The sequence below is a fragment of the Acinetobacter calcoaceticus DSM 30006 = CIP 81.8 genome (assembly GCF_000368965.1).
GTDB classification, from domain to species: Bacteria; Pseudomonadota; Gammaproteobacteria; order Pseudomonadales; family Moraxellaceae; genus Acinetobacter; species Acinetobacter calcoaceticus.
In genome coordinates this window covers 2,641-117,983 of record NZ_KB849784.1, presented here as the reverse complement: position 1 = coordinate 117,983, position 115,343 = coordinate 2,641, and the positions used below count along the sequence as shown (strand labels likewise).

Annotated in this window: 109 protein-coding genes, 1 tRNA gene and 1 pseudogene (1 of these 111 running past the window's edge); 67 read left to right on the top strand and 44 right to left on the bottom strand. The window is 39.0% G+C overall.

Annotated elements, in window-relative coordinates:
- Positions 1-436, bottom strand: the 5' portion of a protein-coding gene (yccS, locus tag F936_RS17810) for a YccS family putative transporter (RefSeq protein ID WP_026055609.1). 1,739 nt of this gene lie to the left of the window's left edge; only the first 436 of its 2,175 coding nucleotides appear in the window; its start codon is at positions 434-436; its stop codon lies beyond the left edge, outside the window.
- A 126-nt stretch (positions 437-562) separates the two neighbouring features.
- On the opposite strand from yccS, the gene F936_RS17805 reads away from it, so the two are divergent.
- Positions 563-1,777 carry a multidrug effflux MFS transporter gene (locus tag F936_RS17805; protein ID WP_004639023.1) on the top strand — a complete coding sequence of 405 codons (1,215 nt, stop codon included), beginning with the start codon at positions 563-565 and terminating at the stop codon, positions 1,775-1,777.
- Positions 1,778-1,802: 25 nt separating this feature from the next.
- Here the strand turns inward: F936_RS17805 and F936_RS17800 are convergent, their stop codons facing one another.
- Complete coding sequence (locus F936_RS17800; protein WP_005049994.1) at positions 1,803-2,510, bottom strand: nitroreductase; 708 nt, start codon at positions 2,508-2,510, stop codon at positions 1,803-1,805.
- Between the two features lie 509 nt (positions 2,511-3,019).
- On the opposite strand from F936_RS17800, the gene F936_RS17790 reads away from it, so the two are divergent.
- From F936_RS17790 to sbmA, 6 genes are all read left to right on the top strand, one after another.
- Positions 3,020-3,223, top strand: coding sequence for a hypothetical protein (locus F936_RS17790; protein ID WP_003655308.1), 204 nt, complete (start codon positions 3,020-3,022; stop codon positions 3,221-3,223).
- 184 nt (positions 3,224-3,407) lie between these two features.
- Positions 3,408-3,548: a hypothetical protein gene (locus F936_RS19290; RefSeq protein WP_115735824.1), complete on the top strand. Its 141-nt coding sequence runs from the start codon at positions 3,408-3,410 to the stop codon at positions 3,546-3,548.
- Positions 3,549-3,647: 99 nt separating this feature from the next.
- The gene (locus tag F936_RS17785; protein WP_005049991.1) at positions 3,648-5,123 is read left to right on the top strand and encodes an alanine/glycine:cation symporter family protein; all 1,476 of its coding nucleotides are present in this window, start codon (positions 3,648-3,650) and stop codon (positions 5,121-5,123) included.
- A gap of 169 nt (positions 5,124-5,292) precedes the next feature.
- On the top strand, positions 5,293-6,267 hold the full coding sequence (locus F936_RS17780) for a patatin-like phospholipase family protein (RefSeq protein ID WP_003655311.1): 975 nt from the start codon (positions 5,293-5,295) through the stop codon (positions 6,265-6,267).
- Positions 6,268-6,471: 204 nt separating this feature from the next.
- A complete protein-coding gene (locus tag F936_RS17775; protein WP_005049988.1) occupies positions 6,472-7,707 on the top strand; it encodes a threonine ammonia-lyase in 1,236 nt (411 codons plus the stop codon).
- Positions 7,708-7,944: 237 nt separating this feature from the next.
- Positions 7,945-9,141 (top strand): peptide antibiotic transporter SbmA, encoded by a 1,197-nt coding sequence (sbmA, locus tag F936_RS17770; RefSeq protein ID WP_005049987.1) that lies wholly within the window; start codon positions 7,945-7,947, stop codon positions 9,139-9,141.
- Positions 9,142-9,180: 39 nt separating this feature from the next.
- On the opposite strand, the gene F936_RS17765 is transcribed toward sbmA, so the two are convergent.
- Positions 9,181-9,930, bottom strand: coding sequence for a DUF4850 domain-containing protein (locus F936_RS17765; RefSeq protein ID WP_005049984.1), 750 nt, complete (start codon positions 9,928-9,930; stop codon positions 9,181-9,183).
- 124 nt (positions 9,931-10,054) lie between these two features.
- Between F936_RS17765 and F936_RS17760 the strand changes: the two genes are divergently transcribed.
- From F936_RS17760 to F936_RS17750, 3 genes are all read left to right on the top strand, one after another.
- Complete coding sequence (locus F936_RS17760) at positions 10,055-11,119, top strand: DUF1176 domain-containing protein (RefSeq protein WP_005049981.1); 1,065 nt, start codon at positions 10,055-10,057, stop codon at positions 11,117-11,119.
- A 39-nt stretch (positions 11,120-11,158) separates the two neighbouring features.
- Positions 11,159-11,929, top strand: coding sequence for a hypothetical protein (locus F936_RS17755; RefSeq protein WP_005049979.1), 771 nt, complete (start codon positions 11,159-11,161; stop codon positions 11,927-11,929).
- A 110-nt stretch (positions 11,930-12,039) separates the two neighbouring features.
- Complete coding sequence (locus F936_RS17750; RefSeq protein ID WP_005049977.1) at positions 12,040-12,558, top strand: hypothetical protein; 519 nt, start codon at positions 12,040-12,042, stop codon at positions 12,556-12,558.
- Between the two features lie 110 nt (positions 12,559-12,668).
- Here F936_RS17750 and F936_RS17745 read toward each other — a convergent pair whose 3' ends face one another.
- The 5 genes from F936_RS17745 to gatC all read right to left on the bottom strand — a co-directional run bounded on the left by F936_RS17745 (position 12,669) and on the right by gatC (position 17,311).
- The gene (locus tag F936_RS17745; protein ID WP_003655320.1) at positions 12,669-13,247 is read right to left on the bottom strand and encodes a DJ-1/PfpI family protein; all 579 of its coding nucleotides are present in this window, start codon (positions 13,245-13,247) and stop codon (positions 12,669-12,671) included.
- Positions 13,248-13,418: 171 nt separating this feature from the next.
- The gene (locus tag F936_RS17740) at positions 13,419-13,883 is read right to left on the bottom strand and encodes a hypothetical protein (protein WP_005049972.1); all 465 of its coding nucleotides are present in this window, start codon (positions 13,881-13,883) and stop codon (positions 13,419-13,421) included.
- Between the two features lie 112 nt (positions 13,884-13,995).
- Positions 13,996-15,465: an Asp-tRNA(Asn)/Glu-tRNA(Gln) amidotransferase subunit GatB gene (gatB, locus tag F936_RS17735; RefSeq protein ID WP_005049970.1), complete on the bottom strand. Its 1,470-nt coding sequence runs from the start codon at positions 15,463-15,465 to the stop codon at positions 13,996-13,998.
- Positions 15,465-16,943 carry an Asp-tRNA(Asn)/Glu-tRNA(Gln) amidotransferase subunit GatA gene (gene gatA, locus F936_RS17730; protein WP_005049967.1) on the bottom strand — a complete coding sequence of 493 codons (1,479 nt, stop codon included), beginning with the start codon at positions 16,941-16,943 and terminating at the stop codon, positions 15,465-15,467. Before gatA ends, gatB begins: the two co-directional genes overlap by 1 nt.
- Before the next feature lie 53 nt (positions 16,944-16,996).
- On the bottom strand, positions 16,997-17,311 hold the full coding sequence (gatC, locus tag F936_RS17725; RefSeq protein ID WP_000107699.1) for an Asp-tRNA(Asn)/Glu-tRNA(Gln) amidotransferase subunit GatC: 315 nt from the start codon (positions 17,309-17,311) through the stop codon (positions 16,997-16,999).
- Positions 17,312-17,444: 133 nt separating this feature from the next.
- On the opposite strand from gatC, the gene F936_RS17720 reads away from it, so the two are divergent.
- The 6 genes from F936_RS17720 to F936_RS19125 all read left to right on the top strand — a co-directional run bounded on the left by F936_RS17720 (position 17,445) and on the right by F936_RS19125 (position 22,266).
- Positions 17,445-18,485, top strand: coding sequence for a rod shape-determining protein (locus F936_RS17720; RefSeq protein WP_003655325.1), 1,041 nt, complete (start codon positions 17,445-17,447; stop codon positions 18,483-18,485).
- A 16-nt stretch (positions 18,486-18,501) separates the two neighbouring features.
- On the top strand, positions 18,502-19,359 hold the full coding sequence (mreC, locus tag F936_RS17715; protein ID WP_003655326.1) for a rod shape-determining protein MreC: 858 nt from the start codon (positions 18,502-18,504) through the stop codon (positions 19,357-19,359).
- Entirely contained in the window at positions 19,346-19,837 is a 492-nt protein-coding gene (mreD, locus tag F936_RS17710; RefSeq protein WP_003655328.1) for a rod shape-determining protein MreD, read from the top strand. Before mreC ends, mreD begins: the two co-directional genes overlap by 14 nt.
- A complete protein-coding gene (locus tag F936_RS17705) occupies positions 19,825-20,385 on the top strand; it encodes a Maf-like protein (protein ID WP_005049963.1) in 561 nt (186 codons plus the stop codon). Before mreD ends, F936_RS17705 begins: the two co-directional genes overlap by 13 nt.
- A 113-nt stretch (positions 20,386-20,498) precedes the next feature.
- Positions 20,499-21,953, top strand: a complete 1,455-nt coding sequence (gene rng / locus F936_RS17700) for a ribonuclease G (protein ID WP_005036381.1) — start codon at positions 20,499-20,501, stop codon at positions 21,951-21,953.
- Between the two features lie 139 nt (positions 21,954-22,092).
- Complete coding sequence (locus F936_RS19125; protein WP_002116397.1) at positions 22,093-22,266, top strand: PA1571 family protein; 174 nt, start codon at positions 22,093-22,095, stop codon at positions 22,264-22,266.
- A gap of 28 nt (positions 22,267-22,294) precedes the next feature.
- On the opposite strand, the gene F936_RS17695 is transcribed toward F936_RS19125, so the two are convergent.
- Entirely contained in the window at positions 22,295-23,680 is a 1,386-nt protein-coding gene (locus F936_RS17695; RefSeq protein ID WP_003655334.1) for a WS/DGAT/MGAT family O-acyltransferase, read from the bottom strand.
- Positions 23,681-23,851: 171 nt separating this feature from the next.
- Entirely contained in the window at positions 23,852-24,586 is a 735-nt protein-coding gene (locus F936_RS17690; RefSeq protein WP_004639063.1) for a phosphoadenylyl-sulfate reductase, read from the bottom strand.
- 184 nt (positions 24,587-24,770) lie between these two features.
- Between F936_RS17690 and thrH the strand changes: the two genes are divergently transcribed.
- Positions 24,771-25,388, top strand: a complete 618-nt coding sequence (thrH, locus tag F936_RS17685; RefSeq protein WP_003655338.1) for a bifunctional phosphoserine phosphatase/homoserine phosphotransferase ThrH — start codon at positions 24,771-24,773, stop codon at positions 25,386-25,388.
- Positions 25,389-25,445: 57 nt separating this feature from the next.
- On the opposite strand, the gene F936_RS17680 is transcribed toward thrH, so the two are convergent.
- Both F936_RS17680 and F936_RS17675 read right to left on the bottom strand, forming a co-directional pair.
- On the bottom strand, positions 25,446-26,945 hold the full coding sequence (locus tag F936_RS17680; RefSeq protein ID WP_005049959.1) for an outer membrane protein transport protein: 1,500 nt from the start codon (positions 26,943-26,945) through the stop codon (positions 25,446-25,448).
- Between the two features lie 598 nt (positions 26,946-27,543).
- Positions 27,544-28,242, bottom strand: coding sequence for an NAD(P)H-dependent oxidoreductase (locus tag F936_RS17675; protein ID WP_005049958.1), 699 nt, complete (start codon positions 28,240-28,242; stop codon positions 27,544-27,546).
- A gap of 155 nt (positions 28,243-28,397) precedes the next feature.
- Here F936_RS17675 and F936_RS17670 point away from each other — a divergent pair, with 155 nt between their 5' ends.
- On the top strand, positions 28,398-29,435 hold the full coding sequence (locus tag F936_RS17670; RefSeq protein WP_005049956.1) for an AraC family transcriptional regulator: 1,038 nt from the start codon (positions 28,398-28,400) through the stop codon (positions 29,433-29,435).
- Between the two features lie 48 nt (positions 29,436-29,483).
- Here F936_RS17670 and F936_RS17665 read toward each other — a convergent pair whose 3' ends face one another.
- Together F936_RS17665 and F936_RS17660 are read right to left on the bottom strand one after the other, a co-directional pair.
- Positions 29,484-30,476 (bottom strand): fatty acid desaturase family protein, encoded by a 993-nt coding sequence (locus tag F936_RS17665; RefSeq protein WP_005049953.1) that lies wholly within the window; start codon positions 30,474-30,476, stop codon positions 29,484-29,486.
- A 105-nt stretch (positions 30,477-30,581) separates the two neighbouring features.
- Complete coding sequence (locus tag F936_RS17660) at positions 30,582-31,382, bottom strand: PaaX family transcriptional regulator C-terminal domain-containing protein (protein WP_005049949.1); 801 nt, start codon at positions 31,380-31,382, stop codon at positions 30,582-30,584.
- A gap of 354 nt (positions 31,383-31,736) precedes the next feature.
- On the opposite strand from F936_RS17660, the gene F936_RS17655 reads away from it, so the two are divergent.
- The 4 genes from F936_RS17655 to hchA all read left to right on the top strand — a co-directional run bounded on the left by F936_RS17655 (position 31,737) and on the right by hchA (position 35,737).
- Positions 31,737-32,555 (top strand): undecaprenyl-diphosphate phosphatase, encoded by an 819-nt coding sequence (locus F936_RS17655; protein ID WP_005036395.1) that lies wholly within the window; start codon positions 31,737-31,739, stop codon positions 32,553-32,555.
- A gap of 156 nt (positions 32,556-32,711) precedes the next feature.
- The gene (locus F936_RS17650; RefSeq protein WP_005049946.1) at positions 32,712-33,608 is read left to right on the top strand and encodes an AraC family transcriptional regulator; all 897 of its coding nucleotides are present in this window, start codon (positions 32,712-32,714) and stop codon (positions 33,606-33,608) included.
- 46 nt (positions 33,609-33,654) lie between these two features.
- Positions 33,655-34,653, top strand: a complete 999-nt coding sequence (locus F936_RS17645) for an NAD(P)H-quinone oxidoreductase (RefSeq protein ID WP_005049944.1) — start codon at positions 33,655-33,657, stop codon at positions 34,651-34,653.
- A gap of 208 nt (positions 34,654-34,861) precedes the next feature.
- On the top strand, positions 34,862-35,737 hold the full coding sequence (gene hchA / locus F936_RS17640; protein WP_005049941.1) for a glyoxalase III HchA: 876 nt from the start codon (positions 34,862-34,864) through the stop codon (positions 35,735-35,737).
- A 24-nt stretch (positions 35,738-35,761) separates the two neighbouring features.
- Here hchA and F936_RS17635 read toward each other — a convergent pair.
- A tRNA-Arg gene (locus F936_RS17635) sits at positions 35,762-35,834 on the bottom strand.
- Positions 35,835-36,146: 312 nt separating this feature from the next.
- On the opposite strand from F936_RS17635, the gene F936_RS17630 reads away from it, so the two are divergent.
- A complete protein-coding gene (locus F936_RS17630; RefSeq protein WP_004639076.1) occupies positions 36,147-36,401 on the top strand; it encodes a TIGR03643 family protein in 255 nt (84 codons plus the stop codon).
- A gap of 102 nt (positions 36,402-36,503) precedes the next feature.
- Here the strand turns inward: F936_RS17630 and F936_RS17625 are convergent, their stop codons facing one another.
- The gene (locus tag F936_RS17625) at positions 36,504-37,883 is read right to left on the bottom strand and encodes an amino acid permease (protein WP_004789335.1); all 1,380 of its coding nucleotides are present in this window, start codon (positions 37,881-37,883) and stop codon (positions 36,504-36,506) included.
- 379 nt (positions 37,884-38,262) lie between these two features.
- Here F936_RS17625 and prpF point away from each other — a divergent pair, with 379 nt between their 5' ends.
- The 3 genes from prpF to F936_RS17610 all read left to right on the top strand — a co-directional run bounded on the left by prpF (position 38,263) and on the right by F936_RS17610 (position 40,948).
- Positions 38,263-39,450, top strand: a complete 1,188-nt coding sequence (prpF, locus tag F936_RS17620) for a 2-methylaconitate cis-trans isomerase PrpF (protein WP_005049939.1) — start codon at positions 38,263-38,265, stop codon at positions 39,448-39,450.
- A 159-nt stretch (positions 39,451-39,609) separates the two neighbouring features.
- A complete protein-coding gene (locus F936_RS17615; RefSeq protein WP_005036411.1) occupies positions 39,610-40,521 on the top strand; it encodes a polyprenyl synthetase family protein in 912 nt (303 codons plus the stop codon).
- Positions 40,522-40,579: 58 nt separating this feature from the next.
- Positions 40,580-40,948, top strand: coding sequence for an MmcQ/YjbR family DNA-binding protein (locus F936_RS17610; protein WP_005049937.1), 369 nt, complete (start codon positions 40,580-40,582; stop codon positions 40,946-40,948).
- Between the two features lie 63 nt (positions 40,949-41,011).
- On the opposite strand, the gene F936_RS17605 is transcribed toward F936_RS17610, so the two are convergent.
- From F936_RS17605 to F936_RS17590, 4 genes are all read right to left on the bottom strand, one after another.
- Positions 41,012-41,866, bottom strand: coding sequence for an SPFH domain-containing protein (locus F936_RS17605; protein ID WP_005049935.1), 855 nt, complete (start codon positions 41,864-41,866; stop codon positions 41,012-41,014).
- Positions 41,867-41,892: 26 nt separating this feature from the next.
- The gene (locus F936_RS17600; RefSeq protein ID WP_005049933.1) at positions 41,893-42,354 is read right to left on the bottom strand and encodes an NfeD family protein; all 462 of its coding nucleotides are present in this window, start codon (positions 42,352-42,354) and stop codon (positions 41,893-41,895) included.
- A gap of 103 nt (positions 42,355-42,457) precedes the next feature.
- A complete protein-coding gene (locus F936_RS17595; protein ID WP_003655372.1) occupies positions 42,458-43,375 on the bottom strand; it encodes a patatin-like phospholipase family protein in 918 nt (305 codons plus the stop codon).
- 66 nt (positions 43,376-43,441) lie between these two features.
- Complete coding sequence (locus F936_RS17590; RefSeq protein ID WP_005049928.1) at positions 43,442-44,068, bottom strand: lysophospholipid acyltransferase family protein; 627 nt, start codon at positions 44,066-44,068, stop codon at positions 43,442-43,444.
- A 127-nt stretch (positions 44,069-44,195) separates the two neighbouring features.
- On the opposite strand from F936_RS17590, the gene F936_RS17585 reads away from it, so the two are divergent.
- From F936_RS17585 to F936_RS17560, 6 genes are all read left to right on the top strand, one after another.
- Complete coding sequence (locus F936_RS17585) at positions 44,196-45,455, top strand: MFS transporter (protein WP_005049926.1); 1,260 nt, start codon at positions 44,196-44,198, stop codon at positions 45,453-45,455.
- Between the two features lie 73 nt (positions 45,456-45,528).
- On the top strand, positions 45,529-45,720 hold the full coding sequence (locus tag F936_RS17580) for a hypothetical protein (protein WP_026055601.1): 192 nt from the start codon (positions 45,529-45,531) through the stop codon (positions 45,718-45,720).
- Between the two features lie 272 nt (positions 45,721-45,992).
- Entirely contained in the window at positions 45,993-47,282 is a 1,290-nt protein-coding gene (locus F936_RS17575) for a DcaP family trimeric outer membrane transporter (protein WP_005049923.1), read from the top strand.
- A gap of 185 nt (positions 47,283-47,467) precedes the next feature.
- Positions 47,468-49,117, top strand: coding sequence for a phosphoethanolamine transferase (locus F936_RS17570; protein ID WP_003655378.1), 1,650 nt, complete (start codon positions 47,468-47,470; stop codon positions 49,115-49,117).
- Between the two features lie 14 nt (positions 49,118-49,131).
- Entirely contained in the window at positions 49,132-49,806 is a 675-nt protein-coding gene (locus F936_RS17565) for a DNA-binding response regulator PmrA (RefSeq protein ID WP_003655381.1), read from the top strand.
- A gap of 66 nt (positions 49,807-49,872) precedes the next feature.
- The gene (locus F936_RS17560) at positions 49,873-51,165 is read left to right on the top strand and encodes an ATP-binding protein (protein WP_228136219.1); all 1,293 of its coding nucleotides are present in this window, start codon (positions 49,873-49,875) and stop codon (positions 51,163-51,165) included.
- A 1-nt stretch (position 51,166) separates the two neighbouring features.
- Here F936_RS17560 and F936_RS17555 read toward each other — a convergent pair whose 3' ends face one another.
- Positions 51,167-51,862, bottom strand: a complete 696-nt coding sequence (locus F936_RS17555) for a phosphatase PAP2 family protein (RefSeq protein WP_016801817.1) — start codon at positions 51,860-51,862, stop codon at positions 51,167-51,169.
- 82 nt (positions 51,863-51,944) lie between these two features.
- On the opposite strand from F936_RS17555, the gene F936_RS19285 reads away from it, so the two are divergent.
- Complete coding sequence (locus tag F936_RS19285) at positions 51,945-52,079, top strand: hypothetical protein (protein ID WP_115735816.1); 135 nt, start codon at positions 51,945-51,947, stop codon at positions 52,077-52,079.
- A gap of 94 nt (positions 52,080-52,173) precedes the next feature.
- Here F936_RS19285 and F936_RS17550 read toward each other — a convergent pair whose 3' ends face one another.
- Together F936_RS17550 and F936_RS17545 are read right to left on the bottom strand one after the other, a co-directional pair.
- The gene (locus F936_RS17550) at positions 52,174-53,361 is read right to left on the bottom strand and encodes an ammonium transporter (RefSeq protein WP_005049911.1); all 1,188 of its coding nucleotides are present in this window, start codon (positions 53,359-53,361) and stop codon (positions 52,174-52,176) included.
- Between the two features lie 304 nt (positions 53,362-53,665).
- Positions 53,666-54,550, bottom strand: a complete 885-nt coding sequence (locus F936_RS17545) for a LysR family transcriptional regulator (protein ID WP_003655388.1) — start codon at positions 54,548-54,550, stop codon at positions 53,666-53,668.
- 119 nt (positions 54,551-54,669) lie between these two features.
- On the opposite strand from F936_RS17545, the gene F936_RS17540 reads away from it, so the two are divergent.
- From F936_RS17540 to F936_RS17530, 3 genes are all read left to right on the top strand, one after another.
- The gene (locus F936_RS17540) at positions 54,670-55,575 is read left to right on the top strand and encodes an AEC family transporter (RefSeq protein WP_005049909.1); all 906 of its coding nucleotides are present in this window, start codon (positions 54,670-54,672) and stop codon (positions 55,573-55,575) included.
- A 129-nt stretch (positions 55,576-55,704) separates the two neighbouring features.
- Positions 55,705-56,721, top strand: coding sequence for a hypothetical protein (locus F936_RS17535; RefSeq protein ID WP_005049907.1), 1,017 nt, complete (start codon positions 55,705-55,707; stop codon positions 56,719-56,721).
- A 157-nt stretch (positions 56,722-56,878) separates the two neighbouring features.
- A complete protein-coding gene (locus F936_RS17530; RefSeq protein WP_005049905.1) occupies positions 56,879-57,481 on the top strand; it encodes a hypothetical protein in 603 nt (200 codons plus the stop codon).
- Between the two features lie 187 nt (positions 57,482-57,668).
- On the opposite strand, the gene F936_RS17525 is transcribed toward F936_RS17530, so the two are convergent.
- A complete protein-coding gene (locus tag F936_RS17525; protein WP_005049902.1) occupies positions 57,669-60,566 on the bottom strand; it encodes a valine--tRNA ligase in 2,898 nt (965 codons plus the stop codon).
- A gap of 196 nt (positions 60,567-60,762) precedes the next feature.
- Here F936_RS17525 and F936_RS17520 point away from each other — a divergent pair, with 196 nt between their 5' ends.
- From F936_RS17520 to F936_RS17510, 3 genes are read left to right on the top strand one after another with little or no spacing between them, the layout of a single operon-like run.
- On the top strand, positions 60,763-61,434 hold the full coding sequence (locus F936_RS17520; RefSeq protein WP_005049899.1) for a hypothetical protein: 672 nt from the start codon (positions 60,763-60,765) through the stop codon (positions 61,432-61,434).
- 27 nt (positions 61,435-61,461) lie between these two features.
- Positions 61,462-62,268, top strand: coding sequence for an SDR family NAD(P)-dependent oxidoreductase (locus F936_RS17515; RefSeq protein WP_005049896.1), 807 nt, complete (start codon positions 61,462-61,464; stop codon positions 62,266-62,268).
- A gap of 53 nt (positions 62,269-62,321) precedes the next feature.
- Complete coding sequence (locus F936_RS17510; RefSeq protein ID WP_005049894.1) at positions 62,322-62,756, top strand: nuclear transport factor 2 family protein; 435 nt, start codon at positions 62,322-62,324, stop codon at positions 62,754-62,756.
- On the opposite strand, the gene F936_RS17505 is transcribed toward F936_RS17510, so the two are convergent.
- The 8 genes from F936_RS17505 to sdsA form a co-directional block, all read right to left on the bottom strand.
- On the bottom strand, positions 62,753-63,187 hold the full coding sequence (locus F936_RS17505; protein ID WP_003655403.1) for a YbjQ family protein: 435 nt from the start codon (positions 63,185-63,187) through the stop codon (positions 62,753-62,755). The genes F936_RS17510 and F936_RS17505 overlap by 4 nt on opposite strands.
- A 7-nt stretch (positions 63,188-63,194) precedes the next feature.
- Positions 63,195-63,545 carry a YbjQ family protein gene (locus F936_RS17500; protein WP_003655405.1) on the bottom strand — a complete coding sequence of 117 codons (351 nt, stop codon included), beginning with the start codon at positions 63,543-63,545 and terminating at the stop codon, positions 63,195-63,197.
- A 109-nt stretch (positions 63,546-63,654) separates the two neighbouring features.
- Positions 63,655-65,109 (bottom strand): multidrug efflux RND transporter outer membrane channel subunit AdeK, encoded by a 1,455-nt coding sequence (adeK, locus tag F936_RS17495; RefSeq protein WP_005049891.1) that lies wholly within the window; start codon positions 65,107-65,109, stop codon positions 63,655-63,657.
- The gene (gene adeJ, locus F936_RS17490) at positions 65,109-68,285 is read right to left on the bottom strand and encodes a multidrug efflux RND transporter permease subunit AdeJ (RefSeq protein WP_005049889.1); all 3,177 of its coding nucleotides are present in this window, start codon (positions 68,283-68,285) and stop codon (positions 65,109-65,111) included. Before adeJ ends, adeK begins: the two co-directional genes overlap by 1 nt.
- Before the next feature lie 12 nt (positions 68,286-68,297).
- A complete protein-coding gene (gene adeI / locus F936_RS17485) occupies positions 68,298-69,548 on the bottom strand; it encodes a multidrug efflux RND transporter periplasmic adaptor subunit AdeI (RefSeq protein WP_004639126.1) in 1,251 nt (416 codons plus the stop codon).
- A 23-nt stretch (positions 69,549-69,571) separates the two neighbouring features.
- Positions 69,572-70,198, bottom strand: coding sequence for a phosphatase PAP2 family protein (locus tag F936_RS17480; protein ID WP_004639128.1), 627 nt, complete (start codon positions 70,196-70,198; stop codon positions 69,572-69,574).
- A gap of 183 nt (positions 70,199-70,381) precedes the next feature.
- Entirely contained in the window at positions 70,382-72,442 is a 2,061-nt protein-coding gene (locus F936_RS17475) for a site-specific recombinase (RefSeq protein WP_005049883.1), read from the bottom strand.
- Between the two features lie 14 nt (positions 72,443-72,456).
- Positions 72,457-73,434, bottom strand: a complete 978-nt coding sequence (gene sdsA / locus F936_RS17470; protein ID WP_003655412.1) for an All-trans-nonaprenyl-diphosphate synthase — start codon at positions 73,432-73,434, stop codon at positions 72,457-72,459.
- Between the two features lie 442 nt (positions 73,435-73,876).
- On the opposite strand from sdsA, the gene rplU reads away from it, so the two are divergent.
- The 7 genes from rplU to F936_RS17435 all read left to right on the top strand — a co-directional run bounded on the left by rplU (position 73,877) and on the right by F936_RS17435 (position 79,664).
- Positions 73,877-74,188 (top strand): 50S ribosomal protein L21, encoded by a 312-nt coding sequence (gene rplU / locus F936_RS17465; protein WP_004639133.1) that lies wholly within the window; start codon positions 73,877-73,879, stop codon positions 74,186-74,188.
- Between the two features lie 18 nt (positions 74,189-74,206).
- On the top strand, positions 74,207-74,464 hold the full coding sequence (rpmA, locus tag F936_RS17460; protein ID WP_003655414.1) for a 50S ribosomal protein L27: 258 nt from the start codon (positions 74,207-74,209) through the stop codon (positions 74,462-74,464).
- Positions 74,465-74,705: 241 nt separating this feature from the next.
- Positions 74,706-75,401 (top strand): outer membrane lipoprotein periplasmic chaperone LolA, encoded by a 696-nt coding sequence (lolA, locus tag F936_RS17455; protein WP_003655415.1) that lies wholly within the window; start codon positions 74,706-74,708, stop codon positions 75,399-75,401.
- A 114-nt stretch (positions 75,402-75,515) separates the two neighbouring features.
- Positions 75,516-76,316 (top strand): RsiV family protein, encoded by an 801-nt coding sequence (locus tag F936_RS17450; RefSeq protein WP_005049880.1) that lies wholly within the window; start codon positions 75,516-75,518, stop codon positions 76,314-76,316.
- Positions 76,317-76,434: 118 nt separating this feature from the next.
- A complete protein-coding gene (serS, locus tag F936_RS17445) occupies positions 76,435-77,706 on the top strand; it encodes a serine--tRNA ligase (RefSeq protein WP_004639138.1) in 1,272 nt (423 codons plus the stop codon).
- A gap of 67 nt (positions 77,707-77,773) precedes the next feature.
- Positions 77,774-79,147: a siroheme synthase CysG gene (gene cysG / locus F936_RS17440; RefSeq protein ID WP_005049878.1), complete on the top strand. Its 1,374-nt coding sequence runs from the start codon at positions 77,774-77,776 to the stop codon at positions 79,145-79,147.
- A 43-nt stretch (positions 79,148-79,190) separates the two neighbouring features.
- Positions 79,191-79,664: a tRNA (cytidine(34)-2'-O)-methyltransferase gene (locus tag F936_RS17435; protein ID WP_002116042.1), complete on the top strand. Its 474-nt coding sequence runs from the start codon at positions 79,191-79,193 to the stop codon at positions 79,662-79,664.
- A gap of 58 nt (positions 79,665-79,722) precedes the next feature.
- Here F936_RS17435 and F936_RS17430 read toward each other — a convergent pair whose 3' ends face one another.
- Positions 79,723-81,360, bottom strand: a complete 1,638-nt coding sequence (locus tag F936_RS17430; RefSeq protein ID WP_005049875.1) for a PT dipeptide repeat lipoprotein — start codon at positions 81,358-81,360, stop codon at positions 79,723-79,725.
- A gap of 101 nt (positions 81,361-81,461) precedes the next feature.
- Here F936_RS17430 and F936_RS17425 point away from each other — a divergent pair, with 101 nt between their 5' ends.
- The 3 genes from F936_RS17425 (at position 81,462) to F936_RS17415 (ending at position 84,196) form a co-directional block, all read left to right on the top strand.
- On the top strand, positions 81,462-82,652 hold the full coding sequence (locus F936_RS17425) for a cupin-like domain-containing protein (protein WP_005049872.1): 1,191 nt from the start codon (positions 81,462-81,464) through the stop codon (positions 82,650-82,652).
- Positions 82,653-82,737: 85 nt separating this feature from the next.
- The gene (locus F936_RS17420; protein ID WP_005049869.1) at positions 82,738-83,535 is read left to right on the top strand and encodes a DUF6502 family protein; all 798 of its coding nucleotides are present in this window, start codon (positions 82,738-82,740) and stop codon (positions 83,533-83,535) included.
- 28 nt (positions 83,536-83,563) lie between these two features.
- The gene (locus F936_RS17415; protein ID WP_080595491.1) at positions 83,564-84,196 is read left to right on the top strand and encodes a hypothetical protein; all 633 of its coding nucleotides are present in this window, start codon (positions 83,564-83,566) and stop codon (positions 84,194-84,196) included.
- A gap of 70 nt (positions 84,197-84,266) precedes the next feature.
- On the opposite strand, the gene F936_RS17410 is transcribed toward F936_RS17415, so the two are convergent.
- Entirely contained in the window at positions 84,267-84,647 is a 381-nt protein-coding gene (locus F936_RS17410; RefSeq protein ID WP_005049864.1) for a winged helix-turn-helix transcriptional regulator, read from the bottom strand.
- 116 nt (positions 84,648-84,763) lie between these two features.
- On the opposite strand from F936_RS17410, the gene F936_RS17405 reads away from it, so the two are divergent.
- Positions 84,764-85,324 carry a flavodoxin family protein gene (locus F936_RS17405; protein ID WP_005049860.1) on the top strand — a complete coding sequence of 187 codons (561 nt, stop codon included), beginning with the start codon at positions 84,764-84,766 and terminating at the stop codon, positions 85,322-85,324.
- A 38-nt stretch (positions 85,325-85,362) separates the two neighbouring features.
- Here F936_RS17405 and F936_RS17400 read toward each other — a convergent pair whose 3' ends face one another.
- The 6 genes from F936_RS17400 to rpoD all read right to left on the bottom strand — a co-directional run bounded on the left by F936_RS17400 (position 85,363) and on the right by rpoD (position 91,941).
- The gene (locus tag F936_RS17400) at positions 85,363-86,748 is read right to left on the bottom strand and encodes an APC family permease (RefSeq protein WP_017389741.1); all 1,386 of its coding nucleotides are present in this window, start codon (positions 86,746-86,748) and stop codon (positions 85,363-85,365) included.
- A gap of 266 nt (positions 86,749-87,014) precedes the next feature.
- Positions 87,015-88,199, bottom strand: coding sequence for an iron-containing alcohol dehydrogenase (locus F936_RS17395; RefSeq protein ID WP_003655435.1), 1,185 nt, complete (start codon positions 88,197-88,199; stop codon positions 87,015-87,017).
- Between the two features lies 1 nt (position 88,200).
- Positions 88,201-88,734 carry a hypothetical protein gene (locus tag F936_RS17390; RefSeq protein ID WP_003655436.1) on the bottom strand — a complete coding sequence of 178 codons (534 nt, stop codon included), beginning with the start codon at positions 88,732-88,734 and terminating at the stop codon, positions 88,201-88,203.
- Positions 88,735-88,815: 81 nt separating this feature from the next.
- Positions 88,816-89,469 (bottom strand): lipoyl(octanoyl) transferase LipB, encoded by a 654-nt coding sequence (gene lipB / locus F936_RS17385; protein ID WP_005049857.1) that lies wholly within the window; start codon positions 89,467-89,469, stop codon positions 88,816-88,818.
- Between the two features lie 203 nt (positions 89,470-89,672).
- Positions 89,673-89,960: a YbeD family protein gene (locus F936_RS17380; protein WP_002116017.1), complete on the bottom strand. Its 288-nt coding sequence runs from the start codon at positions 89,958-89,960 to the stop codon at positions 89,673-89,675.
- A 97-nt stretch (positions 89,961-90,057) separates the two neighbouring features.
- Complete coding sequence (gene rpoD / locus F936_RS17375; protein ID WP_003655440.1) at positions 90,058-91,941, bottom strand: RNA polymerase sigma factor RpoD; 1,884 nt, start codon at positions 91,939-91,941, stop codon at positions 90,058-90,060.
- A 358-nt stretch (positions 91,942-92,299) separates the two neighbouring features.
- Here rpoD and F936_RS17365 point away from each other — a divergent pair, with 358 nt between their 5' ends.
- Together F936_RS17365 and F936_RS17360 are read left to right on the top strand one after the other, a co-directional pair.
- On the top strand, positions 92,300-92,506 hold the full coding sequence (locus tag F936_RS17365) for a PA3496 family putative envelope integrity protein (protein WP_002116495.1): 207 nt from the start codon (positions 92,300-92,302) through the stop codon (positions 92,504-92,506).
- A gap of 74 nt (positions 92,507-92,580) precedes the next feature.
- On the top strand, positions 92,581-93,105 hold the full coding sequence (locus F936_RS17360; RefSeq protein ID WP_003655445.1) for a YecA/YgfB family protein: 525 nt from the start codon (positions 92,581-92,583) through the stop codon (positions 93,103-93,105).
- 123 nt (positions 93,106-93,228) lie between these two features.
- Here the strand turns inward: F936_RS17360 and trhO are convergent, their stop codons facing one another.
- Entirely contained in the window at positions 93,229-94,161 is a 933-nt protein-coding gene (gene trhO, locus F936_RS17355) for an oxygen-dependent tRNA uridine(34) hydroxylase TrhO (protein ID WP_005049853.1), read from the bottom strand.
- Between the two features lie 111 nt (positions 94,162-94,272).
- Here trhO and F936_RS17350 point away from each other — a divergent pair, with 111 nt between their 5' ends.
- Positions 94,273-94,758: a DUF1289 domain-containing protein gene (locus F936_RS17350; RefSeq protein WP_003655450.1), complete on the top strand. Its 486-nt coding sequence runs from the start codon at positions 94,273-94,275 to the stop codon at positions 94,756-94,758.
- An 81-nt stretch (positions 94,759-94,839) separates the two neighbouring features.
- Here the strand turns inward: F936_RS17350 and gltA are convergent, their stop codons facing one another.
- Positions 94,840-96,114, bottom strand: coding sequence for a citrate synthase (gene gltA, locus F936_RS17345; RefSeq protein WP_003655451.1), 1,275 nt, complete (start codon positions 96,112-96,114; stop codon positions 94,840-94,842).
- A gap of 365 nt (positions 96,115-96,479) precedes the next feature.
- A pseudogene (locus tag F936_RS19670) lies at positions 96,480-96,560 on the bottom strand (hypothetical protein); the annotation flags it as partial.
- Between the two features lie 497 nt (positions 96,561-97,057).
- Between F936_RS19670 and sdhC the strand changes: the two are divergent.
- The 10 genes from sdhC (at position 97,058) to sucD (ending at position 108,711) form a co-directional block, all read left to right on the top strand.
- Positions 97,058-97,459 (top strand): succinate dehydrogenase, cytochrome b556 subunit, encoded by a 402-nt coding sequence (gene sdhC / locus F936_RS17340; RefSeq protein ID WP_003655453.1) that lies wholly within the window; start codon positions 97,058-97,060, stop codon positions 97,457-97,459.
- The gene (gene sdhD, locus F936_RS17335; RefSeq protein ID WP_003655454.1) at positions 97,459-97,824 is read left to right on the top strand and encodes a succinate dehydrogenase, hydrophobic membrane anchor protein; all 366 of its coding nucleotides are present in this window, start codon (positions 97,459-97,461) and stop codon (positions 97,822-97,824) included. Before sdhC ends, sdhD begins: the two co-directional genes overlap by 1 nt.
- Before the next feature lie 12 nt (positions 97,825-97,836).
- Entirely contained in the window at positions 97,837-99,672 is a 1,836-nt protein-coding gene (gene sdhA, locus F936_RS17330; RefSeq protein WP_003655456.1) for a succinate dehydrogenase flavoprotein subunit, read from the top strand.
- A gap of 14 nt (positions 99,673-99,686) precedes the next feature.
- Entirely contained in the window at positions 99,687-100,397 is a 711-nt protein-coding gene (locus F936_RS17325) for a succinate dehydrogenase iron-sulfur subunit (protein ID WP_003655458.1), read from the top strand.
- Positions 100,398-100,680: 283 nt separating this feature from the next.
- Positions 100,681-100,809 carry a hypothetical protein gene (locus F936_RS17320; RefSeq protein ID WP_002116082.1) on the top strand — a complete coding sequence of 43 codons (129 nt, stop codon included), beginning with the start codon at positions 100,681-100,683 and terminating at the stop codon, positions 100,807-100,809.
- Between the two features lie 157 nt (positions 100,810-100,966).
- On the top strand, positions 100,967-103,807 hold the full coding sequence (locus F936_RS17315; RefSeq protein WP_004639167.1) for a 2-oxoglutarate dehydrogenase E1 component: 2,841 nt from the start codon (positions 100,967-100,969) through the stop codon (positions 103,805-103,807).
- Positions 103,807-104,997: a 2-oxoglutarate dehydrogenase complex dihydrolipoyllysine-residue succinyltransferase gene (gene odhB, locus F936_RS17310; RefSeq protein ID WP_005049848.1), complete on the top strand. Its 1,191-nt coding sequence runs from the start codon at positions 103,807-103,809 to the stop codon at positions 104,995-104,997. The genes F936_RS17315 and odhB overlap by 1 nt, the downstream gene beginning before the upstream one ends.
- A gap of 61 nt (positions 104,998-105,058) precedes the next feature.
- On the top strand, positions 105,059-106,492 hold the full coding sequence (lpdA, locus tag F936_RS17305) for a dihydrolipoyl dehydrogenase (RefSeq protein WP_004639170.1): 1,434 nt from the start codon (positions 105,059-105,061) through the stop codon (positions 106,490-106,492).
- A 147-nt stretch (positions 106,493-106,639) separates the two neighbouring features.
- Positions 106,640-107,806 (top strand): ADP-forming succinate--CoA ligase subunit beta, encoded by a 1,167-nt coding sequence (gene sucC, locus F936_RS17300; protein ID WP_003655470.1) that lies wholly within the window; start codon positions 106,640-106,642, stop codon positions 107,804-107,806.
- Positions 107,807-107,820: 14 nt separating this feature from the next.
- Positions 107,821-108,711 (top strand): succinate--CoA ligase subunit alpha, encoded by an 891-nt coding sequence (gene sucD / locus F936_RS17295; protein WP_004639173.1) that lies wholly within the window; start codon positions 107,821-107,823, stop codon positions 108,709-108,711.
- Between the two features lie 408 nt (positions 108,712-109,119).
- On the opposite strand, the gene trpS is transcribed toward sucD, so the two are convergent.
- Positions 109,120-110,133, bottom strand: a complete 1,014-nt coding sequence (trpS, locus tag F936_RS17290; RefSeq protein WP_003655481.1) for a tryptophan--tRNA ligase — start codon at positions 110,131-110,133, stop codon at positions 109,120-109,122.
- Between the two features lie 207 nt (positions 110,134-110,340).
- On the opposite strand from trpS, the gene F936_RS17285 reads away from it, so the two are divergent.
- The 4 genes from F936_RS17285 to F936_RS17270 all read left to right on the top strand — a co-directional run.
- Positions 110,341-111,270 carry a DUF808 domain-containing protein gene (locus F936_RS17285; protein ID WP_005049845.1) on the top strand — a complete coding sequence of 310 codons (930 nt, stop codon included), beginning with the start codon at positions 110,341-110,343 and terminating at the stop codon, positions 111,268-111,270.
- A gap of 26 nt (positions 111,271-111,296) precedes the next feature.
- On the top strand, positions 111,297-112,196 hold the full coding sequence (gene ypfJ, locus F936_RS17280) for a KPN_02809 family neutral zinc metallopeptidase (protein WP_003655486.1): 900 nt from the start codon (positions 111,297-111,299) through the stop codon (positions 112,194-112,196).
- Between the two features lie 242 nt (positions 112,197-112,438).
- Positions 112,439-113,941 carry a cation:proton antiporter gene (locus F936_RS17275; protein WP_004639176.1) on the top strand — a complete coding sequence of 501 codons (1,503 nt, stop codon included), beginning with the start codon at positions 112,439-112,441 and terminating at the stop codon, positions 113,939-113,941.
- Positions 113,942-114,398: 457 nt separating this feature from the next.
- A partial coding sequence (locus F936_RS17270) for a BapA/Bap/LapF family prefix-like domain-containing protein (protein ID WP_005049842.1) occupies positions 114,399-115,343 on the top strand: 945 nt, incomplete at its 3' end.

The following is a 115,343-nucleotide window of genomic DNA, read 5'->3' as shown; positions in this document are numbered from 1 at the left end:
CTAAAAGGGCGGGTTGGATGTACCAGTGGTCGAAGAGATGAACACCTAGCATGGTATAGACTGAAACAACTAAACAACCATAAGAGATGGTTGCGTAACGACGTCCTAATGATCCCAGTAAAATCCAACCAATACACGAAGCAATCAATCCCAAAGCAAAAGCCATTGGGTAGGGGAAAAGTAATTGTACGGAAGCTGCGGTAATGAAGAACCCAATATAAGTATAAATCAGGTTCATGATTCTTACTGAAAAGCGATCATCAATATCGCTTAAACCGGCTGCAACCACACCTAAAGTAAGTGGAATTGTTGCTAATTGATAGCCCAGAAAATAAGGCACGAAAGCAGTTCCTGAAAAGGCTATCAGCATTCGCACGTTATACATAAATGTTGTGTTATAAGTCGCTCTTTTTAGGCGTTTAAACCAAGATTTCAAAGGAAGTCCTTGCTGATCAACCTGAGGATAAAGGATTTGTGTATTTCTACACCAATGTTGCACAAATCATACGATAGACAGTGTAAGCTTGTCTGTATGCAAATGATTGAAAAATGAAATATCGTTATGTCTGAACAAACAGCCCAGCGTCAATATTCTATTGGCTGGATTATGTTGCTCGCTTTACTTACGGCTTTAGGGCCATTATCCATCGATATGTACTTACCTGCTTTGCCACAAATGGCGCATGATTTTGGGGTAAGTACACAAATGGTGGCCAATACACTACCAGCTTACTTTTTTGGTTTAGCTGTTGGGCAGTTGGTTTATGGTCCTCTAAGCGACCGGATTGGTAGAAAAAAACCACTTTATTTTGGTCTCGCACTTTATGCAGTCGCAAGCTTATTTTGTGTATTGGCTACAAATGAATGGGGCTTGATTGCTGCTCGTATTTTGCAAGCTTTAGGTGGCTGTGTTGGTGTGGTTATGGCCCGTGCAGCAATACGCGATAGATTAGATGTTCAAGGCTCGGCACAAGCTTTTTCAAGCATGATGATTGTCATGGGGTTAGCACCTATTTTGGCACCTATGATTGGGGCATGGATTTTAATTTGGTTTCCGTGGCAAGCGATTTTTATTGCGCTTTCAATCGTGGGAGCAATATGCTGGCTATGCGTACATTTCTTTTTTAAAGAAACTTTGGCAATCGATAAAAGACTCAAGCTGTCACCATATCAAGTCGTTACCCTCTATGGGGCTATTTTCAAAGATGCGAGTTTCCGCTTACCTATGTTTGCAGGCTGTTTAACAGGGGCGGCGCTATTTTGTTATATCAGCTCAGCACCAGCAGTTTTTATGGATCAATACGGACTGAATCAGCAAGAGTTTGCTTATGCCTTTGGATTAAATGCTTTTGGCATTATGTTGATGTCATCTTTAAATAAGCATTTAACATCACGTGTTGAAATCACTAAACGGTTAAAGGCAGGTTCACTTGTACAAGTGACTGGAGCCATTATCGTATTTATTGCGGGTTTAATTCCTGCTGCGCCTTTATGGCTTGTTATGTTAGGGCTATTTTTAGCTATTTCAGGCATTGGTTTAACAGGACCAAATGCAATGGCACTAGCAATGTCCAAACAAGGTGCCCGTGCAGGAACAGCCAGTGCAATTATGGGAAGTATGCAATTCGCTTGTGGCCTCTTGGGGGGCGTGCTGCTTAACTTCCTCATTTGGTCTGCATCGCTCAACATGGGCGTGATGATGGTGTTATTTACGCTGAGTGGGTTCGTTGTCGTTTTAAAAGCGGCGCAACAAGTAGAAACCAAGCCATTCTCATAGTTTTAAAAGAATGGCGACTTAGAGCTTATTCGTCTAGAAAAACTGTGAAATTTTCGACAGGTTCTCTAGGTGTAATGAAGGTATTTACAATGTGATTAGGATCAGCATGACCTAATGCAATTGCACAAACTAGCTCTTCATCATCTGATGCACCCAAGATATCTAAAACAATAGGGTGAAAATGGTTCCAAGCTGCTTGTGGGCATGTATCTAAACCCCGTGCCTTGGCAGCAACCATCACGTTTTGGATCATCATTGCGATATCCATTTTAGACCCGATTCCCATTGTTTTATTTACTGTAAAGAAAAGGCCAGCTGGTGCATCAAACAGTTTAAAGTTACGTAACTGTTGTTCAGCCATTTTTTCTTTTTCGCCCTTTTTAATTTCGAGTAGACCATAGAGCCCCCAACCATTTTCGCGGCGGCGGTCAATAAAAGGCGATACCCATTTTTCAGGGTAATAGGCAAAAGTTTCTTTATATTGTTCTGCAAGTTCCGGGTTTTTTAAAACTTCGATTTGTGCTGCACAAACACGTTCAACCATTTCATTACGCTTGTTGCCTGTTACTACATACACTTTCCACGGTTGAGTATTAGTTCCAGAAGGTGCTCGACTTGCGACTTGTAATATATCTTTAATGACTTCTGGCTCAATTGGAGTATTTAAAAAAGCGCGGACAGAATGTCGAGAAGTGATAGCTTCATCAACGAGACGAACTTGTTCCAGATTCATGAGATACTCCTATATCATTTTCTTAAATATTTTCATACTTTTTGAAGCTTAATTTCATGTTTTGAAAGTACTTCATTTATAAGCACAAAATATTAGAAAAGAGATATTCTTACAGGTATGATAATTTAATTAGTTTAGACATATTGTCTGATTAATCATAATTCGAATATGCCACTTTAGATTTAAATAGACAAAATAGTGTGATTTTGTCGGTTATAAAAATAAAAGCATAACAGTGAGTGGGTGAAAAATATTCAATTGAAAAAAAGGTATAATATGTTTAAAAACAGTACAAAATGGATAGTTTTGTATAAAATATGACCATTTTTTATATAAAATTTTAATGAAAAACATACACAAAACTTTAAATTTCTGCATAATACCGACTTTTTTACGCAGGTATGATTTCTCCATACTCACGTTAGGAAATACTGGCTGCAAACAAAATCCCTTTACAAAAAGGATTTGGGTGCAGAAATGGAGAAATACATGAGGTATAGGAGCTTTACATGAGTCTACCACTCATCAACAAGCAGTTCATGAAACAAGGATTGGCGATTACCATTGCAACCATGAAAATGAACGTAACTCAAGCAGCTACTGAGTCACAAAAAATACAACAGCTTAGTACAGGTCTCAACGCACTCTTCTTTGATCATGGAGATAAGGGCGCAGATAGTCGCGTTATGGCGATCGCTTGTTACAGTCTTTGAAATTTATATCCAGTTTAGACATTTGCTCAAAAGTATATGTAAATATGCTTATTGGCTTAAATCCAGATTTTGTATAACTCGCTTAATTGATGGGAATCATTAGACGAGTTTATTTAGCGGTGGTCATTTGTTAGTTTCCAAGTTTGTAGCTGAGTCGATGCCTACTGTTTTTCCGCAAGCGGAAATATTCAGTGGTGCAATGATATTATTTCGTCTGAAGGTCGCTTTCTCTCATGCAACCTTCAAAGGCTTAGTGTTGGGCATGATGTTGCTTAAACTTGTGACGATAATTGCTATTCAATTGACATTAAAAATTTTTTCTTGAATTTACTGGAAAGTCCCAGTTTCTAGGGGCTTTTTTGTTTATTGCAGTATTTTGGCATGTGCTTTTAGCACATTAGCAAGGAACGTAAGCGGACCGAGTATGAATGAACAACTCAATGCCACACTGATGTCGTGGATAAAATTTTTTAATGATCCTTTATGGGACTTTTTGGTTATTTTCTTGCTGGCTGTAGGTGTTTTTTATACGGTCTTAACAGGAGCTGTGCAAATTCGCATGTTCTTGCAAAGTATCCGAGTGATGAAAAGCAGTCGTAAAGAAGGTGAAGATGAGCATGGCCTTACACCTTTTCAGGCATTTGTAACAGGGCTTGCGAGCCGTGTTGGTGTTGGTAATATTGCCGGTGTGGCAATTGCAATCGCAATCGGTGGCCCTGGTGCAGTGTTCTGGATGTGGGTGACTGCTCTTCTTGGTATGAGTTCAGCTTTTATTGAGTCTACACTTGCTCAGCTATTTAAAGTTAGAGATAGTAAGACTAAACAGTTCCGCGGTGGACCAGCCTACTATATTACTCAAGGTTTACGTAGTAAAACCTTTGGTGTGGTCTTCGCGCTTGCATTGATCTTTACCTACGGTTTCGTATTCAACTCAGTTCAAATCAATGCGATTGCTAATGCATCTTCACATGCTTGGGGTTGGGACAAAGCTAATCTTATTGCTCATTTAGGTGGCGTTGATCTAGAAATTTCATGGGTTGGTCTTGCTCTTGTAGTTTTAGTGGCATTGGCAATTTTTGGTGGTATTAAGCGCATCGCTAAATTTGCAGAGATGTTTGTACCTTTAAAAGCAGGTCTTTACCTAGCCGTTGCTCTATATATTGCAATCAGTAACTATGCAATTTTGCCTGATATTTTAAAGCTGATTGTGACTGAAGCTTTCAATTTTAATTCTGCAGCAGGTGGTTTCTTTGGTGCGGCAGTGTCAATGGCAATGATGCAAGGGATTAAGCGTGGTTTATTCTCTAACGAAGCTGGTATGGGTTCTGCACCAAACGCAGCGGCTGCATCTGATGTAAAACATCCTGTAAACCAAGGTTTGGTACAAATGCTGGGTGTATTTGTAGATACTTTCATTGTATGTACAAGTACTGCAATCATCATTTTGGTTTCTGGCGTTTACCAAGATGCAGGTTTTGTTGGTGTTGAATTAACACAACGTGCTTTAGAAACTCAAGTTGGGCATTGGGGATCGGACTTCCTTGCAGTTCTATTATTCTTATTCTGTTATTCAGCTGTACTAGGTAACTATGCCTATGCAGAAGGTAATGTACAGTTTATCAATAACAATCCGAAAGTCATGTTCATCTTCCGTATTTTTGTATTGGTGATGGTGTACTTCGGTGCAATTGGTAGTGTTCCACTCGTTTGGTCTATGGCTGACTTGTTTATGGGTATCATGGCAACCATTAACTTGATTGCAATCGTACTATTAACACCGATGGCACGTACATTATTGAAAGATTACCGTGAACAATTGAAAAAAGGCATTAAAGAGCCTGAGTTTAAAATTGATAAGTATCCGGAATTGAAAAAGAAAGTTGATTCAGATATCTGGTAAGTTAAAAAAGGCCTCTTATAAATAAGGGGCCTTTTTCATAGGGGGAGAGATAAAATACTTGAGTCTAAATTTTAAACATGACAAATTAAATAAATTCGATACAGCTTTTCACAAGACTAGCAACTAAAATTGCAATCCGAACTTAAACCTCATAGTGCGAAGATAGGCCATGAAACAGCTTAAATTGTGGGTTCTCGGACTCTCTATGGTGTTGGCAGGATGCCAGACCACTACACACTTATCTGCTGCTCTAAAACCGCAAACAGCGGAGGCTTATGCTCGCTCTGTCGATCAGCCATTTGCACGAATTAAAAAACAGCAAAAACGTCCAGTTGTTGCGCTCGTACTGGGTAGCGGTGGAGCACGAGGTTATGCTCATATAGGCGTTATTGAGGTTTTGGAACAACATGGTATTCGACCAGATTTTATTGTAGGTACCAGTGCCGGTAGTATTGTGGGAGCCCTTTATGCCAGTGGTAAAAGTCCTTCTGAATTACGTGATACTGCATTAAAAATGAAAGCTGGCGATGTGCGTGATATTAGTATCGGGCTAAAAGGTTTTTTTGATGGCAAAAAAGTAGAAAACTACGTTAACGAGCAAGTAAACAACATGCCACTCGAAAAAATGAAAATCCCAATGTATGTGGTTGCAACCGAATTAAAGCATGGCACTAAAACTGTGTTTAACTATGGTAATACTGGGCAAGCCGTAAGAGCCTCGGCTTCAATTCCAAGTATGTTTGTACCGACTAAAATCGGTAAATCTGAATATGTCGATGGTGGTTTAGTGAGCCCTGTACCTGTTGAAGTCGCTCGTGATTTAGGTGCTGATGTCATTATTGCCGTTGATATTTTAGCTCAGCCTATTTATACAGAAACCTCGAATGTCTGGGGGCTGTTTAACCAGAATATTAATATTATGCAAGGTCGTCTGGCAGCAGAAGAATTACAATATGCGGATGTTGTTATTCAGCCGGATTTAAGAGAAAAAGCCCATATTTTTGATGTGAAAGGTCGTGAAGCTACTATGAAATCTGGCATAGATGCAGCTAATGCCAAACTTTCCGATATTCAATTTGCAATTGATGAAAAAATAGCTGAACAAAATCTATCTACGGATGGCTTGAGCGCACAAACCCAATAATTTAACGTTAATCTTTTGAAAATTAAATAAAAAGCCTGAGCAGGGCTTTTTTTTATGCGAGTTTAAATCCTTAATTTTTGGAATAAAAATTTTTGTATATTAGGTACATGTTGGATATGCTGAAAACTCTGATGACCAATATAAAATATTGATGTCATTTTTAAAAAATAATTGATTTGTAATGTATTGAGGCTGACTAGATAAATGATACAGCAACAGGTTAAAAATGGGTTTCCAACATTAGATGATGTTCATGCTGCCGCAGAGCGTTTGGAAGGTTTAGTCGTAAAAACTCCTTTTGTTTTCTCAGAAACCATTTCTAAAACCTTAGGGGCTGAAATGTGGCTGAAATTTGAAAACTTACAATTTACAGCTTCTTTTAAAGAGCGTGGGGCACTGAATAAACTGTTGTGTTTATCTGACCAAGAAAAACAACATGGTGTTATTGCAGCTTCGGCAGGCAATCATGCGCAAGGCGTAGCGTATCATGCTCAGCGCACAGGGGTAACAGCCACGATTGTAATGCCAAAGTCTACGCCTAATGTAAAAGTACAGCGAGTGCGTGAATATGGGGCACGAGTGATTTTACATGGACAAGATTTTTCTGAAGCCGCTGTTGAAATGCATCGCATTGCTCAAGAAGAGTCTTTAACGATTATCCACCCGTTTGATGATGCAGAAATCATTGCAGGTCAAGGAACCATTGCACTTGAAATGCTTGCAGCTGTACCTGATCTAGACATTTTAGTGGTGCCAATTGGTGGTGGTGGCCTAATTTCAGGTATTGCGATTGCTGCCAAAGCCATAAATCCAAAAATTAAAATTATTGGGGTGCAGTCAGTCGTTTACCCAAGTATGGCTAAGTTGCTTTGTAACTATCAACTTGCTGTTTCAATGGGTTCAACAGTTGCTGAAGGTATTGCAGTTAAAACCCCAGGTGAGCTTACGACTCAAGTTGCTAAAGAATATGTCGACGATATTGTGGTTGTCACTGAAGACATGATTGAAGAGGCAATTGCGCTATTACTCAATATTGAAAAAACAGTATGTGAAGGGGCTGGAGCGACCGGTATTGCTGCAATTATGTCTCGTCCTGATCTATTTTTAGGTCATAAGTTGGGTGTAGTGCTTTCTGGTGGCAATATTGATACACGTGTTATGGTTTCTGTATTACAACGTCATTTAACGCGTACAGGTCGTATGGTCCGTATTCGTGTTGAATTGCCGGATAATCCAGGTGCTTTAGCTCGTTTAACCGCAATTATTGCTGAGCAAGGCGGTAATATTTATGAACTTCGCCATGAGCGCTTTGCTGCAACAAGCCGTGCCAAGGAAAGTGCTGTGAGTGTTGACGTTGAGCTTAAAAGTGCCTCAGACCTAGATTTGCTCATTCAGGCAATGCAGTTGGAAGGCTACATTGTTCGTAAAGAAGAGATTTAATCTCTGATATTGCTGTGTTATAAAAGCCGTATATGGCTCTATTGGGGGTCATATACAAGGCAATTTAAATGGATTAAATTGCCAAAAAGGGATGAATTTACAAAAAAACGATCAAATCCTTCAATGAAACGAGAAAAACTGACAATTCTCTAAACTTTATCCTTCACAATTTTAAGGTTTAGGTTTTAGTATTCTTCTCATTGTAAATTTGAAGAAATATAAGGATATCCAGGCTTAATGTTCAAATCATTTTTTCCATCACCACGATATTTCTTTATATCTGCGGTTATTTGGCTCGCGTTAAATATGGTGCTCTGGTACACAGGCGGAGATCACTGGGGTGAGTATCTCGGCTTTCCTCATGGTTATGCTGAAGCTGAATTACCAGTTGGTGTAAACCGTTTTTGGTCACCTGCTTTTTTATGGTTTTATCTTTGGTTTTTAGTCTCTACCGCTCTCTTTGCTGGCTTTTGGAAAATTATTTCCAATAATCCATGGCAGCGTTGGTCTATATGGGGCTCGGCATTTATTTTGTTTAATATCTGGTTTGCTGTTCAGGTCAGTGTTGCGATTAATGCATGGTATGTGCCATTTTGGGATTTAATTCAAAAAATGCTTTCGAATGGTGGGGGAAATCTTTCGGCACTTTATAGCGAGACCTTAGTGTTTCTTTATATTGCAATGGTGGCTGTAACTCTGGCCGTGATTAATGCTTTTTTTACCAGCCATTATGTATTTCGTTGGCGTACGGCAATGAATGAATATTACACTGAGCACTGGGAGCAACTGCGCCATGTTGAAGGTGCCTCACAGCGTGTACAAGAAGACACGATGCGCTTTGCAACTATTTTGGAAGATTTGGGTGTTGAGCTGGTAAAGGCAATTATTACACTTATTGCTTTTTTACCTATTTTATTCCAACTGTCTAAATACGTTCCTACATTACCCATTATTGGAGAGTTAGATCATTCTTTAGTATGGGCGGCAATAGTCTGGTCAATTTTCGGGACCGTCCTATTAATGGTAGTAGGTGTAAAGTTACCAGGGCTTCAATTTAATAATCAGAAAGTAGAAGCAGCGTATCGTAAAGAACTCGTTTATGGCGAAGACCATGTAGATCGGGCAAAACCCGCTACCTTACGTGAGTTATTCAGTAACGTACGTAAAAACTATTTCCGACTTTATTTCCACTATGCATATTTTAATATGACGGCGATTTGGTATGGGCAACTTGATATTTTGTATAACTTGGTTGTCCTTTTCCCATCAATTGCTGCTGGTAAGCTCACATTAGGTTTAATTCAACAAATTGCAAATGTATTTGGACGTGTACGTGAATCTTTCCAATATTTAATTAGTTCATGGAAAACAATTATTGAACTACTTTCAATTTATAAGCGTTTAAAAGCCTTTGAATCGATATTACACAAATAAAAAAAGCCCGCGAAAGCGGGTTTTTTTATGAGTTTTAGTTTAATGAGTTGCGTTATAAAAGTTGAGAATAGGCCCAACTAAAGACTGTTGCGATTTATCTAAGGTCACTTGAATCTCTTTATAGTTAAACGTGTCTTCATCGTAATATTTCGCAATACCATGTGTTTTATTATTGATGTGGGGAATTTGATAACTAAAAAAAGCCACATTCTTAGATGGATGAACAATATTGATTAGTTTTTTAGGATCTTTATAACCACCAAACTCATTTTCAAGACTTTCTTTTAACAGTTCAGGAAAATAGAGCGTTGCATTTGGCAATCCACATCCAACACAAAATGAAGAGTCATAAAGCTCTATTGCTTGTTTTTGATCTGGACACATCGCTAAAGCAAAGCCGCTACCGTTGGCACCTGCATTTGCTTGCACATCTTGCCAATTTCTAGGTACAAGCACTAACCCTGTTTCCGGTAATGCAAGAAGCTTAAGCTGCTTAGCATGTTGAGCATCGAGCTTAAAATTAAAGCGGCAATTTTTTAGTGTGCATTTTTCAAAATCTTTAAGCAAACCATCATCTGTTGGGCTCAGCGCAGTAACACCATAAAATGGCACTGTAATACCATTTAAAAATTTTGCTTCTCCGAGAGCGTAGAACTGATTATCTGCTTTGCGGGTTGCAGCAGAGCTATAAAACTTTGGGAAATGGGGAGTAAAGCTTTTTACTTCGGCATGTGTAATTGAAGCTGTACTCACTAACGCGACACATAGTAAAAAATATAGTTTTTTCATTTTTAAAAAGTAATCATTTAAATTTTCTATCAACCTAGCATATTCTTTTAAACTAGACGGTAACCCAAAATTTTATACTGTTTTTAACTTAATAATAAAAACAGATCTATAGAGACATGAAAAAATGAAAAAAATACTTTCAATCTGCTGTTTATCAGCTATTAGTTCTTATAGTTTTGCTCAAGACATAAAAGGCATTTCATTTTCACATCAAGAGTGGGAAATCTCTTGCAGTAATACGGGATCATGTAAGGCCGCAGGGTATCAAAATGAAGAAAATGGTGATAATCCAGCGTCGCTGTTATTAGTGCGTAAAGCGGGTCCAAAGCAACCTGTACAGGCTGAATTTGCTTTATCAGACTATGAGCAAAGCTTGCCTGCAAGTCAGCTTAAAAATATCCACTTTTATGTGAATGGCAAAGATTTAGGCACTGTCATTGTGGATGGTGTCGAGCTGCCATTAATAGGGAAACTGAATAACTCACAGGTCAACGCTTTACTCCAGCAGTCAAAGCAGAAAACTGAAATTATATTTAAAAATGCGCAGCATGAATGGACGATTTCCGATGCAGGAATGACTGCTGTGTTGCTAAAAATGGATGATTTTCAGAAGCGTATCGGAACTGTTGGTGCTTTGGTCAAAAAAGGGCCGGCTAATGAATCAAAAGTGTTGGCAGCCCAACCCAAATTAATTGTAAAGCATGTCAAAACAGCGGCTAAGCCATATTTGACGTTGCAACCAAAAAGTAAGTCGTATCAATCTGTTTATCATAGTTTAATGTCAGCTCAAACGAACCCAAAAGAAGAAGGATTTTGTGAAGGAATCTATGGTAGTAGTGATGGAGCTGAACCACAAAAAATCGAGTTGTATAAACTGACCAATAAGAAAGTTCTGGCGACCACTCTATGTTGGAGAGGTGCTTATAACGAAGGGTATGGTGCTTGGATACTTGATGAGTCTTTGACTGGTAACGCAACATTTGTAACTGAGACAGCATCAGATTTTGATAATGGCATTATTAGCAGTGCTCAAAAGGGAAGAGGTGTTGGAGATTGCTGGGCGAGTGAGGAATGGGTGTGGGACGGTCAAAAGTTTGTACATACGAAAGATATGTGGACAGGCATGTGCAAAGGTTTGGCAGCAGGGGGCGTGTGGGAGCTTGATAAAATTGAGTCTATTGTCAAATAGCTTAGTGGTCGACTAAAAATATTTTTAGGAAAAGAATAAATGATTAAAAGGAAAATAGAGATAGCTTTCTTGGTTGTAGCTGCAATGTTTGCTTGTTTTGCTAATCCTGCTTTTGCTGCACCTTTAGACATTTTAGAGTTTAAAAAAGATCAATTGTCCCAAACTGAACAGAAACAACTATGTGAGCAAATAAGAGATGTATGTCTGCAAGGCGTGCAATGGCGTAGCCTAAAAACTCCAGACCAGAATTTATGGATATTATCGAGTCGTAATGATATCGCACAGTTTAAATCTACATCTACGGGTTTTAAATTGGTCCGGAAATGGAATATTGTGACAACAGGAAGCGAAGATGGCTTTCATAAACAATATATATTTCCTAAGCTTTTTCCACTCACTCAACAGCGTTATGCAATTGCAATAATTGATCAGTTTTCTGAAATGTATTCAGGAGGCGGTGCAAATATTGAGCGTGCTAGTTTTTATGAGTTAACTGATTCTGGAAAGATACACCAGGTTATTGCGAACTATCCATTTAATTTTAGTCGGATGATCAGAGCCTGTTTTTCTGAGCAAGATTATGAAAGTTCCAAAGGGAATTGTCATGATGAGGATTCTTTAAGTCTGGATATTCGTCCAATCAAACCGTTATTGTGGCAATTCCGCTATCGTTATAGTTTAGGCGTATCACCTGCATCAGATTCAGGTGAGAAATCATATAAGGGCAGTAGAAACTTAAATATTGACTTAAATAAAGCACCAGAACAACCGAGTATTCCTGAAACATGGAATTATGCCGGAATGGGTTAAGGATTAAATCAGTTGATAAATTTGAAGAAGTAGACGATTTACAGAGTCATAACAGGTAACTCCACTCGCTCTGTGATACAAAGAACAGATTGTTTATTGGAGCTAGACCTATGTCACGTCATGTTTATGCGATTGCCCGCCGTAAGTTTTCACATTTGAGCCGTTCAGTTTGTATGGCTGTTGCTGTACTAGGTACAACACAAATTGCGATGGCTGGCCCAACGGTCGATCAGTTGAGTGACTGTTTAGTTAAGGCCACAACCACTTCAGACAAGACCACAGTACTTCAATGGACATTTACGGCTTTAGCTGCTCATCCAGATTTAAAAGCATTTAGTAATGTAACACCCGAGCAAAAAGATCAGTTAGATCAAAAACTGGCACAGGTTTTACAACGTATAATCGTAGAGCAATGTTCTACCCAAACTAAAGCTGTGATTCAAGCGGAAGGTGTTAAGGCTGTTGGAGAGGCTTTTCAGCAGTTAGGTCAAAGTGCTGGCGAAGATATTGTGAAAGATCCAGCAGTCAAACAACAATTGCAGGGCACATTACGCTATATCGACTTAAATAAATTGGTGACAACGTTTTTAACCCCAGAGATTTGGAACAAGTTGGGAATCACGAGATAGTAATTTAGTTTTCTGTTTCTCAAATAAATGAATGTAACCTGCTATTAGATGAAATTGGTCTCTAACTAATAGCAGGTTTTATTTTTAGTGGCTTTAATGGCAAGACCTGCTTAAATACTAATCGTAGCCCCTAAAACTTTTACAAACTGCGCTAACCACGCTGGATGTGCAGGCCAAGCAGGCGCAGTCACCAAATTTCCATCCGTAACGGCTTCGGTCACAGCAATATCTGCGTATTTTCCACCAGCTAATTTTACTTCGGCAGCACATGCTGGATAAGCCGAACACAAGCGGTCTTTTAGTACATCTGCCGCAGCAAGTAACTGAGCGCCATGACATACTGCTGCAATTGGTTTTTTCACTCGATCAAACTCACGCACAATTTCGATAACACGTTCATTCATGCGTAAATATTCTGGTGCACGCCCCCCTGGAATGACTAAACCTACATAGTCTTCAGTATTAACAGCATCAAAATCATAGTTAATGGCAAAATTGTGACCGCGTTTTTCGCTATAGGTTTGGTCACCTTCAAAGTCATGAATAGCCGTCGCAATATGGTCGCCGTTCTTTTTATTCGGGCAAACAGCATGCACTGTATAACCCAAACCAGTTAAAAACTGGAAAGGGACCATGGTTTCATAATCTTCAGCATAGTCGCCGACCAACATTAAAATCTTTTTAGACATGATTTATTTCTCTTTTTAAAATATAAGTTATCTGAAGTTTTAATTTAAATTAGCATAGTCGCTATGCGATTTTTTAGTAAAAAGCGCATTCTTTAGTCGAAGGGTACTTCATGAGTGATATGAAAAACCTCCAGATAAATCGAGGCTGCTTAAACTTCCTTAGGTTTTTTCTTATAACTGGCAAGCTTTACCCTGATATTCATAACGGTTGACGATGTACTCTTTACCATTCCATCGATAAATAGCAAAACAGAAGCCTGGCCCCCCATTTTCAATATCAAGCCAGCCATCTTTGCCTTTAGTTTTCAAAAAGGTAGGTATGCCAGAGTCACTAAATAGTTGTTTCCATTTACCATCTTTTTGTTGTGAAATAATATGGTAGCCAACGCCAGTATTCCCATAGCACATACTGCTACTATCTTGAATAACGGCATCTTTACGGCCATCACCATTCAAATCTTGATAAATGATAATTTCACCCGTATCGCAGTTGCCTTTCCAGCCATGTTTTGTTTTTTTGAAATCCGCAGCTTTAAAAATAGATGCTACTTCACTTTTTGGAATTTGAACAGCTTGAGCAAAAAGTGTCGAGTTTATTAACAATAAAGAAGTCGTAATAAGTAATCTATTTGTCATGGTTAACCTGTTGAGTATAGTTTTAGCTTAAAAATTTATTGTGGATTCATTAAGTTTATAAAATAGATAAAAACCCGCTCTAAAGCGGGTTTTCTTTTGAAGTGAGATCAATTTAACCAATCAATTTTTTCATTAATTCATTGACTTGAGCAGGGTTAGCTTTACCCTTAGATGCTTTCATGACTTGACCTACAAGACCATTAAAGGCTTTTTCCTTACCAGACTTGTATTCTTCAACCATTTTTTCATTGGCTGCAAGTACTTCTTTAATGATTGCTTCAATTGCACCAGTATCGGTTTCTTGCTTTAAGCCTTTTTCCGCAATAATGTCATCGGCAGATTTACCTTCCGATTCCCACATAAAGCCAAAGACTTGTTTTGCAATCTTACCGCTGATGGTGTTATCAACAATACGTGCAATCATGCCACCAAGCTGTTCAGCAGAAACAGGAGAGTCAGCCAAATCTAGGTTTGCTTTGTTTAACGCGCCTGAGAATTCGCCCATCACCCAGTTTGCAGATACTTTACCTTGTGCAGCACCGCCCGCAGCAGCTACAACAGCCTCATAGAAGTCTGCCATTTCGCGTGAGAGCGTAAGTACATGTGCATCGTACTCAGTTACACCAAAGTCTGCGATAAAGCGTGTACGGCGTGCAGCAGGCAACTCTGGAAGTGCAGCGCGAGCAGCTTCAATTTGCTCATCTGCAATAATCACGGGTAACAAGTCTGGATCTGGGAAGTAGCGGTAATCGTTCGCTTCTTCTTTCGAACGCATTGAACGCGTTTCCATTTTGTTTGGATCGAACAAACGTGTTTCTTGGTCGATGCTTCCGCCGTATTCCAAAATTTCCATTTGGCGTTCAATTTCAACATTGATCGCTTGCTCGATGAAACGGAATGAGTTGAGGTTTTTTAACTCACAGCGTGTACCAAACGGTTGACCTGGACGACGTAAAGACACGTTACAGTCCGCACGGAATGAACCTTCAGCCATGTTGCCGTCGGAAATACCTAACCAACGCACAAGTGTGTGAATTGATTTGATATATGCCACAGCTTCTTCAACCGAACGCATGTCAGGTTCAGACACGATTTCAAGTAAAGGCGTACCAGCACGGTTTAAGTCAATGCCAGACATGCCTTCAAATTGGTCGTGTACAGATTTACCTGCATCTTCTTCAAGGTGAGCACGAGTTACCCCAATACGTTTAGTCGTGCCATCTTCAAGTTGGATATCAATGTGGCCTAAGCCGACAATTGGATTATCCATTTGGCTAATTTGATAGCCCTTTGGAGAGTCAGGGTAGAAGTAGTTTTTACGTGCAAATACAGAAGCTTGGTCGATGTAAGCATCTATCCCCAAACCAAAGCGAATTGCAAGATCAACCACTTTTTCATTCAAAACAGGGAGTACACCTGGCATTGCCAAGTCTACAAGGCTTGCTTGTGTATTCGGGTCTTGACCAAATTCAGTCGATGAACCAGAGAAAATTTTAGAATGGGTTGCAAGCTGAGTGTGAATCTCGATACCAATAACGACTTCCCAACCGTCAATCAATTTCAACTTTTGAGCTTCAGCCATTATGCATTCTCCTCAGCAATTGCCGCACGTTTTGTGTGCCAGTCAGTGTTTTGTTGGTATTGATGAACAATTGACAGCAATTGTGATTCTGACCAGTAGTTGCCAATCAATTGTAAGCCGACAGGCAAGCTGTCTTTGTCAAAACCAACAGGAGCATTAATCGCTGGTAAGCCTGCTAAGTTCACTGCAAGTGTATAGATATCGCCTAAATACATTTCAGTTGGACTTAAGTTTGCACCAATTTTATAAGCAGTCGTTGGTGCAGACGGTGCAGCAATCACATCCACATTTTCAAATGCTTTTAAGAAGTCTTGTTGAATTAAACGACGTACTTTTTGTGCTTTCACATAGTAAGCATCGTAATAACCCGCAGAAAGAGCATAAGTACCGATTAAGATACGACGTTGAACTTCTGGACCAAAACCTTCTGAACGTGAACGCTTGTAAAGATCCATTAAGTCAGCTGGGTTTTCACAGCGGTGGCCGTAACGAACACCATCATAACGAGACAAATTAGAAGATGCCTCTGCTGGCGCGATGAGGTAATACGTTGGTACATAAGCTTCAGTCATGTTGAGGTCAATCTCAACAAGTGTTGCACCCATTTCTTCAAGCTTTTTCAAAGACTCTTCAACACGAGCTTTTACGTCAGCATCTAGGCCAACCACGTTAAAGTACTGTTTAGGAATACCAATGCGTAAGCCTTTTACAGATGTATTGCTTAAGTTTGCCACGTAGTCATCGACTTCTTTTTTAACAGAAGTTGAGTCTTTCGCATCATGACCTGCAATTACATTCATGAGGTAAGCACAGTCTTCAGCAGAACGTGCCATAGGGCCTGCTTGGTCTAAAGATGATGCATAAGCAATGATCCCGAAACGAGATACACGGCCATATGTTGGTTTTAAGCCTGTTAAGCCACAGAAAGAGGCAGGTTGGCGAATTGAACCACCAGTATCAGTACCAGTAGCAAAAGGCGCTAAATCAGCCGCTACAGCCGCAGCAGAGCCACCAGATGAACCACCAGGAACATGATCAAGTGCCCATGGGTTGCTGGTTGCACCAACATACGAGCTTTCAGAAGTTGAGCCCATTGCAAACTCGTCCATGTTCACTTTACCTAAAGTGACTAGACCAGCAGCTTTAGTTTTTTCCACAACAGTTGCATCGTAAGGAGAGATGAAGTTGTCTAGAATTTTTGAACCAGCAGTTGTTTTAATACCTTTGGTACAAAAGATATCTTTATGAGCAAGAGGAATACCCGTTAGAGCAGTTGCATTACCTGCTTTTAATGCAGCATCGGCCGCGTCAGCGTCGCGAAGAGCTTGTTCAGGTGTAACCGTCACGTAGCTTTTAACTTGTGAGTCGATTTTAGCAATACGTTGCAAATAATGTTCAGTCAGTTCGCGAGATGAAAACTTCGCTTGGCTTAAGCCCTCAGCAAGTTCACGAATTGATAAGCGATGTAAATCAGTCATGAGTAAAATTTCTTTACATTCAAAATAGGGAAGATGGGTTAATTGAGTAAAAGTTATTCAATCACGCGAGGAACAAGATACAAACCATCTTGAGTTGCTGGTGCAACTGCTTGGTACTCATCTCGATGATTGCTTTCAGTTACCACATCAGCACGTAAAGGTTGAGGATTATCAAAAGGACTCTTTAAAGGTTCTACGCCTTCAGTATCAATGCCTTTTAAGGTTTCCATCATGCCTAAAATTTTATTTAGACTTTGAGCATATTCAGCAGATTGCGTATCATTGAGCGACAATCGAGCAAGATTGGCGATTGCTGAAACTGTTTGTGCATTTAAATCTGCTGAATGCTGTGCATCCGATGTAGACATAACATCACCTAATCAGTATTAAAAATTTTCAAAATATCGTGCGTTATAATAAGCGATTGACTTGTTCAAATCATCACATTTAGTTTAAAGTTGCCACCTTGCATCCACATGAAAGTTTAACTGAGAACGAACCGTGATTCTAAAACGACTAATTGGCTTGTTTTCGCCGGATCTAGCCATTGATTTAGGTACAGCAAATACACTTATTTATGCACCAGGCCGCGGCATTATATTAAATGAACCAACAGTTGTGGCAATTCGTCACAGTGGTTCACAAAAAATTGTTGCTGCAGTAGGGCTGGACGCGAAACAAATGTTAGGCCGTACACCTGCGAATATTTCTGCAATTCGTCCAATGAAAGACGGTGTAATTGCGGATTTTGAAGTGACTGAAACCATGTTAAATCAGTTTATTGGTAAAGTTCACGAAAAACGTTTGTTCCCACCTGCACCTCGTGTGGTTGTATGTGTACCATGTAAATCAACTTTGGTCGAGCGTCGTGCGATTCGTGAAGCAGTATTTAATGCTGGTGCACGTGATGTTCGTTTGATTGAAGAGCCTATGGCTGCTGCAATTGGCGCAGGTATGCCAGTTGAACAAGCGTGTGGTTCTATGGTTGTGGATGTTGGTGGTGGTACAACAGAAATTGCAATTATTTCATTGCAAGGTTGTGTCTATGCTGACTCTTTACGCATCGGTGGTGATGTTTTTGATGAGCAAATTATCAATTATGTTCGTAAAGCTCATGGTTGCGTGATTGGTGAAACCACAGCAGAAATTATTAAAAAAGAAGTAGGTATGGCTGTTTCTGATGGCACAACATTAGAAATCGAAGTACGTGGGCGTAACCTTGCAGAAGGTGTACCTCGTGCGATTACTGTAACTTCTGACGAAATTACTCAAGCAATCTCTGATCCGTTACAAAACATTGTAAGCGCAGTAAAATCAGCACTTGAGCAAACTCCTCCAGAGCTTTCTTCTGATATTGCCGAGCGCGGTATTGTGTTGACAGGCGGTGGTGCGTTACTTCGTAACCTCGATAAATTATTAGCTCAAGAAACTGGTTTACCAGTTATGGTTGCTGAAGATCCTCTTACTTGTGTTACCCGTGGTGGTGGTAAAGTATTGGAATTCTTTGACAATCCGAACCATGACATGCTTTTTGTTGGTTAAGTTTAAGGATTAGGCGGTGCAACCGAATATTTTTTCAAGACAGCCGCCATCTTTCCGCTCGTTCGTTATTGCGGTCATTACATGCTTGGTTGTGCTATTTTTTGATTGGCGCATGCCGTATGTGATTCAGCCAGCAAGGGATGTCTTGTACGCTGCATATAATCCAATTTATGCATTGGCCAGTTATCCAGTACTGTCGAGAGAATGGCTGAATCAACAAACAAAATCTGAAGCACAACTGCGTCGTGAAAATACTGCGATGCAGGCTGAGCTTTTACAAGCTCAAGTCCGCTTACAGAAGCTTTCTGAACTATCTGCTGAAAACACCCGTTTGCGAGGTCTTCTTGATACTCCATTAATTATTGATGGACGTATGGAGATTGCAGAAGTGATCGGGACAGATGCAGACCCATTACGTCATATCATCATTGTTAACCGTGGCTCTATGGACCATTTAAAAGTCGGTCAAACGGTTCTGGATGATAAGGGGATTATGGGGCAGATCATTAATGTATATCCTCATAGCTCACGTGTAATGTTGTTATCAGATAAAGAACATTCACTTTCGGTACGTCTTGAACGCACTGGAATGCGGGCGATTGTTTCTGGTACAGGTGATTTGGGCCGTTTGAAAATGGAATATGTGCCGACTAGTGCGAATATTCAAGTGGGCGATAAAGTGTTTAGCTCAGGTTTGGGCGAACATTTCCCAGCAGGGTACGCAGTAGGTACGGTTGCCAAAATCAAACGTCATAACTCAGGTGAGTTTGCGGAAATTGATGTAACACCAGCAGCGCAATTAGCAACAGGACACCATGTAGTTGTACTTTTTTCGGATTCATTAGCAAAGGAGCAGCCATATGCCAATCGCTAAACTGAAACGAGAAAAGCGCAAAGATCCATTATGGGGGATTATTATCTCCGTTATCGTGGGTTCTGTGCTCATGGTTTACCCGCTGTCCTACGATATTTCAGGTTGGCGCCCATTATTCATGTTGATGATTATGCTGTTTTGGGTGGTATGTCAGCCAACGTGGTGTGGGGTCTGGTTTGCATTTGGAATGGGGATTTTTACAGACTTATTGCTTGATGCACCTTTGGGCCTCAATGCCCTAAGTTTTGTAATTATGACTTTTCTTACCCGTTTTTTAATTCGTGAACGTCGTATCTTAACCTTTGGTAATTTATGGACGATTGCAACTCTGGTCATTATTGCTCATTTAGCGTTTATGTGGGTAACCCAGACCATGGGTGGAATTCATTTTTCGATTGCTAGACACTGGCAACCATTAATGACAAGTATTATTACTTGGCCAATCGTCTATTATTGTTTGGCAAAATGGCGAATATAGTTTTAGCATCTAGCTCTCCTCGTCGGAAGGAGTTATTGCAACAACTGGGTTTGGATTTTGAAATCTATAGCCCTGATATTGACGAATCTGTTCATGAGAATGAACTCGTTCATCAGTATGTTGAACGTTTAGCTAGAGAAAAAGCGCAAGCTGTATTAAAACTTTTTCCAGAAGCAATTGTTATTGCTGCCGATACAAGTCTAGGGCTGGATGGCCAAATAATTGGTAAGCCTGAATCAAAAAGCCATGCTTTTGAAATATGGAAACAATTATCTGGGCGTTGGCATGACGTGTTTTCTGGAATATGTGTTGCTACTCAACAACAAATGTTGAGTCAGGTTGTACAGACACAAGTTGAGTTCCAACATCTGACTACGCAAGATATGGAAGATTATTGGACCACAGGAGAGCCTGTTGGGAAGGCCGGTGGATATGCAATTCAAGGGATTGCTTCTCAATATATTCCCCAAATTCAAGGAAGTTATAGTAATGTGGTAGGACTTCCTTTATACGAATTTGCACAGTTATTAAAAAGAGTAAAGACATAAGGGATTGTTATCATTCTTAATTGAATAGCATTGTCGATGAACACTAGACAAAGTTAAAGTTAACAGCTTCTCTGACTCTTTAATAAAAATTTTATAATGCTTTGAGTTTATGTATGTCAGAAGAATTACTTATTAATGTCACGCCTATGGAGTGTCGGGTGGCATTAATCGAAAATGGAACTGTTAATGAGCTGTATGTCGAGCGTACAGTCAAGCGCGGTCTAGTCGGCAATATTTACAAGGGTAAAGTCGTGCGAGTGCTTCCGGGCATGCAAGCTGCTTTTGTTGATATCGGTTTATCCCGAACAGCCTTTTTACATATTAATGATATGGTTTGGCCTCGTTCACAGCCCACCCCAAACGTTTTTGAACTCTTACATCCCGGTCAAACCCTGACCGTTCAAGTCATGAAAGATATGTTAGGAACGAAAGGGGCACGTCTGAGTACAGATCTCTCAATTCCTTCTCGCTATCTGGTTCTCATGCCATATGGTAACCATATTGGCGTATCGCAGCGTATTGAGTCCGAAGAAGAGCGAGAGCGACTACGTAATATTATTGAAAGTATTCAATCTGAACATAATCTGCCGGGTAGCGTGATTGTACGTACAGCTGCCGAAGGTGTGGATGAGGCAGAAATTGCACGGGATATGTGCTACCTCAGTAAATTATGGGAGTACATCCAACGTAAGCAGATTGATGTTGCTGTTCCTTCTTTAATCTTTGAAGAGCTTCCATTACCTCAGCGCATTATTCGAGATTTAGCTAGCGAAGAGACTGCAAAGATCTATGTCGATTCGAGAGAAATTCATGCCAAGCTTCTTGAGTTTGTTGAAGAATTTGTTCCAAATATGCAGAGTCGACTCATTCATTATCCGGGTGAGCGACCGCTATTTGATCTCTATAACGTCGAAGAAGACATCCAGAAAGCCCTTCAAACACGTGTTGCTTTGAAATCGGGTGGTTATCTGATGATTGACCAGACTGAAGCCATGACGACAATTGACGTTAATACTGGCTCATATGTTGGCGGTCGTAGTCTTGAAGACACCGTTTTTAAAACCAATATGGAAGCCACTCAAGTCATTGCACGTCAACTTAGACTGCGTAATTTGGGTGGTATTCTCATTATTGATTTTATTGACATGCAAGAGGCAACTCACCGTGAAGAGGTGATGCGTCAGTTTGAAAAAATGCTTGAGCGTGATCACGCCAAGACCAAAATCACTCAGGTATCAGAACTTGGTCTGGTCGAAATGACTCGTAAACGAACACGGGAATCGTTAGAACATTTGCTGTGTGAGTCGTGTCCAACGTGCCAAGGACGTGGTTTTGTCAAAACAGCAGAGACAGTGTGTTACGAAATATTTCGTGAGATATTACGATATACCCGCGCATTTGAGTCAACGAGTGGCTTTACTGTTGTTGCTCACCCTTCTGTGATTGACCGATTATTAACAGCAGAAGCGCCCGCAGTGGCTGATTTAGAGCATTTTATTAACCGTGTCATTAAATTTCAGGTCGAAAATTTATATACGCAAGAGCAATACGATATCATTTTAAGCTAAAGTTGTAACAAGATATCGCTTAATCCTTGTTACAACTGAAATTTTACTTTCATTCATGAATTTTAAATACTACTTACATACAGTAGCCCTAGACGTTCTCCCTACTTAACGTCTTAGCAAACAATAAGAGGTATAACCCATGAATGTAAGTGAAAACTTAATTAGCAACGGTCTTAAACATGTTTTAGAAAGCACGCCAGTAAATAGCTGCTATATGTTGAATGACCAAGGTAAAGAAGTACCGATCACAACTGCAATGATTCGTTCAGTATGTCATCAGTTGCTTAACCAGTGCCGCACAATCAAAAAATAAGGGGCCAATTCAAAGCCCCTTAACTTTTCTAACTTGCTGAATGATGTTTCAGCTGCTTCTCTGCAATAATTTCTTCAAAACGTTGAATCTCATCTTCTAAATGAGTCAAAAGATTTTGCATTTTTGGCAAAGCATTTCGACAAGCCGTTAATCCAACTTCAAGCTTATCTAAATAACTGGTCATGGTAATATTTAAAGCTTGTCCATCCATGACAATCGAAGCAGGGTAGAGAGCGTCTAATTTCGCGCCATTCCAATAAAGTGGCTCACGTGGCCCTGGTACATTGGAAATCACTAAATTGAACGCTTGTCGCTTAGGGAGCATTCCTGACATGATGTTTAATCCTGCCGGACCATAAACAACCGCGCTATAGTTTAGAATCTCATTAGCAGTCATACGGCTAAAGCGTTGCTTTGAGTTTTGCATGCTGCGACGAATAATTTCTAGACGTTCTAATGGTTGGTCTTTATGAGTCCCTAAATTTGCTAGAATCATAGTAATCCGGTTACTCATATCAGAATCATCTGTGCGTAATGAAGCTGGAACCATGGCAATAAGTGGCTTTTTAGGTAAGCTATTTTGACTAATCAAATATTCACGTAAAGCACCAGAACATACTGCCAGTACAACATCGTTAATCGTTACGCCTAATGCTTTTGAAATTTTTCTAAGGCGGCTTAATTCAAAGGATTGTGCAGCAAAACGACGTGAAGCACTTACTCTTTGGTTCAAAATCGAAACTGGCGCCTGAAAGGTAGAAACATAATCAGGATTTTTGCCCATTTCTTTAAATATAGTCTGAGATAACTCTTGCATTACTTTAGGAGCTATATCGAGTTGAGACTTAATGCCTCCTAAAATACTCTTAATTGTACTTGTACTTGGAGTAGGCACTTTTAGGCGTTTAGTTCTTTTGCTCTCAACACACCATAAAGGAACCACGTGTTTCTCTTCAGATGTCTTTGAAAGTGATTTCTCGATCAAACGCATACCCGCAACGCCATCAACCATTGCATGATGGATTTTAAAATACATGGCAAAACGGTTGCCTTCGATTCCTTCAATAATGTCACAGGTCCAAAGCGGCTTGGCACGATCAATTAATGAGCTGTGTTGTTGCGAGATATAAACCAGAAGTTCACGAATGCGCCCAGGATGAGGCAGAGCAATGTGGCGAAAGTGATGATCGATATCGAATTCTTCATCCTCATCCCAAAATAGACCATTTAAACGGTTATTGAAGGGCGGAATAGGAATGCTTTTTGAGCGTTTAATATCTTCTACTAAATCATGTACAAAGGTTTCAGGTGCATTTTCAGGAATTTCAAATAAAAATAATCCACCGACATGCATGGGTTGCTGTCTTTTTTCAAGTGACAGAAAAATGAAATCAATTGGGTGTAATGGACGCATAAATCATTGTGCCTCATGCATTTTTCTAAGAAGCCCTTATCTGAGCTCTTATTAGAATTATAGAACCGTAAAATTAAGTATATAGCGTTTAGAGTAGAGAAAATATGACTTTGTGTACGTAACATGACATAAAAAAAACCACTGATTTGCCAGTGGTTTTTTGATATCAAATTACTTTTTCATGTTACCTGCGTGTAATCCGCACTCTTTTTGAGTGGCTTCTTCCCACCACCAGCGTCCTTCACGCTCATGTTGGTTCGGTAATACAGCTCGTGTACATGGTTCACAGCCAATAGAAACAAAACCACGTTCGTGGAGAGGATTATATGGAATTTCCATCATACGGATGTAACTCCATACTTCGGCACTTGTCCAATTCGCTAGAGGATTATATTTAATAAGTTGCTTATCTGGACCAGAAAAACCCGCATCAGCTTGTACCACGGGAATTTCTGTGCGTGTACCAGGACTTTGGTCTTTACGTTGACCAGTAATCCAGCCATCTAAAGTTGCAAGTTTTTTACGCAAAGGCTGAACTTTTCGAATACCACAACATTCCTGATGCCCATCTGTAAAAAAGCTGAATAAACCTTTTTCGTTTACCATGTTTTGAACAGCTTCAGATTCAGGAAAGCAGATTTCGATATTAATATTGTAGTGTTTACGGACAGTTTCAATAAATTGATAAGTTTCAGCATGGAGTCGGCCCGTGTCGAGACTAAAGACACGGAAAGGCTTACCCAAACGTGAAGCAATATCAATTAAGACAACGTCTTCTGCTCCCGAAAAAGAAATCGCAATTTCACCTTGTTGGCTTAAGGCAAGTTCTAAAATTTCCCGAGGGCTTTTGGTTGCATATTCAGCAGCAAGAGCATCTACGATATCAATAGTCGGAATAACGGTCATGTGTGTTCCTGGCAAAAGGCTTGGGCGCATTGAGTTATGAAAAATATTCTAAAGGATAGTTGATAAACTGCTTAGCACTTTAATTTCGATCCTTATGAATAAAATTGATTTGATCAATAACAACGCAAAACTGAAAATCTTAATGGTATGATACAGCAATTTTTAACCAACGTTGGAAGCATTCATGGAAATCGTATGCCTAGATCTTGAAGGGGTTTTAGTTCCTGAAATCTGGATCAATTTCGCTAAAAAAACAGGGATTAAAGAACTCGAGGCTACAACTCGTGATATTCCGGATTATGATGTTTTAATGACTCAGCGTCTTAATATTTTAAAACAACACGGTCTAGGCTTAAATGACATTCAAGAAGTCATTGCAGAGATGGGGCCACTACCAGGTGCAAAAGAATTTGTTGAATGGGTGAGTACTCATTTTCAACTCGTGATCCTGTCAGATACTTTCTATGAGTTTGCGCATCCTTTAATGAAGCAATTAGGATGGCCAACAATTTTCTGTCATAAATTAGAGACAGATGAAGAAGGAATGATTACGGCTTATAAGCTACGTCAACCTGATCAAAAACGTGAGTCGGTTAAGGCACTACATGGTTTAAATTTTCGTGTAATCGCTGCTGGTGATTCTTATAATGATACAACGATGCTGGGCGAAGCTGACCACGGTTTCTTGTTTGATGCACCTGCAAACGTAATTGCTGAGTTCCCGCAATTCCCTGCAATTCACGGCTATGACGCATTAAAAGAAGCAATACGTTCAGTTTCAAAGCGTAGTATTCCAGCTTAAATGGCAAGAATATAAAAAGGCGCTTTAAGCGCCTTTTTATATGAATAGTTTTGAAACTTAGAATTTATAACCAAGTTTTAAACCATAAGCGATTGCATTGTTGTCAGAGAACTCTGCAAGATATTGGTCGCTACCAGCTTGTGCACCAGTTTGAGCTTTAGCATCACCTAACCAGAAGTATTTTACGCCACCAGCAATAAAGGTTTGTGGAGTAGGGCTATATTGAAGGCCTAAACCTACGTTCCAGTAACCTTCAGTTGGGCCTAAAGTTGTGATTGGGTCACCAGCACCAGAGTCCCAACCTACAGAAACGTTACCAGCCCATTTGTCGTTAAGTTTGCGACCAACACCTGTAGTCACTGTCCATTGGTCATCTGCATAGCTAACTAAATCGAAACCATTTGGACGGTTGACAATAGGCCCTACAACTTTTGATAGTTGTCCAAATTTGTATGGTTGAACAGAGAAATCTTTCCAGTTCACCCAACGTACGTTGGCAAAGGCAACAGTGTCAGCCATGATCCCTGTTTGGAAATCAAAGTTAACTGATTGAGGTGTGGTAATTGTGGTGTCTGCTGAGCTATTTTTAATTGCCTCACCAGCAGCAGCTTGCCCTAATAGTGAAAGAGCAGGAAGAGTAGGTAAGTTTTCACGGATATTGACATCATGGTCAACTTCAGAACGATACGTTAAAGAGGCTTTTAATGCAATTTCAGGAATTTGATAAGCAAAACCTGCTAACCAACCCACGCCGCCAGTTTCTTTGATGTCTGCATCATAGCCGTTGTAGATACTATAAGCTTGTCCACGGAGGCTAATGTTTCCTTTAATTGTTTGATACACACCACCCGCATAGAGGTTCCAGTTTTTATTAGGTTGAAAACCAAAAACCATAGCAAGGTTTTGAGTATCAACTTCAACTTTGGTACCACCTTTGCCAAGTAAACCATTAATTTCATTTATTCCAGCATCTACTCTTGCTGCGACGCCTTGTTTTACACCCGCATCGATAGCAGCTTTAGTAGCTGCATCATTATTATAAGCATTTAAAGTAGCAGCAAATTGTGCTTGACCTGCTGGAGTAGACAAGTTTACTCCTTGGGCTTGCAGAGCGGCACCGACACGTTGATTGGCAGTTAAACCATTAAATGTATTATCAATAGTACTAGCACGGATAGACTCTAATGCTGCTGGTGCTAAAATTGTGTTAGAAGAGTCTGACACAAATACATTTTTCCCAGAATATTCTGCATCTGCGCCAAATGGCTGATCGTACAGTAAACCAAATGAGAATTTATCGTTAATTTGTAGTTTTAATGCTGCATTAGGGAAATAATAATCCTCACCCATATCGGCAATATCACGGCGAGTTGCGCTTGATCCTGCTTCTTTACCCGATACATCTGGGTCTAGAGCAGTGATACCAGCTTCAAAGTAGTTTCCTGGCTGCAAAAATGCAGACATTGATTGTCCAGAGCGATCCAATGCTGCTGCAAAAACCCCAGTTGCAGGCAGCGTTGCTAAAATCATTGCAGTGCTCAGATGTTTTAATTTCATTTTAATCTTTCCTTGAACTTCAAGACATTTTTTTAAAAGTAACAGAGTTAAACCGTTTAAACTGTGTTGCCTTCAAAGCTTCTAATTACAACTTATAAAAGCTTTGATAACTCCATGTAACAAAAATAGCATAATTACCATAAGAGTAAATCTGTTATATGAACTGAAGAGTACTCACTTTTTATACAAATAGTGTCAATAATGGATGAAATATGAAGGAATATTTTCATTGGTAAATTATTTTAATTGATTGATATTTATATTTTTTGCCTATTATTAATGAGGTTTGTTTTAGTGACATTTTTGTCATAAATCCAAGAAAAATGGTCAAAGATTTTTTTGTAAAAATATGAATTAATTAATTATGAAATGAGTATTAGTTGTCATTTTTACTTGATAAGTCTAGTTTCTCTACATCTGTATATTATTGATTCGGTTTTATATTCTTAATTTTATAAAAAAGTTTCCCCTTTATTTTTTACCATTTGATCTATTTTTTGAGCGAATTTAGACTTTCTATTTGAGAGGTTTAGCAAGAGAATAATCGAAAATAATAAGCTAGATTCGATTATTCATTTTTTAGAGCTAAAACACAGCGTTAGAGTGGGTATAACTTTTCATCAAATTGTTCAAGCTTAGGAAATTTTAGTGGCTCAAGTTGGTCTAGATGAGTGAGATAAGTCACGTAGTCTTCGAGGAGAGTTTCTCTGGCCTCTTGGCTAATGTAGGGGACATGGTAGGCAGTGAATGGTGGTAGAACTTCAAAACCAGCATATGCCAAGGTACCGCGTTGAATGGGTGATAGATAATGTTCGATTGGCCCGTGAATAGCATTTTCTCCAAACATATGTGTTCTACCGCCTAGTGTTAAACAAAGCATGGCTTTTTTACCAGTCATTCCGCCGTGGTTATAAAAGCGTTTACCACCGTAAAAGAGCCCTGAAACAAATACACGATCAATCCAGCCTTTTAAAATTGCTGGTACAGAGGTCCAGTAAAGTGGGAAATTTAAAATGACTAAATCAGCTTTTTTTACCTTTTCAATTTCTGCCTGAATATCCGGAGCTAGAAGTTGATTTTTACTGGCATTTCTTTGCTCTAATGCATAGTTAAAATAATCAGGTTGGTTGAGTTCTAAAAAATCTTCTTTTGATGCAATTGGATTAAATTGCATTGCATATAAGTCTGAAACCTCTACTCGGTGGCCCAGTTTTTCAAAGGTTTGTTTAGCTGTACTTTTTAATGCGGTCGTAAAAGATAATGGTTCTGGATGAGCATGGACAATCAAGATATTCATAGGGGAGACCTGTATTTTTTTGGAAATTGTGCTGTCTAGTGCAATTAAGCGGATTTTGTTTTGAATGACTATGCATCAATTTAAAAGAATGGCATAGTTCATGAACTGACAGTTTTTACCATTTCGCGCCATTTATTTTGCTCAATGGGTTACTCATGAATCCAGAATTACCCGGAACTTATATTAACTTAATTGTCGAGACTGTTAAGCGGTGGGGTGTCTCTTGTGAGCAGCTTTTAGATGGAAGCGGCATAACAGTAGATCAATTAAAAAAACCATATTGGTATGTAGAATTTAATCATCTAAATCAGCTCATTGAGCGGGCCATCGAGTTGTGCAAAGAGCCTGCATTAGCGGGGTATTTGGCTTTAGAAATGACTGCTTCATGTTATGGTTCAGTCGGAATGGCTGCCATAGTTTCTCCAAATTTAGGAGAAGCACTGAAAATTCTTGAACAGTTCATTGGGTCACGTTGTGAGGTTTTTAAACCAGAATTAAAACAAAAAAATAATTATGCATATTGGTTCATTCATCAGCCTGTAAAGGAATTTCAGTTGAGTCCAAATGCCAACATTTTTTTATTGGTAGGCTTTGTTCAAATTGCAAAAAAATTAACAGGCTTATCCAATTTAGGGAAAGTTGAATTACAAATGCCGGAACCGATAGGTTTTGCTCAAATAAGTAGTCAATTGGCAGTCACTTGTTTATTTAATCAAAAACGCAACAGTTGGATATTTTCAAAAGACTATTTAGCGCAGCCTGTATTAACGGCAGACCCAATGTTGGCGCCTTTAGTAAATGCACAATGCAAACGAGATATAGAAAAATTAAAGTTACACAGTGGCTGGAAAGGGCAAGTTAAACAAGTTGCTGAAAAATTGCTTATGAATGGGCAGGGTGAGACAGTCAAATTAGGGCAAGTGGCTCAAGTTATGAATATTTCAGAACGAACTTTGCAACGATATTTAGCCACTGAAAATACAAGTTTTACCATCTTGGTTGACTCACTTAAAAAGCAACATGCTCAGAAACTTTTAGCTCAAAATAACATGTCGATTGAAAAAGTAGCTTTAACTTTAGGTTATGCCGAGACTTCTCATTTTACTCGTGCGTTTAAACGTTGGATGGGAGTCACACCCAAATATTTTCAGACCCACAGCAAAATGGATGAATTGAGTTCACATTTGGGTTAGAGAGGCCACTGATTTAATTGCATGGCCTCTAAATCTGATTCGAGAGCCCTAAGCCGTTCGTTCTGGCTTAGATGAAAGCAAGTGAATCACTTCAAAATAGCTAGGTGGTACTGGAACATGTCCGCGGTCTCTCAATAGACGATGCATGCGTGGCAGTTTGAAGTAGGGTACCGAAGCCATTAAATGGTGTTCCATGTGGTAATTGACGTGAATAGGGGCCACAAAGCTTCTAGCAATCCAACCTGCACGTGTTGTACGGGTATTTGTTAAGGCTGTAAGACTCGTTTGCATACCTGCATGCTCCGCCATTGAGCGAATTCTTAAAAATAATGGAAATGGAGTCAAATAAGCTAAAGGCCATAACCAATAAAAACGTTGCTGACCAAATGCCTTTAAAACACCATAAAGAGCTGCGTTGGTTGCAATGGCTCCACTACTGTTTTTTGCAAGACTTTTGGCATAATCAACAAAATGTTTATTGCTGCGGTCTAACCAAACCTGATCATTTGCAACGGTCCATTTCATTAAATCGAGATCCATTAACACTCGACCAAAGCTAAACTTTAATCCAGTCATACCTGTTAAGTCCCGTAAGAATTTACGAGTAAGAGATTTTTTACTTACAGGAAAACCAGAAACTAAAGAAAGGTCTGGGTCATCTGGAGTAGAGGTTTTTGCATGATGACGAACATGATGTACGCGATATTTTTGTAAATCATTCCAGATTGGGCGGGCGCATAGCCATTCGCCTACAAAGTCATTTATTTTTTTATTTTTAAATAAGCTTTTATGTGATGCGTCATGCATCAAAATAGCTAGACATAATTGGCGACCAGCTAAGATGGCGAGTGCGAGTATACAGGCAAGTAATTTGCCCCAGCTAGGTAAGTAATCCCACATCATAATTAAGCTAGCAAATGTTCCCCCAATAACCGCCCATGTACTTGCAACAGCCCAAGCGCCGTATGCATCCGAAGGCTCCGTCAGTTCTTGTATTTCTTCTCTGCTAAATAGATCGGTCACACTCACCTGTGTATTCATTTTTATTCTCCCAAATCAGATTTTGGTATTCATATTTTATATTACTAATATAATCATAAAATTCTAAAAGTTGTAATATTTGTTTGTAAAAAAATAAATCGTTCTTTAATGTGTTAATTCATTTTCATAAAGTTTTTGCCATAGTTTTTGTCCAATCGAGTCTAGCTGCTGTACATTTTGAGCAAATTGATTGCGGGCATGTTCATTAACAAAGGGAGAGGGTAGTAAAGGATCATTCATTAATAAAGTAATGGTTTCTCGCCCTAGTAACAATGCTTGAGCAGCAGCGTCATTGAGCGGTAATTTTTCATATTTTAAAAGCCATTGCTGAATATCTTGGCTATAGTTTTTGTAGTTTAATTCGAGTTGTCTGGTATCCCATAAAAAAGCAATCAACTGAAGGCTTTTTGAATCAAAATTTTGAATAACACAAATTTTTGTTTCACTTTCAAGGCCTGCTAAAACAAGTTCTTCACATGTTTTTTCGAAACTATAGGCCAAATTGTCAGGTCGAATATAAATACCGGTTTCTAGTTCTTTAAAGCCAAATTGACGTAATGCTCGTTCTCTCTTTTTTAAAGCGGTGCGATCTATGCGACCTAACGTACCTGTAAATACTGCAAGATAATGCTGTTGCCATTCTTTGGTTTGTTTAATGCCATTTTTGCGGTTCAAAATGATTTTTGCCCATTCTTTGGTTGATGGCGAAAGTTGATAAATACCGCGCTCGACACTTTCTATCATGCCTTCATTTAATAGCCGAGTCGTCGCAACCCGAATTCCATTTTCACTCATATTAAAGAGTTTGGCGGCAATTAATATCTGTTTGATGGTGAGTTGAGGATAGGCTGAGGAAAGAAATAAATCGATAATAAGATGGCGTGCATTAATTTTGATATTTTTCATTCAGATAGAATTTTTGATATGAGCTGCATTTAATCACAATAATATCATGTTTTTTTAAGAGCTTTTTAAGATGATTTTGTAGAGTAAGAGGCGGCAAAAAATTTTTATCTATAACAAGAGAAATTTTGGCAGTTCTTTACCAAGTTTTATCTTTTTACGATAGTTAACCCAAGTTTGTCATCATGATGTGATACATTATCGCACTTTAAATAAACTGCCTTTAACTAGGGGCAATAACCACAAACGTTAGAAATGATCTGATATTGAACATGTGTTAAGTCAAATTTGAGGCTTACCAATTGCGATAAAACAAATTTTAGATCGTTCTAGTGATTAACTTTCTTTGAGCAAGTTATGGAAAATTTTGAAGTTATAAAAGCACTGTTTCTAGGCTTTGTTGAAGGCTTAACTGAGTTTTTACCCATCTCGAGTACAGGTCATCTGATTTTATTTGGTCATATTATTGATTTCCATTCAGACGGTGGACGTGTATTTGAGGTCGTAATCCAGTTAGGTGCTATTTTGGCAGTGTGCTGGTTATACCGACAAAAAATTATTAATTTGATTAAAGGTTTTTTTAGTGGAGATGTCGAGTCTCGTCATTTCGCCATCAGTGTACTTATTGCATTTTTTCCTGCCGTCATTATTGGTGTTTTGGCCGTCGACTTTATTAAAAGTGTTTTGTTCAGCCCAATTGTCGTTGCTATTGCATTGATTGTTGGTGCTCTCATTATTTTCTGGGTTGAATCTAAGCAGTTTGAACATAAGACAGACGATGCGACCAAAATTACTTTTAAACAAGCACTTTTAGTCGGGCTTGCTCAATGTGTTGCCATGATTCCGGGGACTTCACGTTCAGGTGCAACAATTGTAGGCGGAATGTTTGCGGGCTTATCGCGTAAGGCTGCTACAGAATTTTCTTTCTTCCTTGCAATGCCAACCATGTTGGGTGCAGCAACTTTTGACTTGATCAAAAATGCAGACGTACTTACTGCTGATAATATGATTAATATTGGAGTTGGTTTCGTTGCAGCCTTTATTGCCGCTTTATTTGTTGTAAAAGCATTAGTGCTATTTGTAGAGCGCCATACGTTACGTGTATTTGCATGGTATCGAATTGTATTGGGCGTAATTATTCTGATCGCAGCAATGTTCTTTAATTTATCGGCTTAAAATCTGATGAAGTGAAAAAGCCTAGAATATTCTAGGCTTTTTTATGCCTAAAAATTGATTTGAATTGCCTATTTATACAAAGTAAACCTAAGACACATGTTTTCATTTTAGGTTCATTGTTATATTGATTATTAGATTACCTCTCGCAATAAAACTATGCCGCAAAATCATCTCTCGGAAAATTTGGTCGACGCATTTTTACATTTGGCTCCAGCAGAAGGTCTTTATCCTACTTTTATCTCCAACATCACCTTGATGCGTGTTGATTATTCCACATCACCTGTTGCAGTGTTGCAAGAACCTTCAATTGTTTTAGTCATACAGGGAGTAAAGCGAGGGTATATCGGCAAAGATATTTTTCAATTTCGTCAGGGGCAGTGCTTATTCATTTCAATTGCCATTCCCTTTGATTGCGATACAGTAGTTGAAAATAATGAACCAATGTTGGCTATTGCAATAAAATTTGAATCGCAAATGATGGTTGATTTAGTAACTAAACTGGATAAAGAACAACAAGTGGTTATCGAAGACTCTCAGTCAGGCGATTTAAAATTGAGCTGCGGGCTTAGAGTCATTGATATGAACCCAACTATTTCGGAAGTTGCTCTACGATTGCTTAATTTACTTCGCTCTAAACAAGATACTTTTATCTTGGGTGAACAAGTAAAAAGAGAATTGGTTTATCGTGTATTGCAGGCTTCTGGAGGAGAGTTCATAAAAAATTTATCTGCCATGGCAAGTCGAAACGGCGTGATTTATACAATCTGTGAAATTATTCAGCGTGATTATTATCGTAATTTAACGGTTCAAGAGCTGGCGAAACAAGCGGGAATGAGCATATCGCTTTTTCACCAAACTTTTAAAAAAGTGACAAATTATTCTCCTTTACAGTACATCAAAATTACTCGACTGCATAAAGCACGCGAGTTGATCATGAACAACAAAATGGGGGTAGCAGAAGCAGCCTATGAAGTCGGTTATGTCAGTGCCTCACAATTTAGTCGAGAATTTAAACGACTGTTTGGAATTCCACCTAAGTCTTCGATTATTTAACTTAGATCAGTATTTTTAAAATATAAATCAAACATGGAGCATATAAATGACCCTTCCAACCACTATGAAAATTATTGAAATTACCGCTCCAGGTGGACCTGAGGTTCTAAAAGTTCAAGAGGCTAATATTCCGGTACCTCAAGCAGATGAAGTCTTGATTGAGGTAAAGGCTGCGGGAATTAACCGCCCTGATGTGTTACAGCGTATGGGGCTATATCCAATGCCTAAAGGTGTTACTCAAATACCGGGACTAGAAGTTGCTGGCGTGGTAGTTGCGGTAGGTGACCAAGTGCAACAGTTCAACGTCGGAGATAAAGTTTGTGCTTTAACAAATGGTGGTGGCTATGCAGAGTACTGTGCAGTTGCTGCGACACAAGTATTATCAATACCTGAAAATTTATCGTTTACTCAAGCTGCTGCTATTCCAGAAACGTTCTTCACGGTTTGGGCCAATCTATTTGATATCGGACGTTTAAAGGCAAATGAAACAGCATTGATTCACGGAGGGGCCAGTGGCATTGGCACCACTGCTTTAGCCATCTGTCATGCTTTAGGGATTAAAACTTTTGCTACGGTTGGAAGTGAAGATAAAGTTGAGGCACTCTCTGATTTGACCACGGCAATTAACTATAAAATCCAAGATTTTGAGCAAGAAATTTTGAAACACACCCAAGACCAAGGTGTTGATGTTATTTTGGATATTGTGGGTGGCTCTTATTTCCAGAAAAATTTAAATCTATTAAAACGTGATGGTCGACTTGTCATTATTGGTTTTATGGGGGGGCGAATCGCAAAAGAATTTGATTTACAAAAACTGATTTTAAAACGTGCCACAATTACGGGTTCAACGATGCGAGCGCGTACTAGCGAAGAAAAAGCACAAATTGCCCAATCTTTGCATGAGCATGTGTGGCCATTACTGGCACAAGGTAAGTGTTTACCGCAAATCTATAAAACGTATGCTTTTTCAGATGTACAAAGTGCTCATGAATGTATGGAGCAGGGTGATCACATCGGAAAGATCGTTTTAGAAATGAACGCATAAAGCTGTAATCACTAAAGTTTAGGTGAATGATAGGTTTGCCTAAACTGAATTTTATAATTTTAAACTCTGCCTATTTCTCTATAAAAATTGCCAAATTCTATTGGCAGATTGTACCAGTTCTATGACTTCACCTATAAATTGAGTAAGAAATAAGAATTGGCTCTTAATTTATTATTTCTTTCCATACTGATGAAAAAGGATAGTAACAATGAATACCGCAAATATTGATGATAAAAATCCTACTCCAGATTTGGCTGAAGATAATGCCTTTTTCCCATCACCTTATTCACTGAGTCAATATACTGCTCCAAAAACAGATTACGATGGAACTACATACTCAACGCCGTATACGGGCAGTAAAAAAATCTTAGTGATTGCAACCGATGAACGTTATATTCAAATGCAAAACGGCAAGTTTTTTTCTACTGGGAATCATCCTGTTGAAATGCTTTTACCGATGTTTCATTTAGATAATGCTGGCTTTGAAATTGATGTTGCGACACTTTCAGGTAATCCAGCTAAGCTTGAAATGTGGGCGATGCCAAAGCAAGAACAGGTTGTATTAGACACTTTTCAAAAATATGCAGACAAGTTAAAAAATCCTCTGAAACTCTCAGATATTTTAGAAAATGTAGTAGGGGAAAATTCACCTTATGCGGCTGTCTTTATTCCAGGTGGGCATGGAGCATTAGCTAAGATTCCACATAGCCTTGAAGTAAAAAAAGTCCTTAAATGGGCAGTTGAACAAGATAAATTTATTATTACTTTATGTCATGGGCCTGCTGCGTTATTGGCAGCGGCTGTAGACGAAGCGCCTGAAAACTATATTTTTAAAGGCTATCAAATTTGTGTATTCCCTGATGCTTTAGATGCAGGGGCGAATATTGATATTGGCTATATGCCGGGCGCGTTACCTTGGTTAGTTGGTGAAAACCTTGAAAAATTAGGCGTAGAAATTTTGAATAGTGGTATTACAGGGCAATGTCATAGAGATCATAAATTGTTAACAGGCGATAGCCCACTTGCTTCTAATAATTTAGGCAAACTTGCAGCTGAAACGTTGTTGGCTGAAATAAAAGATTAAGTACACTGCTTTGTTGAAAATATGTGCGCCCTGCGGGACTCGAACCCACGTCGGTCGCTTAGGAGGCAACTGCTCTATCCAGTTAAGCTAAGGGCGCATAATTTAATGATTATAAACGGAAAAGCTATTGCTAAGGCAATGGCTTTTTCATGTTTTAAGTATTAAAACTTTAGCCATAGTGGGTAATAAAGATAAAGTTGAACCACTCAATGGTTTCACAACCACTTATGCCGTGTAGAAAAAACAGTTTATAACGCTAAAAAATCACAAAAAATTCATGTTTATCTTTCTATGATCTGAAGCAAAAGATGAAAAGATTCAAGCAAGCAATCGGGTAGGTGAAGTTATTACCAGAGAGTTGTTTGTTAAAAATCAGATTTGTCTACCGTATAATTCAAAAGGGCATAACATGAAAAAAATTGCTGAACAGGACTTATCTAGAATTATTGAAATGGCATGGGAAGATCGGACTCCATTTGAAGCAATTGAGCGCGAGTATGGCTTAAGTGAAAGTGAAGTTATTCGTTTGATGAGATATAACCTGAAAACCAATAGTTTTAAACTCTGGCGCAAACGTATGGCAGGGCGTAAAACTAAGCATCAACAATTACGTTCGCCAGAAATTGAACGAGCTTACTGTTCGCGTCAGTATAAATATGCATAACGTCTAATTTTATTGTCGATGAAACTTTAATTTTTTACAGCGCATAATTTTCTGATGATGAATAAAAAAGCCATTGTCTAGACAATGGCTTTTTAGATTTATTTATTCTTCCGGATTCTCAATGGAATCTAGTTTTTTAGGATTTAAATAGTCAAAAAGTACGAGCATTGCCGTAATCCAAATAGGGATCATCATTACTGACTCTTTGAAGCCTTGAGTCCACATAATATAGAGAACCACAGCAATAAACGCTAAAACTAAGTAATTACTAAAAGGTGACCATAACGCTGGAAAAGAAGTCTTAATATTCGCGTGCTTAACAAAGCGTCTATACTTCAAATGTGTAATTGATATCATTGCCCAGTTTAGAACAAGTGCACCAACCACAACGTACATAAGATGTCCAAGAGCATCTTCAGGTACAAAGTAATTTAAAAGAACACAACCAAAGATTAATAAAGCAGAAAGCAGAACAGCGGGAATAGGAACCCCCTGTTTATTGGTTTTTGCAAAAACTTTTGGTGCATTCCCTTGTTGAGCGAGACTGTAGAGCATACGGCTATTTGCAAACATGCCACTGTTATAAACAGATAGAGCAGCAGTTAAAATAATAAAGTTCAGTAAGTGTGCAGCCCAACCAATTCCCATTTGGCTAAAAATCATAACAAATGGGCTTTTGTCGAGACCGCCAAGATCTAATTGGTTCCATGGCACTAATGAAAGTAAGATTGCCAATGAACCGATATAGAAAATCAAGATACGGAAAACGACTTGGTTAATTGCTTTTGGAATGGTTTTTTTCGGATCTTTTGCTTCTGCTGCGGCCATACCAATCAGTTCAATACCACCAAAAGCGAACATCAAGAAAGCCAACATATAGAACAGGCCGCTAAAGCCATTTGGGAAAAATCCACCATGAGACCAAAGGTTACTAAATGAAATGCTTGAACCTACATCTGCTGTAAAGAGCAAATAAAGCCCAAACACAATCATTGAGATGACCGCAGCAACTTTAATAATAGCGAGCCAGAATTCGGACTCCCCATAAAATTTGACGTTGGTTAAGTTAATTGCCGTAATCACGACAAAGAAAAATAAGACAGAAGTCCACGCTGGAATATGAGGCCACCAATAATTAATATATTTGGCTACCGCGGTGAGCTCACTCATCGCAACCAGAACGTAGAGTATCCAATAGTTCCATCCGGTTAAAAATCCGGGAAATTTCCCCCAATATTTATACGCAAAATGGCTGAACGATCCTGCAACAGGTTCTTCAACAATCATTTCTCCCAAGTGACGCATAATCAAAAACGCGATTAAGCCGCCAATGGCATATCCTAAAATAATGGATGGTCCCGCAGATTGAATCACTTGCGCCGAGCCTAAAAATAATCCGGTACCAATTGCTCCACCCATAGCAATTAATTGGATATGTCGATTTTTTAGTCCTCGTTGCAGTGTAGAAGATTCGTTGGTCAAAGGTCTTCACTCACAATGAATAAGTAAATTATTCTAATAGATGGAGTTATTTTAGCCTAGACTACAAATTAATAAGCTGTGACTGAAAAGTAATATTAAAATATATTTAAAATCATTGGTTTACTTTTAATATTTCAATATAGAGTGAAAAGTGCTCTAAAAAATATAATTTCATATAGACTTTTTTTCTTAGATTTTGCTTAGATTAAGTCATTGCAAGCATATTGCTAAATTCCCAAAATATGCTCGCGTCAATACGATTGATGTATAAAAGCAGAGTGCTATCTCTTGACCTTAAAACAATTTAAGATGAAGAGAAGGGTAAACAAGAATGCTTGTTTTGATATAGAAGAACATAATAGTAAGGATAACAGTTGATATGAGCTCAGTACCGCAAATTAAAATTCCAGCAACTTATATGCGTGGTGGAACCAGTAAAGGTGTCTTTTTTAAGCTTGATGATTTGCCTGAAAAAGCCCAAGTTGCAGGACAAGCACGAGATCAACTCTTACTCCGTGTCATTGGTAGCCCAGACCCATATGGAAAACAAATTGATGGAATGGGGGGAGCCACTTCTAGTACCAGCAAAACTGTTATTCTCGCGAAAAGTACTCAGCCAGAGCATGATGTAGATTATTTATTTGGTCAGGTTTCAATTGATCAGCCTTTTGTAGACTGGAGTGGTAACTGCGGAAACTTAACTGCTGCGGTTGGCTCTTTTGCTATTTCAAATGGTTTGGTTGATGCAGACCGTATTCCTGAAAATGGCCTATGCACTGTGCGAATTTGGCAAAAAAATATTCTAAAAACCATTATTGCCCATGTGCCTATCACCAATGGTCAAGTTCAAGAAACTGGTGATTTTGAACTTGATGGGGTGACATTTCCGGCCGCTGAAGTTCAAATTGAGTTTTTAGACCCAGCCGATGATGGCGAAGAAGGCGGCGATATGTTCCCGACAGGAAATGTCGTTGACGAATTGGATGTGCCTGATATTGGTCGTTTCCAAGCGACATTTATTAACGCTGGTATTCCAACCATTTTCTTAAATGCAGAAGATTTGGGTTACCAAGGTACTGAATTACAAGATCATATTAATAGCGATGCGGCAGCACTGGCACGTTTTGAAAAAATTCGTGCATATGGTGCGGTACAGATGAGGTTAATTAAAGATATTTCAGAAGCAGCTGCGCGTCAGCATACACCAAAAATTGCTTTTGTTTCTAAACCGAAAAATTATACAGCTTCAAGTGGTAAGCCTGTTTCAGAGAGTGATGTTGATTTACTGGTCCGTGCCTTGTCGATGGGTAAGTTGCACCATGCCATGATGGGAACAGCTGCTGTTGCGATTGGCACTGCTGCTGCCATTCCGGGAACATTAGTAAACCTTGCGGCTGGTGGTGGCGAACGTGAAGCAGTACGTTTTGGGCATCCATCTGGAACATTACGTGTTGGCGCTCAAGCTGAACTTGTTAATGATCAATGGGCGGTTAAAAAAGCCATTATGAGTCGTAGTGCACGTGTGTTAATGGAAGGTTGGGTGCGTGTTCCGGGTGACAGTTTCTAAACTTCTTCTAAATAAAAAGCCTCTCAATGTGTAGAGGCTTTTTTACGCCTGCCTTTAAAAACTCAGCACCCACTTTTTACAGTGAATCGTGTATGATGTAGCGCATGAATGCTTCATTACATTCAATAAAATTTCTCTACTGATTTTATCGAGGCGACTGTGTCATCACTCTCTCAAGTTAATGCGGATGTTTTAAAACAAGCTCAACAACGTATTCAACAAGATTTATTGACGACATTGGCCGCGTTCTCAATTCCAGAGCCTTTAAAAAGTGCAGTACACCATGCAGTTATGCTTGGTGGAAAACGTGTGCGTCCGGCTTTATGTTATGCCACTGCTTCTTTACAGCCAAATCCAAATTTTGCGGCCGCTCGTCGTGCTGCGGTTGCGGTCGAACTCATTCATTGTTACTCACTAGCGCACGATGACTTGCCTTGCATGGACAATGATTTGCTGCGTCGTGGTCAGCCGACTTGTCATGTTGCATTTGGTGAAGATACTGCTTTACTCGCTGGTGATATTTTACAATCGATGGCTTTTGAGGTTTTAGGTAGTCGTTTGTTTGATGAACAAGGGCAGGGTACAGATGCTGCGATTGTATTAAAACAAATGCAGATTTTAGCAACTGCCAGCTCTAAAATGGTCTCTGGACAGGTTTTAGATTTACAAGCTGAAGGCAAGCAAATTGCTCAAGACGAACTAGAAAATATCCACCGTAATAAAACTGGTGCGCTCATTCAGGCCGCAATTATGATGGGTGCCGTCACTATCTTTTCTGGAACGGATCAAGCAATTCCAAAATTGCGCCAATATGGGCAGACGATTGGATTAGCTTTTCAAGTATTAGACGATATTCTCGATATTACTTCGAGTACTGAAGCTTTGGGTAAAACTGCTGGTAAGGATGAGCAAGTGCAAAAATCGACATACCCAGCCTTAATGGGTCTCGAACAAGCACAGATTTATGCCAAAGAATTGCACGATCAAGCTTTTGAGGCCTTAGCTCATTTTGGTGATAATGCAAAAGAATTAGTTGATATCTCACAATTTCTTTTAGCGCGTACGAACTAATAATATTAAATCAATATTCATAACTTCTATTCATGCGAAATGAATAAAGGAGAAAAAAATGAATGGTGAACAACTGCATCAACAAGCAATTGAAATTGCGCGTAATCTTCCCTTTAGTCAACAGACTCATCCGTTTGGGCCTGACTATGAAGTTTTTAAAATTTTAGAGAAAATGTTCATGCTGACGACAGAAGTTGCAGGCGTCAAAATGATTAATGTGAAGTGTGATCCGTATAAAAGTCAAGAATATCAGGAACTCTATTCATTTATTATTCCGGGTTATCACATGAATAAAAAACACTGGATTTCGATTACACCGAATAAGAGTTTAACTAGCGATTTACTGCAAGATTTAATTCGCGACTCTTATAATCTAGTCGTAAAGAAATTACCTTTGAAAGATCAGAAAAGATTAAAAAACCAATAATATAAAAAACGGCGACATGATAGTCACCGTCTTGATTTTAATTACTTATTTGAAGTAATTGAATTAATTATGCTTTCCCATAATACCGCGAATGCTATTTAAAACATCGGCAGGTAAAACTACAGTTTTAGCATTATTAGATTTCGCCATATCCTGCATTGCTTTTACATATTGTTCACCCAGCAGATATGCCACAGGAATCTCTTTATCGCCAACTGCACTGGTCACCATTTCAATTGCACGTTGAGAAGCTTCAGCTAACACGACTTGTGCTTCTGCATCACGGCGAGAAGCTTCTAAACGACCTTCTGCACTTAAAATAGCAGCCTGTTTTTCACCATCTGCTTTAGTAACAGCAGCACGACGTTGACGTTCTGCGGCAGCTTGTTCTTCCATGGCAGCTTGCATGGTATTAGACGGTTGAATATCTTGAATCTCAACAGTTTTTAAGGTAATGCCCCAATCTGAAATATCGTCAGAAATAGCAGCTTTTAACTTAGCCTTAATGTGATCGCGTGAAGACAAAGCATCATCTAGATCCATTTCACCGACAATAGAACGCAGTGAAGTTTGTACAAGGTTCTGAATCGCCCATGTATAGTTTTCAATACCGTAAACTGCTTTTTCTGGTGTGGTTAAATTAATATAAGCAACAGCATTCATAAGCAATACGGCATTGTCACGTGTAATCACTTCTTGTGATGGAATATCGAGCACAATATCTTTCGTGGTAATTTTATAAGCCACTTCATCTACATAGGGAATCACAAAATTAAGCCCCGGATTAAGCGTAGAGTGGTATTTACCTAAACGCTGAACAATCCATTTATAACCTTGAGGAACAATACGTACCCCTTTAAAAATGGTAACTGCAACAAAAGCCAAAAAGGCTAAAACAATAATAGTACCGACTGGCATGAAAATACCCTCTTTATCTTTAATGTTTATGAAGTACTGTGGGTTTGAACAATTAAGTCGTTACCCGAAATGTCAATAACTCTGACACGATCGCCCACTTTAACAGGAGTGGTGCTCCGACAATTCCACTCATCGGCCCCTAAAATAGGCATTGGAAAGCGAACAATAATTTGATCATGGTCTAGACCAGTTTGAATAACCATTCCAATCTGACCAATTGTTGCTTCACGGGGGAGGCCCGCTTTCGTTTTATCAATTGATAAGGGTTTAATAAACTTGAACCAAAGAATGGTGCATATCACAGATAATACAATCCACAACACAATTTGCGTTGTGAGGCTAATATCTGGAAATAACCAATAGAGCAAGCACACCATAATAGCGGCAATACCAAACCAGAGTGCGGCAAAGGCAGGTAGAATCAGTTCGGAAAGAATAAGTAAGATACCCAATACAAACCAGTGCCAAGGTTCTACAACAAACTCCATAGATCTGCTCTTTTATATCTTTATGATGGGTAAAAGTGACTCAATATCACTTTTACCACTGTAGCAGATGAAGGAGAATGTGGACAGAAAAAAACCAACTCAATTAGAATTTAGGGCGTGGTGCGGGCTTAAATGCTGCTGGAGATTTTTTGAAGTTCGCAATTGCACCTTCAATTTGACGCATTTGAGCTTGAGCAGCTTTTTCACCTTCCAAAATTGCTTGATTACTAGATTTTAAGTCGAGTGTACCTAAATGGCCTACTTTAGGTTGAATGACTACATTCGCTTGCTTGAGTTCTTCATTAATACTTTGTTGGCCCATAATATTAATGGTTTGATCCAGTAATCCCCACATATTGGCTGGGCGGTTACCTGCTGGACGCGCAGAAATATCAACTGCAATCACAATATCTGCACCCATATCACGAGCTGTTTTTACAGGAATTGGGCTGACTAGGCCACCATCTACGTATTTTTGATTGCCGATTGTGGCAGGCACGAACACGTTAGGAATGCTGCAAGAGGCACGTACAGCTTGACCAGCATTACCTTTAATAAAGTCTGCTTTTTGACCATTATCAAGACGAGTTGCCACAGCCGCAAAGCGGATTGGGAACTTCTCAATCGGTTTATTGCCAACATTACGGTTCACGTAGTCTTGTAACTTTTGTCCGAGAATAATGCCCTGACGATTAAGGGTTAAATCACGGATATCCGACTCTTGTAATTTCAGAGCCAGACTTTGCAATTGATAAGGTGTCTGCCCACTCGCGTAGATACTTCCAACAAAGCTACCAGCGCTGGTACCCGTTACAATTTTAGGTTTAATTCCATGAGACTCTAAAACCTTGATCACACCAATATGTGAAAATCCTTTTGCTCCACCGCCACCTAAAGCAAGCGCAATGACAGGTTCACGGGCTTTAATTGAGGTAGTCGGCGTTGGTGTTTTGCTAAATTTATCACAGCCAAATAGTGCTAGAGAGATAAATCCAATACTGGCAAATTGAGCAATTTTCATCTTTAAAAATAATCTATGTCGAGATAAATTAAGAGGGTTCATAAGACCAGATTCGCTCAATTTTTGCTAGGTTTTTTTCACTAGATTTTGTAAAGGTTCGGCAAGCCAATTGCGATTTTTGGGTGAAATTTTTCCTTCATAGCGGTCAAAAATCTTTTGTAGATCTTCATCATAGTTTCCACTTGGGTCTAAGTGACCTAAGCAGTGAATCGTTTTATGGTCGTAATCAAAAGAAAACATCACAATTGGAATATTGGCTTTTGCGGCAATATGGTAAAAACCACTTTTCATTTTTTTTGCTTTTTTACGTGTGCCTTCAGGTGCCATCCCAATCCAGATCTTGTCATATTTTTGAATCGTGGCGACGACTTGTTCAGTTAGTCCATTGGCTGTATCACGTTTAACTGGAATGACACCAGCCCAATCTAACGCCCGTTTAAAAGGTGGTTTAAAAAGAGCATCTTTACCCAAAACCGTAATCTGGATACCTAATCCGAAAATGGCAAGAAAACCATACCACCCATCAATGTTAGACGTATGAGGTGAAATAATCGCAACAGCTTTTGGATAATTAGGAATTTCACCTTCAATTGTCCAACCTTGCGCTAAAAAAAGTTTTTTAAATAGTGCTCGGCTTAACGCAGTACCGCGTTGAGGTACCAAATGAGGTAAATTAGGGAAATGTTGATCCATATTTTTTAAATTTTAACTTGTCCTTGTTTTATCTTAATCTTTTGAAATATATGCTTCATTGGCAAAATGTAAGAACAACATGACATTTGATGTTATCCCTCATTAAAGAAATAAAAAGTAGGTATCTATGTGGCGGCAGCAAAATCTTTATCTTCTGCTATTTTCCTTATATTGGGCACAAGGGCTACCAGTGGGTTTTATGACCCATGCTTTACCTGTTATTTTAAGGGCACAAGGTGTGTCACTCGCTCATATTGGTGGTTTTGGTCTATTAATGTTGCCTTGGTCAATCAAGATTTTTTGGGCGCCGTGGGTCGATCGACATGCACTTTCCCGTTTAGGACATTATCGTAGCTGGATTCTACCTACTCAGTTTTTGACTGTGGGCGTACTTTGCATTTTGTCTTTTTTCCCCATTCAAGCTTTAGACCAGCCTATTTATCTATTTGCCTTTTTTATTTCGCTTCTTTTAATGAACTTAACAGGAGCAACACAAGATATTGCAACCGATGCTTTGGCGGTTAATTTGTTACAGCATGACCAGCAACATTGGGGAAATACATTTCAGGTGATCGGCTCCCGACTAGGTTTTATTGTCGGGGGAGGCGCCGTACTCTGGTGCTTAGACTGGTTGACATGGCAACCTACTTTTTTGCTATTAGCGGCTTTGGTGTTTTTAAATACTTTACCCGTTTTATTATTTAAAGAACCTCAACACAATTCTCATTCAAATAATGAACCTCAACTTAACCAACAAAACTTAGCCATAAAGATTAAGGCCTACTTGAGTTATTTCTCTCAAAATAAAGAGCTTCGTTCTTGGTTGGTTGTACTTATTACTTTTAAAGTAGCAGATGGTTTAGCTGGACCATTACTTAAACCTTTAATGGTTGATATGGGACTAAGTTTTACTCAAATTGGCGTTTATATCACGATGCTTGGTGCGGTAGCGGCACTGGCAGGGGCCGCAATTGCAGGTTGGATACTTAAATACTTTTCAAGACCTACGGCCTTAATTGTGTTTTCAGTATTTAAAATCATGAGTTTAGCGGCTTATACCTATTTAGCTTATGCGTATGAGCAGAAAATTCACCTCAATGTTTGGGGCGTTTATGCCGTAAATGCTTTAGAAGATGCATTCTCGGCAATGTTGTTGGTGGTTATGTTGACCTTAGTCATGCATTACAGTCGAAAGGAATATGCGGGTACAGATTTTACCTTTCAGGTTTCGGTCATGGCGACTGTGAGTGGTGTCCTTTATAGTTTTAGTGGTGTGCTTGGAGATGCACTTGGTTATTTCCATTATTTGATAGCTATTGTCATTATTGGGATTGTTACTTTGCTCCCTATTTACCTGTGGAAACATGCAAAACTACAAGAAAAATAATGTTAACTAAATGAAATAAAGAAATTTAATATCGCTTAAGGAGTGATCTAAGCTTCATCTAATACCTTTGTCTATATTTGTAAAAATGTATGTTTTTAGCTATTTAAAAGCTTTATTAATTATGCCATCTTGTTTGGGTAGCAAATGGAAGCTAAAAGGAGAAAAAATGGATCTCGTTAACAAGAAAAATCATGTGAATCAATCAAAATGGATAGAAAAATGTTCAAGTAGATTGGATATTAGCCTAAAGTCTAAAAAAGAATAATGAAATAACGATTTAATCATTCTATAAGATAAGAGAGTTGTGTAGGATTCGTTACAACATGAAGTTAAGGTAAAAATCTGTAACTCAAAGTATATTTTTTATGTCTTTGGTTATTGGTTTTGGTCTTGCATAACGTTGAAATTGGTTTTGGTTGCGGTAATAAAATTAATGTAACCAAAGTGGAGGAGAGTTGATTTTTTAGCCCCTTAATTTAATGGCGTAAATCAACTTGGCATGGATAGGCAACATAAAATATATTTTTGGAGTTTTTGATGGATCTATTCCTTAATCGTAAATCTTTCGTTGTTAAAAGTTTAGCTGTTACAGTTACAGCTTTAATGATGAGTGAGGCACATGCTGCAACTTCCGACAAAGCGGAAATTCAACAGCTTCGTAAAGAAGTTGAAGCTTTAAAAGCTTTAATTCAACAACAAAGCCAAGTGCAGCAACAACAGCAGCAAGTACAGCAACAACAGCAAGTTCAACTCGCTGAAGTTAAGGCACAACCGGTTGCTGCACCAGTTTCACCTTTAGCATCATTAAAATCTAAAGCTGGCGCTGATGTGAACCTATATGGTTTTGTTCGTGGCGACGCTAACTATATTATTGAAGGTGCAGATGGTGACTTCGCTGATGCAAGTAAGTCAACTGGCGAAGCAAAAGATAAATTGCGTGCAACAGCTAAAACGACACGTCTTGGTTTAGATTTTACTGCTCCAGTAAGTAATGCCAAAGTTGGTGGTAAAATTGAATTAGACTTTGCAAGTAGTGACAATAACAAATCTGAAAACGTACGTATTCGTCATGCTTACTTGACTTATAACAACTGGTTGTTTGGTCAAACAACGTCTAACTTCTTGGCGAGCCATGCACCAGAAATGATCGATTTCTCGACGAATATTGGTGGTGGTACGACACGTATTCCACAAGTACGTTATAACTATAAATTAGCTCCTGCAACTCAGTTATTTGTTTCAGCAGAAGAAGGTAATAGCTCGGCAACAGGTGACTCAGTTAAATACAGATTACCTGTATTAACAGCTAAAATCACTCAAGGCTACGCTGCAGGTAATGGTAATGCTTCTGCTCGAGCTTTTGTTGAAAACTATAAATCAGGTAAAGGTGATGACCAAACCGGATGGGGTGTTGCTGCAGGTACCGACTTTAAAGTATCAGATCCTTTAAAATTATTTGCTGATGCTTCTTATGTTGTAGGTAACAGCAACTACTTATATGGTAGTAATTCTGCTTATACTTTAGTTAATGATAATATTGAACAAAATGAATTTGTAGCAGTACAAGTAGGTGGAACTTATAAGATTTTACCTAACTTACGCGCTACTTTAGCGTATGGTGCTCAATTCGCTGATGACGGTACTGATTATGCAAAAGCATATACAGCTGGGAATGAAAAAGTTCAACAAGCATGGCTTAACGTAATTTACACACCAGTTAAACCAATTGACTTAGGTATTGAATATGTCAATGGTAAACGTGAAACCTTTGCTGGTGATGACTACAAAGATAACCGTGTTGGCTTAATGGCTAAATATAGCTTCTAAAACTAGCAAAAACATTATGTTTTGAAGAGTCGAGGTTCATGTGAATCTCGACTTTTTTCTTTTTATATAGAATTTAACAATGAGTAGTTCTAAAAGTAGCCAATTAGGGCTGCTTTTTTATTTAAGTGATTTTTAAGTTTTAATTTCTACAGTGAAGCATCATAAAAAGATTGTAGTCGTCCGAGATGCTTATTTTTTTTTCTAAATTAAGGAATAAACAGGTTTCACTGTTTATGTTTAATTTAATTTTAGCTATTTGGTTAGGAGCCATTCTCAATATTGGTTTCTTCCATAGCATTGATCTTTTAACTCCATATTTTGGAGTAAAGGCTATTCTATTTTTAGCAGCTACAGTGGTTATTGTTGTTGCTGCTTATTATGCGATTTTACAGATTTTAAACTGGAAATGGACAGCGAAAGTTTTTGCAATTTTGTTGGTTTTCATTGGTGGTTTTAGCTCTTATTTTGTGAATACTTTGGGCGTAATCATCTCGCCAGATCAGATTCAAAATATGATACAAACAGATGTATCTGAAGTTTCTGATTTAGTTTCATTACGGTTTGGACTTTGGGCAGTTTTCTTTGTTGTTTTACCTATTATTTTAATTACTCAAGTAAAACTTAAAAAAGAAAAAATATCTCATTTATTGTTGAAAAAAGTCGGTTCAATTGTCGCCTCTTTTGCAATTGTAGGAATTTTATTGTTCACATATTATGTTGATTTTGCAGCTATTTTTCGTGAACATCGTGATCTAAAAGGCATGATTTCTCCTCAAAATAGTATTTCTTCTTTAATGTCTTACTATCACAAGATGGCACCTAAGAAGAACTTACCATTAATACATTATGGTGAAGATGCTCATCAAGTTCAGCAAGTACAGAATCACTTGCCTAAATTGATGGTACTGGTCGTCGGTGAGACAGCTCGTGCGGAAAGTTTTTCACTCAATGGTTATGCCAAAAATACAAATCCAGAGCTTTCTAAACAAGATGTTTTAAATTTTTCTCAAGTCAGCTCATGTGGTACGGCAACAGCAGTGTCTGTTCCATGCATGTTCTCTGGCATGCCACGTGTTGACTATGATGAGCAATTAGCAAGTCATCGTGAAGGTTTATTGGACATTGCAAAGCGTGCGGGTTACCAAGTGACTTGGATTGATAATAATTCTGGTTGTAAAGGGGCTTGTGATCGTGTTGAGCAATATCAAATATCAGAAAAGTTAAAGCAAAAATGGTGTAAAGATGGCGAATGCTATGATGATATTTTAATTGATAGCTTAAATGAGTATTTAACCACTATTCCTAAAGAAGACACGCGTCCACGTTTAATTGTTTTACATCAAGTCGGAAGTCATGGTCCAGCTTATTACAAGCGTTCACCTACGTCATATCAACCGTTTAAACCGACTTGTGATACTAATGCGATACAGGGCTGCTCTCGAACAGAGTTATTAAATAGTTATGATGACACGATTGTGTATACAGATCATGTGTTAAGTCGGATGATCAATAACCTAAAAGAATTATCGAAATATCAAACAGGTTTATGGTATTTATCTGATCATGGTGAATCAACTGGTGAACATGGTATGTATTTGCATGGTTCACCTTATGCAATCGCACCGAGCCAACAAACACATGTACCAATGATTATGTGGTTTTCCGATAGCTGGAAACAACACAACCTTGCACAAGTGAGTTGTTTAGGCCAACAAACTAAAGAAAAGTTAAGTCAGGATAATTTATTCCCAAGCTTATTAAGTTTGTTAGATGTAAAAACTCAGGTCATCAACCCTCAACTGGATATGCTGCACTCTTGTGCCCATGTGAATTAAAGCGAGCCTAGAACATGACAAAAATCTTGATGATTGAAGATGATTTTATGATTGCCGAGTCAACAATAACGTTGCTGCAATATCATCAATTTGAGGTGGAGTGGGTCAATAATGGCTTAGATGGTCTGGCTCAGTTGGCTAAAAATAAATTCGATTTAATTCTTTTGGACTTAGGGCTGCCTATGATGGATGGCATGCAGGTCTTAAAGCAAATCCGCCAAAGGGCAGCAACTCCTGTATTAATCATTTCGGCACGAGATCAGTTACAAAACCGTGTTGATGGCTTAAACAACGGGGCAGATGATTACTTAATCAAACCATACGAATTTGATGAGTTACTTGCCCGTATACATGCGCTATTGCGTCGTAGTGGGGTGGAAGCTCAGCTTGCGAACCATGAGCAACTATTACAAAGTGGAGATCTGGTTTTAAATGTTGAACAACATATCGCAACCTTTAAAGGTCAACGGATCGACTTGTCGAATCGTGAATGGGCGATTCTTATTCCTTTGATGAGCCATCCAAATAAAATCTTTTCTAAAGCAAATCTTGAAGATAAGTTATATGATTTCGATAGTGATGTGACCAGTAATACAATAGAAGTATATGTGCATCACTTGAGAGCTAAACTCGGGAAAGACTTTATCCGAACTATTCGAGGGTTGGGTTACCGTTTAGGGCAATCGTAACTTAAATTTTGGAACTTCATAACAGTGCATTACTCATTAAAGAAACGACTGATTTGAGGCACCTCAATTTTCAGTGTCATTTTAGGTTGTATATTAATTTTTAGTGCCTATAAGGTTGCACTGCAAGAAGTTGATGAAATTTTAGATACTCAAATGCGTTATTTAGCAGAACGAACAGCTGAATATCCATTGAAAACCGTAACGAGTAAGTTCGATTTTCATAAAACCTATCATGAAGAAGATTTATTTGTAGATATTTGGGCTTATAAAGATCAGGCCCATTTATCTCATCATTTACACCTGTTGGTTCCACCTGTCGCACAAGCTGGCTTTTATTCGCATAAAACCAGCCAAGGTTTAATTCGTACCTATGTTCTGCCTTTAAAAGATTATCAGATCCAGATTAGCCAACGAGAAAAAGTCCGTGAGGCTTTTGCTTGGGAACTCGCAGGAAGTATGTTCATTCCTTATCTAATTATTTTGCCATTTGCGATTTTTGCTTTAGCCGCAATTATTCGTCGAGGTTTAAAGCCGATTGATGATTTTAAAAATGAACTGACTCATCGCGATTCGGAAGAATTAACGCCAATTGAAGCTTTAGACTATCCTCAAGAATTATTGCCCACTATTGATGAAATGAACCGTCTGTTTGAACGTATATCTAAGGCTCAAATGGAACAAAAACAGTTTATTGCCGATGCTGCACATGAACTCCGAACTCCTGTCACAGCTTTGAATCTACAAACTAAAATTTTAATCAGTCAACTGCCTGAGCATGAGTCATTGCAAAACTTGAGTAAAGGATTGGCGCGTATTCAGCATCTGGTCACCCAGCTTTTAGCTTTGGCAAAGCAGGATGTATCTTTGAGTGTGATTGAACCCACCAAATATTTTCAGCTTAATGATGTCGCTTTAAACTGTGTTGAACAGCTTGTTAATTTAGCCATGCAAAAAGAGATTGATTTAGGGCTGGTTCGTAATGAACCTATTGAAATGCATAGTGTTGAGCCGACAGTACATTCTATTATTTTTAATTTAATTGATAATGCAATCAAATATACGCCCCACCAAGGCGTGATTAATATTTCAGTTTTTACTGCTACAGATGGCGATGCATGTATACAAATTGAAGATAGTGGTGCGGGGATTGAACCTGAACATTATGATAAAGTTTTAAAACGTTTTTATCGGGTACACCACCACCTTGAAGTGGGCAGTGGCTTAGGTCTATCGATTGTTGACCGTGCAACTCAACGTTTAGGTGGAACTTTAACACTTGATAAAAGCTTAGAGCTTGGTGGACTTTCTGTTCTGGTTAAACTGCCTAAAGTTTTACATATTCATGAAACAAGAACTTGATTTATACAAGTTCTTGTTTGATTCGTTTTTCAAACTCAAAGCGGTAAATACAAACTGCATAAAATAAAATATTTACTGCCCAAACTACCCAACCTGTCCATAAATTGTGGCTCAGGAAATGCGCGCCACGCATCATTTGCCCCCAACCCATCATAAAGCCTAAGATAAGACCCGCCGCTAAGTAAAAATAGGCACGTTTAGGCCGCTCAAGACGATAAACAAAATAACCTGTCATTAAGATGAAACCAGCACTTGCATGACCGCCTGGAAAACAGTGTCCGTGTTTGGCGGTAAAATCCCATACATATCCTAACGTGGTAGGATGAACCATATTCCAAGGGCAAGCATGCGTCGATTGTGACTTTAATAAGCCAATTATACCGCTACCAATCATGCTCACAAAAAACATATAGCCATATTGCCAGCGATAAAGCTTCAATTTTTCTACTTTGAATGACGCAATCCAAAGACCTAAAAAGATGACATAAACAGTGGTGATGATTTGTTTTACGATTTCATGGTTAAGCCGTACAAGATACCAATTGTCCCGATTGAAAAAATGACCTGTTGAATCCATCCAAGGCTGGATAAGGTACATATCAATTTTTCCGCCGACTGGAAAAACGATTAAAAGCAGAAAAAAGCTTAAAAAAAGCAAGATAAGGTTAATTTGGAAAAAAAGTTTTTGCTTAGTCATTCTGATGAAATATCAATCGACAATGGATGCGACTAATTACATAAAATTAAGCTTAAATTGCTCTTAAACTAAATTTAATTTCGTGACCAAAATGATGAATGGGTGTATCCATTCACAACCTGTTGAGCATAAGAAGTTTAAAGTTTTTGCAAGCTATTTGGATAGTAATAAACAGGGAACAGGTTTTGTGAATGGAAATGGTTTTGGTCTTGCGTAGTTTTAGACGCTACTCATGCCGAAACAAAAGTAACGTAATTGACGGATGTTATTTGCTATTACAAAAGAAAAGACTCTGTCGTGCCTACACAGAATTAAAACATACCTTCTTCAGAATTTGCTGAGATCTTATGAATAGATAAATCTGCACCACGGAACTCATCTTCTTGCGATAAACGAATGCCAATGGTTGCTTTGAGTAAGCCGTACACAATAAAGCCGCCAGCGAGCGCAATGGCAATCGCAAGTGTTGTACCAATGAGTTGCGAGATGAAAGACACACCGCCTAAACCACCAAGCCATTGTTGACCAAATAGACCCACTGCAATACCACCAAATGCACCACACACACCATGTAACGGCCATACACCTAACACATCATCAACTTTGAGTTTGTTTTGTGTGTAGGTAAATAGGTACACAAACATCGCACCGGCTGCACCACCAATAACAAGCGCGCTGATTGGATGAACAATGTCAGACCCTGCACAGATTGCGACTAGGCCTGCAAGTGGACCGTTGTGTAAGAAACCTGGGTCATTTTTACCAATCGCATTTGCTGTAATCGTTCCCCCAACCATTGCCATGAGTGAGTTAATGGCAACTAGACCAGAAATAGCATCAACACGCTGAGCACTCATCACGTTAAAGCCAAACCAGCCGACAATTAAAATCCATGAACCAAGCGCCAAAAATGGAATAGAAGACGGTGGGTGAGCACTTACGCGACCATCTTTCTTATAACGACCAGAACGTGCCCCTAATAAAATGACAGCAGCAAGCGCAATCCAACCACCCATAGCATGCACTACAACTGAACCAGCAAAGTCATGAAAAGCTGCACCAAAGGTTGTTTCTAACCACTTTTGTAGACCGTAGTTACCGTTCCAGACCATGCCTTCGAAAAATGGATAAACCAGCGCAACTAAAGCGAGTGTTGCAATGGCTTGAGAACGCATTTTTGCACGTTCAGCAATACCACCCGAAATAATGGCAGGAATTGCCGCAGCAAAAGTAAGTAAAAAGAAGCAACGCATAAGGTTGTAGCCATGATCACTTGATAAAACCGTACCATCATGGAAGAAATGCTGGCCATAAGAAATGTAGTAGCCAACAAAGAAATATGCGATTGCAGAGAGGGCAAAGTCAGTCAGAATTTTACTTAGTGCGTTCACCTGATTTTTATGGCGAACTGTACCAAGTTCCAAGAATGCAAAACCTGCGTGCATGGCAAGAACCAAAACAGCACCAAGTAATAAGAAAAATAGATCTACATTTTGCATAGCATGCTCGAAAAAAGTGCTAAATTCCATTTTGGAACAAATCTGAGTCTATAAATTGCACCAAAATAGATTTAAGGAATCTAAAAACCTAAGTTTGTCGAAACAAACTCAATTGCATAAAAGTGAATATGCAATAAGCGCACCAATTTAGATTGGATAATGGGATTTTGACGACAAATGGTGCGTTAAATTGATCGAGATAAGGGCGATACTTATGCTTTTATGTTAAAAATCATCTAATACGCTTATAAATTGACCTAAAAAAGTTCGTTATTAAAATTTAAAAGAGTTGTTTTTATTTGAACTAATGATCCGACCAAACTTCCTGAGCAACTTCAATGAATGCTTTCACAGCTGGACTCATATGCTTTTTATTTTTCACCGCGAGTCCAATAGAACGCTTAAGATTCGGTTTAAAAGGGCGTTTGACTACATTTGGATAGAGTGAGAGCAATTCTTTGGTAATTACCATATCGGATACAATGGAAACACCTAACTGGTTGTGAACCATGCTGACGATACTTAGAATTTGTGAAACATAAAATTTGATATCTGGTTTAACGTTAAAGTTTTTTAGAATTAATTCGACCTGATGTCTACTGCCTGCCATTGTCATGATAAAAGGGCAGTTTTCTAGTTGTGCTGGATCAATATAGAGTTGTTGCGCGAGCGGGTAACTATTCGGAATTAGGGCAACAAAACGATCTTCGATTAAAGGGAAAGTATCGAACCGCTCATCTGGCATAATCAAAAAACCAACTTCTATACGCCGTTCCAATAACCATTGAGCAACTTCTTTATCCTCACCTTCATCAATATAAATTTCGATTTTAGGGTAGCGCTGCCGAAAGCTTTCTAAAATTTCAGGCAAGAGATAAATGGATGATGATGCCCCAAAAGATCCGATATGTAATGTGCCTTCATTTAATCCATGGATCGCAGCCACTTCTTTTTCTAACGTGTTGGAAATACTCAATAGCTCTTTTACATGAGTGAGTAACTGCTGGCCTGTTGTAGTCAGTTCAATATCACTTTGAGTTCTTGAAATGAGGTTGATGCCCCATTGTTGTTCTAATGACTTAAGGGCATGAGAAACTGCCGATTGTGAAATTCCCAGCTTTTCTGCTGTAGCAGTAAAGCTTTTTAGTTCAGCAATAAGTGCAAAAATTTCAAGTTGGGTAAATGTCATGTTGTACTTATTATGAGTAAAAACTCATTTTATCATGAGTTTTCATTATCTTTAATATATGAGTAAGCCAAGGAATTGCCAAAAAATAGCAAGCCCTTCAACCAAACTCGAGTAAAGAAATGAATAGCATTGTTTTATCTCTTTTTCCCTTAGTTGCATTAATTGCATCGGGATACCTGTTTAAAAAATATCGTTTTTTTAGCGATGAGTTTTGGGCTGGGGCAGAGAAGCTCAATTACTATATTTTATTTCCCGCTTTGCTTTTTAGTACGTTGTCGACCGCGAAAATTGACTTACAAAGTTTAAGTACAGCCATTATTGCCATGTTGATTGTGGTTTTGGCAGTCACCATTTTCTTGTACCTACTTCGCGTGTTTTGGCACATACCGCCTGCACGTTTTGGTGTGCACGTACAAAGTATGGTGCGCTTTAATACTTATATTGGTTTGGCTTTAGTGACTTCGCTTTTTAAAAGTGAAGGAATGGCAATTCTGGCAATTTTATTGGCGCTTTGCATTCCACTTGTGAACGTTATTTCGGTGCTTGCCCTAACCTCTAAAGAACACATGGCGCTTAAGCCTGTTTTGATTGCGCTCCTTAAAAATCCGTTAATTGCATCGTGTGTGGTGGGAGCGGCAGTCAATGCACTTCACATCCCGATTTGGGAAGGCTTTTCTAGCTTTATTAAGCTTTTTTCAGCATCGAGTTTGCCACTGGGTTTGTTATGCGTAGGTGCTGCTTTACAGTTCATGCAAATTAAAAAAGACATTGTGGTGTTGGCGGCAGACACTTTTGCACGACTTTTAGCAGTGCCTGCTTTAGCCTATGTGGTCTGCATGTGGTTTGGTTTACCAAGTCTACAAACACAAATTTTAGTCATTTTCTTTGCGTTACCGACTGCTTCTGCATCATACATTTTAACCAAAGTTTTGGGTGGAGATAGCCAGTTGATGGCAGCCGTGATTAGCTTTCAAACTTTATGTGCTGCCCTGACGTTGCCAGTGGTGATTTGGTGGATCTCTTAAGATATAAACATTTAGGTAAGATACGTTCTATTTTCCAAAAATTAACGTGCCGATTCTTACTTAAAGAATGCTTTGCTACCTTCCTCATCTGATTATTGCTACACTTTTTTCTTTTTCAGGTGGATGAGTATGTCCTTTGATCTCAAAGTGAGCTTGCAGCAAAGGTCTGAACCGTCTGCACAGCAGAAAAAACTTAATCGCCTGATTGATAAAATAGAACAGCAAAAAGTTAGCCTTAGCACATGGCAAAATGCACAAGCTGAGATTCAACAGCACATACGGCAAAAACTGATGCCTGTGTATAACGATTTGCATGAAGTCTTATTTCAGCAGTTAGAGCAGCTTTGGAATATGTTGCATAGCCATGAGTTTTCCAAAGCAGACATGCAACAACTTGATGAAAAAATTGCCCAGCTTGCACACATGTTGAAGCGCTCCAAACAGCTATCTGAAGAACAGTTGGAGTTAGTGAAGCAGATTGATACCTTTTATCAGCAACATGCAGGGGAGTCGGTAAAAAAGAATAGAAAAGCTCAACCGATAAAATTTGAATATGAAGTAAGTGCTGATCAAGGTTCTGAATTTGATGAAGACTTTGAACAGTATGCTGCCGAGCAGCAACACGCACGTGAACAAGCCAAACAGCAAAGACAACAACAAAAACGTGAACAAGCTGAGCAGATGGCAGCGCAGTCGTTAAAAACAGTTTATTTAAAAATTGCCGCGATGATTCATCCAGACCGTGAGCAAGATGAAACCAAAAAAGAAGAAAAAACTGAGTTGTTCCAACAGGCAAGTCAGGCCTATGAAAAGCAGGATTTGTTTTATTTACTCAAACTCCAGTTACAGCTTGAACAGAATAAAGGAGTAGGGGCTAAAGAATTATCTGCCGAGCAATTGCGGTTTTATAAACTGGCTTTAGATGCACAAAGTCAGCAGCTTGAAAGTCAAATTGCAGATATTTGGGATTCTTTTCAGTTAGCCAAGAATGTGAAAGCTGAGCATGTACACATTAGTGATGTTTATAAAGCTGTAGATGCGGACTGTGCTGAGTTAAAGCAGCAGGTGAAGTGGGAAAAAGAACGCTTAAAGCACATGAAAAAAGCGAGTGGGGTAGAGATGTTGTTGGGGCATGGGGTGCTTTGATTTATTAGATAACACCAATAATTAACTTTCAGAATTTATATGGTGCTGTGATATTAGTAGTGATGATTTGGGGGATTTTAAAAATTGGGGGCTATTTTATATAGCTGTAAGAAATTAGGCCTAGGTGGGCCTTTTCTAGTTTTGAAGTTGAGTTTTTATGTTAAATAAATTTTTAAGTATAATTTTAATGTTAGTAACTTATGTCTTTATTTCAATCGTAAGTTTTTTAATTGTAATAATTTTTTTAGTATGGATGGCGGGTAATTTTTTTGAAGAGAGTCTAAATAAGAAAAGATTGAAAAATAGTATTTTATATGATCATAAAATCTTTCCTAATTTGACAGAATCGATATTTTTTTATCAAAGGCTAGATTCATATGACGATGGTTACTGGATTGTAGTCTATCCCTTAGATAATAAAACTAAAGTAAATTTTTTACTTAAAAATCAGTCACCAGTTCAGAAAAAATTTACCTATTCAACAGTTGAATGTATTAAGCCAACTATTAAAAAACGTTGGAAAACATTTAAATCCAATATTCATTATGTTCAACCACCTGAGTTGTTAAGAGATCATGATGATTTTGAAGAACACGATTCTTTTAATGTGTATGGTTCAGAAAAAAATATTGGTTTAGTTGAACAAGTTTGCCAGCAAAATAAATTCATTATTTTAGAGGGAAGCCACAAAAATGATCACTTATATTGGGCAATCTCTGCAAATGGAAAACTATTATTTAGTGTGTATAAAATTGATTGATGTTTTTAATTCATTAAATTAATAGGTTAAGATTTTATTGAATTTATATTTTTGATCAATATTTGATTTGGTTATCTAATAGGTTTATATCAAAGCTTGAAAATATACGTCTTTCTGAACTGAGTTGTAATTATTTTCAACAAAAATCCCCTCACTAAGAGGGGATTCTTTTAATCAAATTACTGAATTAAAGCGCAGCAATTTGCTCCATATTCGCTTTAACTTTCTCTAATTGAGCAGCAAACTCAGCAAGCTTCGCTTTTTCACCTTCAACTACCGCTGCTGGTGCTTTAGAGACAAAGCCTTCATTTGCAAGTTTGCCCGCGATTTGGTCATGTTGCTTTTGGATTTTATCTAAATCTTTTTGCAAACGAGCAAGCTCAGCTTTAGGGTCAATTAAGCCTTTCATTGGTACAAATACCGATGCATGGCTGACAACGCTAGAGCAAGACAAAGGCGGTTCTTGGTCTTTATTCAAGAATTCAATGCTTTCAACTTTAGCCAATGCTTTGAACAATGCTTCAATACGAATGATTTGTTCACGTTCTGCATCAGATGTGTTTTGAAGTAATACTGGCAACAAGCGTGCATTACCTAAGCCTAACTCACCACGAATGTTACGTACCGCACCGATCAAACCTTGAAGCCATTGCATATCTGCTTCAGCTTGTTCGTTGATTTTTGCTTGCTCAGGAATAGGGTATTGAGCAGTCATAATCGTTGGACCGCCTTTACCAAGCATTGGTGCAAGCGTTTGCCAGATTTCTTCTGTCAAATACGGCATTAACGGATGAGCTAAACGTAAAGAAGCTTCCATCACTGCAAGCAATACACGGCGTACTTCAGCTTTACGCTCTTCCGCAACTTCTGCATCGTTCAGAACTGGTTTAGTTAACTCAACGTACCAGTCACAGTATTCATTCCAGATAAAGTCATAAATCGCTTGTGCAGCAAGGTCTAAACGGTAGGTTGCAAACGCTTGGTGTACGGCAGCTTCAGCTTTTTGCAGACGGCTCATAATCCACTGTTCTGGAAGTTCCCAAAGATCAGGGCGCGCTTCTTGACCAACAGTTTGACCTTCAACATTCATCAGAACGAAACGAGTCGCGTTCCAGATTTTGTTACAGAAGTTACGATAGCCTTCAACACGTTTTAAGTCGAACTTAATGTCACGACCAGTGTTTGCAAGCGCACAGAACGTGAAACGAACTGCGTCAGTACCATACGCATTAATACCTTCTGGGAACTCTTTGCGCGTTGATTTTTCAATCTTCGCCGCATCTTTCGGGTTCATTAGGCCAGTAGTACGTTTTGCAACCAAGCTTTCTAAATCAATACCGTCAATCAAGTCTAATGGGTCAAGTACGTTACCTTTAGACTTAGACATTTTTTGACCTTCACCATCACGTACTAAGCCGTGAACGTAAACAGTCTTGAATGGTACTTGAGATGAACCATCTTCATTTTTCATGAAGTGTAGGGTCATCATGATCATGCGGGCAACCCAGAAGAAAATGATGTCAAAACCAGTGACCAACACATCTGTTGGGTGGAAGGTTTTAAGGAAATCATTTACTTCATCTTGCTTCGCATCGCCAGTCCAACCTAAGGTTGAGAATGTCCAAAGCGCAGAAGAGAACCATGTATCAAGAACGTCTTCGTCTTGTTTAAGTTCAATGTCAGCAGCGATGTTGTTTTTCTCACGAACTTCTTCTTCGTTACGACCCACATAGATGTTGCCATTCGCATCGTACCAAGCTGGAATACGGTGACCCCACCAAAGCTGACGTGAAATACACCAGTCTTGAATGTCACGCATCCACGCCATGTACATGTTGCTGTACTGTTCTGGAACAAACTTAATACGGCCATCTTGAACTGCTTCAATTGCAGGCTCAGCAAGCGGAGCAATTTTTACATACCATTGGTCAGTTAATAATGGCTCAATGATCACGCCTGAACGGTCGCCACGTGGAGCTTTTAAGTCATACGGTTGGATTTGATCTAACCAGCCTTCAGCTTCAGCTTGAGCAACTAACTTTTTACGTGCTGCGAAGCGTTCTAAACCAGCGTATTCCGCAGGTGCAGTAATGGTTTTAGAAATTTGTTCACCAGCTTTGGCAATATATTCAAACTCACCTAAAACTTCGGCATTTTTGTTGAAGATATTAATGATTGGCAAGCTATTGCGTTTACCTAGGTCATAGTCGTTAAAGTCATGAGCAGGCGTGATTTTTACACAGCCAGTACCAAAGTCTTTTTCAACGTAGTCGTCTGCAACGATTGGAATTAAACGACCAGTAATTGGCAATACAATGTTTTTACCAACAAGATGTGCATAACGCTCATCTTCAGGGTGAACAGCAACCGCAGTATCGCCCAGTAACGTTTCAGGACGAGTTGTTGCAACTACTAGATAGTCTTTGCCATCTTGAGTTTTAACTGATTTGTCTTCAAAGAAATATTTAAAGTGCCAAAGTGAGCCTTTTTCTTCTTTGCTTTCTACTTCAAGGTCAGAAAGAGCAGTTTGAAGTTTAGGGTCCCAGTTTACAAGGCGCTTACCGCGGTAAATTAAACCATCTTCGTGCAAACGAACGAATACTTCTTTAACTGCGTTTGATAAACCTTCATCCATCGTGAAGCGTTCGCGTGACCAGTCTACAGATGAACCTAAGCGACGAATTTGTTTCGTAATTGTGCCGCCAGATTGTTCTTTCCATTCCCAAACTTTTTCGATGAACTTATCACGGCCCAAGTCATGACGAGTCACACCTTGTAAGCCAAGTTGACGCTCAACAACCATTTGAGTTGCAATACCCGCATGGTCAGTACCCGGTTGCCACAAGGTGTTTTTACCCATCATACGGTTATAACGGGTGAGGGCATCCATAATGGCATTGTTAAAGCCATGGCCCATGTGCAAACTACCAGTGACGTTTGGTGGCGGAATCATGATACAGAATGATTCACCGTGACCAGAAGGTTTGAAGTAACCTTGTTCTTCCCACGTTTGGTACCACTTCTTTTCGATCTCGGTTGGATCGTATGTGGTCGCAATATTTTGAGCGGTTTGAGCGTCAGTCATAGTAGCTTAGATCGAATATGCATAAAAAATTGCACCTATTGTAGCAAAAAAATGCCTCGAAATTAATGTGCTGAAAACAGATAAACGGTTTTGTATTTTTTTCAAAAAACGGTAGATTTATGAAAGATGGATCACAATTTAATCGTGTAGACACACGGCACAAAAATTACAAAAGAATTGAAAAAGGATGCTACTCATGAGTTATGAAGTTTTTTTGAAAATTTCCGATTCAACTTATACCCAATTCGAGACCATTCGGCAGAAACTGCATGATGGGGTAAGCCAAAGTCAGGCAAAACCCTTAGGGGATGTATTGTCTGACCTTTCTTGTGAAATTATTGAGCAGGTTTTTTCTGTACTTTTACAGTCAGGGAATACAACCATGTCCCCAAAACAGCAAGCTGAGTCTGAAAAAGTAGTTCAGCAAGTTTTAGAGACTTTTCGAAAATACATGCCTTGGTCAGTTTCATTCTTTGGAAATGAACGTCTTTTACCTTTAGTTGACTACATGACATCCCTGATGAAAGAACAGGGGCAGCAAGTTTATATTACCTATCCAGTTACCCTCCAACTCGTGCAACAAGCTGAAACTCTTACGCAGCAAATTCGTGATGGGAATATGCAGAGTGTTGCAGCTGCTTTTGAGACCCTCATCCAAATTGTAGATTTAGGCGTAACAAGCCTAGTACGTGAACCTAAAAAGCGTTTAAAATTTAATTTAGTTGTCGATAAAACCCTGAATGGGGTGATCAACATGACGACGCATTTAGGCTATAAACGTTTGGAAAAGTTAGGTACACAGGTCGATCAGACCACAGCAACTCATTATATCAACCACTTTTTGGCCTTCATGCATCAAGCAGCATAATTTAAAAAGATAATAGGAACATAAAGCATGGCCAAACTTGATACTTTGCAAAATAAAGTGGTATGGATTACGGGAGCATCTTCTGGTTTAGGCAAGGCCTTGGCAGGAGAGTTGGCCTTGCAAGGTGCAGAGGTGATTTTGACCTCGCGTCGTTTTGATGAATTAGAAGCAGTTCGAGTGGGTTTGTTAAATCCAGATCAACACTTATCTGTGGTTGCAGATATTACTGATGAAAAGCAGGTACAAGAAGCCTATGAGCAGATTTTAAAAGCGAAAGGCAGAATTGACTGGCTTATTAATAATGCAGGCTTAAGCCAACGTGCTTTAATTGAAGATACGACCATGGCAACCGAACGGGCCATTATGGAAGTCGACTATTTCTCACAAGTGGCGTTAACCAAAACTGTGCTTCCGACCATGCTAAAACAAAAGTCTGGTCGAGTTGTGTTTGTTTCTAGCGTGGCTGGTCTGTTAGGAACACAGTACCGTGCAAGTTATTCGGCTGCTAAAGCGGCAATTCATATGTGGGCAAATAGTTTACGTGCTGAGGTCTCAGATCAAGGTGTTGAAGTTTCCGTTATTTTCCCGGGCTTTGTAAAAACTAATGTTTCTTTCAATGCGCTAAATGGTGCTGGGCAACCTCAAGGTCATCAAGATGAAGCCATCGAGAATGGTTTAGAGGCAGATGTTTTTGCCCAACAAGCAGTTAAAGCATTAATGCATGGGCAAGAATATATTGTTGTTGGAGGAACAAAAGAAAAACTAGGGGTTATGGTTTCTCGGATGTCTCCAAAACTTCTTTATAAAATGATTCGGAAAACAAAAGTAAAATAAAAAAGTGATTTTGCCGTGCTAAATTGATGAAAAACCCGCATAGAAGGTTCACCATGGATCAAGATTATCACCGTATTTTAGAAGTCATTACGCGTTTTCAATTGGTCTTTGACCAGAAAAATTGGGACGCTTTTGATGAGTTATTGGCAGATCAACTTGAGGTGGACTATTTCCAGTTTAGGGGAGAGCCTTTATGTGTCGTGTCTTGTCATGAATATAAAGGTTCTCGGCAACAGGCGTTGTCGCATCTCAGATTGCAACATAACTTAAGTAATCCGATCATCCGTATTGAACAAGATCGGGCATGGTTAGAATGTAATTATCAAATTTATCGTTTTTCAGAAAATGATTATTTTCATTCGTTTGGTCGTTATTATTTTACTTTGGCAAAACAACAGGGCAGTTGGAAAATTACCGGAATTTGCCAACATTTAACTAAAAATATTGGCAATCCACGCATTCATTTTTCTAGTGTAGGGCAGTATTAATCTTTTACTGCTGTGCCGTAGGCAAAGACTTCGACCATTCCACCCTGCATTCCGAGTTCGGTTGTACTCAGCCGAACTCCCATAATATGGTTAGCTCCTGCGGTATGGGCTTGTTGTTTTAAACGGACAATCGCTTCACGGCGAGCACGCTCAACCACACTTTCATAACTGGTGAGGCGACCACCCAAAACATTCTTAATGGATGCCAATACATATTTAAAGTAGTCATGAGAAATCACAACATTACTACTAATGAAATGGCCTAGCTGATCACTCGTTGCAAATCGGTTGGTATCAATTCTGATATGGGCCAGTCGTTGCTCTTTTTCTAGAAGTTCTTTCAAATGTTTTCGTTCAATATGGCGCCCAAAACCCCAACCAATACTGAAAAGAATCAGAAAAATAACAAGTTGAAAAATAAGATTTTCCATTTTCTACCTATGCACTAAATGGATCTGGTAGATGGGGTGCTTGAGGTTGCACAACTACAGCCGTGCCATAGACAAATAGTTCAGAAGCACCTTGAGCAATATTTGAAGTTGAAAAACGAATGCCGACAATTGCGTTCGCACCAAGTTGCTGAGCTTTGGCAATCATACGATTCATGGCTTCTTGGCGGGATTCTTCTAATAATTCGGTATAACCTGTAAGTTCACCACCCACAATATTTTTTAAACTCGCCATCAAGTCACGGCCAACATGCTTACTACGGACAGTACTTCCATAAACAACATCAAGCTGTTTTAAAATCTGGTGGCCCGGAACGCTTTCTAAATTACTCAGTAACATTATTTTTTATCAATCTAAATCTCTTAAGGTTTCAAGATAAGAAATATTCACATGATATGCAATAAAAAAGCCCACCGAAGTGAGCTTTTATAGATAAGTTATTTAAAACTTATTGCTTTTTAAGTTCAGCGCTCGATGATTGATTAACCACTGTATCTGAAGAATTTGCTTTTAAACCGCCACCTAGAGTTTTGTATAACTCGATTTGGTTGTTTAAGTTAGCTTGTTGAAGCAACAATAAACCTTGTTCAGCTGAATAAGATGAATGCTGTGCATCAAGAACTGTCAGGTAACTATCAATACCAGCACGGAAACGGGCATTTGAAAGAGTGTAGTTGCGGTTAGTTGCTTCTACTAGACGTTGTTGAGCTGTTAAACGTTCACCAATATTGGCACGAGTTGCAAGCGCATCATTAACTTCGCGGAATGCAGACTGAACTGATTTTTCATAATCAGACAATGCAATTTTCTGATCGGTTTCAGAAATTTTTACATTGGCACGACGTGTGCCCCAGTCAAAGATTGGTAAATCTAGGCTTGGTCCAACTGACCACACAAACCCACCAGACTTAAATAGATCACTTAAGTCAGTCGATGCGTAACCTGCAGAACCCGTTAAGCTAATTGTTGGGAATAAACGTGCTTTTGCAGCACCAATATTCGCACCAGCAGCGCTTAAGTTATATTCAGCAGCTTTTACATCTGGACGATTGTTAAGCAAGTCGCTTGGTAAACCAGCTGTATAAACATTCTGTTGAGTAATGCGTTTTACAGGTTGGTTTGGCAACAAGTTTTGCGGAATCGATTGACCTGATAACAAGTTCAACAAGTTTTGTGCTTGAGCCATCTGAGTTTTGTAGTTCGCTACATCGTTACGCGCAGTTTCTACAGAAATCTGTGCCTGACGTAGTGGAACTTCACTGTCGATACCCACATCAAAACGTTTTTTGTTGAGGTTGTAAGAGTCTTGCTGTGCTTTAAGCGTTTGCTCTGCAAGCTTTAGATTCGCTGATGCAAAAGAATAGTTCAACCATGCTTGAGCAACCTGACTAATCAGACTGATTTGTGTCGAATCACGTGCACTTTGCGTTGAAAGATAACTATCTAATGCAGCATCTTTCAAGCTACGAACGCGGCCCCAAAAATCAAGCTCATAGGCAGTTACATCCAAACCCACCTGATAGGTAGAGTAGGGGTTGTTCGGGTCACGGCTTTGAGAAACCTGACGAATTGCACTACCACTTGCTCCGATTGTCGGAAGCTGGTTGTTTTGAGTAATTCGATATTGCTGTTGAGCACGTTCAATATTGAGCGTTGCTGTACGTAAGTCACGGTTGTTGGCAAGAGCCAAATCAATCACTTCGAGCAAACGAGGGTCAGAAAAGAACTGTTTATAACCCTGTTCTGCAATAGACGTACCAGAAGCGCTGTTATATCCATAGCTTTGTGGTATATCGGTTTTCACGACTGGTTCTGGGCCGCGCATGCTTTGACAAGCTGCCAAAGCAAGCGCAAGTGCAGATACCGCAATGCTACGACCTGAAATAGACCATACTTTTTGCATCACGATTTATGCTCCTGAGTGTTTATGGTTTTTGGTTTGTACTTAAAGATACTACGAATTAACACATAGAATACAGGGATAAAGAAGATACCTAAGAACGTTGCACTGAGTACGCCACCGAGTACACCGTAACCGACAGAGTGCTGACTTCCTGCACCTGCACCTGTTGAAAGGGCAAGTGGAAGTACACCAAAACCGAAGGCAAGGGTGGTCATAATAATTGGACGTAAACGCATTTTTGAAGCATGTAAAGTTGCATCAATGAGGTCTTCACCTTTTTCCTGCAGCTCTTTTGCGAACTCAACAATCAAGATCGCATTTTTTGCAGAAAGACCGATTACCGCGATCATCGCTACCTGGAAGTAAATGTTATTTGAGAGATTTGGATCTCCTTTAATAATCATACCCAAGTAAGTCAATATGATTGCACCAATAATACCGAGTGGTACTACAAGTAAAACCGAGAACGGAATAGACCAGCTTTCATATAATGCAGCTAAGCAAAGGAAAACGATTAACAATGAAAGAGCATAAAGGAATGGAGCTTGAGCACCAGACTCACGTTCTTCAAGTGATAAACCTGTCCATTCATAGTCGAAACCTTGTAAGCCCATAGATGGTAGCTTGGCAATAATTTCTTCCATTGCTTTCATAGAATCACCAGAACTTACGCCAGGTGCAGGTGTACCTTGAATGTTAACCGATGACACGCCGTTATAACGTTCAAGACGAGGAGAACCATATGTCCATTCGCCTGTAGCAAATGCAGAGAACGGTACCATTTCGCCTTTGCTATTACGTACATACCACTTGTTCAAGTCTTCAGGCATCATACGGCTACCCGAATCACCTTGAACATAAACTTTTTTCACACGACCGCGGTCAACGAAGTCGTTAATGTATGAGCCACCCCATGCAATACGCATAGTGTTGTTAATGTCAGCAATGCTAACGCCCATAGCACCAGCTTGAGCCTGATCTACATTAATTTGATACTGAGGTGTATCTTCTTGACCATTAGGACGTACCCCTACAAGACGTTTATCTTGTGAAGCCAAACCTAAAATTGTGTTACGTGCGGCAATTAGTTTCTCATGGCCTTGACCACTTGAGTCTTTAAGTTGCAAGTTAAAACCAGCAGTTACACCTAGTTCAGGCATTGCTGGAAGCTGTAATGGCATGATGTAAGATGCGTCTTTGACGATCATGTTTAATGCCATACCGCGCTGAATTAACGCACCAATTTGAGATTCTGGTGAAGTACGTTCACTCCAGTCCTTCAATTTAACGAAGCCAATACCAGCATTTTGACCAACACCTGTGAATGAGAAACCTGAAACGGTGAAAATAGATTCCACTGTATCTTTTTCATTCATGAAGAAGTTTGTCATGGTATCAACGACTTTATTCGTACGATCAAGCGTTGCATTCGGTGGTAATTGTACAAGTGTCATGACCACGCCCTGATCTTCTTCTGGTAAGAATGAAGATGGGAGTTTTTGGAACAAGAACACTAATAGGCCAATCACTACAGCGTAAAGTATGCCAGAGAAGATTTTGCCTTTAAGCATGCGGCTAACACCATTTTGGTAGCTATGCGACATGCGGTCAAAACCGTTGTTAAACCCTCTGAAGAAACGAGCAAAAATATTATTGCTTGGTTCTTTGTTAGGATCATGCTGTTTTAAAATTGTTGCACAAAGTGCTGGCGTAAAGGTTAACGCCACAATTAACGATAGAACCATTGCTGTTACAAGGGTAATCGAGAATTGACGATAAATTACACCAGTCGTACCACCAAAGAATGCCATTGGTACGAATACAGCTGTCAATACGCTTGTAATACCAATTAATGCACCAGAAATCTGTTCCATTGATCGTGAAGTCGCCGTGACCGGATCGGTATGCTCTTCACTCATGACACGTTCAACGTTTTCCACTACAACAATGGCGTCATCGACCAGAAGACCAATTGCCAATACCATAGCGAACATGGTTAAGGTGTTAATTGAGAAACCAAAGATATTGATGACAGCAAATGTACCTAGCACAACAACAGGTACAGCAAGTGTAGGAATAATGGTTGCACGCCAGTTCTGCAAGAATAAGAACATGACAATGAATACTAAAATTACCGCTTCAATTAATGTGTGTACAACACTTTCAATTGAAAGACGAATAAATGGAGTAGTGTCATAAGCCAGCTTGTCTTGTAGACCCGCAGGGTAGTTCTTACGTAATTCGGTTAAACGATGTTCAACAGCATCAGCGGTATCAAGTGCGTTGGCACCAGTTGCAATTTTAATTGCAAGACCACCAGCAGGTTTACCATTAAACTTCGAATCGAACTGGTAGTTATCAGAACCTAACTCTACACGAGCAACATCTTTTAAACGGACCTCAGCACCTGATGCTGTGTTCTTTAAGAAGATATTTTTAAATTGCTCAGGTGTTTGCAACAAGCTTTGTGCATTCACTGTCGCGTTAAGCACTTGACCTTGTACCGCTGGCGCACCGCCTAACTGACCTACAGCAACTTGTGAGTTTTGCGCTTGTAAAGCAGTCGCAATATCACTTGGTGTTAACTGGTAATTAGTCAATTTTGCAGGGTCGAGCCAGATACGCATTGCGTATGAACCACCAAAGACCGTTACCTCACCAACACCAGCAACACGGCTAAGCGGTTCTTTAATTGACGAGTTTACGTAGTCTTTAATGTCTGAGTCTGAAAGGCTATTATCTGGCGAATAAAATGCAATAACTTGTAAGAAGCTTGCGCCAGATTTGGTAACTGTCACACCTTGACGTTGAACATCTTCAGGTAAAAGAGCAGTTGCAGATTGCAGTTTGTTTTGAACCTGAACCTGTGCAATATCTGGATCAATACCTTGTTCAAAGTTTAATTGAATAGAGGCCTGACCGTTACCCGCACTGTTAGATGAAATATAACGTAAACCATCTAGACCATTCATTTGTTGTTCAATGATCTGGGTTACGGTGTTTTCAACAGTCTCAGCCGATGCACCAGGATAAGTTGCAGCAATTGTAACTGTCGGTGGTGCAATCGTCGGATACTGTGCAATAGGCATTTTTGTGAGCGTGAGAATACCCGCTAACATAATGACTAGTGCAATCACCCACGCAAAAATGGGGCGATGAATAAAAAATTGTGCCATTCAATCTACCCCTTATGCATTTGAAGATGCTTTCTGTTCTGCTTGAGGTTTACCTGATTGAGCCGGCTTTGTCGCATTTGGAGCTGCACCTTGAGGAGTTGCTGGTTGAGCTTGGTAAGGTTTTGCTGACACTTCTTGCCCTTCTTTAACTTTGGCAACACCATCAACAATCACTTTATCACCAGCTTTGAGACCATTGGTCACAATCCAGTTTTGTCCTTGAACACCAGAAGTTTCAACAGGACGACTCTCAACAGCACCTTTTGCATTCACAGTCATCGCCATAGCTTGACCTGTCGGTAAACGGGTAATTGCAGCTTGAGGAATCAGATAAGCATTTGGAACTACACCTTGAACAATCTGCGCAGTTGTATACATACCAGGAAGTAACAGATGATTCGGGTTCGAGAATACGGCACGTAAAGTAATCGTTCCTGTATCCTGATTTACAGACGCATCAGAGAAAGCAAGTTGTCCTTCGATTGGATAGGTTGAACCATCTTCGAGCTTCAATTTTACTTTCGTGTTGTTACTATTGTCTAAACTACCTTTACTCAATTGTTGACGTAAACGTAATAACTCGGCACTAGACTGGTTAATATCAACATAGATCGGATCTAACTGTTGAATCGTCACTAAAGGATCAGTTTGGTTTGCAGTGACTAAAGCACCAGCTGTTACAGAAGAACGTCCAGACTGACCAGAAATTGGTGAGCGAATTGTAGAATAACCTAGATCTACGTTTGCATTCGTTACTTGAGCCTTTGCAGCAGAAACTTGTGCTTCTGCAACATTAACCTGACCAAGTAAGTCGTCATATTCTTGTCTAGATACAGCGTTACTCGAAACAAGTTGCTTATAACGGTTTAACTTAGTACGTAGGGAAGCTAGATTTGCCTGTTGTTGTAAAAGTGATGCTTTTGCATTTTCGAGCGTTGCATGGTTAGTTCGAGAATCAAGTTGATAAAGAGCTTGACCTTCACGAACATAACTTCCTTCAGCAAACAAGCGTTTTAAAATTACGCCACTTGTTTGAGGGCGAACTTCAGAAATTTGATATGCTGAAGTACGACCAGAAAGTTCAACGCTTTGTTCAACACTTTGTGGTTGAGCAACAATAACACCTACTTCAGCAGGCGGCATTTTCTGAGCAGCAGCAGCTTGCTGTTTCTCATCGGAGCCTTTGCCACAACCAACAAGTGCGATACTTGTTGCTAATGCGCAAGCAGTAAGGGCAGGAGCCCAAAGCTTAGCCGACATCATTGTTCCACCTCGTTAGATAAAATCTAAAAATATATTTGTTTTTTACTTAACCTACTTTGTGTTTGTAATAACCAGAGCCAAAGCAGTGCAATCCAAATAAAACCTATGCCCCAACCGGCGAGTACATCTGTTGGAAAATGAACTCCAGCATATATTCTTGAAAGCCCCATACAGATAAACCAAAGACAGGAGATCAAAATGATAGAAGGAGAGTTAGTGTTGGGCTTATGGCATAACATTATCATTGCCAGACAGGCCAGTGTTGATGCATAAACACTGTGTGCACTTGGGAACGATGCACCGTAACTTTCGACAATATGATATACCTGTGGGGGTCTTGGGCGGTCAACACACCACTTGAGCAGCCAACCCATGGTGATACTGCCAATAACTCCCACGCTAATGAAAATAACAGTAATATATTTTTTATACCATGCCTGATATATACATACCAGAAAGGATAAAAAACATACAAAAGGCATACCACCTACACGTGCCAGAAAGATCGTAATAAAGTTAAGATAATCTGATCGGTGTTCACTTAATATTTGAACGCTCAGGAGATCCATAGATTGAAGTCTTGGTACAAAAAGACCAAGCACACCTAATCCAAAAAAAATACAACCAATAAAAAGTAACATATAGGGCATGTATATACCTTTGCTTATTCAAGCAGTGTCCACTACTGAAAGCCGTTAAAAGTGTACTTGCCAGTACACTTTTTTTCAAGCCTGATAGATCATCGTAAATTCATTTTGAAAATTTTTTAACATTTGGAAAAACAATCACAACAAAATTGACGGAATTCACATTTTGTGTACAAAGCAAAATTCTTAGTGTTCTGTCTTTTTTCCACTATTTGTTGTCGTATTTTCTTCAAGTTCTAGGGGTTGTTTTGGTGGCCAGAAAAAATCGCTTGGGCGAGTCAGAAAATGGGTCATTACCAGTTTGGCTAAAGGTTTCCATTGTTCAAAGCGAACTCGACGTGCCCGTAGTGCCACAATAATGGTTAAGGTGAAACTAACGAATAAGTTAGTGAGACCAATACATAACACGCCTAAAAAGGACACGATAATCAGTCCGATATCTGGGCTGCCGTTAATTGTCATTAAACCTTGAATAAAGTTAGCCGAGGCAAAGGCAATATGGCGAATATCCAAAGGTAAACCTAGAATAAAACCTATGGTGCCCATACTTCCTAACATAATCCCGAATAAGAAGTTACCGGCTAAAGCTCCTAAATTACGCTCAATATATTCAGCAAAACGGTTGAGGCGATCTTGCCCTAACCAGTTTGCTAAACGGCGATGTGCTCTAAGGCGTGGACCGACTTTTCGGTAAACAGCCATATTGTCGAAGTATCCGGCAATGAGGCCTGACAAAAATAAGCAAACTCCAGCTATGGCTGCATGTGGAACTGCCAAAGAGGTGAAGGGATTTAGGCTGTGCAACAAATAAGTTGCTTTAGTATGAGTTAATAAAGGCTCATCAAGATAGAACTGCCAAGCAAAAGTAATGAGCGCGGCAGTAGGAATCGCAATTGAAATATTGCCTAAAATAGCAATGAATTGTGTTCGAATAATATTAATAATAAGAGCAGCCAGCTCTGCAATTTGAGCTGTTTTAGAGCCTTTACGCTGCTGTACTGTTGCAGCGAGGGCTGCAGCAGTCATCGCGGGTTGTTTGGTTGCAACTGTGAAATGCAGAACATGAATTAGAATGAACCCTAGAGAATAATTCATACTGAAAGTAAAGGCTTGCATGAGCGGTGCCATGGTCATTCTTGCAGCAAGAATTTTTAAAGATGCCATACAGGCAATAATGACACCCGCTCCAGCGGCAGCTTTATACATGCCCAAGAAACCTTTTGTATCGGTACTTACATAATGTTCGCCTGTTCGGCTGGCATTTTCAGTTACTTGGAAGGCAATAAGTTCACTTGTTGTACTTAATAAAGAGCGAACACTTTTTTCACTGTAGTGCGCCTTGGTTAAATCGGAAATAAGATGCCCTAAAGAGACATATTTCCCTTTACTGTTATCTACAACCAAATAAAGCAGTAATTCAATTCGGTCGAGGCACTGCTCAAGTAACGACAATAAATAAGTCAAGCTTAAGCTGACACCAATTCTTTTGGTGGCACGGCGAATCTTTAAAACCACATCCCGACATTGTTCCAGCATAACAAATGCTTGCGATGCATCCGGAGGAGAAATAACTGCAATTTCATGTTCAGAAAGTTCTTGTTTTTTGTACTTTTCGATAAACTCAATAATTTCACGGTTCTGAACTAAAAATGGTGACTCATATTCAGTTAATTCCGGTTGAGCATTAATAAATTCAGGGTAAAGGCCAATTCCACTAATTCGATAAGTTAAGACGGTAATTGCTTTAATCATTTCACTTTGAATGACAAGCTTTTCGTCTACATTACTTTGGCTTTGTCCAATAAGACTGAATAAATTTGCCCAATCTTCATCATCAATATTATTGAGCCAGATTTTGTCACTTTCTAAATAGAAAATTTTACCAATTAATATTTTGAGTTGGCTTGCATCTTCGATTAACGGTAAAAAATGTGCTCCGAGTCTTTGCCCGAGTTGGTTCCAGAAACCATCTAAAGATAAAATTCCGCTATCGGCATATAAGCTGACTTGTTTATAGCGATTAATCAAACGTAATAAAAAAGTTTGTAGCAGAAACGGCGCTGTAGGTGTGCGTAATAGGCTTTCAATTAAAGCCTGTATTTTTTGCTTTATCTCATCCGTATCATGAGGATCGGATGGACGAATGGCATTGACTAATTCAATGATTAAATTTTCATCAATGACAGCTTGAGTATCCTCAAGCTGTTTCTGTATTTTTAAAAAATGATCTGAAAAATTTATATGCATAGGCAAAATAATATCTATTGTATTCGATGTAACGCAAGCTGAGTTAAGTTAATCAAAGCCTGACGATATGGTGTATCGGGTAGGTTTGATAAAGCTTGCAGTGCTGCTTCTGTTTCTTCTTGGGCACGCTGGTGACAATAATCTAAAGCACCAGACTTCTGTACAATTTCTATAACTTGAGATAATTGGTCCACTCCACCAGTTGCGATACTGCGACGAATAATCGCATGCTCATCACCTGTTGAGTGTGCTAATGCAGAAATTAACGGTAAAGTTGGCTTACCTTCCATTAAATCATCACCAATATTTTTACCTAATGTTTCAGCATCTGAAGTGTAGTCTAAAATATCATCAATAATTTGGAATGCATTACCAAAATGACCGGCAAATAATCTCAAAGGTTCACGATACGCTTCTTGTCCTGCCAAAATAGCAGCGCCTTCTGTAGCCAGTTCAAACAGACGAGAAGTTTTACCGTGAATAATTTTTAAATAAGTTTCTTCTGTTGTATCTGGTTGATGTTGCGATTGAAGTTGTAATACTTCACCTTCCGCAATTTCACATGTACCTGTTGAAAAATCTTTCAATAAAGTCATGTTGTTTAAATCGACCAGTAAATCGAAAGCACGTGCAATGAGGAAGTCACCGACTAATACGGCTGTCTGATTGTTCCATGTCGCATTTGCTGTAGGTCGACCACGACGAAGCCCAGATTCATCTACCACATCATCATGGACTAATGTCGCGGTATGCAACATTTCAATGATTGCAGCCAGACGCTGTGCGTTTGCCATGTTATCTAGGCCACATGCGCGAGCAGCGAGTAAACACATGATTGGGCGCATACGTTTTCCGCCAGCTTCAACAACATGTTTGCTGACAGACATGACTAAACCGACTTTTGAGCTAATTCCTTCATTAATCAAGTGATCCATCGCAGCAAAGTCTGAGGCAACAGGCGCAAGAATGTCTTGCTTGAAATCGATGACCATATGAAGAAAAACCCCGTATTGGTAGATAAGTCGCGTTAGTGTATCAAGTAAAGATGTGTTGCACAGGTGAACAAGTGGCTGATATTAATCATTTCTATTGTCTTTATGCGTTCTTTGTTCTTTATTTAAGCAAAACATGATGTTTCCGGCAAAACAATAAATTTAATGACATCAGCATTAATACAACTTGTTCTTGTCGCAATTTGTGTCTGGAACTGTATTTTAATTTTCATTCAGAATCAATGAAAACTGCTAAATTCCAATCTAAGCTGCTTGTTGATTTTGTAAAAATAGGGCAATAGGCTTTACTGATAAACAGAAAATACTTGTCGTTTGATCAAATTTCACTTAAAATCTGTCGCCTTATATAACCCCAGTGGCGAACGTTTTAAGATCGATAATCCCTTATCGGCACGACGACACGGGCTAATTGGAGTACATTATGTACGCAGTAATCCAAAGCGGTGGTAAACAGCACCGTGTAGTTGAGGGTGAAACCCTTAAAGTTGAATTATTGAAAGCTGAATCTGGCGCGACTATTACATTTGATGATGTATTAATGGTTGTAAACGGTGACAGCATTCAAATCGGTGCTCCAGTTGTAGCTGGCGCTAAAGTAACTGCAGAAGTGGTTGGTCATGGTCGTCACGACAAAATCCGCATTATCAAAATGCGTCGTCGTAAACATTACCGTAAACAACAAGGTCACCGTCAATGGTTCACTGAGTTGAAAATTACTGGTATTTCAGGCTAATCACGAGGAGTAAGAGACATGGCAACTAAAAAAGCCGGTGGATCGACGAAGAACGGTCGTGATTCAAATCCAAAAATGTTAGGTGTTAAAATTTACGGCGGTCAAGCTGTAACTGCTGGTAACATCATCGTTCGTCAACGTGGTACAGAGTTCCACGCTGGTGCAAATGTTGGTATGGGCCGTGACCATACTTTATTTGCTACTGCTGACGGCGTAGTAAAATTCGAAGTGAAAGGTCAATTTGGCCGTCGCTACGTAAAAGTTGAAACTGTTTAAGTTTTAGCTTCAAAAAAAGCCCACATTTTGTGGGCTTTTTTTATGGAATCTAATCTGATTTATCTTCATCATGATGAATGAAATTCTACAAACAACATGAATAACATAACAAAATATCTTATTTTCTCAATGATTAGCACAGAGTTTGTCGGTTAATATGAGTCTTGAATTAAGAGCTTGCTAATTTTTCATAACTTTGAAAGATAGCAAGTTGTCTTACAGCAACTAAAAAGGTGATGACATGAATATGCTTCGTAAAACTATGTGTGCTATTACACTCAGCGCGTCAGTGCTTGCTCCTGTAATGAGTACTACAGTGTTTGCTGCGCCTGTAGCAGCACCGGAGCAACAGGCAATTGGGAACCTGGTTAATCAGTTATCAGGATTACAGCGTTTGACTGCCGATTTTGAACAAACAACTAAAGCCAATACAAAAACTGTGGCACAGAAAAAGAGTTTAAGTGCACAGCATATGAACCAGACATTTAAAGGCTCAATGAAAGTTGAACGCCCTGGGAAATTTTATTGGGAAACGGTGAGTCCGTCTAAACAAACGATTGTAACGAGCGGAAAAACAGTTTGGATTTACGACCCCGATTTACAACAAGCTGTACGCCAAAGCTTAGATGATCAGGTTGCAGATACACCAGCGTTATTACTTTCTGGTAATACCAATCAAATCATGAAGTCTTATCGTGTAACACAGCCAGATAAATCTAAATTATATTTCACGTTATTTCCTAAAAAAGAAGATGGTGCTTTCCAAAGTTTAACGATTAGTTTTGGAGCAAATAAAGCGCCTACGCTTATGGTGTTACAAGACTCACTAGGTCAAACCACCTATGTTCGTTTCAAAAACGTGAAAGTAAATGCTTCAATTCCAGCATCTGTCTTTAACTTTACGCCACCAAAAGGCACAGATGTTATTGACCAATAATTAATCCTTCTCAAAAAAGCTACCTTTCACGGTAGCTTTTTTATATTAGAGAGATAGATACATTTTTTAACCCCGTCTTATTCTTACGCTTTGTATAGTGATAGAGGTAAATTCATGGGGATTATTATGCGACTTTACGATAAAAAAATTATTTGTATTCTTCCATTAATGGCTGCAATGGCAATTGTGAGTGGTTGCCAACCAAAGTCGGCAGCTAAAGAGGAGCAGGCCGCTTCAAGTGCCAAGGTTAAAGAGACAAAAGAGGTTGGCGTGCCTGTAATTCAGGCAAAAGTAATCCCAGTAAAATTGCCGAAATCAAAAGTTTGTTTAGAAGATGGTTGTACTGAGTATGACTTTCAGACAGTACAAACCAATCAGAAGTGGATTAATGATTACTTTACTAATCGAATAAAGAAAGCAGATCCGAATGCTTTTGCAAATTTAGTTGATCAGCCAGTCGATGTACCTGAAGGTGAGTCTCGTTCAAGTCAAAGTGCAATTTATGTCCGCTATTTGGGGCAAAATTATAACCTTGCAACTTTTGCATTCCAGACCTATTCATATTCTGCTGGTGCAGCACATGGCATGTCACATCAAGAATTTGTGACTTTTGATTTATTAAATAAAAAGCACATTACTATTGCCGAACTTATTCAGCCAGATGTTGAAAAACAGTTAGTTGATGCACTTTTTGATGCGAATACAAATTGGCTTCAAGAGCACAATATCAGCCGTGAAAAACTGCAATTAAGTGATAATTTCTACTATGGCGCAAATGGGATTGTTTTTGTCTATCCGATCTATGAATTAGCTTCTTATGCAGAAGGGATGACTGAATTAACATTGCCATATTCTGAGGCAGCTAAGTTCATTAAACCTGAGTATTTGCCAAGTGTGCCAAACTATAACTTGTAAAATAGGTGATCTATTCTAACAATTGTGTGAAAGCTATTCGTTATGAAGATGATCACTATATTTTTTAGTGTGAAGGCCTTACACTATAGCCAGTTTTTTACCCATATTATGATTGATTATGATCGACCCTAAGTTACTCAGAAATAATATTGAAGCCGTTAATGCGGCTTTGGCAAAACGTGGTGTTCAATTAGATGTTCAAGAATGGGCTTCTTTAGAAACTCGCCGTAAAGACTTGCAATCAAAAACTGAAAAATTGCAGGCAGAACGTAATGCCGGTGCAAAACAAGTGGGTCAGATTAAAAAATCCGGTGGCGATGCTTCTGAAATCATGGCGCGTATGCAAGCCATTGGTGATGAAATCAAAGCTGCTGAAGTTGCTTTGTCAGAGCTACAAAACGAGATTGAGCAAAAAGCACTTAGCATCCCTAACTTACCAGATGAATCTGTTCCTGCTGGTAAAAATGAAGATGATAACGTTGAAATCTCAAAATGGGGCACGCCTCGTCAGTTTGATTTTGAAATCAAAGATCATACTGATTTAGGTGAGTGGATGGGCGGTTTAGAGTTCGAAACAGCTACTAAATTGACTGGTTCACGTTTTAGCGTATTGAAAGGTTCTTTAGCGCGCTTACAACGTGCGTTAACGCAGTTCATGCTTGATACCCATACGTTAAAAAATGGTTATACAGAAGCTTATGTGCCTTATTTGGTAAATGCTGATTCACTGCGTGGTACGGGTCAGTTACCAAAATTTGAAGAAGATTTATTTAAACTTCAAGGCGAAAAAGAATATTACCTCATCCCTACAGCAGAAGTTCCTGTTACTAACTTCGTTCGTGATGAGATTATTGATACCGAACGCTTGCCATTAAAATATGCTGCACATACGCCTTGTTTCCGTAGTGAAGCGGGTTCTTATGGCCGTGATACGCGTGGTTTAATTCGTCAGCACCAGTTTGACAAGGTTGAAATGGTGCAAATCGTTAAACCTGAAACCTCTATGCAAGCACTTGAAGAGCTCACTGCACATGCTGAGGGCATTTTACAGGCACTTGGTTTGCCATACCGCAAAATTTTGCTCTGTGGTGGTGATATGGGCTTCGGTGCGACTAAAACTTACGACCTAGAAGTTTGGGTTCCAAGCCAAAATACTTACCGTGAAATCTCAAGCTGCTCTAATATGGGTGATTTTCAAGCACGCCGTATGAAAGCACGCTACAGAATGGATCAAAAGAAGACCGAATTGGTGCATACTTTAAATGGTTCTGGTCTTGCGGTTGGACGTACTTTGCTTGCTGTAATGGAAAATTACCAACGTGAAGACGGTTCTATCGAGGTTCCAGAAGTATTACGCCCATATATGGGTGGTTTAACATTTATTGATTAAGCTTTGCATCTAAATTGTGCACGGTTTTTGCTTAAACATAATCAGATGATTAATGTAGAGGTTTAAGGTGGATATTTTTCCAATCTCTTTAAAGTTGCAAGAGCAACGTTGTCTGATTGTGGGTGGTGGGCATATTGCGTTGCGCAAAGCAAACTTATTAGCGAAAGCGGGAGCAGTAATTGATATTATTGCTCCTGCGATTGAAGAGCAGCTTTTACAGTTAGTCAAAACGACAGATGGACAGTATTTTGCCGAGTCCTTTGTCGAAAAAATATTAAATACGCCTTATCGCTTAGTGATTGCTGCGACTAATGATGCGCAAGTGAATAAAGCCGTTTTTGAACAGTGTGAAGCGCGTAATTTGCTGGTTAATAGTGTAGATGATATTCCACACTGCCGTTTTATGGTTCCAGCCATTATTGACCGTTCTCCGTTGATTATTTCTGTCGCCTCAAATGGTGCATCGCCAGTCTTATCTAGACAACTTCGTACTCAAATAGAAACGATTGTTCCACATGGTATGGGGAAACTCGCTGAGTTTTCAGGTCAATGGCGTAAGCAGGTAAAAGAAAAGATTACCAATCCAGATGAGCGCCGAATCTTTTGGGAAAACTTATATGCTAGTCCATTAAAAGAACAAGTTTTTAATGACAATCTGGACGTTGCAAATGATTTAATTCAGCAAGCCTTAACAGAATGGATCGCACCTAAAGGTGAGGTTTACTTGGTAGGTGCTGGGCCGGGTGACCCTGAACTACTGACATTAAAAGCATTACGTCTTATGCAGCAAGCAGATGTTGTGATTTATGATCGTTTGGTGTCTGAACCCATCTTAGAGCTTTGTCGCCGTGATGCGACTAAGATTTATGTCGGTAAAGCCCGTTCAAATCACTCGGTTCCACAAGACGGTATTAATGCTCTACTGGTTGAATATGCTCAACAGGGAAAACGTGTTTGTCGTTTGAAGGGTGGTGATCCATTTATCTTTGGCCGTGGTGGCGAAGAGATTCAAGAGCTGGTTGAAGCAAATGTCACTTTCCAAGTAGTACCGGGCATAACAGCAGCATCAGGCTGTTCCGCTTATGCGGGTATTCCGCTAACACATCGTGACTATGCACAAAGTGTCCGTTTCTTAACTGGGCATTTAAAGGAAGGTTCACCTGAACTCCCTTGGAGTGAACTGGTTTATGAAAATCAAACTTTAGTTTTATATATGGGATTGGTTGGATTAGAGCGCATTTGTGAGCAACTTATTGCTCATGGTCAACGTGCTGATATGCCAGTGGCTTTAATCTCTAAAGGAACCACACCAGAACAGAAAGTTATCGTTGGAACATTAGCTGATATTGCAACTAAAGTGTCTGAACATCATATCGTAGCGCCGACTTTAACCATTATTGGTGAAGTAGTGAGTTTACGTGAACAGTTAAAATGGCAATAAGTTCATCTGAATTTATTGTTTGTTATTAAAGTCGAGAAAATTTGTGATTCATGTTGTCCTATACGAGCCTGAAATTCCTGCCAATACAGGCAATATCATTCGTTTATGTGCTAATACGGGCGCACAGTTGCATTTAGTCAAACCCTTAGGTTTCGAGCTAGATGATAAAAAGCTCAAGCGTGCAGGATTGGACTATCATGAATGGGCGCGTATGCAGATTTGGGACAATATTGAACTATGTCTTGCAGACTTAAAAGCTAAAGGTGTTGAGCATGTTTTTCCACTCACTACTAAAGGTTCTGCAACCCCGCATACAGTTGATTTAAATCGACCTGTGGCTTTATTGATGGGGCCGGAAACGCGTGGTTTGCCCGAGCATGTTCGCTTAATGTTTCCGCAAGAACAATGGATTCGATTGCCGATGGCTGAAAATTCAAGAAGTTTAAATTTGTCTAATGCCACAGCCGTCATTGTTTATGAAGCATGGCGTCAGCAAGGTTTCAAAAACTTAGGATAAATAACTAAGTTTTAAATAAAAATAAGGCCACAAGTGGCCTTATTTGTTTTTGGATTTCTTATTTAGGGAAAACCACACCACTTGCTAAATCATAGTTAGTCGGTGAGTTGGTATAGACTGATCCAAGTCGAACAGCAAAGAACCATCCTAATTTACCTTGATCTTGAATACGGTTTTCAACTAGATATGGCTCATCTAATTCAGATGCTGCATCTTCAATAAATACTTTATATTCAATAGGTCCTGTATTTTCACTGTCACGTTCAAATAGATAACCATCAACATTAAAGAAGCCAAGATTGTTATTCGCATCAATAAGTCTATAACCTTCTGCAGCTTGCTCTTTAAGAAGTTTTTCAAGTTTTATTGCATCATCTTTGTTAAAAGGAATATGTTGCGGAACTTCAAAATAACGATAAGCATAAGTACCGTTATGCGTACTACTATTTACACATGTTGGTACATAGAATGTACCATTTGTTGTACCGTTATTGGTAAATGTCGAGTTTGCGTAGAGTAATTTGCACCCTTGAGCACCCAATTCATTGAAAGCATTTAAGATGCTAGTCCGAGAAGTATTTGTTAAGAATCGGTTGGAGTAGGCGTAGGTTGCTGGTTTTTTATCATTTTTTACAAATAAATATTTGTTTGTGTTTGATGCCACTTCTCCAAATGAAAGTTTATATATATAGCCTAAGCTACCTTGTTTGTTTAACTCATTGACCCATAGTAAATAACGATTTGCCACTGATGTCGTTTTAACATCAACCGTTTTATAGGTATATGTGTCAGTGGATTTGTTGTTTTTTACATAAAGATTTTTATACAGCGCAAAGCTACCGTCAGGATTATCTAAACTAACTGATGGAGTAAGAAGGGCATAGCCTTGGCGTCCTTGGTCATTAAGTTGATTTAATACATCTGCCCAAGATTCTTTATTATCTCCTAATCTATAACTCGCTGTTGCCAATACTTGTGTTGGCTTTTGCATACTTGCTGGTGGAGTCGTTTTTGTAAAGCATGTATTTATGAGGTCAAAATTTGCTTGCTGTAGATAATTATGTATTGCATTTGGCTGATCTGTAGGTACTAAACAGAATTGATTTGCGTTTTTAAAGCCCAGAATGGCTGGTTGTTTCTGAGTTAGTTTTCCTGCTACTACAAGTTGCCAATCTACTTTGTTATAACTTGAAGTTTGTACAGTTTGCGGTGCTCCAATATTTGAAACCAGACTAAAATCTTCAGCTTGGCGGTAGCTTGCAACGATGTTACCTGTACAGTTCGCTTCATTCTCATAACGTACAGTTTCACTCGTAAATCGAACACTATTATCAGAAACTTTAATCACGTTCATTTTTAGAGCGGAGCCATTAATACAAGCTCCTTTACCTGCTAACCAACTTCCAACGAAGCGATCTGCTACAGTTGTTGGTGTTGGTGTTGGTGTTGGTGTTGGTGTTGGTGTTGGTGTTGGTGTTGGTGTTGGTGTTGGTGTTGGTGTTGGTGTTGGTGTTGGTGTTGGTGTTGGTGTTGGTGTTGGTGTTGGTGTTGGTGTTGGTGTTGGTGTTGGTGTTGGTGTTGGTGTTGGTGTTGGTGTTGGTGTCGGTGTCGGTGTCGAATCATTATCGTCAGACCCACACCCACTTAATGCTATAAAAATCAAAGCAATGCTGCTTCCTTTTACTATGTTATTCATCACACAAGCCCTTTTTTTATAAAAATGTGAAAATTTAACATTTTTAAAATAGATCAATTATAATGCAGTTGTAAAGATCAAATTTGAAAAAAAGGTTCAACATGGCAGCTTATAATCAAATTGAAATATTCCAACAAAGCCAGAAATGGTTTGATCAGTTGCCATTTGAATGGAAAAAATGGCTTGAAGAAAATTTAGAAAAAGGATGTTCGATCGAGCAATTAGTCGATGTTTTAAAAGAAAATGGATTTGGGTTAACTTTTCAAACAAGTGAGCCGAATTTCCTAAGCTTATCTGACCAAGATCAGGAATGGATCATCGAACAAATTTTGAATGGGGTAACATCTGCGGAAATAGTGAAAAGATTGGTAGAGCAGGGGCTTCATCGGCAACAAGTAGAAGAATATTTAGGTAATTTAGAAAATAATCAGTTATATAAAATTCTTAAGAAAAAGCACCACCAATTTAAGAAACGTGAGTGGTTAATAGAAACTTTAGACCAACTGGCCCAGCTAGATTCTAATTACTGTAAAGAAATACCTTCAATCCCTGCGCCAATCTTCTCAGATTTTATTAAAGATTATTACAGTCAGCACCGTCCTGTGATTTTGAAAAAAGGGGTGGAGCACTGGCCTGCTTTACATAAGTGGACACCTGAATATTTTGCAACTCGATTTGGCCAGCATTTAGTTGAAGTTCAAATGAATAGAAATAAAGATAAGCAATTTGAAAGGCATTCTCCTTTGTTAAAGCAGACCATGAAAATGTCGAAGTTTGTATCAAAAGTTATGTCTGTCGAGGCGAGCAACGATTTCTATATGACTGCAAATAATGCGACCAATAGTCATCAAATGCTTCAGGAATTATTTTTAGATATAGGCGATTTTGCAGACGGGTACAGCAACTTGGCTTTAAAAGATGAGCGTAGTTTTTTATGGTTCGGGCCCAAGGGAACCTTTACGCCATTACATCACGATTTAACGAATAATATGTTAGTTCAAATTTATGGGCGCAAAAAAGTAACTTTGATTCCGGCTTTGCAAGTACCTCACCTATATAACGATCATTGGGTGTTTAGCGAGCTGAGTAATACAAATGAAATTGATTTTAAAAAATACCCTTTAGCAAAATCGATTACTCCAGTGGAGTGCATTTTGAATGCAGGGGAAGCTTTGTTTATCCCTATTGGTTGGTGGCATAGTGTAGAAAGTCTGGATGTTTCAATGAGTATTTCTTTTACCAATTTTAATGCGCCAAATCATTTTGTTCATCGGTTTCCAAAGGAGGCCTAAGAATGAAAATTGCATCTTAAACCGTTCAGTGTGACAATTGCTCAGCTCATACTGTTTTTCAAAGATGAAGGAAAATTGATAACCTATGTCGACACTCCAAACGAATAATGCAGAACTTAACCAAAAGCAGGTATTGCAGTTAATGGAATATCTGACGCAATGGTTAATTCGTTCGGGAGTTGGATATAACGACTTTGTTACTGCTTTAAAACCCGTTTTCTATCAGCAGTCTTTAGCTGAGCTAGAACGCATAGATCAAAAAACTACTGATTCGGCAGTTAGTCTACTTTCTGGTTTACATCGTAAGGATGTTAATGCTTTTAAAAAAGCGACACAGGCTGGGCAGCCTTTAACTGAAGCAAAAGTAGCAGAGCCAGTGAGTGTTCCTGCTCGGGTGATTGGTTTATGGCTTGCAGAGGGCTTAGCAGAAAAAATTCCTTTTATTAGTCAAGATCAGATTAGCTTTGAAAGTTTGGTAAAGAAAGTTTCAACCGAAAAACATCCAAGATCTATTTTGAATGAACTTGAGCGTTTAAATATAGTGAAAGAAGAAGATGGTATTGTATCGTTACAGCAGCGAAGTTTTATGCCTGATGTAGAGCAATTCGAGGTTCGAAAATTATTAACGAATAACTTAGAGGCACATTTAGCTGCCGGGGTTCATAATTTATTTCAGCCAGAAAAAGAACCCTATTTAGAACAAGCAATTTTTGCTGATGAACTAACAGATGAATCGATCACTTTACTCAAAGAAGCAAGTTTACGCTTATGGGAAGATCTATCACTACAAGTACTCAAGTTAGCCATTGAACGTTGTGCACTCGATGAAGGAAAAGAGGGTGCAACCAAAACTTTCCGTTTCGGAGCTTATCAATATGACTAAAACAACTTATAAAAAATTAATAATATCCATGAGCTTCATTATGATAGGCAGCCTTTTGACTGCTTGCGGAGAGGATTTATTCGCAGGTGGTGCCAGTTTGGGGGGGTCAGGATATCCAACTAAACCTGGTAAACCGGGTGATTATGAGACCCCGGCCGATGGAAATAAAGGTGACTCAAAAGATAATGAAATTTGGTTACCTGCACCAAGTGAAGATGACTGTAATGGCTTGCATCGTAAATTAGAATTTCTTAATAATGTAACAAGAGAACCAATTGAAAAAGAAACGGTTTTTAAATACGCACAGCAATTAACTTTGAACGGTACTCTTGCTTTACAGATTACTCAAACGAATATGGGCTTAGAAAAAATACAAGAACGACAACCTGCTTGTTATGTACCTTTAGAACTCTATTTACTTGGAAATACCAAACGTTCTTATCCGGAAAATGATTGTAAAGAGACTCAAATATATGAGTATCAATCAGGTGAAACTAAAACTTTTATTGTCAATTATCCCGCATTTGAAGTCATGAATGGTACTTGGAAATATGGTCTGGAAAGTACCTATTTGAAAAATAATCAGGAGTTAAAACAATGCGAACCTTTAACGATTCAATTTAAAATAAGTGCGCCGCCTGATCCGATTAAAATCAATTAAGTTGAGTTACCTTTAAGATAAGAACAAAGCCTAATCGATAAAGTTCAATAAAATTTAAAGAAAGTTTGAGTTAAGCTTGCTCTAGCACTTTTCCATCATAAGTTATTTGGGCTGCTAAAACCTGTTCAATATTGGTTTCGGCCCATTCCTTTAATTGGAACGCCATTGAAGCTACATTTTTCCCTAAAGAAGTAAGTGAGTAATCAACGCGAATTGGGGATGTATTCTGGATTTTACGCTCGATGAAACCATCTCTCTCCAGCATTTTTAATTTCTGAGATAAGACTTTAGGGGAAATGCCTTGAATACTCTTTTTGAGCAAATTGAAGTGCTGAGTTTCTTCTTCAAGAACATTTAAAATCAATAAAACCCATTTATCTGCAATTTTTTCAAAAAATAGACGAGCAGGGCAATGTTGTTGAAAAATATTATATTTTAGAGATTCATTCATACCATTTACCTATAATTTTTTGAAAAATTACACTAGTTACCAATTAGTAACTAATTGACACCTAGTTTCTAAAATATATCATAAAGTGGAATTTAATAAAACAAAGGTTTGCTCCCATGTCTAGCTCTAATATCGCGGTTGTATATTTCTCTGGTTATGGCCACACAAAAGTTGTTGCTGAAACGTTTGCAAACGAGATTAATGCTCAGCTCATCCAGATTGATCAGGAGGGGAATATCACTGATCAAGATTGGCAGACATTAAATGATGCGAAGGGGATTGTTTTTGGTGCTCCGACTTATATGGGTACAGCGCCATGGCAGTTTAAAAAGTTCGCTGATGCAACTTCAAAAGTATGGTTTACACGTGGCTGGCAAGATAAAGTATTTGCAGGTTTTACAAACAGCGCGAGCTTAAATGGGGATAAGCAAGTAACTCTTATCCAATTACAAACTTTAGCAGCACAGCATGGTGGGATTTGGGTGAGCCTTGGTTTATTGCCAGCGAATACAAAAACTGCAACACGTGAAGATGTAAACAACTTAGGCGGTTCAGTAGGGCTTTTAGTTCAATCGCCTTCAGATGCAAGTGTGGAAGAAATTCCGACAGGTGATCTGGAAACAGCAAAAGTTTATGCTCAACGTGTACAAAGCATTGTGAATAAAATTTACGGTTAATTTGACCATAAAAAAAGGCGCTTAAAGCGCCTTTTTTATTACTCATGCTCGTTATGTTGCGGAGCATTATATTTGAAGCCTTTAGTTTTATAGGCAAGATAACCTACACCAATTACGGCCCAAGCTAAGCCAATTTGTAAGGCAAGCTTATCAATCTCTAACCACATCATAAACACACTGGCAAAACCAAGCGTTGGTATAACAATATAATTAATGATGTCTTTAAGCGTTTTATTCTTGCCATCTCTTAATGCATAACGAGAAATCACAGAGAAGTTAACAAAACTAAAGGCAGTTAAAGCACCAAAACTAATCAAGTTAACAATATGCTCAAGATCTAAAAAGCCAGCAGATAACGCAACTACACCAACAATAAGAATGTTGTAAGTTGGAGTATGCAATTTTGGACTGATATGACCAAATAATTTCTTATTGATGACCCCATCGCGTCCCATCACATACATTAAACGTGATACACCCGCATGAGCAGAAATACCTGATGCCATCACAGCGACTACAGCAAAATATAAAACCAAAGTTTTAAACATCAAACTACCAATCGCAGCGACCATCACAGGTTGTGATTCATCTAAAGGATTAAAGTAAGTGTTTGGGTTACTTGGGAAATATAATTGGATGAAGTAAGTACTTACAATGAAAATAATCCCTGCAAGTAATGCTGTAGAAAAAATAGCTTTTGGGAGCGTTTTTTCTGCATCTTTTGTTTCTTCAGCAAGAGAAGATAAAGCATCAAAACCAGTAAAAGAGAAGCAGAGTACGGTCGCGCCAGCAATTAAAGAACTGACAGACGTCATATCGTTCCAAAAAGGAGTTAATGACCACAATGCCGCTTTATCTGGATTTAAAGTTCCATCTGCATATACACCTTGAGTAAGTAGAATGTATACCTGATAAACGAAATAAAAAATTACGCCAAGCTGAATAACAACGATCGTACTGTTAAAACGTGCAACGAACCGTGCACCAAATAAGTTAATAACAGTCATTAGGGTTGTTAAACCAATCACCCATAACCAGTTATTTACTTCTGGAAAAAGAGCTCTTAGGTAAATATCTGCCAAGATAATATTAACAAGCGGTGACAGTAGATAGTCTAACCAAGAAGACCAACCCACCATAAAGCCAACATTAGGGTGAATTGATTTTTGAGCATATGTATAGGCTGACCCTGAAGAAGGGTAGCGCTTAATCATATGTCCATAACTGATCGATGTTAATAATATTGCGACTAATGCAAAAATGTAGGAAGTTGGTACATGACCACCACTTCGTTCTGACACTAAACCAAAAGTATCAAATAACGTTAATGGCTGAATGTAAGCTAAACCAATAATAATAATATGCCAAAGCACAAGATTCTTTTGAAGCTTAGCTGTTGGTTTAGTCCCAGATAAATTTGTCAACGGCGTTATCCTCATAATCGTTGATCAAGGATCAGCTTGGTGTTAAGGATCGTTTGAGACGAACGATCCCCCCTACAGAAAAAGATAAAGTGCGCCAATCTATCCTAAATTGATATAAATTGTCAGTACTTTCATCTATTTTTTAGCAAATTTTTTGCCATATATTCCAAATAAAATAATGAATAAAAATTCTTATTCATAAAAAAGGTCTGATTTAATATATAAATCAGACCTTTATGGTGCTTTTTTGAGTTTAACTTATCGAGTTACCAAGCTTTTTCTAAGATATCTCGGATATCTTTTAAGCTTGCTTCTTTCGGGTTGTAAATAATTGAGCCATCATTTAGTGCTTTTTCTGCAACTTCATCAAGCTGTGCTTCAGTGACTTTACCTGTTTCACGTAAAGTGCGTGGTAACTTTGTTAAAGTAAATAGGCGATCACGCATTGCTAAGATAGTCGTAATTGCTCTATCTGCGCGCTGGCTTGCTGGCGTTTGTGCATAAATATCTGCACCAGCGAGTGGCAATAATAACTCACCAATTTTCTGACCATTTACTTGTTTATTATATTCAAGCACATATGGTAAGAATAAATTCATGCATAAACCGTGGGGCAGGTGAGCAACGGCACCTAAAGCATGCCCTAGAGAGTGAACTAGGCCGACCATTGAGTTAGAAAATGCAATACCTGCCATTGTAGAGGCTTGAGCTAGCTCTAAACGGCCTTGAGCATCATTTGGGTTTTCTAAGACATTAAATAGATTTTCACTAATCTTCTTAATTCCCGCACTTGCATAAGCATCGCTCAATGGATTGGCAGCCATACATGTATATGCTTCAACACAATGCGTTAAAGCATCCATACCTGTCATTGCAGTTAAATGAGGAGGCAATGTAAGTGTCATGCGTGGATCTAAAATCGCAGCATGTGGCATTAAGTAATAAGAAGCGAATGCTAATTTAACGTTCTTTTGAGTATCTGAAACAACAGCAACCATCGTTACTTCTGAGCCAGTACCCGAAGTTGTTGGAATCACAAAAAATGGTTTTAATGGTTTCGGTAGATTATGAGCACCTGCATATTGCAATAAGTCATTTCCACCTTCAGACACCAAAATGTTGGTTGCTTTAGAAGTATCTATGACTGAACCGCCCCCTACAGCAATAATCGCATCACATTTGTTTGTGCGATAAGCTTCTGCTGCAAGACGAACAACTTCTAAACTTGAGTCAGGTGGTACATCATCAAAAACATGACCAATGACAGCATCAGTTGTACTAAATGCAGCTTCAATCGGATTTAATAAGCCATTTGCGCGAACACCCTTATCTGTAATGATAAGAGGACGTTTTGCACCTAAAGTCGCAAGCTCAAACGGAATATGTTCTAGCGCAGCATTACCAGCAATGACTTTTACAGGACAAAAAAATTCGTAATATGGTTTGGCCATGTTATGCGCTCCGCTTGAAATAGGACTTGGCTACTTTTAAGTAAATATTTGCAGCCTCGTTGAATTTTTCTTTTAGGGTAAGTTCGGTTGGGTATTCTTTGACTGCTAAGGAAGCAACCAATTTAGGTAAAATAAGAGATTCCATTTTATTTAGGCAGCGTACCAAGCGGATCGCAGCAGATACATCACCATCGGCAATCATTCGGTCATTGGCAAATGCCTGAGCAGTACTTTCTTGAAAAGAAAACACTAAAAAGGCATGAGTGACATGTTTGAATGTAATCGTTAAGTCTGGTTTTTTTTCAGCTCTTTCAAGTAGCTCTAACTGTTTGTCTTCTGTCACTCGAGCAAAAAATGCTGGTCCATTTGGGAAAACATTCATTGAAAGTACAAAGTGAACAGGAAATTTAGATACTTCCTCTTGTATTTCATTGTCCACTTGACTTGCCATGACTAAGCCACGACCAATAACATCCATCATGAGCTTAACGTAGGCAAGTTGCAGAGTCGGCTTTACCGCTTTTGTCGAAATCACTCGCGTATCCCTTGTTAAAATTATGCGAAAGCAAATTTAGAGTAATTACTCTAATCCATTTTTATTTCATCGCAAAGCGATTTATTCATATTTGACTTTAGGGTCATTAAAGTACTCAGTGCTATTAATATACTCAATAAAGTCATGACAAAGTTGACCAAATGATGGATAAGGAGTCACTAAATCTTGTATCCGTACCATTTCTAAGCCTGCATAGCCGCAAGGATTGATTGTTTGGAACCCAGTTAAGGCACAGTCCAGATTGAGTGCTAACCCATGGTAACTACGGCCACGACGAATTTTAAAACCTAAGGAACCAATCTTGCGGCCATCTACATATACTCCAGGTGCATCAGGCTTGGCATAAGCTTCAATTCCATACTTTTTCAAAACATCTATCATAAATTGTTCAGCAAAACTGACCAATGTACGTACGTTCCATTTTAGACGATTAAGATCAAACATGAAGTAAGCGACGAGTTGACCTGGACCATGCCAAGTAACTTGCCCGCCACGATCAGTTTGTACTACAGGAATATTTGATGAAATTAGGATATGTTCTGGTTTGCCAGCTTGACCTTGAGTTAACACATTATGATGTTGAAGTAACCATAGCTCATCAGGCGTATCTTGATCACGCTCGTTTGTTAAGAGCTTCATGGTTTCAAATTTGCTTTGATAATCTTGTAAATCGTTCCATTGCCGAATGATCAAGTTGGGTTTATCAAGGCTCATCACAAAATATTCCTATAAGTTAGTTCATGCGGCGCCAGTTAATATCTGCAAGATAGAAGCCGAAAACCTTGTAATTTTAAAGGATTTTATAAGAGGAATTCTAAATATTTGTATGGTTTTTTCACGGTAGATTGGTTTTAAAATTTCCAAAAAAATACCACAGTAAGAATATCTGACTGTGGTATTGATTGAAGAACTTAAAATTAAAGCGCAGTTCTAATCTGCGGACAAGCAGCCAAGTCAGCATAAAGTGCATGAACTTGTTCCAATTCTTCAAAGCGCAATTGTGCTGTTAAAGAATGGTACTTGCCGGTGCGAGATTCTTGAACTTTTAGTGTTGAGTGGTCGAAGTCTGGAAAATGTTTTACCAAAATATCAACTACAGCAACACGTAATTCTTCACCCGCATCGCCAATAAGTTTAATTGGATAATCCATCGGAAATACCCAAAGATGTTCTTGTAGTTCGCGAGATGGAGTGCGGTCTAACATAAGTTACCTCATGATTTGAAACGCCTGCATCATCGCAGGCGTTTATAGCTCTTTCTATTAAATGGGGCTTGGTTTTGAAATTTCAAGCTTTCAAAACTTAGTCATTTTCAAGGAAAGAACGCAAGTGTTCAGAACGAGAAGGGTGGCGCAATTTACGCAACGCTTTCGCTTCAATCTGACGAATACGTTCACGTGTTACGTCAAACTGCTTACCCACTTCTTCTAGTGTATGATCGGTTGGCATATCAATACCAAAACGCATCTTCAAGACTTTTGCTTCACGTTCAGTTAAGTTTTCAAGTACTTCGCGTGTTGCTTCTTTTAAGCCTTCTGAAGTCGCAGCATCAATTGGAGAAGTGATGTTTTGGTCTTCAATGAAATCACCAAGATGCGAATCTTCATCATCACCAATAGGTGTTTCCATTGAAATTGGTTCTTTGGCAATTTTAAGTACCTTACGAACCTTAACTTCGTCCATTTCTAAACGTTCACCTAATTCTTCAGGTGTCGGTTCACGGCCCATTTCTTGTAACAATTGACGAGATACGCGGTTGATCTTGTTAATCGTTTCAATCATATGCACAGGAATACGGATTGTACGAGCCTGATCGGCAATCGAGCGGGTAATCGCCTGACGAATCCACCAAGTTGCATAAGTCGAGAATTTATAACCACGACGATATTCAAACTTGTCTACTGCTTTCATCAAACCAATGTTCCCTTCTTGAATCAAGTCAAGGAACTGTAAACCACGGTTGGTATATTTTTTCGCAATCGAAATTACCAAACGAAGGTTGGCTTCTACCATTTCTTTCTTAGCGCGGCGTGCTTTCGCTTCGCCAATCGCCATACGCTTAGAAATATCTTTAATTTCAGCAACGCTTAAATTAAGTTCTTTCTCAATATCTGCAATCTTTTGCTGGAATGCTAAAATATCCGGACGAACCTTTTCTAAATGCGCCTTGATCTCAGCAGGAGCTTTAGCAATCTGTTCATCTAACCAAGCTGGATTAGATTCTTGCTTAGGGAAAGATGTACGGAATTGAGTGCGATCCATACGACCACGACGTACTGCATAACGCATAACTTCACGTTCGTTAGCGCGAATTTGCTCATGTGTACCACGAATCATTTCAGAGATGATGTCAAATAAACGTGGTGTAAATTTAAACATCATGAAAACAGTAGCTAACGCTTCTAAAGCATCATCTGCTTCTGGGCTGTTACGGCCATGTTTCTCAATAATAGCTTTTGTTTTAGTCCATGCAGCTTCAAGTTCATTAAAACGAACTTTTGCAACTTCAGGGTCTGGGCCAGACTCACCTTCAGAATCATCGTCACTTTCTGACTCTTCATCTTCTTCATCATCGTCAAGCTTAACTTCTTTTGCTGGTACAGCTGGCGCTTCTTCTTCCTCAAGTTCTGTTTCTTCTTCTAGAACTTCAGGAATATCTTCGTCAGTTTCTGGATCAAGATAGCCAGATAAAATATCGGCAAGGCGACGTTCGCCAGTCAAGAAATCATTATATTCTTTTAATACAACTTCAACAGCATTTGGCCAGTACGCAATTGAATTAAGGACATCACGAATCCCTTCTTCAATACGTTTTGCAATGCTGATTTCACCTTCACGGGTTAACAGTTCAACTGTACCCATTTCACGCATGTACATACGTACAGGGTCTGTCGTACGTCCAGGCTCATTTTCAACCGATGCAAGTACGGCAGCAGCTTCTTCTTCAGCAACTTCATCGGTTGTGTCAGTTGACTCACCGAACATGGTATCGTCAGATTCAGGTGCACGCTCGTGTACAGGAATACCAACGTCTTGAAGCATTTGAATAATGTCTTCAATCTGTTCGCTTTCAGTAATCGAGTCCGGCAGATGATCGTTAACCTCAGCGTAAGTTAAGTAACCTTGTTCTTTGCCTCGGCTAATCAGAGCCGCTACTTGAGAAGTAGGGGAATGCATATCGCTCATCTTTGCTTACTCTTCGTTGAATCTGTGGCAGTGAAAAACCGTGCATGATAGCACAATTTGCTTGAAATATTTTGGATTTGATCGGTAACCGTTAAATAAAAAATATCTTTGAATTCACGTCTGTTTGTTGGATATTGGGCTAAAATCATTTTTTTCAAGCTTAAATCATGGAAAAGATCATAGAATTTTTTCTTGATCACAAAAATAGTTCAGTTTTATAAATACACAATTTTTTGGGTGAAAAAAAGTACAAATATGCAGTTTAATGAAAAAAATATAAATAAAACTTGACATGGTTCTGTAAGAGAGATAAATAGCGCCTAGACCCATTCACATTTTTTCATTAGAGGTAGTTTTAGTGTCTTCTACAGATTTTGAACTAGATGATAACTACGGTGATGATGATGATGTCGGTTTTGATGAGTCATCAGGCAAAATCACTGCGAAAGAATCATTAGAAAAACGTAGATTAATCGATGATCTATTAGCTCAACGCCGTTTAGAGCGTGAGTTGAAAGATTTTGATTATGATTTAGACGATGATGATCTTGATGATGAAGACTAATCAAATCTGAATAGGGCATCGTCAGCTTAAATGCTATGCTATCGTAGATTTCTTTTTTATAGTCAGGTAACACAATGAGTGCGTTAGATTTAGACCAATTAAGTGAATATCTAGATGGAGACCACAATGAGTATGGTTTAGATTTCGCTGCAACTCATGGCTTTCTGTGTGCAATTGCAGTAGGCCCTCAGTTTGACCGTTGGTTAGATGAGCTGTTTGATAATAACCATAAGAAGGTTCCTGCTGAAATTATTCAGCAAATCAAGGCGTGGTTAGAGTCAATTCGACAAGATTTAGCAAATGAAAATGGAATTGCATTTCCATTTGAAGTTGAAGAAGCTGATGTTGAATCTAGCTTAGGTGACTGGAGTGTGGGATTTGTTGATGCAATGTTCTTAAATGAAGATGCATGGTTTGCACCTGAATATGAAGAACAATTAATTGATTTAACTTTACCAATGATGGTATTTAGTGGAATTGATGAAGAAGATCCACAGATGGAATCTTTCCGTCGTAATGGACAGTTAATGGATGAACTGGCAGAAGAAATCCCAGATAATTTGAATGAATTATACTTGATGTATCATACGCCAAATTAAACTTCAAAAATTAAGTAAATAACGTCCTTTCTAGGGCGTTTTTTATTGTGAGAAATTTAATTATATAAAGATAAAAAAGGCACTTAGAAATCTAAATGCCTTCTGAATGCTATTTATATAGTCTTATAAACGTTTGCGTTTTGCAGCCGCAATTTGTGACTGGCGCATACGGAAGCCAGCTTTCTGTTTTTCAGTTGTCTTGTCGATGCAATATACGCAAGAAACCCCATGTTCATAGCTTGGTAAAGCAGACTCTTCTGGAGTCAAAGGCCAACCACAAGCATGACATTTAACATTTACACCTTCTTCAACGCCATGAGTTACAGCAGTCCGGCCATCAAAAACAAAACATTCACCTTCCCATAAACTTTCATCGGCAGGGGTTTCTTCTAAATATTTAAGAATACCGCCTTTAAGGTGATAAACCTCTGTAAATCCTTCTTGAAGAAGTAGAGAGGTTGATTTTTCACAGCGAATACCACCTGTACAAAACATCGCAATTTTTTTATCTTTATGCTGTTCTAATTCTTTTTTAACGTATTCTGGGAATTCGCGGAATGTTTCAGTTTTAGGGTCGATAGCACCCTTGAAAGTACCTGCCTTATATTCATAATCATTACGCGTATCGATTAAAATTACATCATCACGTGCAATTAAATCATTCCATTCTTTTGGAGCAAGGTAGTGGCCCACTAAGTCACGGGGTTTAACTTCAACACCTAAAGTCACAATTTCTTCTTTAAGTTTAATTTTCATTTTACGGAAAGGTTTGTCAGAGCTATGAGATTCCTTATATTCCATAGAGGCAAAACCTTCATTGAGTAAAAATTGATAGAGACTATCAATTGCTACACGGTCGCCGGCAACAGTACCATTAATTCCTTCACCTGCTACAATCAGAGTTCCGCAAAGGTTGATTGTTTTCACTAAGTCTAATAAACGTTGTTGAAGATCGGCAGGATCTTGAACTTCTTTAAATTGATATAGTGCTGCAACAACCCAACCCGCGGTCGCTTGCTGTTCTACAGGTGCAAGCTGTTCTACAGTAGCGTTCATGGAAAACTCCAAATGTATTAAGATAGAAATTTAAGGCGCATATTTTAGCGCGAAAAGTTGTAATAAGCGAGAAAACCATAAAAAGTATATGGTTTATTTAAGGAGTCGGTTTTGAGTAGTGATCATCGAATGCTCTCTCTCACCCCATGTGCAGGGCGTTGTTCAACAGTTTTTGGTGATCAGGTTTGCCGTGGTTGTCGTCGTTTTAACCATGAAGTGATTCAATGGAATACTTATACAGCAGAGCAACGTTTGGCTGTATGGAGGCGTTTAGATGATCAGTTGAATCAAATCCTAGTGCCCATGTTACCTCATGCGAACTTGCAGCATGTAGAAGGATTTATTTTAAGTAAACGTGTTCGGTTAATGGAAGGGGCAAGCAAAGGTCGTAAGCTCTATCACGCTTTAAAAATATGTGAAAAAAATAAGCATCTGGCAACAGAAAGTGGTTTGGGTATTTCAGAGCCTCAAGTCAAAACAATATGGGTTGAATTCGAAAGGCGCGTTTTAGCTTTAGCTAAAGCGAGTTATGAGTTAGCTTGGTTGAGAGCTGATGGAATTAGTCATCACTTATTAAGTGTGTTTGATGAAGAATAAGTTTGTAGATTGAATTGAATATACCTCAATAAAAAAAGCTGCCAGAAGGCAGCTTTTTTATCATTAATTTTCTTTCGAATATTAACGTTTGATATCGCGCTGAGTCGGGCCAGTATAAAGCTGGCGAGGACGACCGATTTTGTAAGGTGCGCTGTGCATTTCTAACCAGTGGCTGATCCAACCTACTGTACGTGCAAGTGCAAAGATTACCGTAAACATTTCTGTAGGGATACCAATCGCTTTAAGGATGATGCCTGAATAGAAATCTACGTTAGGGTAAAGTTTACGTTCAACGAAGTACGGGTCGTTCAATGCAATACGCTCAAGTTCCATAGCAAGCGCTAATTGAGGATCATTGATATTTAATGCTGCAAGAACTTCGTCACAAGTTTGTTTCATGACTTTTGCACGTGGGTCGAAGTTTTTGTAAACACGGTGACCGAAGCCCATGAGTTTAACTTCTTTACGTTTTACTTTTTCCATGAACTCGGCAACGTTTTCTACACTACCGATTTCATCAAGCATTTTAAGTACAGCTTCGTTTGCACCACCGTGAGCAGGCCCCCAAAGTGCAGAAATACCTGAAGAGATACATGCGTATGGATTTGCACCAGTAGAGCCAGCAAGACGTACTGTAGATGTCGAAGCATTTTGTTCGTGATCAGCATGAAGCGTGAAGATACGATCCATTGCGCGAGCAAGAACAGGATTTACTTTGTAATCACGGTCAGCAGGGGTAGCAAACATCATGTGTAAGAAGTTTTCCGCGTAATTTAAGTCATTACGTGGATAGATGAATGGTTGACCTACTGTGTATTTGTAACTCCAAGCAGCAAGTGTTGGAATTTTTGCAATGAGACGAATCGCAGTGATTTCACGGTGATTGATGTCTTCAATGTCAAGATTGTTGTGATAGAACGCAGATAATGCACCAACAACACCAACCATGATTGCCATTGGGTGAGCATCACGACGGAAACCATTGAAGAAACGGCTAACTTGATCGTGAACCATAGTGTGAGCACGAACTTTGGCATCAAATTCTGTTTTTTGTTCAGCGGTTGGAAGCTCGCCATTTAATAGCAAGTAGCAAGTTTCAAGGTAGTCTGCTTGAGTTGCTAACTGATCAATTGGGTAACCGCGGTGTAATAAAATACCTTTGTCACCATCAATGAACGTAATTTTAGACTCGCATGCAGCTGTCGCCATAAAACCAGGATCGAAAGTAAAATGACCTTCTTTCAATATGCTGCTGACATCAATTACATCTGGACCTAAAGTGCCACTGTAGATTGGTAATCCAATTTCTTTGCCATCAAGATGTAATACGGCTTTTTTGCCATTTGCTTCAGACATTCAATAGATCTCCTGTCCTGGTGAATGTTGATCTGACCCGAAATCCTAATGTTCTCATGTGCGAATCAGACGCTGTCAAAATTTGCTATAAGATTAGTGAGTACTGAAATTTTGTCAATTATACTTATGGATAAAAAATGACGATCCCACAGAGGGTTAGTCATCAAGACCCGAGCAAAAAAAGTCAGTAAAATCACTGCATCGGGATCGTATAATAAGTCAATTCAATAAGAACGTGCAGAAAAAAAATGAAGTATGAGTACAATTGTAAGCAAATTTTAAAATTAAGATTAAAAATGACAAGTCGGTAGAAAATGCCAATCCAATTAAAAAAATCATAAAACTCATGGTGTAATTTCAAATTGCTAATCAAAAAAAACTCTATTTTTATTTAGTTGTAACAAAGAATATTGGTGTTTTTTTAAGTTTAATTGTATAAAAAATAGCTAATTGAACTGCATTAAAATAATAAAAACTCTTATTCGCAGTAAAAATTGCTTTCTCAAATGTATTTTAGATTGACTGATTTGGGTGGAATATAAGTACGTTCACTTATTTGAATAGTAGCTTTTATTGAAAATATGATGAGTTACTAACATTTTTCTATTTATATGATGAATTTATAACTTTATCTTTAGTCTAAAACTTACTTATTTAAAAGAAATTTCAGAAAAAATGAAATTAAATAAAAAGTTATTTTAAACAATAACATGGTGAAAATATGTATACCTTTTTAATAGGGTTAATAGGGTGATATCATTGTGAATGATTCTTATTTAATTGTTTTTTGCTTAAATGGGAAAGTGGATTGTTTGTATTTTGATACTTCGCGTTTTATAATTCAGTGTCGTTTATAGGTTAGGCATGAGCTGTGCTTGCCTAACAATGCCAGCTTTCCTTGGAATTAATTCAACAAACTCCGGTCGGAGTTTCTACCTACAGGATGCCCGCTGTGAAAAGCAACAGACCTGTCAATTTGTCCATGGGTCAGGTGTTAGCGGTAAATTTACGCTCACCCGTGGCTATTGCATCAATTTTACACCGTTTATCAGGTGTCATCGTTTTCTTATTAGTACCAGTTCTATTATGGATTTTAGATAAATCATTATCTTCACCAGAAGGATTTGACTACGTTAAAAATGTCGTGTTTGGAAATATCCTTGTACGTTTTATCGTTTGGGTATTTGTAGCCGGCTTATTATTCCACTTTATTGCTGGAGTGAAGCACTTACTTGCAGATTTAGGTTTTGCTGAAGAACTGCAAAGTGGTCGTATTGCAGCGACAATTTCATTGATCTTATCTGTGGTAGCCATTATCGCAGCCTTTGTATGGATTATGTTCTAATGAAAAGTGCTACAGGTTTAACTGGTTCAGGTTCTCGTGATTGGTTTATCCAGCGTGTAAGTGCGGTTGTACTAGCAGCCTATACTGTTGTTCTTTTGGGTTGGATTCTCTGCAAAGGCGGATTTGACTATCAACAATGGGCTGGTTTTATGATGACATTACCAATGAAGATTTTTTCTTTATTGGCAATTTTATCGCTTATCGCACACGCATGGATTGGTATGTGGCAAGTTTTTACTGACTATGTCACTACTCGTCAAATGGGTCCTTCAGCGAAAGGTTTACGCCTTGTACTGACGACGGCTGTCATTATTGCAGTGTTTGTGTACGCAATCTGGGGTATCCAGATTTTCTGGGCGAATTGATAGGAAGACATCATGGGCGCGATAACCCCTAAAGAAGATTATTCAAATATTCAAAACCTCACTTTCGATGCAGTGATCGTTGGTGGTGGTGGTTCAGGTATGCGTGCATCTTACCAACTCGCTCAAGCGGGTTTGAAAGTTGCAGTACTGACTAAAGTTTTCCCGACACGTTCGCACACTGTAGCTGCTCAAGGTGGTATCGGTGCGTCGTTAGGTAATATGCAAGAAGATAACTGGCATTTCCATTTTTACGATACAGTAAAAGGTTCTGACTGGTTAGGTGACCAAGACGCAATTGAATTTATGTGTCGTGAAGCGCCAAAAGTTGTGTATGAACTTGAACACATGGGTATGCCGTTTGACCGTAACGCGGATGGTACAATTTACCAACGTCCGTTCGGTGGTCACTCTGCTAACTATGGTGATAAACCAGTTCCACGTGCTTGTGCAGCTGCGGACCGTACAGGTCATGCATTATTGCACACGCTTTATCAAAGCAACGTGAAAATGGGTACTCAATTCTTCGTTGAGTGGATCGCTCTTGATTTGATCCGTAACGAAGCTGGTGATGTTCTTGGTGTAACAGCGATTGACCAAGAAACTGGTAACATTTCAGTATTCCAAGCAAAAGCGACATTATTTGCTACTGGTGGTGCTGGTCGTGTTTACCGTGCATCAACAAATGCTTATATCAACACTGGTGACGGTCTTGGTATGGCTGCTCGTGCTGGTATTCCATTGCAAGATATGGAGTTCTGGCAATTCCACCCAACGGGTGTTGCGGGCGCTGGTGTATTGTTGACCGAAGGTTGTCGTGGTGAAGGTGCAATCCTTCGTAATAAAGACGGCGAACCGTTCATGGAACGTTATGCACCGACTTTAAAAGACTTGGCTCCACGTGATTTCGTTTCACGTTCTATGGACCAGGAAATTAAAGAAGGTCGTGGTTGTGGTCCAAAAGGTGATTATATCTTACTTGATATGACTCACTTGGGTGCTGAAACAATCATGAAGCGTTTACCATCTGTATTTGAGATTGGTAAAAAATTCGCGAACGTTGATATCACAAAAGAAGCGATTCCTGTAGTACCAACAATCCATTATCAAATGGGTGGTATTCCTACGAATATGCATGGTCAGGTGTGTTTACCTGAAGTGGGTACAGACAACTACACTAAACCTGTAAAAGGTTTCTATGCAATTGGCGAATGTTCTTGTGTATCAGTACATGGTGCAAACCGTTTAGGTACGAACTCACTTCTTGACTTGGTTGTATTTGGTAAAGCTGCTGGTGAGCACATTATCGATTACGTAACTAAGCATCATGGTGATGAATACGCACCACTTCCAACAGATGTATTGGGGCAAACACTAGCTCGTGTACGTAAGTTGGATGACTCAACTTCTGGTGAAAATGCTCAAGAAGTTGCTGATGTAATTCGTGATATCGTTCAAGATCACGCTGGTGTATTCCGTACTCAAGCATTGCTTGATAAGGGTGTAAAAGAGATTCTTGCTCTTGAGCCACGTGTGCGTAATATCCACTTGAAAGATAAATCTAGAGTATTTAACACTGCGCGTGTTGAAGCACTTGAAGTTGAAAACTTGTATGAAGTTGCAAAAGCAACTCTGATTTCAGCTGCTGCGCGTAAAGAGTGTCGTGGTGCGCATACTGTAGTTGATTATGAATTACCAGCTGATCACCCAACTTATTCATACGGTCGCCGTGATGATGAGTGGATGAAACATACGTTATGGTATTCATCAGATAACCGTTTGGAATATAAGCCAGTGCGCTTCAAACCGTTGACTGTTGATGCAATTCCGCCAGCACCACGTACATTCTAATCGGGAGTATAAAGATGAGTAGAGGTACTCGTACATTCGAAATCTACCGCTATGATCCTGATAAGGATAAAGCGCCGTACATGCAAACTTTCAAGCTTGAATTGACTGATAAGCACCGTATGTTGCTTGATGCATTACTTGCATTGAAAGTTCAAGACGAAACGTTAACATTCCGTCGCTCTTGCCGTGAAGGTATTTGTGGTTCGGATGGTGTGAATATCAATGGTAAAAATGGTTTGGCTTGTTTAGAAAACCTGAATGATTTACCAGAGAAAATCGTAATTCGTCCATTACCAGGTTTGCCGGTAGTTAAAGATTTGGTTGTTGATATGAACCAATTCTATGATCAATATGACAAGATTCAGCCATTCTTGATCAATAACCAACCAGCTCCACCTAAAGAGCGTTTACAATCTCCAGAAGAGCGTGAACACTTAAACGGTTTGTATGAATGTATTCTTTGTGCATGTTGTTCAACTTCATGCCCATCATTCTGGTGGAACCCTGACAAGTTCTTGGGTCCTTCAGCATTGTTGAATGCATACCGTTTTATTATTGATTCTCGTGATACTGCTACTGCAGACCGTTTGTCTCGTCTTGACGATCCATTCAGTTTGTTCCGTTGTAAAGGTATCATGAACTGTGTGTCAGTATGTCCTAAAGGTCTAAATCCTACAAAAGCAATCGGTCACATCCGTAATATGCTATTAGATCAAGCGGGTTAATTCTGCACAAATAGAGAGCGCACATCCTTGATGTGCGTTTTTTTTTAACTTTATAATGTAAACTTTAGACTTTGGTCGAAAAAGATGAGGTTTTTATATATTGCACCATATATTAAAAGATAAAATCGCATATGTATTTCGCCAGTTTATAGGTGGTATGTGTCAAAAAAATCAATCGTTCGTTAAGAACATGATACGATTTGCCACAAAGTTATAGGTGAAAAAAGCGTATACTAGTGAAATTAATTTAAGTAGCACGATCTTAGATCTGTGCTTAATTTTTATGGTTAAAGTCATTTTAGAAAAGTTAATTTTAAAGTTAATTTTTCTAAAAAGATTTGCAAAAAATTGCTCGGTTTTAATCGAGTATAAGGTGAGTGATGATGCCATTGAGGGTGTTGTGATTCATTAATTACCTATGGAGTTTCCTCTCTAGGTAGTATGACGCCCCATGGTCTTAAAGACCTGTTGGGTAAGTAATGCCTTTTTTACCAATTTGGCATTATGCATCATGGGTGTGCTTAAAAGGCAGCCTGTAATATTTTTTGCAATAGGAAATGGGTCCACAAATGCAAGAAGTTGCTGACGCATTGCGTCTTGACACTGAACTTTCCGCTGATAGTGCAGCGTATATTGAAGAACTTTACGAGCAGTACCTGTCTTCCCCAACCTCTGTAGCTGAGGACTGGCGCCAATATTTCGATAAATATCCAAAGGGTGACCAACCACACGGCGCTGTGCGTGAGCAATTCCTATTACTAGGACGTAATGCTAATCGTGTTCAACCTGTTGTACAAAGTACGGTAAGTACTGAGCATGAACGTCGTCAAATTGGCGTTTTACAACTTATTGCTGCTTATCGTAATCGTGGACATCAAAAAGCTAAATTAGATCCATTAGGTCTTGCTAAGCGTGAAGATATTCCTGATTTAGATCTTTCAGCACATGGTTTAACCAAATCAGATTTAGACACAGTATTCAACACAGGCAATCTTGAGATTGGCAAAAGCGAAGCAACGCTTGCTGAAATGATTGAAGCAATGGAAGCAATCTATTGTGGTTCAATCGGTGTTGAATATATGCATATCGTGGACACAAAAGAAAAACGTTGGATTCAACAGCGTCTTGAAAGTGTTCGTGGTCAGCTTAATTTTACAAATGATCAAAAGAAAGGGTTCTTGGAGCGTTTAACCGCTGCAGAAGGGCTTGAAAAATTCCTAGGTAATAAATACGTTGGTGCTAAACGCTTTGGTGTAGAAGGTGGTGAATCTTTTATTCCTATGGTGAATGAAATCATTCAACGTGCTGGTGCTGTTGGTTGTAAAGAAGTTGTTATTGGTATGCCACACCGTGGCCGTTTAAATCTTCTTGTTAATATTATGGGTAAAAACCCTGCAGACTTGTTTGGCGAGTTTGAAGGTAAGGCTATTCATAAGAAAGGTTCTGGCGACGTTAAATACCACCAAGGTTTCTCAAGTAATGTAATGACTCCAGGTGGCGAAGTTCACTTGGCATTAGCATTTAACCCATCTCACTTGGAAATCGTTGGTCCTGTAGTTGAAGGTTCTGTGCGTGCACGTCAAGTGCGTCGTAGAGACATCGGCGGTGATGATGTATTGCCAGTAATTGTTCATGGTGATGCTGCATTTGCAGGTCAAGGTGTGAACATGGAAACCTTCCAGATGTCACAAACTCGTGGCTATACGGTTGGTGGTACTGTACACATTATCGTAAACAACCAAGTTGGTTTTACAACTTCTGACCCACGTGATGCGCGTTCTACTGAATATTGTACTGACGTTGCAAAAATGATTCAGACGCCAATCTTCCATGTGAATGGCGATGATCCTGAAGCAGTAATCTTTGCTACTCAATTAGCACATGATTTCCGTCACGAATTCCGTAAAGATGTTGTGCTTGACTTGTTCTGTTACCGTCGTCGTGGTCATAACGAAGCAGATGAGCCATCTGGTACACAACCATTGATGTATCAAGTGATTGCTAAAAAAGCAACAACTCGTACACTCTATTCAGATCAGCTTGTTCAACAAAAAGTAATTGATCGTGCTGAAGCAGACCAAATGGTTGAAGATTACCGTGCAGATTTAGAAGCCGGAAACCATGTGGCAAACGCTTTAGTACTTGAACCAAATACAAAAATGTTTGTTGATTGGACACCTTATTTGGGCCATGACTATACAGACGATTGGGATACTTCATTTGACTTAAATCGCTTAAAAGAATTAGGCGAAGGCATGAGCAAACTTCCGGAAGGATTTGTTATGCAGCGTCAAGTGCAAAAAGTAATTGAAGATCGTGTGAAAATGCAAACTGGTGAAATTGCATTGAACTGGGGTGCTGCTGAAACTTTAGCTTACGCAACCTTGATTGATGAAGATTACCTTGTTCGTATTACTGGTGAAGACGTTGGGCGTGGTACATTCTCACACCGTCATGCAAAATTGCATAATCAGGTAGATGGTTCAACATATATTCCACTTTGCAATGTCAAAGAAAACCAGCCTCGTTTTGCAATTTACGATTCTTTATTATCTGAAGAAGCTGTTCTTGCATTTGAATATGGTTATGCAACTACAATTCCTAAGAGCTTAATTATTTGGGAAGCACAATTTGGTGACTTCGTAAACTGCGCTCAGGTTGTAATTGACCAGTTTATTGCTTCTGGCGAGACTAAGTGGGAACGTGTTTGTGGTTTGACAATGTTGTTACCACACGGTTTCGAAGGTCAAGGCCCAGAGCATTCGTCAGCTCGTTTAGAACGTTTCTTACAGTTATGTGCTGAAGATAACATGCAAGTGATCACTCCAACGACACCTGCACAGATTTTCCATGCATTACGTCGTCAAGCTGTACGCCCAATTCGTAAGCCATTGATCGTAATGTCACCGAAATCTTTACTTCGTCATAAACTTGCTACTTCTACTTTAGAAGAGCTTGCAAATGGTTCATTCCAGACTGTAATTGATGAAATCGATCAAATTAACAAGTCAGATGTAACTCGTCTTGTACTTTGTGGTGGTAAAGTTTATTACGACTTACTCGAAAAACGTCGTGAACAAAACTTAACTAACGTCGCAATTGTACGTATTGAACAGTTATATCCATACCCAGAACAACGTCTTGCGGAAATCTTGGCTGCATATCCAAACGTGAAAGAACTTGTTTGGACACAAGAAGAGCCGAAGAACCAAGGCGCTTGGTTATTTATCGCACCGCGTTTATACGACGATATCTTAAAATCTGGCAAACAAATCCGTATCAGTTTTGCAGGTCGTGAAGCTTCTGCTGCACCAGCTTGTGGCTCACCGTACTTGCATGCAAAACAACAAGCTCAGCTAATTAATGATGCATTGGCAATCGAAGCTGAACAATCAGGAGATTCTCAATAATGGCAACCGAAATTAAAGCACCGGTATTCCCAGAGTCTGTTGCAGATGGAACCATCTCAACTTGGCATAAAAAGGTGGGTGAACCTGTATCACGTGATGAAGTAATCTGTGATATTGAAACCGACAAAGTTGTTTTAGAAGTGGTTGCTCCTGCAGATGGTAGCTTAGTTGCAATCATTAAAGGTGAAGGCGATACAGTTCTTTCTGACGAAGTGATTGCTCAGTTTGAAGCTGGTGCTGGTGCAGCGGCTGCTCCTGCAGTAGAGCAAGCAGTTGCTCAAACTCAAGCTGGTGCAGCTCCTGTTGTTGAGCGCACTGAAGCTGTATCTGGTCAAGCTCCTGCAGTTCGTAAAGCTTTGTCTGAAACTGGTATTGCTGCTGCTGACGTACAAGGTACTGGTCGCGGTGGTCGTATCACTAAAGAAGATGTGGCAAACCATCAAACTAAACCAGCTGCTAACGTTACTCCGTTAAGCGTAGCTGTTGGTGAGCGTATCGAAAAACGCGTTCCAATGACTCGTTTACGTAAGCGTGTAGCTGAGCGTCTTCTTTCTGCAACTCAAGAAACTGCAATGTTAACTACATTTAACGAAGTTAACATGAAGCCAATCATGGAATTGCGTAAGCAATATAAAGATGCGTTTGAAAAACGCCATGGTGCTCGTTTAGGCTTCATGTCATTCTTTGTTAAAGCTGTAACTGAAGCACTTAAGCGCTATCCTGCGGTAAATGCTTCAATTGATGGCGATGATATTGTTTATCATGGTTACTATGACATCGGTGTTGCAGTATCTTCTGATCGTGGTCTTGTTGTTCCAGTATTACGTGATACTGATCGTATGAGCTATGCAGAAGTTGAAGCAGGTATTGGTGCTTATGCTGCTAAAGCGCGCGATGGTAAATTATCTATCGAAGAAATGACTGGTGGTACTTTCACTATCACTAACGGTGGTACTTTCGGTTCATTACTTTCAACTCCAATTTTGAATCAGCCGCAAACTGGTATCTTGGGTATGCACAAAATCCAAGAGCGTCCTATGGCTGTAAATGGTCAAGTTGAAATCTTGCCAATGATGTATTTAGCGCTTTCTTATGACCACCGTATGATCGATGGTAAAGAAGCAGTAGGTTTCTTGGTAGCAATCAAAGAATTGTTAGAAGAACCAGCTAAACTCATCCTTGATCTTTAATTTCTTCGAATAATATTACCGAGATAGAGTGATCCTCTATCTCGGACCATGGAGATAAACAATGTCTCAACAATTTGATCTTGTTGTTATTGGCGGTGGTCCTGGTGGTTATGAAGCTGCAATTCGTGCGGCTCAACTAGGCTTTAAAGTCGCTTGTATCGAAAAACGTATTCACAACGGTAAGCCATCTTTAGGTGGTACATGCTTAAACGTAGGTTGTATTCCTTCTAAAGCATTACTTGATTCTTCTCATCGTTATGAAGATACAGTGCATCATTTAGCTGATCACGGTATTACTACAGGTGAAGTGAATTTTGATCTTGCTAAGCTTCTTGCTCGTAAAGACAAAATTGTTGACCAATTAACTGGTGGTATCGATCAATTGCTTAAAGGCAACGGTATTGAGTGGTTAAAAGGTACTGGTAAATTACTTGCTGGTAAAAAAGTTGAGTTTGTTTCACACGAAGGTGAGACTCAAGTTTTAGAACCTAAATACGTGATTCTTGCGTCTGGTTCTGTACCTGTAAATATTCCAGTAGCTCCTGTAGATCAAGATATTATTGTTGATTCAACTGGCGCATTAAATTTCCCAGAAGTACCTAAACGTTTAGGTGTTATTGGTGCTGGTGTAATCGGTTTAGAGCTTGGTTCTGTTTGGCGTCGTCTTGGTTCTGAAGTTGTTGTATTTGAAGCAATGGATGCATTTTTACCAATGGCTGATAAAGCTTTGGCAAAAGACTACCAAAAACTTTTAACTAAGCAAGGTCTTGATATTCGTATTGGCGCTAAAGTTGCTGGTACTGAAGTTAATGGTCGCGAAGTGACTGTTAAATACACTCAAGGTGGCGAAGAAAAAACTCAGACTTTTGACAAATTAATCGTTTGTGTAGGCCGTAAAGCTTATGCAGAAGGTTTGTTGGCAGATGATTCAGGCATTAAATTGACTGAACGTGGTCTAGTTGAAGTAAACGATTACTGTGCAACTTCTGTAGAAGGTGTATATGCAATTGGTGACTTGGTTCGCGGTCCAATGCTTGCTCATAAAGCAATGGAAGAAGGTGTAATGGCTGTTGAGCGTATCCACGGTCATGCAGCTCAAGTGAACTATGACACAATCATTTCTGTTATCTATACACATCCGGAAGCGGCATGGGTTGGTTTAACTGAAGAACAAGCTAAAGAAAAAGGTCATGAAGTTAAAACTGGTCAATTCGGTTTTGCTGTAAATGGTCGTGCTTTAGCAGCGGGTGAAGGTGCTGGTTTCGTTAAGTTTGTTGCTGATGCAAAAACTGACCGTTTATTAGGTATGCATGTCATTGGACCTGCTGCATCTGATATCGTACACCAAGGTATGATCGCACTTGAATTTGTATCTTCTATTGAAGATCTTCAGTTAATGACATTTGGTCATCCAACATTCTCTGAAGTTGTTCATGAAGCTGCACTTGCTGTAGATGGTCGTGCAATTCACGCGATTCAACGTAAGCGTAAATAAAATAAAGAGCGGTTCTCCGCTCTTTTTCACATTTGATGGTGTGATTAAAAAAACATCAAGGTGATAGAGGTAGACAGCAATTTGCATATACAACATGAGAATGTTGCGCAAATTGAAGACAACAAACAAAGTTAAGTAGGTAACTAAATGAACTTACATGAGTATCAAGCTAAAGCGTTATTGAAAGAATATGGTATGCCGGTACAAGAAGGTATCTTGGCAACCAATGCAGACGAAGCAGTTGCTGCATTCGAACAGCTTGGTGGTAAATTCGCGGTAATGAAAGCGCAAGTTCATGCTGGTGGTCGCGGTAAGGCTGGTGGCGTTAAAGTTGCAAAATCTAAAGAAGATGTTATCGAATTTGCAAACAACATTATTGGTACTCGTCTTGTAACGTATCAAACTGATGCAAATGGTCAACCTGTAAACAGCATTATTGTTGCTGAAGACGTATATCCAGTTGAGCGCGAGCTTTACTTGGGCGCGGTTGTAGACCGTTCTAGCCGTCGTATTACTTTCATGGCTTCTACAGAAGGTGGTGTAGAAATCGAGAAAGTTGCAGAAGAAACTCCAGAAAAAATTATCAAAGTTGAAGTTGATCCATTAGTTGGCTTACAACCATTCCAAGCGCGTGAAGTTGCGTTTGCTTTAGGTTTGAAAGACAAGCAAATCAGCCAATTTGTTAAAATTATGGCTGCTGCTTACCAAGCATTTGTAGAAAATGACTTTGCATTATTCGAAATTAACCCACTTTCAGTTCGTGAAAATGGCGATATTTTATGTGTAGATGCAAAAGTTGGTATCGACTCTAACGCGCTTTACCGTTTACCTAAAGTTGCTGCTTTACGTGACAAATCTCAAGAGAATGAGCGTGAGTTAAAAGCATCTGAATTTGATCTTAACTATGTTGCTTTAGAAGGTAACATTGGTTGTATGGTTAACGGTGCTGGTCTTGCAATGGCAACTATGGACATCATTAAACTTTATGGTGGTCAGCCTGCAAACTTCCTTGACGTTGGTGGTGGTGCAACTAAAGAACGTGTAATCGAAGCGTTCAAAATCATCCTTGCTGATACATCTGTACAAGGTGTTTTAATCAACATCTTCGGTGGTATCGTACGTTGTGACATGATTGCTGAAGCGATTATTGCAGCGGTTCAAGAAGTAAACGTAACTGTTCCAGTTGTTGTTCGTTTAGAAGGTAACAACGCTGAATTAGGTGCTAAATTACTTGATGAATCTGGTTTGAAATTAATTTCTGCGAACGGCTTGTCTGATGCCGCAGAAAAAGTTGTAGCTGCAGTTAAAGCGTAAGGGGAGTATCAATCATGAGCGTATTAATTAATAAAGACACTAAAGTATTGGTACAAGGTTTTACTGGTAAAAACGGTACTTTCCACTCTGCACAAGCTTTAGACTACGGTACAAAAGTTGTTGGTGGTGTTACTCCAGGTAAAGGTGGTACAACTCACCTTGACTTGCCAGTATTCAACACAATGAAAGAAGCTGTACGTGAAACAAATGCAGATGCATCTGTAATCTATGTACCAGCTCCATTCGTTTTAGACTCTATCGTTGAAGCGGTTGATTCAGGTGTTGGCCTAATCGTTGTGATCACTGAAGGTGTTCCAACAATCGACATGCTTAAAGCAAAACGCTACTTAGAAACTAACGGTAACGGTACTCGTTTAGTTGGTCCTAACTGCCCAGGCGTGATCACTCCGGGTGAATGTAAGATCGGTATTATGCCTGGTCACATCCACCAACCAGGTCGTATTGGTATCATTTCACGTTCAGGTACATTGACTTATGAAGCTGTTGCTCAAACAACTAAGCTTGGTTTAGGTCAATCTACTTGTATCGGTATTGGTGGTGACCCAATCCCAGGTATGAACCAAATCGAAGCTCTTCAATTGTTCCAAGACGATCCAGATACTGATGCTATCATCATGATCGGTGAGATCGGCGGTACAGCGGAAGAAGAAGCTGCTGAATTCATCAAATCTAACGTGACTAAGCCTGTAGTAGGTTACATTGCTGGTGTAACTGCACCTAAAGGTAAGCGTATGGGTCACGCTGGTGCGATCATTTCTGGTGGTCAAGGTACTGCTGAAGAGAAATTCGCTGCATTTGAACGCGCGGGAATGGCTTACACTCGTAGCCCAGCTGAGCTTGGTTCAACAATGTTGAAAGTTTTAAAAGAGAAAGGTTTAGCTTAATCGCTTTATCCTGAATCTTAAAAAACACCGTATCTGAAAATGATGCGGTGTTTTTTTTATCTCTAAAATTAAAAGTAATTCATCAAAAATAATATTTCTAAAGAAGACAAAATAAAATGTTTAAGCAAAAAAATACGCAATGATTGGGGTGATCATTGCGTAGAACAACGAATCTGTAAAAAACAGTTTCGGTTGAAGGAGAAATGTCCTGAGGTTCATATGATGTAACCTACACAATGAATAATAGAGATAGTTAAGAAATTCTTCATCGCTATTAGCGTTAATAAGTGTTACTTCACGTTAATAGGGTAAAAGCATGTGAATAAGAAGGAATATATTAGGAATTCTAAAAAAGTGAGTCTAATGAGCCAAAAAAAAGCCCCGAAGGGCTTTTCGTTATAAATAGCATTAGAATTTAAATAACCCTAAACCGTCTTTAACTTCATCTAAGGTTTGCTGAGTGATAAGACGGCATTTATCTGTACCTTGACGTAAAACATCCATAATGTAATCAGGATCTTTAGCAAGTTCTTCACGACGTTCACGGATAGGGGTGATCAATTCTTTCAAAACACCCTCAAGACGTTTTTTAACAGTTCCATCACCTAGACCGCCGCGACGATAATGCGCTTTTAATTCTTCAACTTCTTCTTTATTTGGATCAAATGCATCTAAGTAAGTAAATACAATGTTTCCTTCAACCTGACCTGGATCTTCAATACGAAGATGATTTGGGTCGGTATACATTGCATTTACAGCTTTTTTGATGTCTTTATCAGAAGCATTTAAAACAATGGTATTGCCTAATGATTTAGACATTTTTGCCTTGCCGTCAAAACCAGGTAAACGTGCCATATTTGAAAGCAAAGCTTTACATTCAGGTAAAAGGTCTTGGCCAATTTGACGGTTTATTCGACGTACAATTTCATTGGTTTGTTCAATCATTGGAATCTGATCTTCACCCACTGGAACTACAGTCGCTTTGAAAGCAGTAATATCAGCAGCTTGTGCAACAGGGTAGCAGAGGAAACCAGCCGGAATGTCACGCTCGAAACCGCGCATTTGAATTTCAGACTTAATGGTCGGGTTACGTTCTAAGCGTGCAACCGTCACGAAGTTAAGATAGAGCATGGTGAGCTCATTCAGTGCTGGCAAGCATGATTGTACGCAAATCGTGGTTTTTGTTGGATCAATGCCTACAGCTAAATAATCTAGAGCAACTTCCAAAATATTGCGACGGACTTTATCTGGATTATCTGCATTGTCTGTTAATGCTTGAGCATCTGCTAATAAGAGATGTTGATGATGGCTATCCTGTAAACCTACACGAGAACGCAAAGAACCGACAAAATGCCCAAGATGAAGTTGTCCGGTTGGGCGGTCGCCTGTCAAAATAATTGGACGCTGATCAACATTACTCATTATTTATTCCACTGTCTTATTGGCTTAATCAGGGGTAGTAAGCCCTGCAATATAAAAGATTGGCATTATTGTACGGGAAATAAAAAAAATTCGTCAGCGATTGGGTAAACTTTTCTTAAAATAATATTGTGAATTTATTCAGTAAAATTACAGAAATTCAAAAAAATCATCTTACAATAGCGTAATAAATACAAACTTGGATAAGAAATGGCAAGTGGCTTACTTTTATTACTAGATGATATTGCAACAATTTTAGATGACGTTGCTTTAATGAGCAAAGTGGCAGCAAAGAAAACTGCCGGAGTTTTAGGTGACGATTTAGCCTTGAATGCTCAGCAAGTGACAGGCGTCCGCTCAGACCGAGAGTTACCTATCGTTTGGAAGGTGGCGAAGGGTTCATTTGTTAACAAACTCATTTTAGTACCTTTAGCACTATTAATTAGTGTGGTTGCGCCTTGGCTCATTAACCCTTTGTTAATGCTAGGTGGTTTGTTTTTATGTTATGAGGGAGTAGAAAAAGTTCTTCATACCATTATGCATAAAAAGTCTTCTACTCCAGAGGAGGCCAAAGCAGAGCTTGAAAATGAAGAATTAGACTTAGCAACATTTGAAAAAGATAAAATCAAAGGTGCTGTTCGGACAGACTTTATTTTATCTGCCGAAATCGTCGTGATTACCCTCGGTACAGTTGCTACAGCTACTTTAATGACTAAGGTAAGCGTTCTAAGTGTTATTGCAATTGTGATGACGATTGGTGTTTATGGCTTGGTTGCCATGATTGTTAAGATTGATGATCTTGGATTATATCTAACGGATCAAACGGCATCTTTTAAGCAGACTTTAGGTCGTGGCTTGCTCGCATTTGCACCTATTTTGATGAAATTACTCTCTATTGTCGGCACTATCGCGATGTTTTTGGTAGGCGGTGGGATTATTAACCATACGATTCCATTACTTCACCATCTGACTGAGAATACAGTTGATCATGTTGAGACTATACCAGCGGTAGGAAATATTATTGGCGCTTTAACACCCACACTAATTAATTTGAGAATAGGACTTGTTGCAGGTGCAATTGTTCTATTAATCGTGAGCTTAATACAAAAAATGTGGCCAAAAAAAGCATCGGGTTCATGATGCCATTCTAAAATAAGAGGGAAATTATGCGCTGGAAAGGTCGTCGAATTAGTACCAATGTTGAAGACCGTCGAGGTGGTGGCGGTGTTAGAGCAGGTGGTATCAGCATTATTGGTTTGGTTGTTGCATTTGTTGCGTGGAAGTTTTTTGGGGTTGATCCACAACAAGCTTATCAGGCAACTCAGCAGGTCACTGCATCACAACAGTCAAATGCAACTGCACCAGAAAGTTTAACAGCCGAGCAAAAAGAAGCCTCTGATTTTGTTGGAACTGTTTTGGCTGATACAGAGGATACGTGGACTCCTATATTTAAACAGTTAGGTAAAACATATACACCGCCAAGATTGGTGTTGTTTAGTGGCATGATTCAGTCAGGGTGTGGTACTGCCCAATCTGCAATGGGGCCATTTTATTGTCCGGCAGACCAGAAGGTTTATATCGATACAGAATTCTTTAAAGATATGCGTCAGCAAATGGGAATTTCTGGTGAGCAAAACCAATCTGAACTTTCCAGACAAGATCAGGCTGGCGATTTTGCTCAAGCTTATGTTGTCGCCCATGAGGTAGGGCATCATGTTCAAACCTTGCTTGGTATTTCCTCACAAGTACAACAAGCCCGTGCACAAGCAAGCCAGAGAGAAGGTAATCAATTATCTGTTCGCCAAGAATTGCAAGCCGATTGTTTAGCTGGTATTTGGGCGAGTCATAATCAGCAACGTACTCAATTTTTAGAGCAAGGTGATATAGAAGAAGCGATGGATGCTGCTCAAAAAATTGGAGATGATTATTTACAGAAGCGCTCTACTGGTCAGGTTGTTCCAGATAGCTTTACTCATGGTAGTAGTGAACAGCGAATGCACTGGTTTCAGGTCGGTTTAAAAACTGGCGATATTAACCAATGTGATACTTTTAACAATCCAGTTTAAGATTTTATAGGGTGAGTCTTGTTAAATATATTTAAGAAGCTCATCCATTTTCCTTTAGATCATAACTATAAATAATGTTAAGAAATTTAACAGAGTGATGGATTGTTCAATCAATTCGTTAAACTTGTGTTCTAGTTTTTGTTTTTAAGATTATGGCATTGTTAATGCCAGATTTTTTGTTCAGTTTGGTCGATCTAGCAAAGTTTCTTTTATTTGGTCGTTGACCCAGAAGAAGGGTATTCATGGGTAATTTTTTTCTACTACAAGCACTTACAGTGGTTTTTGCGCTCTCAATAGCCACCACGATTTTTAATAAGCGTATTTTGGGCTTTCCACAGGCTATTGGTGTACCTCTGGTTTCGGCAATTTTTGTCTTTATTTTGCAATGGGGGGCTAGTCTGTTAAATGGTAACGAATTTATTACCATCAATATCCACCATATTGAGGAAGTAGTACGCAATATCGACTTCTACGATTTTTTAATTAATGGTGTGATCTGTTTTATTCTAACTTCTTCAGCACTTAAATTTAAAATTTCTGATTTAAGAAGTTACTGGAAGCAAATCAGTATTTTGGCCACCATTGCATTAGTCATTTGCGCCGTTTTATTTGGTGGATTGCTCTATGGGTTTCAACTACTGGTTGGATATCATGTACCAATTCTGGTGCTTTTACTTTTAGGTGCAGCTTTAGGAGCAACAGACCCTATTGGTATTAAAGGTGTACTGAGTTCGATTCGTGCACCGCATCATTTGATTGTTAAGCTAGAAGGCGAGTCTCTATTTAATGATGCAATGTGTATTGCATTATTTATGACTTTGCTCAATGTTTTACAGGGCGAACATTTCTCATTGATAGCGACACTAGAAGCTTTACTCTATGAAATCGTTGTTGCGGTCGGGATTGGTTGGGCATTTGGGGTAGGGGTGTTACGTCTATTACGTGGTAAACACGAAATGGAGTCTCTGATTCTCACAACAGCTTTGCTCGCGAGTGGAGCATATTTGGTTGCTTTGTTTGCCCATGCATCAGCACCGATTGCTTGTGTAATTGGCGGTTTAATTGTTGGAAACAAATGGAAAGAAATACGAGAAGAGCGAGAGATTCAAGAAGTTAATCATTTTTGGCATACCGTAGAAGGAATCATCAACTCATTCCTGTTTACTTTAATTGGCTTAGAGTTATTTATTCTTGATTTAAACTTTAGCCTAATTTTAGGTGGTATTGTTGCATTCTTTATACTTCATATCTCTCGTTTTGCGGCCAACTTCATGGCTTTTGCCTTTTTCCCGAACATGCGGAAAATGAAAAGTTATAATGGTAGTCTAACGATTCTATCTTGGGGTGGGGTACGAGGCGGAATTTCACTTGCATTGATTTTGGCAGTGGCCAATATTCCCGCATTAAGTCCATATAGCAGTATCCTGATTGGCTATACTTTTATTAGTGTGTTGTTATCAGGCATCGTATGTGGTCTGGGTCTTCCTGCTGTGATGAATGCTTTTTATTACAATCCGAATGAAGAAACCGAAGGACTAAAAGGTCTATATCAAAGATTGTGTCATAAGATGAATCGGAGAGGCTTTCAATATATTGTAGGTGAAGATGCACTGGGTAGAGAAACGATTACCGTTTTTAATCCAGATATTCTGGTAGACCAAAAAACTGAAGATGGAATTGCAACAATGCATGACCCAAATAAGTTACAAGAAGTAAAACGATTTGAGAGTCCTGATAATTTCTAAATATTTGCAGTTTTAAATTTTATAAGATATTTAAAAATTAGGTTTTAGTGTAATAGTGAAATATTACCTAAAGCCTTTTTTTTCTATATATATCATTAATAATATATTTTATTTTATTAAGATATTAATAATTGTTATATGAATATTTTAATTAAATGACATTTCAACAAATGGTAAATAATAAAGTAAGAAATTTGTTTTATATATAAAACATTTAACGCAATTTTTCATTAAATTAAAACAAGAAAAACTTAAAGAGGACTTATATATAATTTGTATTAATTAAAATTTTTTCTATAGGTACTTTAGTATTTGTTTTTTTTATTTTAAAGTGGTTAATGTAAAAATGATCACATTACTTAATGTTTTTAAGTTGTAGGTCAAAAACTTGAAAACATTAAGTAAAAAGAATTATACATAAAATCATTTAAATCAATAATATAAAAGGAATACAGATATGCCTGAAATACAAATTATTGCCAAGGATAGTCACGACACCTTGTCAACCATCAAGGGAACTTCCGCATCGCTTACAGAAGCGTCGGTGGTATTAGTAAAAGTGGCTGCCAGTGATGTATTGGTGGTGAATAGGGAGGGAACCAATGCAGTCATTCGCCTTAAAAATGGCGAGACAATTGTTATTGAAGGCTTCTTTAGTGGAACAGCTGAGCCTAAAGATAACAGCCTGGTTTTCCAAGACGAAAATGGACAGTTAATTTGGGCAAAATTCAAAGATGCTGAAAATGATGCAGACGCCGATGCCGATGCCGATGCCGATGCCGACAGTGATGTTGAACCACAAGCACTCGTAGCTGAAGATTTACCAGCTGCTTTACCTGCAGAAGCACCACAAGAGTTAGTGTCTGATGTTATTTATCAGCCTATTTCTTCAATTGAACCATTGCTTTATCACGATGCGGGCATCAACCCATGGTTATGGGCTATCCCATTAGTTGCGGGTGGTATTATTGCCGCAGCATCAAACAGTGATAGCAATGATGACGACTCTTCAACACCTACCGACACAACACCACCAAATACAGATGGGGTAACTTTCTCAGTTAATCCTGTTACTTCAGATAATGTAATCAACTCATCAGAAGCAGCTGGTAACGTTACGATTACTGGTGTTCTTAAAAATATTCCAACAGATGCGGCGAATACAGCCGTTACAGTTGTTATTAATGGGGTGACTTATACCGCGACTGTAGACAAGGTTGCAGGTACATGGACAGTAAGCGTACCAGGTAGTGGTTTGGTTGCTGATACAGATAAAACGATTGATGCGAAAGTAACGTTTACAGATGCAGCAGGTAATAGCAGCACTGTTAACGACACACAAACATATACAGTAGATACCACAGCACCAGCAGCACCAGTGATTGATCCGGTGAACGAGACA

What these genes read in the sequence shown, in the direction of transcription:
- F936_RS17805 (WP_004639023.1), top strand. Translation starts at nt 563, where the DNA reads ATGTCTGAACAAACAGCCCAGCGTCAATATTCTATTGGCTGGATTATG.
- F936_RS17800 (WP_005049994.1), bottom strand. Translation starts at nt 2,510, where the DNA reads ATGAATCTGGAACAAGTTCGTCTCGTTGATGAAGCTATCACTTCTCGA.
- F936_RS17790 (WP_003655308.1), top strand. Translation starts at nt 3,020, where the DNA reads ATGAGTCTACCACTCATCAACAAGCAGTTCATGAAACAAGGATTGGCG.
- F936_RS17785 (WP_005049991.1), top strand. Translation starts at nt 3,648, where the DNA reads ATGAATGAACAACTCAATGCCACACTGATGTCGTGGATAAAATTTTTT.
- F936_RS17780 (WP_003655311.1), top strand. Translation starts at nt 5,293, where the DNA reads ATGAAACAGCTTAAATTGTGGGTTCTCGGACTCTCTATGGTGTTGGCA.
- F936_RS17775 (WP_005049988.1), top strand. Translation starts at nt 6,472, where the DNA reads ATGATACAGCAACAGGTTAAAAATGGGTTTCCAACATTAGATGATGTT.
- sbmA (WP_005049987.1), top strand. Translation starts at nt 7,945, where the DNA reads ATGTTCAAATCATTTTTTCCATCACCACGATATTTCTTTATATCTGCG.
- F936_RS17765 (WP_005049984.1), bottom strand. Translation starts at nt 9,930, where the DNA reads ATGAAAAAACTATATTTTTTACTATGTGTCGCGTTAGTGAGTACAGCT.
- F936_RS17760 (WP_005049981.1), top strand. Translation starts at nt 10,055, where the DNA reads ATGAAAAAAATACTTTCAATCTGCTGTTTATCAGCTATTAGTTCTTAT.
- F936_RS17755 (WP_005049979.1), top strand. Translation starts at nt 11,159, where the DNA reads ATGATTAAAAGGAAAATAGAGATAGCTTTCTTGGTTGTAGCTGCAATG.
- F936_RS17750 (WP_005049977.1), top strand. Translation starts at nt 12,040, where the DNA reads ATGTCACGTCATGTTTATGCGATTGCCCGCCGTAAGTTTTCACATTTG.
- F936_RS17745 (WP_003655320.1), bottom strand. Translation starts at nt 13,247, where the DNA reads ATGTCTAAAAAGATTTTAATGTTGGTCGGCGACTATGCTGAAGATTAT.
- F936_RS17740 (WP_005049972.1), bottom strand. Translation starts at nt 13,883, where the DNA reads ATGACAAATAGATTACTTATTACGACTTCTTTATTGTTAATAAACTCG.
- gatB (WP_005049970.1), bottom strand. Translation starts at nt 15,465, where the DNA reads ATGGCTGAAGCTCAAAAGTTGAAATTGATTGACGGTTGGGAAGTCGTT.
- gatA (WP_005049967.1), bottom strand. Translation starts at nt 16,943, where the DNA reads ATGACTGATTTACATCGCTTATCAATTCGTGAACTTGCTGAGGGCTTA.
- gatC (WP_000107699.1), bottom strand. Translation starts at nt 17,311, where the DNA reads ATGTCTACATCGGATGCACAGCATTCAGCAGATTTAAATGCACAAACA.
- mreD (WP_003655328.1), top strand. Translation starts at nt 19,346, where the DNA reads ATGCCAATCGCTAAACTGAAACGAGAAAAGCGCAAAGATCCATTATGG.
- F936_RS17705 (WP_005049963.1), top strand. Translation starts at nt 19,825, where the DNA reads ATGGCGAATATAGTTTTAGCATCTAGCTCTCCTCGTCGGAAGGAGTTA.
- rng (WP_005036381.1), top strand. Translation starts at nt 20,499, where the DNA reads ATGTCAGAAGAATTACTTATTAATGTCACGCCTATGGAGTGTCGGGTG.
- F936_RS19125 (WP_002116397.1), top strand. Translation starts at nt 22,093, where the DNA reads ATGAATGTAAGTGAAAACTTAATTAGCAACGGTCTTAAACATGTTTTA.
- F936_RS17695 (WP_003655334.1), bottom strand. Translation starts at nt 23,680, where the DNA reads ATGCGTCCATTACACCCAATTGATTTCATTTTTCTGTCACTTGAAAAA.
- F936_RS17690 (WP_004639063.1), bottom strand. Translation starts at nt 24,586, where the DNA reads ATGACCGTTATTCCGACTATTGATATCGTAGATGCTCTTGCTGCTGAA.
- thrH (WP_003655338.1), top strand. Translation starts at nt 24,771, where the DNA reads ATGGAAATCGTATGCCTAGATCTTGAAGGGGTTTTAGTTCCTGAAATC.
- F936_RS17680 (WP_005049959.1), bottom strand. Translation starts at nt 26,945, where the DNA reads ATGAAATTAAAACATCTGAGCACTGCAATGATTTTAGCAACGCTGCCT.
- F936_RS17675 (WP_005049958.1), bottom strand. Translation starts at nt 28,242, where the DNA reads ATGAATATCTTGATTGTCCATGCTCATCCAGAACCATTATCTTTTACG.
- F936_RS17670 (WP_005049956.1), top strand. Translation starts at nt 28,398, where the DNA reads ATGAATCCAGAATTACCCGGAACTTATATTAACTTAATTGTCGAGACT.
- F936_RS17665 (WP_005049953.1), bottom strand. Translation starts at nt 30,476, where the DNA reads ATGAATACACAGGTGAGTGTGACCGATCTATTTAGCAGAGAAGAAATA.
- F936_RS17660 (WP_005049949.1), bottom strand. Translation starts at nt 31,382, where the DNA reads ATGAAAAATATCAAAATTAATGCACGCCATCTTATTATCGATTTATTT.
- F936_RS17655 (WP_005036395.1), top strand. Translation starts at nt 31,737, where the DNA reads ATGGAAAATTTTGAAGTTATAAAAGCACTGTTTCTAGGCTTTGTTGAA.
- F936_RS17650 (WP_005049946.1), top strand. Translation starts at nt 32,712, where the DNA reads ATGCCGCAAAATCATCTCTCGGAAAATTTGGTCGACGCATTTTTACAT.
- F936_RS17645 (WP_005049944.1), top strand. Translation starts at nt 33,655, where the DNA reads ATGACCCTTCCAACCACTATGAAAATTATTGAAATTACCGCTCCAGGT.
- hchA (WP_005049941.1), top strand. Translation starts at nt 34,862, where the DNA reads ATGAATACCGCAAATATTGATGATAAAAATCCTACTCCAGATTTGGCT.
- F936_RS17630 (WP_004639076.1), top strand. Translation starts at nt 36,147, where the DNA reads ATGAAAAAAATTGCTGAACAGGACTTATCTAGAATTATTGAAATGGCA.
- prpF (WP_005049939.1), top strand. Translation starts at nt 38,263, where the DNA reads ATGAGCTCAGTACCGCAAATTAAAATTCCAGCAACTTATATGCGTGGT.
- F936_RS17610 (WP_005049937.1), top strand. Translation starts at nt 40,580, where the DNA reads ATGAATGGTGAACAACTGCATCAACAAGCAATTGAAATTGCGCGTAAT.
- F936_RS17605 (WP_005049935.1), bottom strand. Translation starts at nt 41,866, where the DNA reads ATGCCAGTCGGTACTATTATTGTTTTAGCCTTTTTGGCTTTTGTTGCA.
- F936_RS17600 (WP_005049933.1), bottom strand. Translation starts at nt 42,354, where the DNA reads ATGGAGTTTGTTGTAGAACCTTGGCACTGGTTTGTATTGGGTATCTTA.
- F936_RS17595 (WP_003655372.1), bottom strand. Translation starts at nt 43,375, where the DNA reads ATGAAAATTGCTCAATTTGCCAGTATTGGATTTATCTCTCTAGCACTA.
- F936_RS17590 (WP_005049928.1), bottom strand. Translation starts at nt 44,068, where the DNA reads ATGGATCAACATTTCCCTAATTTACCTCATTTGGTACCTCAACGCGGT.
- F936_RS17585 (WP_005049926.1), top strand. Translation starts at nt 44,196, where the DNA reads ATGTGGCGGCAGCAAAATCTTTATCTTCTGCTATTTTCCTTATATTGG.
- F936_RS17575 (WP_005049923.1), top strand. Translation starts at nt 45,993, where the DNA reads ATGGATCTATTCCTTAATCGTAAATCTTTCGTTGTTAAAAGTTTAGCT.
- F936_RS17570 (WP_003655378.1), top strand. Translation starts at nt 47,468, where the DNA reads ATGCTTATTTTTTTTTCTAAATTAAGGAATAAACAGGTTTCACTGTTT.
- F936_RS17565 (WP_003655381.1), top strand. Translation starts at nt 49,132, where the DNA reads ATGACAAAAATCTTGATGATTGAAGATGATTTTATGATTGCCGAGTCA.
- F936_RS17555 (WP_016801817.1), bottom strand. Translation starts at nt 51,862, where the DNA reads ATGACTAAGCAAAAACTTTTTTTCCAAATTAACCTTATCTTGCTTTTT.
- F936_RS17550 (WP_005049911.1), bottom strand. Translation starts at nt 53,361, where the DNA reads ATGCAAAATGTAGATCTATTTTTCTTATTACTTGGTGCTGTTTTGGTT.
- F936_RS17545 (WP_003655388.1), bottom strand. Translation starts at nt 54,550, where the DNA reads ATGACATTTACCCAACTTGAAATTTTTGCACTTATTGCTGAACTAAAA.
- F936_RS17540 (WP_005049909.1), top strand. Translation starts at nt 54,670, where the DNA reads ATGAATAGCATTGTTTTATCTCTTTTTCCCTTAGTTGCATTAATTGCA.
- F936_RS17535 (WP_005049907.1), top strand. Translation starts at nt 55,705, where the DNA reads ATGTCCTTTGATCTCAAAGTGAGCTTGCAGCAAAGGTCTGAACCGTCT.
- F936_RS17530 (WP_005049905.1), top strand. Translation starts at nt 56,879, where the DNA reads ATGTTAAATAAATTTTTAAGTATAATTTTAATGTTAGTAACTTATGTC.
- F936_RS17525 (WP_005049902.1), bottom strand. Translation starts at nt 60,566, where the DNA reads ATGACTGACGCTCAAACCGCTCAAAATATTGCGACCACATACGATCCA.
- F936_RS17520 (WP_005049899.1), top strand. Translation starts at nt 60,763, where the DNA reads ATGAGTTATGAAGTTTTTTTGAAAATTTCCGATTCAACTTATACCCAA.
- F936_RS17515 (WP_005049896.1), top strand. Translation starts at nt 61,462, where the DNA reads ATGGCCAAACTTGATACTTTGCAAAATAAAGTGGTATGGATTACGGGA.
- F936_RS17510 (WP_005049894.1), top strand. Translation starts at nt 62,322, where the DNA reads ATGGATCAAGATTATCACCGTATTTTAGAAGTCATTACGCGTTTTCAA.
- F936_RS17505 (WP_003655403.1), bottom strand. Translation starts at nt 63,187, where the DNA reads ATGGAAAATCTTATTTTTCAACTTGTTATTTTTCTGATTCTTTTCAGT.
- F936_RS17500 (WP_003655405.1), bottom strand. Translation starts at nt 63,545, where the DNA reads ATGTTACTGAGTAATTTAGAAAGCGTTCCGGGCCACCAGATTTTAAAA.
- adeK (WP_005049891.1), bottom strand. Translation starts at nt 65,109, where the DNA reads ATGCAAAAAGTATGGTCTATTTCAGGTCGTAGCATTGCGGTATCTGCA.
- adeJ (WP_005049889.1), bottom strand. Translation starts at nt 68,285, where the DNA reads ATGGCACAATTTTTTATTCATCGCCCCATTTTTGCGTGGGTGATTGCA.
- adeI (WP_004639126.1), bottom strand. Translation starts at nt 69,548, where the DNA reads ATGATGTCGGCTAAGCTTTGGGCTCCTGCCCTTACTGCTTGCGCATTA.
- F936_RS17480 (WP_004639128.1), bottom strand. Translation starts at nt 70,198, where the DNA reads ATGCCCTATATGTTACTTTTTATTGGTTGTATTTTTTTTGGATTAGGT.
- F936_RS17475 (WP_005049883.1), bottom strand. Translation starts at nt 72,442, where the DNA reads ATGCATATAAATTTTTCAGATCATTTTTTAAAAATACAGAAACAGCTT.
- sdsA (WP_003655412.1), bottom strand. Translation starts at nt 73,434, where the DNA reads ATGGTCATCGATTTCAAGCAAGACATTCTTGCGCCTGTTGCCTCAGAC.
- rplU (WP_004639133.1), top strand. Translation starts at nt 73,877, where the DNA reads ATGTACGCAGTAATCCAAAGCGGTGGTAAACAGCACCGTGTAGTTGAG.
- rpmA (WP_003655414.1), top strand. Translation starts at nt 74,207, where the DNA reads ATGGCAACTAAAAAAGCCGGTGGATCGACGAAGAACGGTCGTGATTCA.
- lolA (WP_003655415.1), top strand. Translation starts at nt 74,706, where the DNA reads ATGAATATGCTTCGTAAAACTATGTGTGCTATTACACTCAGCGCGTCA.
- F936_RS17450 (WP_005049880.1), top strand. Translation starts at nt 75,516, where the DNA reads ATGGGGATTATTATGCGACTTTACGATAAAAAAATTATTTGTATTCTT.
- serS (WP_004639138.1), top strand. Translation starts at nt 76,435, where the DNA reads ATGATCGACCCTAAGTTACTCAGAAATAATATTGAAGCCGTTAATGCG.
- F936_RS17430 (WP_005049875.1), bottom strand. Translation starts at nt 81,360, where the DNA reads ATGAATAACATAGTAAAAGGAAGCAGCATTGCTTTGATTTTTATAGCA.
- F936_RS17425 (WP_005049872.1), top strand. Translation starts at nt 81,462, where the DNA reads ATGGCAGCTTATAATCAAATTGAAATATTCCAACAAAGCCAGAAATGG.
- F936_RS17420 (WP_005049869.1), top strand. Translation starts at nt 82,738, where the DNA reads ATGTCGACACTCCAAACGAATAATGCAGAACTTAACCAAAAGCAGGTA.
- F936_RS17415 (WP_080595491.1), top strand. Translation starts at nt 83,564, where the DNA reads ATGAGCTTCATTATGATAGGCAGCCTTTTGACTGCTTGCGGAGAGGAT.
- F936_RS17410 (WP_005049864.1), bottom strand. Translation starts at nt 84,647, where the DNA reads ATGAATGAATCTCTAAAATATAATATTTTTCAACAACATTGCCCTGCT.
- F936_RS17405 (WP_005049860.1), top strand. Translation starts at nt 84,764, where the DNA reads ATGTCTAGCTCTAATATCGCGGTTGTATATTTCTCTGGTTATGGCCAC.
- F936_RS17395 (WP_003655435.1), bottom strand. Translation starts at nt 88,199, where the DNA reads ATGGCCAAACCATATTACGAATTTTTTTGTCCTGTAAAAGTCATTGCT.
- lipB (WP_005049857.1), bottom strand. Translation starts at nt 89,469, where the DNA reads ATGAGCCTTGATAAACCCAACTTGATCATTCGGCAATGGAACGATTTA.
- F936_RS17380 (WP_002116017.1), bottom strand. Translation starts at nt 89,960, where the DNA reads ATGTTAGACCGCACTCCATCTCGCGAACTACAAGAACATCTTTGGGTA.
- rpoD (WP_003655440.1), bottom strand. Translation starts at nt 91,941, where the DNA reads ATGAGCGATATGCATTCCCCTACTTCTCAAGTAGCGGCTCTGATTAGC.
- F936_RS17360 (WP_003655445.1), top strand. Translation starts at nt 92,581, where the DNA reads ATGAGTGCGTTAGATTTAGACCAATTAAGTGAATATCTAGATGGAGAC.
- trhO (WP_005049853.1), bottom strand. Translation starts at nt 94,161, where the DNA reads ATGAACGCTACTGTAGAACAGCTTGCACCTGTAGAACAGCAAGCGACC.
- gltA (WP_003655451.1), bottom strand. Translation starts at nt 96,114, where the DNA reads ATGTCTGAAGCAAATGGCAAAAAAGCCGTATTACATCTTGATGGCAAA.
- sdhC (WP_003655453.1), top strand. Translation starts at nt 97,058, where the DNA reads ATGCCCGCTGTGAAAAGCAACAGACCTGTCAATTTGTCCATGGGTCAG.
- sdhD (WP_003655454.1), top strand. Translation starts at nt 97,459, where the DNA reads ATGAAAAGTGCTACAGGTTTAACTGGTTCAGGTTCTCGTGATTGGTTT.
- sdhA (WP_003655456.1), top strand. Translation starts at nt 97,837, where the DNA reads ATGGGCGCGATAACCCCTAAAGAAGATTATTCAAATATTCAAAACCTC.
- F936_RS17325 (WP_003655458.1), top strand. Translation starts at nt 99,687, where the DNA reads ATGAGTAGAGGTACTCGTACATTCGAAATCTACCGCTATGATCCTGAT.
- F936_RS17320 (WP_002116082.1), top strand. Translation starts at nt 100,681, where the DNA reads ATGGTTAAAGTCATTTTAGAAAAGTTAATTTTAAAGTTAATTTTTCTA.
- F936_RS17315 (WP_004639167.1), top strand. Translation starts at nt 100,967, where the DNA reads ATGCAAGAAGTTGCTGACGCATTGCGTCTTGACACTGAACTTTCCGCT.
- odhB (WP_005049848.1), top strand. Translation starts at nt 103,807, where the DNA reads ATGGCAACCGAAATTAAAGCACCGGTATTCCCAGAGTCTGTTGCAGAT.
- lpdA (WP_004639170.1), top strand. Translation starts at nt 105,059, where the DNA reads ATGTCTCAACAATTTGATCTTGTTGTTATTGGCGGTGGTCCTGGTGGT.
- sucC (WP_003655470.1), top strand. Translation starts at nt 106,640, where the DNA reads ATGAACTTACATGAGTATCAAGCTAAAGCGTTATTGAAAGAATATGGT.
- sucD (WP_004639173.1), top strand. Translation starts at nt 107,821, where the DNA reads ATGAGCGTATTAATTAATAAAGACACTAAAGTATTGGTACAAGGTTTT.
- trpS (WP_003655481.1), bottom strand. Translation starts at nt 110,133, where the DNA reads ATGAGTAATGTTGATCAGCGTCCAATTATTTTGACAGGCGACCGCCCA.
- F936_RS17285 (WP_005049845.1), top strand. Translation starts at nt 110,341, where the DNA reads ATGGCAAGTGGCTTACTTTTATTACTAGATGATATTGCAACAATTTTA.
- ypfJ (WP_003655486.1), top strand. Translation starts at nt 111,297, where the DNA reads ATGCGCTGGAAAGGTCGTCGAATTAGTACCAATGTTGAAGACCGTCGA.
- F936_RS17275 (WP_004639176.1), top strand. Translation starts at nt 112,439, where the DNA reads ATGGGTAATTTTTTTCTACTACAAGCACTTACAGTGGTTTTTGCGCTC.